We start from the raw sequence: 115343 nt of genomic DNA, 5'->3' as shown, positions 1-115343 counted from the left end.
GAATGCCGATATCGCTCTGCATAACCGCGCTTGCTTCCGATAATCGGAGCAGCCACCCCGCACGCGGGTGACGTCCATATGGAGAGCGAAAATGAATCAGGTGGTATCAAGTCCGGCGGAACGTGTGGGTCCGTCGTTTTCCGTCGATGGCATGCTGCTGGCTCGTCAGAAGACTCGTGAAGCGATTGCCAGAATCTCCGCGCAGGTTCGTCCGGGTATGGTCGAAGAGGACGCTGTCGCGATGGCAAAGCAAACGATGCTCGATATGGGCTTGGCGTTAAGCTGGCACCCTACGCGCGTGCGATTTGGCAGCAATACGATGAAGCCGATGAAAGTGCAGTCTGTTCCGGGCGTCGTGTTGCAGGAGAATGACATTTTCTTTCTCGACATCGCACCGCGTGTCGATGCGTGGGAAGGCGATGGCGGGAAATCGTTTGTCGTGGGGCAGAACGCCGAGTTCACTCGCTGCGCTAATGACGCGGAGCGTCTATTCCACGAGGTGCGCGCGGTTTGGAACAAAGAAAAGGCGAGTGGCCGAAGCCTGTATGAATTCGCCGATAAGACCGCGAAATCGATGGGCTGGGAACTGAATTTCGACTTGCCCGGGCATCGTGTTTCGGACTTTCCGCATGCCGCGATTCATACCGGTTCTCTCGCGGACTTCGATGAAAACCCGTCGGCCATGCGGTGGATTCTGGAAATCCATTTGCGCGACCCGCAAGGACGATTCGGGGCATTTTTCGAAGACATGTTGCTGGATGACAGGCACTACGGCTGATGGCTGTCGTTCATATAGAAAACTCGGACGGTGGCAGCCGGAAAACTTCGGCTGCTGATCTGATGGAACATGAAACACGAAGCAAAGAAGAAGCACCCCTCGGGGTGCTTTTCTATCGGATCGATTTGAACCTATTTGAACTCATGCGGTTCTGTGCTGGCCTGGAGTAAGAAACGGCGTTAAAACGAGCATCGCGAGTGCGACCGCAAACGCAAGCCACGCCGGGACGCTAAAGGAGCCGGTCAGGTCCCGCAGAAAGCCGACAGCGAGCGGGCCCGCTGCTGCAACCAGGTAGCCGACGGTCAGCACGAATGCATTCCACGAGTTGACGTCGCCAGGTCTATGAGCATTATCGAGTGGCAGCGTCATGCCGAGCGTGAATCCGCCGCCCAGGCCCAATGCCGCGACCGCAACCCAGACGTGAGGCATCAGAAGGGGCGCCACGGCCATGCCGAGTGTTCCTGCTCCCGCAAACACGGCGCAAACCGCAAGCCAACGGCGACGATCATGCGCGCGGCTCAGCGAGCCGAACACCGGAATGCCGACGGTGAATGCCACGGTGTAAGTTGCGAGCACAACGCTTGCGGACACGGTCGACAGACCTTGCTCCAGATATATCGGCGAGATCCAGGAGAGCAACGCGAAGAACAGGAAATTGTCGCAGGCGAAGAACAATGCAATGAGCCACGCGGTGCGGTTGGTCAGCGGCAGTGGCGCAGCGCCCGGCGCTTTCGCGATCGGAACTTCGACTGGCCGTCGTTCCCGCACGAACACCGCAAAGCTCGCGAACACAGCGATGAACGCTACGACAGTCCAGATGCCAGTGCCGAGCCGCCATCCGTTCATGCCGCCCAACGTGGCAATTGGGCCGGTCGCGGCAGCGGAAATCGAGCTGCTGAGCGAAAGCGACATCGCGTAGATGCTCATCATCGTCGCGATCCTGGTTGGGAAGTGCGACTTGATCAGCCCCGCGAACAGCGTGCCGGCGATAGCGATCCCGGCTCCGACACCCGCGGTAGTGAGAAGAAGCATGGAAACATTCGAGACGAAAGTACGCGCGGCCATCGACGCAAACAGCAACACGAGCGACACGAGCAACACTTCGCTTCGTCCAAACCGCGTCGCAAGCCACGCGCTCGGCATCGCCAGCAGTCCCATCAGCAGGATCGGCACGGTTGCGAGCAGCGACGCCATCGCATGAGAAAGCGAGAACGCGCGGCTGATCGCCGGCAGCACGGGTCCGATCGATGCAATGCCTGGTCGAAGCGCCGTGGCAACGATGATCATCGCCGCAACGAGCCAGATGGGTTCGCTGGCTTCAGTCGGACTTGCGCGAACGACTTTAGTGGCGAGTACCAGAGTCGTGGATTCGTCCAGGACCGCGGTGTCGTTCGCCGCGCAAGCACATGTGTTCACTTCCCCGTTATCTTTCATATCCATTCCCGGCAACTGCGTGACTCAATCTTCAGCGAAACGGGGAGCCTTTCGCGCGGAAATGGCTCCCCGGGGTGACTCAGAACGGTTTGGTCGGCAGGTACTTGCTGTCGAGCGTAATCAGTGCGCGCTTGCCGCCTTCCGGATCGTCGATGACCTTGAAGTCGAGCTTGAAGTTGATCGCGCTGAGAATGCCGTCACCGAGTTTTTCGTGAACCAGTGCCTTCAGCGTCGACGCATACACCTGCACCATTTCGTAGAAGCGGTACATCGTCGGATCGGTCGGTACGCCGCCGGGAATGCTGCCGCGCACCGGAATGGTTTGCAGCAGGCGAAGCGCGTCGTCGTCGAGTTCGAGCTTATCGGCGACAACCTTCGCGGCAGCGGGCGGCAACGGATGCTGGCCCAGAAGCGCGGCGGTCACGAAGGCGATGCTCAGGCCCGTGCCCTCGTTGATCTGTTCGAAGGTCAGATTCTTTCGGATCTTCGCGTCGATGATGACATCGGTAAGCGACCGACGGGGCGATTGGCTATGCAGGGACTGCGTCATGATGAAACTCCTTTGGGTGTTGAAAAGCAGCTGCTATCAGGCTGCAAGGCTGACTCGGGCAGGGACTGCACAAGCGTGCGGATGTTCAGAGAGGGAGACGAATTGACCGGTGGCGCTGTCGAGCGCTTCGATTGAACCCGTTTCGATGTCATAGACCCAGCCGTGCAGAGCGAGGTGCCCCTGAGCGAGAGCGAGCCGTACAGACGGATGAGTCTTCAGATTCTCGAGTTGGGCGATCACGTTTTCGTGGACCAGCGAGTCGACGCAAGCCTGTTCGTCCTTGTGATCGTGTGCGTCATTGACGATCTTCGCGGAGTCCGCGTAATGCAGCCACTTGCTCACAGCCGGCATATGGTCCATGCATTTGCAGGTTGCAATCGCAGTCATCGCGCCGCAATTGGAGTGTCCGCAGATCACCACGTCGGTAACGCCGAGTGCCGCGACCGCGTATTCGACCGTCGCGCTCACGCCGCCCGGCTCCGGTCCATACGGCGGCACGATATTGCCGGCGTTACGAATGACGAACATGTCGCCCGGTTCGCGCTGCGTGACGAGTTCGGGAACGAGCCGGCTGTCGGAGCACGAAATGAACAATGTGCTCGGATGCTGGCTGGTCGCCAGCTCCTTGAAAAGGTCGGTGCGCTGCGGCAGCACGTCGCGGCGGAACTTGAGGAAACCTTCGATGATGTCCTGCATGATTTGCTCCTTGGTTTATTTGGCGGGGAACCGTTGGATGAAGAATGCTTGAACCGATTCGCGCCGTCCAAGACCCGTTTATTATTTTGTCTATAGGCAACACCAATAGTTGGAGACGTCGATGCTGCTCCGTCACATCCGTTACTTTCTCGCTGTCGCGGAACACCGCAACTTCACGCGCGCGGCCGAAGCGCTCCATGTATCGCAGCCCACGCTGTCGCAGCAGATCATGCAACTCGAGGACACGCTGCGCGTTCAGTTGCTGGACCGCTCCGGCAGGACGATCCAGTTGACCGATGCGGGGACTGCGTATTTGCACTACGCGCAGCGCGCACTTCAGGATCTGGACGCGGGAAAGCGCGCGATTCACGATGTACAGGAATTGACCCGCGGCGCACTGCGTCTCGGGGTGACGCCGACATTTGCCGCGTACCTCATCGGCCCATTGCTGGAGAAGTACAACCGGCGTTATCCGAACATCACGTTGAATCTGATCGAGATGCCACAGGACCGTCTGGAAACATTGTTGAACGACGATGCAGTCGATGTCGGCATTGGCTTCGACAACATACGCATGCCCGATATCGAATCGCAGGGCCTATTCGTGGAGGCGCTGGCGATGATGGTCGGCAAGTCGCATCGGCTGGCAAGGAAACGAGCGGCGGTGACGCTGCGTGAGTTCGAGAGCGAAGCATTGGTGTTGCTCAGCGGAGAGTTTGCGACACGCGAACTCGTCGATGCTTACTGTCGCCAATACGGCGTCGTACCGCGCGTTGCGATCGAGGCCAATTCGATCGGCGCGGTCATCGAATTGATTCGCCGCGGTACGCTCGCGACCGTGCTGCCTGCTGCAATCGCGCGCCAGAATAAAGGGCTTCATCTGCTTGATCTCGAGCCGGCGCTGCCGAGTCGAACCGTGGCCATACTGCTGCGCAAAGGCGCCTATCGAAGCGCCGCAACACGCGCGTTTGTTGCGCTTGCACTGGAAGAAGCAGCAATCGAAGCAGACGCGCTATGAGTGGAATAATGCTTTCGCCCGTAAACGCAACGCCGGTCACTACATGACCGGCGCCACGAAAGCCTGCGCGACGGTCTTTTCCAGTCCGTCGCCATTCGGTTGCTTTTAGTTCAGACCGGCGTAGACCATCCTGGTGAACTGGTCGCCGTTGAATACGAAATTGCCCCATTTGGCGTCGAATGCGGCGGTGGGTTTGGCAGCCACGATCTCGTCGAGCGATTTCCCTTGTTGCTTGAGTGCGGCCACGTTGTTGCGCACCGTGACCAGCATGTCGCGGAATTCGATCAGTTGAGCGCGATTGCCGACTGCGCCATGACCGGGAATCACGATGGTGTGATCCGTGGTACTGGCAACAGCCTGGTTAGCCCACTTGATCGCGCCGTCGATACTGCCGCCGTCTTCGTTGTCGATATACGGGTAGATGCCATTCCAGAAGGTATCGCCGAGCGCCAGTACATCCGCGTCCTTGAAGTAGATCCACAGATCGCCGTCGGTATGGCCGCCACCGAAATTCTTCACTTCGATCGTGGTTCCCGCGAAATGAAACGTCTTTCTACGGTCGATCAGCAGCGTAGGACGGGCGCCGACCGGCACCGGATCGAAGGTCCAGTTCCACGCGTCTACATGTGTGGTTTCAGTCAGATGCCTGAACGTATTCTTCTGGGCGACAATGGTGGCACCCGCTGCATGCATCCACGCGTTGCCGTCGGTATGGTCCCAGTGCCAATGCGTATTGACCACGTATTTCAACGGTGCTGGGCTGATCTGGTTGAGCGCGGTTTGCATCTTTTGCTGCGATTTGCTGATACCGGCATCGACCAGAAATTTTCCTTCTTCTCCCGACAGCACCGTGACGTTGCCGCCGGAACCCATGATGACGGTGATATTTCCGCGCAACGGTTGCACTACCAGATCCGAGTCGGCCCGACGCAAATATCGGGAGCCGGCACCGGTATGAAAGTAGTCGTCTTGAACGACGGCACCGCTTTGCGCTGGCTGGATGGATGAATCCGCAAAAGCAGTGCTTGGGGCAAGCAGTGCACTGGATGAAATAAGAAAGGCCACCGACAGTGCCGGCAATAAAGTCGATCTTCTTAAACTCGTTCCGAGTTCGACGAGTGCATTCATTTTTTGCTCCTTGAGTTACATGAACTGAGCCAACTACGCTTAGCAGAATTATGGGGCGCGGAGTTCAGCTTCAATGAATGAACGTGGGGAGCATTACTGCCAGGTTGCAGTCGTTTGCTGCCAGCGGGCTGGATATTCGATCGCCGGACCGGAGTGCGGCATGCGTCGTGATCTCGGATGCCGACCTCTTGGTACACCCGGAATCTGCGTTTTTGGTGCTTTTTTATGCCCCTGGTTGAGCGCAGAATTGTGCGTACCCATTAAGGAGCCTCATATGAAGAACAAGCGCATTGTTTTGCCGTTGCTGGCAGCCATCGGAATGACATTTGCCGGCGTATCCGTTGCCGCGGACAACGCGGGCGACAGCGTCAAGCCCAATTTCTCGCATGCCATTCCGAATGTTCCCGGCAAGTCACTGATTGCCGTCGAGGTTTCGTATTCGCCCGGTGGCGCTTCGGTGCCGCACCATCACGCTCATTCGGCGTTCATCTATGCGTACGTCGTGTCGGGCAGCATCGTGAGCCAGGTGGAAGGGCAGCCGGAACGTACCTATAACGCGGGCGAATCCTTCTATGAGGCACCGGACTCTCACCATGTAGTGAGCCGCAATGCGAGCCAGACCGAGCCGGCGAAATTGCTCGCGGTGTTCGTCGTCAATACGCATGACAAGGCTCTGACGACCTTCGACAAATAAGAGCCCCGAATGACGCAGCGATTGAACTACGAAAAGGCTTCGCCCGGTGGAATCGAAGCGCTTGGCCGCGTGTACGGCTATATCATGCAGTCCGGCCTCGACGAAGTACTCGTCGATCTGGTCTATCTGCGCGCCAGTCAGATCAATGGATGCGCGTATTGCATCGATATGCACACGCGCGATCTGATCAAGAAGGGTGTGAAGATCGACAAGATCGTGCTGGTCCCTGTATGGCACGAAGCCGGTGCGCTCTTTAGCGATCGGGAAAAGGCCGCACTGGCCTGGACCGAGTCGGTGACGCGAGTCGCGCACACCAGCGTGCCGGACGAGGACTTTCAGGCGGCAAAGGCCGTATTCAGCGAAAAGGAACTGGCTGATTTGACCATTGCGATTGGCCTGATGAACGCCTACAACCGCCTCGCTATCAGCTTCCGCAGTACACCCGAAGCCGCCTGTTGAACAGGCGTGTTTTTCTGACCGGGCCCGGGAGCAGATGAAAGGACCGCACCGTCTGCTCCCTTCAATACGCGCTTAGTTTTCTCCTGGCGCATGCCGCACTCGGCCTTCCGCTATCCCGCTTACTTCAAACTGCCCGACAGAAACTGCTGCAAGCGCTCGCTGCGCGGATGAGTCAGCACCTCGTGCGGATGCCCTTGCTCTTCGATCCTCCCCTGGTGCAGGAACACCACATGATTCGACACGTTGCGCGCAAAGCCCATTTCGTGCGTGACGACGATCATCGTGCGGCCTTCTTCCGCGAGTGCCTGCATCACACGCAGCACTTCGCCGACCAGTTCGGGATCGAGCGCCGAGGTCGGCTCGTCGAACAGCATCACCTCCGGCTCCATCGCCAGTGCGCGCGCAATCGCGACGCGCTGCTGCTGACCGCCCGACAGATGCGCCGGATATTTCTGTTCCGCGCTCTCCGGCAAACCGACCTTCGTCAGATACTTGCGTGCCCGCGCCTGCGCTTCGGCGCGGCTCAAACCCAGCACGCTGATCGGCGCCTCGATGACGTTCTCGAGCACCGTCATATGCGCCCACAGATTGAAATGCTGGAACACCATCGAAAGACGCGTGCGCATCGTCTGCAGTTGCTTCTGATTGCTCACGCGTAGCGAGCCGTTACGATCGGCACTGGTCTGGATTTCCTCGCCGTTCAGCGTAATGCGACCGGAGCACGGCGATTCCAGAAAATTGATGCACCTGAGGAACGTGCTTTTCCCGGAGCCGCTCGACCCGATCAGGCTAATCACGTCGCCCGCTTTTGCCTTCAGCGAGACGCCTTTCAGTACTTCGTTTTCGCCGAACTTCTTGTGCAGGTCGTCGACCGTCAGCTTGTACATGCTCTTATGCTCCCTCATGGCGCGGCTGCGCCAGCGTTCAATGCCCTTGCGGCCTCAGATAAGCCAGCAAACGTACTTCCATCTTGCGAAAGCCCCAGATCAGCGCGAACACGATCAACGCATACAGAATGGCCGCAATGCCGTAGGCCTGGAAAGTCGCGTACGTCGCGGAGTTGACGTCGCGCGCGACCTTCAGAATGTCGGGGACGGTTGCGGTGAACGCGAGCGTGGTGGCGTGCAGCATCAGGATCACTTCGTTGCTGTACGAGGGCAGCGCTCGCCGCAGCGACGACGGCAGGATGATGCGCGTATACAGCTTGTACTTCGACATCCCATACGCGAGCGCCGCTTCGATCTCGCCGTGCGACGTTTCCTTGATCGCGCCCGCGAAGATCTCGGTCGCGTACGCGCATTCGTTCAGCGTGAATGCAAGGATCGTGCAGTACATCGCGTTGCGGAAGAAGCTGTTCAGCATTTCGTGCTCGTGGATGAAATGCAGGCTGTAGAGGCCGGTATAGAACAGCAGCAACTGAACGTAGAGCGGCGTGCCGCGAAATACGTAGGTATAGAACCAGACGGGCCCTGCAATATAGCGGTTGCGCGACGCACGGGCGATCGCCAGCGGCACCGCCAGCGCGAAACCGAGCCCGACGGAAACGACCAGCAGCCACAACGTGATGACGAGACCGTTGTAGTTGAAACCATCGGTATACAGATAGTTCGGCCAGTATTGACGAATCAGTTCGATCACAGCGCGGCCCTCCGCACGCCAATCGAATAACGCTTTTCGAGGCGCTTCAACGCAATACTCGACACGGTGGTAATGGCCAGATAAATCGCGGCGGTGACCAGCGTAAAGAAGAAAAACGATTGCGTGCTCTTGCCCGCGTCCTGCGAAGCCTTCACGACATCCGCGAGACCGATGATCGACACCAGCGCGGTGGCCTTGACCATCACCTGCCAGTTGTTGCCGATACCGGGCAGCGCGAAGCGCATCATCTGCGGAAACAGGATGCGCGTGAATACGCGCCGCGCGCTCATCCCATACGCGAAGCCCGCTTCGATCTGGCCGCGCGGCACGGATAGAAACGCGCCGCGGAACGTCTCGGTGAAATACGCGCCGTAGATGAAGCCCAGCGTGATGATGCCGGCCACGAACGGATCGATATCGATCTGCTCGATGCCGACGGCGTCGGTCAGATCGTTGAGCCAGATCTGGATGCTGTAGAACAGCAGCAGCATTAGCACTAGGTCGGGCACCGCGCGAATCAGCGTCGTGTACAGCGTGCCGACACGCGACACGAAGCGGTTGGTCGACAGCTTTGCCGCGGCGCCGGCGAGACCGAGCACGAAGGCCGCCGCGAGCGACAGTATCGCGAGCTTGATGGTGACCCACGTCCCCGCGAGCAGCAGCGGACCGAAGCCTTGAAAAAGCATGGGAGTGTCCTTGATGAACGCGCGAGGGGTGCGCGTGAGCAGATAGCCGGGATTCGCGGGCGCGGGGCAAACGGTACGTTCACCTCGCGCGCGGACGTGCCGATCGGGCCCGCTACGGCGCTCGTAGCGCCTGGCTGCCGTACTTAGCCGCCGTACACGTCGAAGTCGAAGTACTTCTGCTCGATCTTCTTATACGTGCCGTCCTTGATCATGTCGGCGATCGCCTTGTCGACCTTCGCCTTCAGATCCGCGTCTTCCTTGCGCATGCCGATGCCCGCGCCGTTGCCGAGAATATTCGCGTCGACGATGTCCTTGCCGACGAATGCGAAGCCCGTGCCGCGCGGCGTCTTCAGAAAGCCGATATCGGCCTGCACCGCGTCTTGCAGCGCGGCGTCCAGACGGCCCGAGATCAGGTCCGCGTAGACCTGATCCTGGTCCTGGTACGGCACGATCTTGGTGCCGTTCGGTTCCCAGTAGGTCTTGGCATAGGTTTCCTGGATCGTGCCCTGCTCGACACCGATCGTCTTGCCCTTCAGCGACTCGGCGGTCGGCAGCAGATTAGCGCCTTGCCTGGCGACGAGACGTGTCGGCGTATTGAACAGCTTCGACGAGAACGCGATCTGTGCCGCACGTTGCGGTGTCATCGACATCGACGACAGCGCGCCGTCGAATTTCTTGGCCTTCAGCCCGGGGATCATGCTGTCGAAGTTCTGCTCGACCCACACGCACTTCGCATTCAGACGTCGGCAGATTTCGTTGCCGAGATCGATGTCGAAGCCGACGAGCTTGCCATCGGGCGCCTTCGATTCGAACGGCGCATAGCTCGCATCCACGCCGAAGCGGACCGTGGACCACTCTTTGGCGAAAGCACCACTGGCGGCAAGCGCGATGGCGACGGACAAGGCAAGTTTCTTCATGAAGTCTCCGGGATGGATGTCCTGACAGCGGATCTTGGTGGTCCGATGTTGTATAGACAATTTATCCTCGGCGGCGAGAGACGGACAATCGGGGTTAGTGCCTAGACGGGCTACCGATGGAAGCGGGCGAGCGAACTAAATCCTTTATTTATAGGAGTTTTGGCAGGATTTTGAGGTGCGGAGGAGGCAGGAGAATTTCTTTCGAACGAGCGGTCTATACCGCGTCGAATATCTTGTCCATACAACTTGGTTACGGGAATGCGATGATCGGCTGATGGTCCGGCGAGCGAAAGGCCGCCCGCGCCGCGAGCGGTGCCGCGAAGAACGCCAGGAAGGACGCGAAAAAGCACTACTGCTGCGACGGCGGCAAATAGGTCATCTGCTGCTCGTCATAGAGCGCGTAGATCAGTTCGAGCATGCGCTTGATATCGGCGGACTCGTCGAGCATGCGCATGCTCATGATGATCGGCGACACCAGATTCTCGTCGTCGAGATCTTTGTAAGCGACATCGCCGCGCTGCAATCCATACACGCTCGCCGGCACGATCGCGATGCCTTCGCCCGCGCCGACCAGGCCGAGGGCGATCTGCAACTCGCGTGTTTCGAAGAGCCGGCGCGGCTTGAGCCCGCGATCGTGAAACGCGGCGAGCACCTGGTCCGCGTAACTCGGCCGCGGCGCCTTCGGAAAGATGATCATCGTTTCGCTGATCAGATCGCGCAGCGACAACACGGGCTTTGCGTCGATCAATGGATGGCCGGTCGGCAGCGCGACGATCATGCGCTCCTCGCGCAGCACGACGCGCCGGATGCTCGGGTCTTCATGACGAATCCGGCCGAAGCCGACATCGATGCGTCCTTCCTTCAGCGCCTGGATTTGATCCATCGTCGACATTTCGTGCAGGCTCAATTCGACCGCGCTGTTTTCGGTGCGAAAACGCCGGATGATTTTCGGCAGCATGCCGTACAGCGTCGAGCCGACGAAACCGATCGACAGGCTGCGCTCGATCTTGCCGACGCGCCGCGTCATTGCTTCGACTTCGGAGGTTTGCGCGAGCAGTTGAATCGCGTGCGAATAGAAGAAGCGGCCGGCTTCGGTCAGCTTCAAAGGTCGCGAATTGCGCTCGAATAGCTGTACGCCGAGCGAATCTTCAAGTTGCTGGATCTGCCTGCTGAGAGGCGGCTGCGCAATGTGCAGACGTTTGGCGGCCCGGGTGACATTGGATTCCTCGGCAACCGCAACGAAATAACGCAGATGGCGCAGTTCCATGGAAATACCTTTTAAGTATCGTCGTGATACTAAATCAGTGTTGGACGATGCGAATCACGTGCAACTATCCTTCAGTTACCGCAGACGCATCGCAAAATTATACCTCCCGGGCATTGAAAGCCCTGCACGGTCGAAGGCGTCGGCTGGTCCCCCCGGAGACGGCGCGAGCACATCTCGCGCACGGGATCCAAGACCTAGAAAGCGTTCAGGAGCAGCAATGAGACATGCTGAAATCGAAGCCTTATTGAAAGGATTCTCGATCGATTCCCCACCATGCAGGGCGCGTGCGCGCGTGGGTCCATCCGGGCCACAGGCCGCGCTTGCCGTGACGAAAGTCGAGTGCATGCACACGGTGGCCTGACGCGATACCGGAGGCGCACCGCCTCAACCGCCGACGCAATAACCCCAATCGAAGATAAACCGGCCCGTCCGCAGGCAGGCCGCTCCCTACGCACGTGCGTCGCACGCACACCGACTAAACCATTTTTCATGGGACCGGAGTAAGCGCTAAAGCGCTAACTCCGGTCGACATTGGAGACAACCATGATTCCGATTTACCCGGATCACACTCCGCAACTGAAGAACATCGATGACTTTCTCGTCGAAGACCGCGAGCGCGGCGATTATCGCCTGCACCGCAGTGCTTTTACCGACGAGCGTCTGTTCGAACTGGAAATGCAGCATATTTTCGAGGGCAACTGGATTTATCTCGCGCACGAAAGCCAGGTACCGAACAACAACGATTACTTCACGACCTATATGGGTCGCCAGCCAGTCGTGATTGCGCGCAACCGTCAGGGTCAACTGAATGCGTTCCTCAATTCGTGCACGCACCGCGGCGCGATGCTGTGCCGCCACAAGCGCGGCAACAAGGCCACTTATACGTGCCCGTTTCACGGCTGGACCTTCAACAACAGCGGCAAGCTGCTGAAGGTGAAAGACCCGGAAGGCGCGGGCTATCCCGACTGCTTCAACAACGAAGGCTCGCATGATCTGAAGAAGCTCGCGCGCTTCGGCAACTATCGCGGCTTCCTGTTCGGCAGCCTCAACGATGACGTGCCGCCGCTCGAAACCTTCCTCGGCGAAGCCGCGCGCATCATCGACATGATCGTCGACCAGTCGGAAGAGGGCCTCGAAGTACTGCGCGGTTCGTCGACCTATACGTATGAAGGCAACTGGAAGCTGACCGCCGAAAACGGCGCGGACGGTTATCACGTGTCGGCGGTGCACTGGAATTACGCGGCGACGACCAATCATCGCAAGGAAGAAAACGCGCGCGAAGACAAGATCCGTGCGATGGATGCCGGGAGCTGGGGCCGTCAGGGCGGTGGCTTCTATGCGTTCGATCACGGCCACATGCTGCTGTGGACGCGCTGGGCCAACCCCGAAGATCGCCCCAACTTCAGCCGCCGCGACGAATTCGCCGCGCGCTGCGGCGCCGAACGCGCGGACTGGATGATCCAGAACTCGCGCAACCTGTGTCTCTATCCGAACGTGTATCTGATGGACCAGTTCGGCTCGCAGATTCGCGTGCTGCGGCCGCTGTCGGTCAACAAGACCGAAGTGACGATCTATTGCATCGCGCCGAAGGGTGAATCCGACGAAGCGCGTTCGCGCCGCATCCGCCAGTACGAAGACTTCTTCAACGTGAGCGGCATGGCAACCCCCGACGACCTGGAAGAATTCCGCGCCTGCCAGCAGGGCTACGCGGCCCGCGCGGTCGAATGGAACGACATGTGCCGCGGTTCCTCGCACTGGATCGACGGGCCGGACGAGGCGGCGCAACGCATCGGTCTGAATCCGGTGATGAGCGGCGTGAAGACCGAAGACGAAGGGCTCTATACGGTGCAGCACCGCTATTGGGTCGACACGATGAAAAAGGCGCTGACGACGCAAGGGAGCCGCGCATGAGCAAGATCGCCATCACCGATGTGCAGGCTTTCCTGTACCGCGAGAGCCGCCTGCTCGACGACGAACAGTGGGACGAGTGGCTGACCTGCTATCACCCGGATGCACCGTTCTGGATGCCGTCATGGGATGACGAAGACAAGCTGATCACCGATCCGGAGCGTGAAATCTCGCTGATCTACTACCCGAACCGCCAGGGTCTCGAAGATCGTGTGTTCCGTATCAAGACCGAGCGTTCGAGCGCGACGATGCCCGACACGCGCACGAGCCACAACGTCAGCAACGTCGAAGTGGAGAGCGAGGAAAACGGCGTGTACACGGTGCGCTTCAACTGGCACACGCTGAGCCACCGCTATCGCACGAATTACAGCTATTTCGGCATGTCGCGCTACGTGATCGATTTCAACGGCGCGCAGCCGCAAATCCTGAGCAAGTACGTCGTGTTGAAGAACGACTACATCAATCAGGTCATCGACATCTACCACATCTAACCGGTGCGGTTCGGGAGTCTGCTATGGAACACACTATTGCCCTGCAGTTCGAAGACGGCGTGACGCGCTTTATCAGTTGCCGTGACAACGAAACGCTGTCGGATGCCGCGTATCGGCAGAAGATCAACATTCCGCTCGATTGCCGCGAAGGCGCGTGCGGCACCTGTCGCGGACTGTGCGAGTCGGGCGCGTACGATCTGCCCGAATCGAGCTATGTCGAAGATGCACTGACGCCGGAAGAAGCCGGCCAGGGCTATATCCTCGCGTGCCAGACACGGCCGCGCTCGGATATGGTGGTGCGCGTGCAGGCGTCGTCGGCGGCGTGCAAGACCGGTGTCGCGCGTTTCGAAGGCACGCTCGCGGCGGTCGAAAAGTTGTCGGACTCGACGATCCATTTTTCGGTCGATATCGACGGCACGAGCGCGCCGAGCTTTCTTGCCGGGCAATACGTGAACGTCGAGATTCCTGGCGAGAAGGGCGAGCACCGTTCGTATTCGTTCAGCTCGGCACCGGGTGCGGCGCGCGCGGCCTTCGTCGTGCGCAACGTGCCGGACGGCAAGATGAGCGGCTATCTGAGCGCGCAGGCGCAGCCGGGGCAGCGCATCGGTTTCACTGGGCCATACGGCAGCTTCTATCTGCGCGATCCGCAACGTCCGGTGCTGTTTCTCGCGGGCGGTACCGGCATCGCGCCGTTCCTGTCGATGCTCGACGTGCTGAAGGCGAACGGCAATACGCAGCCGGTGCGGCTCGTGTACGGCGTGACCAACGATCACGATCTGGTCGCGCTCGAACAGCTCGAAGAGGCACAGCGCGCGTTGCCCAATTTCAGCTATCGCACCTGCGTCGTGGATGCCGCGAGCAGCCACGAGCGCAAGGGCTATGTGACTGCGCACGTCGACAGCGACTGGCTCAATAGCGGCGACGTCGACGTTTATCTGTGCGGCCCGGTGGCGATGGTCGAAGCGGTGCAGGGCTGGCTGCGCGACAGCAGCATCGAGCCCGCGAACTTCTACTACGAAAAATTCTCGGCGAGCAACGTAGCATGACTTCGACCTTTATCGATCGCTTCAAGGACAAGGTGCTGGTCGTGACCGGCGCGGGTCAGGGCATCGGCCGCGGTGTCGCGTTGCGCGCTGCGCGCGAAGGCGCGGTGGTGGTGCTGGTCGATCGTTCACCGATCGTGCATGAGGTGGCCGACGAAATCGCGCGCGAAGGCGGCAAGGCCTGCGCGTTTATCGCCGACCTCGAAACCTATGCGGGCGCGAGCGCGATGATTGCTTTCGCAATCGATGCGTTTGGCCGTATCGACGCGCTGATCAACAATGTCGGCGGCACGATCTGGGCGAAGCCATACGAAGAATACGAAGCGCAGCAGATCGAAGCCGAGGTGCGGCGCTCGCTGTTCCCGACGCTGTGGTGCTGCCATGCGGTGTTGCCCGAGATGCTGAAGCGCGGCGGCGGCGCGATCGTCAATGTGTCGTCGATTGCGACGCGCAGCATCTATCGGGTGCCGTATGCGGCGTCGAAAGGCGGCGTCAATGCACTGACCGCGAGCCTCGCGTTCGAACATGCGCAGCACGGCATCCGCATCAACGCGGTCGCGACCGGCGGCACCGAAGCACCGCCGCGCCGGGTGCCGCGCAATACCGCGCAGCAAAGCGAGCAGGAAGCGACGTGGTATCAGGGCATCGTCGATCAGACGATGGCGTCGAGCCTGATGCATCGCTATGGCACGATCGACGAACAGGTCGGCGCGATCCTGTTCCTCGCTTCCGATGAAGCGTCGTATATCACCGGCACGGTGCTGCCGGTGGGTGGCGGCGATCAGGGCTAAGACCTGTTTCGTTGCGACAGCAATCAGGCATCGCCGGGAACGTAACGGTTCGCGGCGATGCCACTGCCGTTTCTGCTCGCATTTCGTGCGTCTTTTCGGCTTTTTTCTTCGTGTAGCGCGGAAAATGAGAGCGGTGCCGATATTCTCCGTGGCGTTTGTCCTTCATACTATTGGCCCCGAACGATGCCGCCGCATCGCAACCAGAGCGCAGATATGCTCTCATCAGTTCAGCCACGGCGGACCACCCTCGACCCACATCGACAATGAATCCCTCCAATAGCCAGGCCTCTTCGACGCGCGCGCTTGCGGCCGACTGGTCCATTTCCGCCATCGTGGCGGGTTTTCTGGCCGTGCTGATCTCCTACTCCGGCCCGCTGGTGATCTACTTTCAGGCCGCGCAGGCGGCCCACGTGCCCAACGACATGGTCGCATCGTGGGTGTGGGCGATCTCGATCGGTGCGGCGGTTTCAGGCATCTTCGCGAGCTGGAAGCTGAAAGTGCCGGTCGTGACCGCGTGGTCCGCGCCCGGCACCGCGCTGCTGGTTGGCCTCTTTCCCGCGTTGTCGCTCAATCAGGCGGTGGGTGCGTATCTCACCGCGGCCGTGATCATTCTGTTGATCGGCGTAAGCGGCTATTTCGACAAAATGGTGCGCAGCATTCCCAAGGGCATCGCGTGCGGGATGATGGCCGGCATTCTGCTGCAGTTCGGCATGCACGCATTTTCCGCCGCCGCGTCGATGCCCGCGCTGGCGTTCGGCATGATCGCCGCGTACATCGTGTTTAAACGGCTGTTGCCGCGCTACTGCATCGTGCTGGTGCTGGTGACAGGTATCGTGCTCGCCATCGTATTGGGCACCGCGCATCTGGGCAGTCTGCCGCTGCAGATCACGCGGCCGATCTTTATCAAACCCGAATGGACGTTGAGTTCGACGCTGAGCCTCGCGTTGCCGCTCGTCGTCGTCAGTCTGACCGGCCAGTTTCTTCCGGGCATGGCGATTCTGCGCGTGTCCGGCTATCACACGCCGGCCCGGCCGATCATCACCGCGACCAGCATCGCGTCGATCGGCGTGGCGTTTTTCGGCGGCATCACGATCGTGATCGCCGCGATTACAGCCGCGCTGTGCACCGGCGAGGATGCGCACAACGATGCGGACAAGCGCTATATCGCCGGCATTGCGAACGGTGTGTTCTATCTGATCGGTGGTACGTTCGCCGGCTCGATCGTTGCGTTGTTTACGATGCTGCCGAAGGAGTTCGTCGCGATTCTCGCCGGCCTTGCGTTGATCGGCGCGATCACCGCGAACGTGATGGGCGCGATCCAGGACGAGGACCATCGCGAGGCGTCGGTCATCACGTTTCTCGCAACCGCGTCGGGCATGACGTTTCTCGGACTCGGTTCGGCGTTCTGGGGCATCGTGATCGGCTCGTTTGCGTATCTCGTGCTGAACAAGGTACGCCGTTAGGCCCTACTCACGGCCGCGCGCCAAGCGCCTGATAAAGCGCCGCCGTATCCGCATAACGCTGCGCGGCGGCTTTCGTGCGATCGAGCCCGGTCTGAAGTTCCTGCCGTTGGGTATCGAGCAACGTCAACTGACTGATGCCGCCCGACGCATAGCGCTCGCCCGCGATGCCGGCACTGCGTTGCGCGCTGCGATGAGCGTCGTCGAGTGCCTGCAATGCAAGCGCATCCTGATCGAGCGCGCGCAGCGCATCGGCGACCTGTTGCAGGCCTTGCAGCACGGTCTGTTTATACATCGCGAGCGCCGCCTGCCACGCGGCTTCCGACGAACGCTTGCGCGCCAGCAATTCACCACCGTGAAAAAGCGGCTGCGTGAGACCCGCGCCGACATTCCATACGTTGAAGCCCGTCAGCAGATCGGACACGCTGATACGTTCCGTCGCCGCGCTGCCCGATAGCGTGATGCGCGGATACATATTGGCGGTCGCGACGCCGACGTTCGCGCTCGCCTGATGCAGCAATGCCTCGGATGCGCGGATATCGGGCCGCTGCTGTGCGAGCGTCGATGGCAAAGTCAGCGGCAGATCGGCGGGCAACACCAGCGTGTCGAGATCGAGCGCGGCGAGGTCGTGCGTGGCCGCGAGGTCCGCTGGCGCACGGCCCAGATAGATCGCGAGTTGATGATCGGTCTGCGCGAGTTGCGTGCGCAACGGCGGCAAGGTTGCGCGGGTCTGTTGCACGAGTGTGCGCTGACTGAGCAGATCGACTTCCGATAGCCCGCCCACCTTATAACGCTGTTCGGCGATATCGAGTTGCCGCATCTGTATCGCCAGCAGCGACTCAGTTAGCGCAATCTGCCGCGCGAGCGACGCGCGCCGGATCGCCGCTGTCACCACGTTGCCCGCAACCGTCAAACGCGCGGCTTCCAACTCGTATTGCTGATAGTCGACCTGCGCGGCCACCGCTTCGAGCGCGCGGCGATTCGCGCCGAACAGATCGAGCGTGTAGGACACCGTGACCTGCGCGCTGTATAGCGTGAACGGCGCAAACGAGCGGCCCTGGGTCAGTTCGCCGAAGCCGAGTGCTTCGGGATCGATCTTCTCGCGGGTCGTCGACAGGTTCGCATCGACTTGCGGCCATAGCGTGCCGCCTGCCTGCGCGCGATAGTCCTGCTGCGCTTCATCGAGTTTCGCGCTGGCCTGCCCGAGTGTCGGACTGTCGTCGAGCGCTTGCTGTACCAGCGCGTTCAGAGCCGGCGAACCGAATGCGCGCCACCAGCCGTCGCCGGGTACATCCGTCGGCACGAAGTGTTGCGCGGCGCCGCCCGGACCCGTGGATGCCACCGTGCTTGCCGCAAGCGGCGTCGCGGTATAGCTCGATGCCGTGGTCACGTCGGGCCGATGGAAGTCCGGGCCGACCGTGCATGCGCACAGCGTCGCGCCGACGGCAAATGCGGCGAGTCGCCAAGCGGCCGAACCCATCACCGTAGGACGGAAAATCACCGCACGACGCACACGACCAGCGTGATCAGAAAGACAAGCACGACAGACAGAAGCGGAACACATTGCAGTCCTTCCTCAATCGAGCGTGCGTCGATAGAACTTCACGGCAATGCCCATCACGACACACAGAAAGATCAGCAGCGGCCACACATGCGGCCACATATCGGCCCACCCGACGCCCTTGAGCAGAATGCCGCGCACGAGCCGGTTGAAATAGGTGAGCGGCAGCAGGTTGCCGAGGAATTGCGCCCATTTCGGCATGCCGGCGAACGGAAACATAAAACCCGACAGCAGGATATTGGGCAGGAAATAGAACATCGTCAGTTGCATCGCCTGCAACTGGTTCTGCGCGAGCGACGACAGCGTGATGCCGATCGTCAGATTAGCCGCGACGAACAGCAGCGCGGACAGATACAGCGCGATCAGACTACCCTCGAAAGGCACATGAAACACGAAGCGCGCCGCGGCCAGAATGATGCTCACCTGAATCAGCCCGATCGCGACGTAAGGCACGATCTTGCCAGTCATCACTTCGAGCGGCAGCACCGGCGTGGCGAGCAGATTTTCCATCGTGCCGCGCTCGCGTTCACGCGTGATCGCGAGGCCCGTCATCATCACCATCGTCATCGTCAGGATCACGCCCATCAGACCGGGCACCACGTTGTACTGCGTGATCGCTTCGGGGTTGTACAGGCGATGCAACTGCACGTCGAACGCGGCGGGTCCGACGGCGAGCGGCGACAGTGCACCCGTCAGATCCTTCTGCAGCACCGATTGCGCAATCGATGGCAGCGCGCCGAGCGCGGTGCCGACCGCGGTCGGATCGGTTGCGTCGGCTTCCATCAGCAGCGATGGACGCGCGCCCTTGACCAGATCGCGCGTGAAGCCGACCGGGATATTCAGCACGAACAGCACCTTGCCTTGCGCGAGCGCGCGGCGGCCGGACTCTTCGTCGGGCAGCGTCGATACGATGTCGAAGTAATCGGAGTTGCGCATCGCCATCACGAAGCTGCGCGTGAATTCGCTGTGATCGGCGGCGATCACGGCGGTCGGCAGATGCTTTGGATCGGTATTGATCGCAAAGCCGAACAGCGCCATCTGCATGATCGGCAGGCCGATGATCATCGCAAACGTGATGCGGTCGCGCTTCAGTTGCAGGAACTCCTTGCGCACGATGCTCCACCAGCGCGTCAGCGAAAAGCGTACAAGGTGCCGTGCGGTGTTCACGATGCGTTACCCGCTGAAGGTGCCGCATAGTTGTCGGTGGAGCGGTTCATCATGAAGATGAACACATCTTCGAGGCCGGTTTCCAGAGGCTCGATCCGCAGTGCCGGATCCGAATGCGCGAGTTGATCGAGCGTCGCATGCAACTCGGGCGTGTCCGGACCGCTCACATGCAGCGATGACCCGAACGCAACCGTCTGCCCGACACCCGGCGAGCGTCGCAGCCGTTCGCCGAGTTCGACGAGGTTGGGCCCATACACGGCCCACGTCACGAGACCTTGCGAATCGATCACTTCCTTCGACGTGCCCTGCGCGAGCAGCTTGCCGTACGCGATATACGCGAGCTTGTGGCAGCGTTCTGCTTCGTCCATATAGTGCGTGCTGACCAACACCGAGATGCCGCTCGCCGCGAGGCGATGCAACTCTTCCCAGAAGTCGCGGCGCGCGCTCGGGTCGACACCCGCGGTCGGTTCGTCGAGCAACAGCAATTCCGGCTCGTGCAGCATGCACGCCGCCAGCGCGAGACGCTGCTTCCAGCCGCCCGATAACGCGCCGGCCAACTGCTTCGCGCGGCTCGTCAGCCCAAGCTGTTCGAGCGCGCGATCCACCGCGTCGTGGCGATTCTTCATCTCGTAGATGCGCGCGACGAAGTCAAGGTTTTCGCGGATCGTCAGGTCTTCCCAATACGAGAAGCGCTGCGTCATATAGCCGGTGTGCCGCTTGATCTGCGCACTGTCGCGCACGATGTCATAGCCGAGGCAGGTGCCGTTGCCGGAGTCGGGCGTGAGCAGGCCGCACATCATGCGGATGCAGGTCGTCTTGCCGCTACCGTTCGGGCCGAGAAAACCGAAGATCTCGCCGCGCCGCACGCGCAGCGAAACATCGTTGACGACATGCTTGGTGCCGAAATGCTTGTTCAGCCCGTGCACGTCGATCGCGTAGTCGGCATCGGTTGCATTGCCGGTCGGAGCAGGCGCGCTCATTGCAGCGTCACCGTGACGGGTTGGCCGGGCCGCAGTTTCGGTGCATCGGCAACTTGTGGTTTGGCTTCGATCATAAAGACCAGCTTCGAGCGGCTTTCGTTGCTGTAGATCACGGGCGGCGTGTACTCGGCCTGATTCGACACGAAGCTGAGCACGGCCGGCACATCGGCCGCGCAACCATCGCAGTGAATCGATACGTGGCGGCCTGGCGTCAGCGAGCCGACTACCGCTTCGGGCACGAAGAAGCGCACCTTGACGTTTTCCGGCGGCAGCATGCGCACGACCGGACTGCCGGCTGGCACCCATTCACCGCTGCGGTACATCGTGTCGAACACGAGACCGCCGTGCGGCGCGTGCACGCTTTTCTGGTCGAGTTTCCACTGCGCCTGACCGAGTTGGGCCTTGGCCGCGTCGACCTGTGCCTGTTGCGCGCGAACCTGTTCGATGCGCCCCGGCAGACGTGCAACGGTCACCTGGCTCTGCAACTCACGCACACGCGCGGCGCTCGACAGCGCGTTCGCGCGCGAGTCGTCCAACTGGCTTTGCGCGATGCCGCCCGCGCGCAACTGCTGTTCGTCGCGGTGATACTGGGTCGCGGCGCGCGCCGCATCGGCCTCGGCCTGCACGAGTTGCGCGCGAGTGACGTCGACTTCCGGCGCACGCTTGCCGGTTCCGAGGTCCGCGAGTTGCGCGCGCGCCGCGCGCAACTGTTCGTTGGCCTGCGCGACGGCGTCGGTTTCGTTCTGCGCTTCGAGTGCGAACAGCGGCGTGTTCTGCGCGACGGTCTGGCCGCGCGACACCGCCAGCTCGGTCAACTGCCCCGGCTGCGAGGACGCGAGATACAGGAACTCGCCTTCCACATAGCCTTGCCACGTGTTGGCCGGTTGCCGCGAACAGCTCGCGCACACGATACACAGCGCGAGCAACGCGGCGAGCCTGGAGGGCACGACGAACGGCATCATGACGGCTTCCTTTTCGCGCGGCGCGGTGTGGGCGTCGCGGCAGATGTCTGCGTCGATATCGGCGCGGACGTTGCGGTTGCACTCATCCCCTGGGCGAGCAGCGCGACGACATGGCGTTCGAGTGTCGCGCGATCGAACGACGCGTTCGGATTCAGGCGCTGCCAGATCTTCGCGGTGGCCTGCGGCAGCATCACGAGCGCCAGCACCGAATTGAACAGCAGCAGCGGTTCGAGTTGCGCGTTCAGTTGACCGGATGCACAGCCGCGCGCGATGTTCTGGCCAAACCCCGCAACCTTCTGCAACGGGATATGCGCGAACGCGCGCTCGCGCAGCAGACCGCCTTCGTTGATCACTTCGCGCAGCCACAACGAAGGCAGCCACGGCATTTTTCCGGTGATGTCGAACATGCGCGCGACGATGCCTTGCGTCATCGCGAGCGGATCGTCGTGCTCGGTATCGACCGGTTGCCAGATCGAATCGAAGGCAACGACGAGCCTTTCTTCGACCAGCGCATCGAGCAGCTTTTCGCGGGTCTGGAACCAGTAGTGGACCATCGCGGAGGTCACGCCGCTGGCCGTCGCGATCTGCGCGACGGTCGTGTTGGCGATGCCGCGCTCGGCGAATAGCGCGACCGCGACATCGAGCAGATGTTCGCGAGCGTCGAAGTCTTGCGCGTGAGGGCGACGACCCATTCGGGAGCAGGCGGGTTGCGGCATGTCTGACTAATTGATGAGTTAGTTAGTTTTAAGTTGATGATAGTAGGACGTTTTTCGCTCAGATAAAGGAGGGGAAACCCTGCGGCAATTTATTTACCCGGATAATATTGACATCTATTTTTATCCGGGCATAATCGGATGATCTTTTCCTTAGGCGATTGTCATGAACGACATGTCTACCCATTCCTATACGAGCTTTGATGGCGATCGGCGCCTCGCCACGGGGTCGCTGCAAGTGAACGCGTTGGCGGTTAAAAGCGCGCTCGAAGGCGGCGCGTCGGGTCCGGTTCTGATCTTCGATGACGAAACCGGCCGCACGATCGATGTCGATACGAGAGGCACGGAACAGCAGGTCATCGCGCGGCTGGCCGGTATCGCGCGCGCTCATGCGAGGAGCGCCGACACTGAAAACGAGGCAGCGGAGGCGAGCGCCGTCAGAGGCCGCGGCCGTCCGCGACTCGGCGTGGTGGCGCGTGAGGTGACCTTGTTGCCGCGTCATTGGGACTGGCTCGCCGCGCAGCCGGGCGGCGCGTCCGTGACGCTGCGCAAACTGGTTGAGCAGGCACGCCGAAACGGAAGTGAGAAAGACAGAATGCGCGTCGCGCAGGAGCGTGCGTATCACTTCATGCTGGCGGTCGGTGGAGATTTGCCGGGCTTCGAAGAAGCGACGCGCGCGCTGTTCGCGAACGATTCAGCGAAGATGAGCGCTTGCATTGCATCGTGGCCCGGTGATGTGCGCGATTACGCGATGCGGCTCGCGTTCGGCGATGGGAACGGGCACTGAGCTTCTTGCATCGATTCGCACCACACCGCATCGCGTCAGGTCAGCAGAATCAAACCTTCGCTTTCAAGGCAGCGGCAAAGTGAACTGAATGCTTCGCTTTGGCGTGCCATGGTTCGCGGCACTCGAATCGGACTGCCTGTCGTCTCATGCGCACAGGCCACCAGCGTGCGGGCGATCCCGCAGCGTCGGTACGCAGGCTCGACGAACAACTCGATCAGCGTGGCTGAAGGGTCGTTCGACGTGTCATCGTACGAAATGGACAGCCGTCCTACTGGCTCGGCGTGGTGGTAAGCGACTGCGGCTTCGCCTTCGTCGTCGGTTTCGACATCGATAACGCGCCCGCTACGGTCCTTGAAAATATACGCGTGCATCGCTATAGGCTCATGTCAGGCAGCGCTCCACGTGCTCACCTCATGTACTTTCACTCGCGGAAGGTCTTCGCGGTTTCAGTTGCGGCATGCCTCAGATCAGGCACGAAGGCGAGCAGGTCATCGAGCGCGACGCGCCCGACCGGCGCCTGCACGGCGATTGCCGCACATGCGCGGTTGCGGTCGATTATTACGGGAACCGCAATCGCGATCAAGCCTTGTAAATGCTCCTGATTATTGATCGCCAGTTGCCGGCGCCGTGTCACGGCCAGCTCCTTGCGCAATGCTTCGCGGTCGGTAATCGTCTGTTCAGAATGGGCGCGCAGAGGCAACGTTTCGATGATGCGGTCGCGACGCTCCTTGGGCAGGAAGCTCAGCAGCAGCTTGCCGCTTGCCGAGCAGTGCAGCGGCACGTGCGAGCCCGGCTGCAGATGCATGCGCAACGGCCATTCGGTCTCGACACGATCCACATAAACCACATCATTGCCGGCGAGCATCGTCAGGTTGCAGGTCTCGCCAATCTTTTCGACGAGTTGTTCGAGCAGCAGATGCCGCGCCGCCGCCGGCCCCGCGTGCATCAGCACGTGCACCGCCATCGTCCTGACGCGCGCCGAGCATTCGTAAAGCTTGTCGTTGGCGCCGCGGGTGACGAGCCACGCGTCGGTAAGTTGCGTGAGGATCCGGTGCACCGTCTGCTTGGGCAAACCGAGGGCCTGGACGAGATCCATCATCGCCAATGGACGACCCGCCTGGGCAAGCGTTTCGAGCACGCGGAACGCGCGGACTGCCGCCGCATTCGATTGGTTCGATGTGGACATGCTTCCCCTCTGCTGCGTTGGTTGCACCGTGTCGTTGTTAACAGGGCTTCAAACAGGCTTCAAGCAGGCTTCAGGCTATTTTGCATCGTGCTGTGCATTTTTCGGGACTGGTGAAAGTCCCGAAAATTGCATATTTGTGGCCTCCCGCGTCGTGAGTCGCGGATTGCACGGGAATCGGGACTCGCATTCACGCGCTGGTGAATAGATTGGCAGTACAGCCAATCGACTTGACCGGAGTTCGACGATGAATGTGAGGGACACCCAGGGCATTGCCGCCGGTGCGGGCCATTCCGACGTGCATGTGCCTCAAATCGCGCCGCAAATCGCGGCGCTGATCGAGCGTTCGCGTGCAGCGCAGCAAGCGTTCGAGTTTGCCGGGCAATCCGCGCTCGATACCGCCGCGGCCGCCGCGGCCTGGGCCATCATGGAGCCCGGCCGGAACCGCGAACTTGCCGAGCAGGCGGTACGCGACACCGGCCTCGGCAACGCTGACGACAAGGTTCGTAAGAACTACCGCAAGACGCTTGGACTGCTGCGCGACCTGCATGGCCTGAAGACTTGCGGCGTGATTGCGCGGGACGAGGCTACGGGCATCGTCGAAATCGCGCGCGCGGTCGGCGTCGTCGCTGCGATCACGCCTTCGACCAATCCGGCCGCGACGCCGGCCAACAAGATCATCAACGCGCTCAAATGCGGCAATGCGGTAATCGTCGCGCCGTCGCCGAAGGGCTATGGCGCGTGCGAGACGCTGATCGGTTTCATCCATGCCCAGTTCGCGAAGGCGGGGCTGGACCCAGCGCTCGTGCAGATGCTTCCCGCGCCGGTAGACAAAGCCGCGACCGCCGCGTTGATGCGCGAAGCCGACCTCGTGGTCGCGACGGGCTCGCAGGCGAACGTGCGGATGGCCTATGCCAGCGGCACGCCGGCGTTTGGCGTGGGCGCCGGCAACGTGGCGTCGATCGTCACGCGCACGGCCAACCTTCGCGATGCAGCGCACAAGATCGCCGCATCGAAAACCTTCGACAACGCGACGAGCTGTTCGTCCGAGAACAGCGTCGTGATCGACGACGCGATCTATGACGCGATGCTGCGCGAACTCGCCGCATGCGGCGGCGTGCTGCTCGACGCGCAACAAAAGGAGAAGCTGCAGGCCGCGATGTGGACCGACGGCAAACTGTCGGCGCGCTGCACCGCAAAATCCGCATCGCAGATCGCACAGAGCGCCGGCCTCGCCGACATCGCAACGCGCGAGTGCGCGTTTCTGATGGTCGAGGAAACCGGCTTCGGGGAAAGTCATCCGTTTTCGGGTGAGAAGCTCGCGCCCGTGCTCACGGTCTACCGCGCGCGCGATTTCGCCGACGCGGCGAATATCGTGCGTCGTCTGTATGCGTACATAGGCGCGGGGCACTCGGTCGGCCTGCATACGGGCGAGCCGCATGAGGCCTTGACGCTGGGTTCGACGTTGCCGGTGGCGCGCGTGATCGTCAATCAGGCGCATTGCTTCGCGACCGGCGGCAACTTCGACAACGGCCTGCCGTTCTCGCTGTCGATGGGCTGCGGAACCTGGGGGCGCAACAACTTTTCGGAGAACCTCGGCTTTCGTCAGTATCTGAACATTACGCGCGTCGCGTACCCGATCGCGGAGCACGTTCCCGAGCTGGACAGTCTGCTCGGCGACTATTTCCGGAGGTTCGGCCAATGAGCGCGCCCGCGACGATTCGCGCGCTGATCGAAGCGCGCGCCGCCCAGTACCCGGACAAACCCTTCCTGCTGGCGGCGCTCGACGACGCTGCGCACGAAGATGTCCGCCCAGTTGCCGACGAGACCGCCAGTTCAGCCACGACGGGCGCGGTCCTCACCTTCGGCGCGCTGCTCGAACGCTGCCAGGCGCTCGAAAACCGCTTTCGCGACGCCGGCCTGAAGCCCGGCGACGTCGTGTCGGTGCTGATGGGCAACGGCATCCAGACCGCCACGCTACTGCTCGGCGCGATGTATAGCGGCTTGATCGCGCATCCGCTGAACCTGCTTTGCCAGCCGTCGCAGCTTGCCTATATCGTCGAGCATTCGGATACGCGGATGATCTTCGCCTGCGCGCAGACGAACGCCGCGCTCGCGACGGCGCTCGCCACGTTGCGCGAGCAGGGCATGTCGCGCGACATCGCGCTCGTGCGCACGGAACCGGATGCCGACGGGCTGCCCGAACTGCCTGCGCTCGCAACGATGGCTGCCGATGCTGCCAGCGCGGTGCCCGCATCGGGACTTGCTGGCACGTCGACCCCGGCTGCCTTCGAGCGCCCGGACGCGGACGTGACCACCGAACCCGCCGTCCCCGATACCGCCGACATCGCGCTGCTGATGTACACGTCGGGCACGACCGGCGCGCCGAAGGGCGTGCTGCTCAGCCACGCGAACCTGTATGCGAACGCGCGCAACATCAGCGTCGAACACCGGCTCGGTGCCGATGACCGCGTGCTCGCTTCGCTGCCGCTTTATCACATCAACGGACTCGTCGTGACCTTGCTTGCGCCGCTGTGGCACGCGGGCTCGGTCGTGCTGACGCCGCGTTTTTCCGGCCGCACGTTCTGGCGCGATGCCGCCAGCTACGGCTGCACGTGGATCAACGTGGTGCCGACCATCGTCGCCTATCTGCTGAACGGCGACGCGCCGCAAGGGCTCGACCTGTCCGCGCTGAAGTTCTGCCGCAGCGCGTCCGCCGCGCTGCCCGCCGACCACCATCGCGCTTTCGAAGCGCGCTTCGGCATTGGCGTCATCGAGACGATGGGGATGACCGAGACCGCCGCGCCCGTCTTTAGCAACCCGTTCGATGCCGCGCGGCGCCGGATCGGCAGCATCGGCCTGCCCTCGGGTGGCGAGGCGCGCGTGATCGATCGCGATGGCCGGGAATGCGGACCGAACGAGTGCGGCGAAATCGTATTGCGCGGCGATCAGGTCATGCGCGGCTACTACAAGCGCCGCGAGGACACGGCCAAAGCGTTCACCACCGACGGCTGGCTGCGCACCGGCGATCTCGGCTATCGCGACGACGAGGGCTACTTTTATATCAACGGCCGCTCGAAGGAACTGATCATCAAGGGCGGCGAAAACATCGCGCCGCGCGAGATCGACGAGGCACTGCTGCGCCATCCCGGCGTGCTCGACGCGGCGGCCGTCGGTGTGCCGGATGCCGCTTATGGCCAGGAGATCGTCGCGTTCGTGGTGCCGCGCGAGACTCACTGGCCCGGCGTGCCGGACTCGAACGAGCTGCGCGAGCATTGTCTGCGCGAACTGGGCCGCTACAAGACGCCGTGCGAATTCCGCTTCGTGACCGAGCTGCCGCGCGGCCCCTCGGGCAAGGTGCAGCGGCTGAAGCTCGTGACGCCGTCGGGCTGATGCGCGACCACGCGTGACTTATGCGTGACTACGCGCGACTACGGGTTCGCGCCCGCGCGCATCCGAACAGGCGATACAAAAGAGAGACTCAGGAGACAAAGACATGAAACAGCACGCACAGCGCGTGAAGACGCGCCATATCATTCTCGCGGTCATGTGTCTGATGTACTTCATCTCGTACATCGACCGCGTGAACATCGCGGTCGCGGGACCGCTGATTCGTCACGAAATGGGTCTGAGCGCGGTGCAGCTCGGGCTCGTGTTTTCCGCGTTTGCCTATCCGTATGCCGTGATGCAGATCGTCGGCGGCTGGCTGTCGGACAAGTTCGGACCGAAGCTCGTGTTGACCGTGTTGTCGTTGATCTGGGGGGTGGCGACGTTCGCGACGGGCTTTGCCGGCAGCGTCGCGATGCTGGTGGGGCTGCGCTTCGCGCTCGGCATCGGCGAGGGCGGCGCGTTTCCGACCGCCACGCGGGCGTTCACCTACTGGATGCCGGTCGGCGAACGCGGCTTCGCGCAGGGCATCACGCACAGCTTCGCGCGCCTCGGCGGCGCGGTCACGCCACCGCTGGTGCTCGCGGTGGTCGTGGCGGGCGGCTGGCGCGACGCGTTCATCCTGCTCGGGATCGTGAGCCTGTTGTGGACGGTGCTGTATCTGTTCGTATTCACGAACTCGCCGGAACAGAACCGCCGCATTACGGCCGAAGAGACCGCCGAGATCGGCTATCGCAAGGGCGACTGCGACCGTGCGAAGCGTGCCGCGACGCCATGGCGCAAGCTGGTTCGGCGCATGTGGCTCGTCACGTTCGTCGACTTCTGCTACGGCTGGCTGTTGTGGGTGTATCTGACGTGGCTGCCGTCGTATCTGAAGGAGTCGCGCGGCTTCGACCTGAAGCAGATCGCGCTGTTCACGGCGCTGCCGCTGCTCGCCGGCGTGGTGGGCGACACGCTCGGCGGCGTGGTCTCGGACAAGCTCTACAAGTGGACGGGCCGGCTGCGCTTTGCGCGCTGCGCGGTGCTCGTGACCGGCATGGGCGGCTCGCTCGCTTTCCTGCTGCCGATGGTGTCGGTCGCGAACCCGATGGTCGCGGTGTTCTTCCTGTCCGCTTCGTTCTTCTTCCTGGAGATCACGAATCCGGTGCTGTGGACGCTGCCGCTCGATATCGCCGGCAAGTACGCGGGTACGGCGGGCGGCATGATGAACACGGGCTTCGGCATTGCGGGGATGGTGTCGCCGGTCGTATTCGGCTACCTGATCCAGCACACCGGCAGCTATAACGTGCCGTTCATGATCTCGGCCGGCTTGCTGGCGCTCGGCATCGTCGCGGCGTTCTTTATCGATACTTCGCGCACGGTCGAGGCCGACGAGGAACGCGAGCGGCGCATGGGCCCGGAGGAGGCCGGGGCCTTCGCCTTCCTCGACAGCATGCCGACGGTGCGGCTCGAACGGCACACGCTGCGGCGGCCGTTGCGCTGGTGGCGTTGAACCGCGTGGTCCACGCGGACCGCGTGAACCGCGCGGCTTTGTACGGCACAGGCGGGCGGCGGCTTCCCGGCTTCGGGACATACCGCCGCCCAGCCGCGCGTTATGCGCCGCCGTCGAGCTTGCGCAGACGCCAGATCAGGCTCGATGTATCGAAGCGGCTGCCGCCCAGCCGCTGCACGTCGCCGTAGAACTGGTCGACGAGCGCGGTAACCGGCAGCGCCGCGCCATTGCGCTTCGCTTCGTCGAGGCAGAAGCCGAGATCCTTGCGCATCCAGTCCACCGCGAAACCGAAGTCGAATTTGTTCGCCATCATCGTCTGGCCGCGGTTGTCCATCTGCCAGCTCGCGGCGGCGCCCTTGCCGATCACTTCCAATACCAGCGCCATGTCGAGCCCGGCGTGCTCGCCGAAGTTGATCGCCTCGGAAAGTCCCTGCACGAGACCCGCGATACAGATCTGGTTGACCATCTTGGCGAGCTGACCCGCGCCCGCGGCGCCGACCAGTGTCACGGCCGCGCCGTAGTGGCTGAGCGTGGGCCTCGCGCGCTCGAAGGCCGTGGCTTCGCCGCCGCACATGATCGTGAGCTTGCCGTTCTGGGCGCCCGCCTGGCCGCCCGACACGGGCGCGTCGATGAAATGCAGACCATGTTCGGCCGCGCTCGCGGCTAGCTCGCGCGCGACGTTGGCGGACGCGGTCGTATGGTCGGCAAAGACGGCGTCGCGCGTCATGCCGGCGAACGCGCCATCCGCGCCGAGCGTGACGCTGCGCAGATCGTCATCGTTGCCGACGCAGGCGAGCACCAGATCGGCGCCCTGGGCCGCTTCACGCGGCGTGGCGGCGGCGCGGCCGCCATATTCGGCGACCCATTGCGCGGCCTTTTCGGCGGTGCGGTTATAGACCGTGACATCGAGCCCGGCTTTGGCAAGATGTCCGGCCATCGGATGGCCCATCACGCCGAGGCCCAGGAACGCGACACGGCGTACCTGATTGGGGGCGGACGAGGGTGCGGATTGGCTCACAGTGGCTCCTTGGGGTGGGGTTTGAGGCTGGGGCGGCGTCATTATCTCAGCTATCGGCGCGGCGCCCGGGCGGCCTGGGCGCGAGGCCGCGCCGGCCGGCACGCAAGCTGGACTCAGCGATAGGGCGCAACTGGCACTAGCGGCGCGCGCTTTTGACAGACGATACTCGGAACAACAAGCTGGCCTGGCGAGCCCCGCGCGCGATCGTCGCGGGACGCCCATGGCTTCGAATAGAGACAAACGGAGACAACGATGCTCAGGTATCTGATCGGAATCGGCCTCCCTTTTCTGGGTGTCATCGGCGCGCTGCCCTGGGTGGCCGCGCAGCAGGACCGCTACGTGTTTGGCGTGCCCTTCATCTACGCGTGGATCTTCGGATGGTTCCTGTTGACCTCCGGGTGTCTGTTCATCTGCTGGCACTTCTTCGACCGGCATCGCTACGCGAACGAGCACTAGCGAGCCTCAGCCGCGCAGACAGGCGCTGGCTTCGACCGGCGCCGCCCATCCCGTCGTTTCCTCCCCGGAGTGCCGCGCATGTCCACATTCGTCTTCTCGCTTCTGATCGCCTTTTCGCTGTATCTCGCCATTCGCTCCCGGCGCGGTCACGGCAAGCAGAGCGTGCACGACTTTTTCGTCGCGTCGCGCCAGTTCGGCGTGGCGCTGGTGTTCTTCCTGACGGCCGGCGAGATCTACAGCATCGGCACGATGGTCGGCTTTCCGGGCGGCATCTATGCGAAAGGGCCGACTTATGGCGTCTGGTTCCTCGGCTATATCCTGCTGGCTTACCCGATCGGCTATTTCATCGGACCGCGCATCTGGGAGGCCGGCAAGCAGTACAACGCGATCACGCAGGCGGATCTTTTCAAAGGCCATTACCGCAGCCGCGTGCTCGAACTGATCGTGGCGGGATCGTCCATCCTGTTCCTGATTCCGTGGGGCCAACTTCAGTTCACCGGCCTCGTCGCCGCGCTGAAGGGACTCGGCTGGCACATCGAGCCGGTCTGGCTGATCGTCGTTTGCGCGGCGCTTGCGTTCACCTATATCGCCATTTCCGGCGTGCGCGCGTCGGCGTGGATCGCCGTGCTCAAGGACATCCTGATGCTGCTCGCGATCGTCGTGACCGGGGTGGCCGCCGCGTGGATGGCGGGCGGCACGCACGAGGTGTTTCATGCGGCGAGCCGTCAGGTGAGCAACGCGATGACGGCGCCGCAGTTGCGCTTCTCGATGAGCACGATGCTGTTCCAGTCGCTCGGCTTCTACATGATGCCGTTCGCCGCGCAGGGCTTCTTCACCGCGCGCGGGCCCAACACGATACGCCGCACGCAGATCGCGATGCCACTCTACATGATGATGTATCCGTTCCTCGTGGTGGCCTCGTACTACGCGATCAGCGCGAACCTGAAGCTCGCGTCGCCGAACGACGCCTTCTTCGCGGCCGCCGTGCATCTGCTGCCCGACTGGCTGCTCGGCCTCGTCGCGGCGGGCGCGGCGCTCTCCGGGCTGCTGGTGCTGGCGGGCATCTGCCTCGCAATCGGGCCGATCGTCACGCGCAACCTGATTCCGAACCTGCCCGAAGCGCGCCAGAAACGCACCGCGAAATTCGTGATCGTGGCCTATCTGCTGGTGTCGATCGCCACCACGCTGCTCACGCCGAACCTGATGCTGTCGCTGATCAACACGACCTACTACGGGATCACGCAGTTCCTGCCCGGCATGCTGCTGCTGCTCGCCGGACGCCACGTGCGGCCGGGCGCGGTGGCGGCCGGCATCGTCTGCGGCCAGGGCCTCGCGATTGTGTGCTACGCGCTGCAGCTCGGCTTCGGCGGTATCAATCTGGGGCTCGTGTGCCTCGGCGTGAACGTGCTCGTCGTGTTCGCCGGACATATCCTGTCGCGTCCTTCCGGGCGGCGCTATACGATGGCCGATCCGCTTCACCGTCATTCATAGGAGTTGAGTTTGTCGATGAATCCGCAAGCCCCGTCTTCTTCTGCTGCTCAGCCGGTCACGATTTTCGCGGCGCGCCGCGTCCTCACGCTGAACCCGGCGCAGCCGCATGCGACGCACGTGGCCGTGCGCGACGGGCGCATTCTCGCGGTCGGCACGAGCGAGGACGCCGCGCACTGGGACGCGCAGTTCGGCGCCGCCGCGCGCGACGACGCGCTGCGCGACAAGGTGCTGATCCCCGGGCTCGTCGAAGGCCACTGCCATCTGATGGAAGGCGCGGTATGGGATGCGGTCTACGTCGGCTACTACGACCGTCGTGGGCCGGACGGCACGCTGTGGCACGGACTGCGCACGCTCGACGCGGTGCTCGAACGTCTCGCGCAAGCCGAGCGCGCGATGACCGACGACGGCCCGTTGCTCGCGTGGGGCTTCGATCCGATCTACTTCGGCGCGGCCCGTCTGACGACCCGCGAACTGGACACGGTGTCGGCGAGCCGGCCGATCGCGATTCTGCATGCGAGCGTGCATCTGATGAACGTGAACAGCGCGATGCTCGCGCTCGCCGGTATCGACGAGGACACCGATGTCGACGGCATCGCGCGCGACGCGCGCGGTCAGCCCACCGGCGAGCTGCGCGAATTCGCGGCGATGTTCCCGATCTACCAGGTGATCGGCGGCAAGCTGGCGATCGCGGCCAGCGAGAAGCCGCACGCGGTGTGGAATTTCGGCCGGGTCGCGCAGCTCGCGGGCGTCACGACCGCGACCGATCTGGTGAACGACCTGTCGCCCGAGGGCAACCGGACCCTGCACAGCGTCACCGCCGACCCCGACTACCCCGTGCGCATCGTGCCGGCGTTCGCGCCGCAGCGGAACCCCGCGCAACGCGCGACCGGCGTGCTGGAAGCGATGGCGGGCAATACCGACAAACTGCGCTTCGGGCCGGTCAAGTTCATCGTCGATGGCTCGATTCAGGGCTTCACGGCGCGCGTGCGTTGGCCCGGCTATGCGGGCGGCCAGCCCAATGGCTTGTGGCTGATTCCGCCCGAGCAACTGGTCGACGTGTTCGAGCCATATCACTGCGCGGGGCTGCAACTGCATATCCACACGAACGGCGACGAAGCGACCGAGGTCGTGCTCGACGCGCTGGCGACGCTGCTCGCGCGGCATCCGCGGCCCGATCATCGGCATACGCTGCAGCACTGCCAGATGGCGGATGCGGCGCAATTGCGGCGTATCCGCGCGCTTGGCCTGTGCGTGAACTTCTTTGCGAACCACGTCTACTACTGGGGCGATGCGCACTACAGCCAGACCATCGGCCCCGATCGCGCGAACCGCATGGACCCGGCCGGTTCGGCGCAGCGCATGGGCATTCCGTACGCGCTGCATTCGGACGCACCGATCACGGCGTTGAGCCCGCTGTTTACCGCGTGGTGCGCGGTGCGGCGCGAGACGGCCAGTGGGCGCGTGCTGGGCGACGCAGAGCGGCTTACCGTCGACCAGGCACTGCATGCGATCACGCTCGGTGCCGCGTACACGCTGCGCCTCGATCATCTGATCGGCAGCATCGAGGTCGGCAAGTTCGCCGACTTCGCGGTGCTCGACGAAGACCCGAGCACCTGTGCGCCCGAGCGCCTGAAGGACGTGCCGGTGTGGGGCACGGTGCTCGGCGGACGCATCATGCGCGCCCCGCGATGAACGCCGCTGCCACGCCGCCGGCCGTACGCGCGCCGATCGACCTCGCGGTGATCGGCGGCTACCTCGGCGCGGGCAAGACCACGGTGGTCAACCATCTGCTGGAGGCGCCGCACGGCAAGCGCATTGCGGTGCTCGTCAACGACTTCGGCGCCGTGAACATCGACGCGCGGCTCGTGCGCGCGCGCAGCGACGACGTGATCGAACTCGACAACGGCTGCATCTGCTGCACGATCGGCGGCGCGCTCGTCGATGCGCTCACGCGGCTCGCCGCGCGCGACGAACGGCCGGACCTGCTGCTGATCGAAGCGAGCGGTGTGTCGGACCCGGCGAAGATCGCCCAGGTGGGCTTGCTCAACGGTGCGTTCCGTCTGACCGCGGTGCTGGTGGTGGTCGATGCGCTGGAACTCGTGCGCACGCTCACCGATCCGCTGGTCGGCGCGATGGCGCAGCAGCAGATCGACAGCGCGAGCGCGGTGATCGTCACGAAGCTCGACCTCATTGCGCCCGGATCGCGCGAGCGCGCGGTGTCGGACGTGCGCGCGCTCGCCGCGACCGATATCGTCGTGGCCGCGGATCACGGCAGTGTGCCGCTTGCGCTGCTGTTCGACGCGAGCGCGCAGCAAACGCGCGCGCTCGCCGATGCCGGCCGCTGGCAGCATCGGCCGCTCGGGCAAGGTGCCGACGCGTTCCCGACCTTCACGAGCTTGGCGCTTGCCGCGCCCGAGGTACTGGAGAAGGCGCGCCTGCGCGCGTGGCTCAAGGCGCTGCCGCGCACGATCCTGCGCGCCAAGGGCTTCGTGCGCGTGATGGATCAGCAGGGCCGCGTCGGCATGCGCGTGTGCCAGGTCGCGGGTCGCCGGCTGCGCATGACGCCGCCCACCCAGGGTGAGCATCAGGCGAACGGCGAGCAGAGCGTCCTCGTTTTCATCGGCTTCATCGATACGGAAATCGAAGCGATGCTGCGCGATGGACTGCTCGCGTGTTGCGTGCGTACCGCCGCTTAGTGTTGCATGCGGTGTCGTATTTGCTGCCGCAACCAATGACGCATTCGCCGCCGCGCGCGAACCGCGGCGAGCCATTCACCGCGCGCCGCTCATCGCCGGGTGCCGTGTGTGATGCCGGCGGCCCACCCACGCGGCCGATAGCGCGCTGATGAGACCCGCGAACATCGTATAGAGGCAGATCAGCCACGGATCGCCGCCATTGCGCTGCAACAGCCACGTCGCGATGATCGGGCTGATGCCGCTCGCGAAAATGCCGGAGAACTGATAGACGAACGAGATGCCGGAGTAGCGCACATTGGCGTCGAACAGTTCGGCGAACAGCGCCGCCTCGGGCCCGTAGACAGACGCGTAAATGACGCCGAGCGGAATGATCACGGCGATCCACACGAACAGCGGCGAGCCGCCGCTGTGCTTCATCAGCCAGAAGCCGAAGAACGACGACAAGCCCGTGAACAGCGAGCCCCAGAAGTAAATCCGCGTTCTGCCGATGCGGTCCGACAGGCGGCCGAAAAACGGAATCGTGAAAATCATCGTGAACGCGGCGGCCATCACGGCGAGCAGCGCGTCGGTGCGCGACAGCTTCAGCGTCTGCATCATATAGGCGATCGTGAAAACGGCGAACACGTTGAAGAACACGCCGTCGATAAAGCGTGCGCCCATGCCGGCCAGCACATTGCCGGGATAGCGGAAGATCACTTCGGCGATCGGCACGCGGACCTCGGCGCCCTGTTGCTTTACGCGTTCGAACTCGGGTGTTTCCAGCACGCGCAGGCGGATATACATGCCGATTACCACGAGCACGAACGAAAGGAAGAACGCCACGCGCCAGCCCCACGCGAGAAACTGCGCATTGCTGAGCACGGAGGAGAGCAGGGCGACCACGCCCGATGCAAGACACAGCCCGATCGCAAGACCAATCTGCGGAATGCTCGCATAGAGGCCGCGTCTGTTCTCGGGCGCGTATTCGAACGCCATCAGCACCGCGCCGCCCCATTCGCCGCCGAGACCCAGGCCCTGCGCCACGCGCAGCACGAGCAGCAGCGCGGGCGCCCACAGGCCGATCTGCGCATAGGTCGGCACCATGCCGATCAACACGGTGGCGACGCCCATGATCGATAGCGTCATGATCAGCATGCTCTTGCGTCCGAGCCTATCGCCGAAGTGACCGAATATGACGCCGCCGAGCGGACGGCTCAGGAAGCCCACGGCGAAGGTGCCGTAGGCGAGCATCGTCGAAATGAGCGGATCGCCGCTCGGGAAATACAGCTTGTTGAAGACGATGCCGGCGACCACGCCGTACAGGAAGAAGTCATACCACTCGATCGTCGCGCCGATCAGGCTCGCGACAACTACGCGCCTCATCTGCCGGGCGTCGGTGCGGGGCAATGCGTTCATGGCGGTCTCCTTTATGGGCGCACCTCGGTTGGTGCGATCCCTTGAAAAGCGGGTGTTTTCGTCAGGGTTCCTTCGCTTGCTGCGTATCGTTTCAGTGCCGCGTGTGCTGGAGCGTATTCACGAGCGTAGGCATGAGCCTGCGCGCCCGTCTATGTCAGGAGTGCGCCTCGGCGTGCTCCGGTTGAAGCAGCGAACCGCTCGCGTGGTCTTCGAGAATCATGTCGGCGGCTTTCTCGGCGATCATGATCACGGGCGCGTTGGTGTTGCCGGAGACCAGCTCGGGCATGATCGACGCATCGACGACGCGTAGCGCAGCGAGTCCATGCACGCGCAGACGCTCGTCGACTACCGCCGTTGCGTCGCGGCCCATCTTGCAGGTACCCGCGGGGTGATAAATGGACTGGCTGAACTGGCGCGCCGCATCCAGCAACTCGGCATCGCTCTGATACCGCTCGCCGGGCACGAACTCGGACACGATGTGCGGCGCAAGCGACGGCGCGGCGGCGATGCGTCGCGCCACGCGGATGCCGCCAATCACGACCGGATGGTCGCGCGGATCGCTCAGATAATTGGCGCGAATCGCCGGGTATTGCAGCGGGTCGGCGGAACGGATTTCGACACTGCCGCGGCTATGCGGCCTCAACTGGCAGACCGATGCCGTGAACGCCGAGAAAGGATGCGCGCCCTGACCGGGCTTGTCGGCACTCAGCGGCTGCATGTGAAACTGGATGTCCGGGCGCTCGGCCGCGGCACTCGAGCGCGTGAAGATCGCGACCTGGCTGGCCGCCAGCGTCAGCGGCCCGGTGCGCCACAGCGCGTATTGCAACCCGATCCACGCCTTGCGCAACGGATGGTTGACCTCGTCGTTGAGCGTGCGCTCGCGCGTGCGGAATACGAGCCGTACCTGCAGATGGTCCTGCAGGTTCCGGCCGACGCCCGGCAAGTCGTGCAGCACGGCAACGCCGGCGTCGCGCAACACCTGCGCGGGGCCCACTCCGGAATGCTGAAGAATCTGCGGCGAGCCGATCGCGCCGGAAGCGAGAATGACTTCGACGCGTGCCCGCGCGCGCTTTTTCACGCCGTTCTGCAGATACTCGACGCCGACCGCGCGACGCCCTTCGAACAGTATCCGGCTCGCCTGCGCCCGCGTTTCGACGCTCAGATTGCCGCGTTTGCGCGCGGGTTTCAGAAAGCCCTTCGCGGTGCTCCAGCGAAAGCCGTTGTGGGCCGTCTGCTGGAAGTAGCCGACCCCCTCCTGGACCGCGCCGTTGTAGTCGTCATTGAGCGGGATGCCGATTTCCTGCGCGGCGGCGATGAAATGATCGGCGATGGGCCGGCGCAAGCGCAGGTCGGAAACCTTCAGCGGTCCGCCTACGCCGTGCCACGCGTTCGCGCCGCGCTCCTGATCTTCCGACTTCCTGAAATACGGCAGAACCTCGGCATAGCTCCAGCCGCGATTGCCGAGCGCCGCCCAGCGATCGTAATCCTCACGCTGCCCGCGCACGTAGAGCAGGCCGTTGAGCGAGCTGGAGCCGCCGAGCACCTTGCCGCGCGGCCAGTCGATTTGTCGTCCGGCCACGCCTTCGTCGGGCTCGGTGCGGTAGCACCAGTCGAGTTCGGGGTCGTGCATGGTCTTGAAGTAGCCGACCGGCACGTGGATCCACGGGTTGCTGTCCTCACCACCCGCTTCGAGCAGCAGCACGGCGTTGCGCGCATCGGCACTGAGCCGGTGAGCAAGCACGCAACCGGCCGATCCGGCGCCGACGATCAGGTAGTCGACCTCATGATCCATGAATCCCGTCTCCTCGAAATCCTGGAGCGGCATGACGTGCCGCGTTTTCGGATCAATGTCGAGGAACGGGATGCCGACGGCAAGCGTCGATCGTATGCACGGGCCGAAAGTGAAACGGAAACTGCTGAAACGGGATCAGAAGTCCAAGGCGAAGCGCGAGTGTTTTGCCGGCGAAACGGTGGCCACCCGGCGGCCACCCGGTGGCGGCCCGGTGCGCGCTCAGTCGAGCGAAAGCCCCTGAAGCAGCGGTGCGAGTCTGCTCGCTGTCTGCTTCATACGGCCCACCGATTCCAGCAGTTCTTCGAGCGTCGCGCGTGCGGTCGGCGCATGCACGGCGAGCGCGGCGAGCACGCGTTTGCTGGTGGGGTCGCGCACCGGCACCGCGATCGCCACCATGCCGCGCACGAACTCTTCGTTGTCGATGCCGATGCCGCGCACCGCGAGCTGTTCAAGCTCCGCCACGAGCGTCTTGGGGGCGGTCAGGGTGCGGTGCGTCATCTTGGTCAGCACCAGACGTTCGAGCAGCGCGTTGCGTTCCAGCACGCTCATCTGCGACAGAAAGAGCTTGCCGCTCGCGGTGCAGTGCAGCGGAACGTGCATGCCCGGACGCATTTCCATGCGCAGCGGCTCCGTTGTCTCGACGCGTTCGATATACAGCACGCGGTCGCCGTCGAGCGCGGTCAGATTGCAGGTTTCGCCAAGCGATTCCACCAAGGTGCGCAGCAGCACGCGGCACGAACGTGTGAACGTGTTGTTGGCGAGCGTGGCGAGCGCGAGCTGCGCCGCGCGCGGGCCCAGCGCAATGCTGCGGTCGTGGCCGCGCGAATCGGGCATATGGATCACGTAGCCGCGCGTTTCCAGCGAATCGATGAGCCGCAGCAGCGTCGCCTTCGGAATATGCAGCCGCGTGGACAATTGCGACAGCGTGTACGGCTGGCCCGCGGACGCCAGGTGCTCCAGCACCACGAGCGCGCGCAGCACGCGAGCGTCATCCGCCGACGATTCTTCGCGCGGTGCGGGGGCGCTGCTTTGCGCTGTTGGTTGTGCCGGGCTTTGCGCGGGGTTTTGCGTGGGATTTGGCGCTGGGTTCGGCATCGTCTGTTGCGCTGGGTCGCGCATCGGTCTCCTCCTGAAGGGCGTGAAACTGAAACGAATTGTTCGAGTTTCACGCGCATTCAGTATGAGCGCAAAGCTCGGGGGCTTACGTAGCGGATTACCCCGATACGCGATCGAAATGATCCTCGCCGCTGTACCAGGCGATAGCGGGCCACTGGCTCTACCTGTGTGATTCTGGTCTGCCTAAAATTTTTCCCAGCAGAGTGCCAAAGAACGACGACGGCTTGGCATGGAATCGGAGAAGGCCGCCAACGCACCAACGCTATTCGACAATAACCATCATGGGACCGGAGTAAGAGCTTTGCATGGGATCGGAGTAAGCGCTAAAGCGCTAACTCCGGATCGACAGCTAAAGCGCCAACTCCGGTCGACAGGAGACAGGCATGACGAACAGGCAGTCGACAGGAACCGCTCTCGCGGCGCAGCATGCAACCGTCTTCACGCAGCCCGTGGAGTATTGATCATGGGATACAGCACGGTCGATTCCGCCGCCGGTTTTGCCGCAAACCGTGCCGGCTCCACCAGGTACGACCCCACGTACGATCCGCTCGTGTCGCCGGGGCCGGGGGTCGGCAAGGATTACGCGCCGACCTACTGGGTCGCGACCGCGGGCAGTCCGCCCCCCGACGACGGCCCCGTCACCAAGGATCTCGACGTGGATGTCGCGATCATCGGCGCGGGCTACACGGGGCTCGCCACCGCGCTGTGCCTCGCGCGCGAGCACGGCATCAAGGCCGTGGTGCTGGAGGCGAACCGCACGAGCTGGGGCTGCAGTAGCCGTAACGGCGGACAGGGACAGAATGCGTCGGGACGGCTGTCGCGCTCGCAATGGATCGAGCGCTGGGGCAAGGACGTCGCGCTCAAGATGCACGACGAGATCCAGCAGGGCTTCGATCATTTCAAGCAACTCGTGGCCGAAATCGATTGCGATCCGCAGCCGGGCGGCCACTTTCTGATCGCACACCGTCCGCGCATCATGGCGAAGCTCGCCGCCGAGGCGAAGGTCTGGAAGGACGTGTTCGGCTACCCGTCGGAGCTGTTGAGCGCGCAGACGTTTCGCCGCGAATTCATCGACGACCACGAGGCGGCCGGCGCGTTACACGAGCCCGAAGGCATCGGCATACACGCGCTGAAGCTCGCCTTCGGCTATCTGCGTCTCGCGCGAGCCGCGGGCGCCAAGGTCCACACGAGCAGCCCGGTGATGGGCTGGGAAACCATCAACGGCGTGCACCATCTGCGTACGCCCGGCGGCGTCGTGCGGGCCCGCGCGGTCGGTATCGCGACCGGCGCGTATACGGCGCAGACGTTGCATCCGACGCTGCGCAGCAAGGTCATGCCGATCCTGTCGAACTCGATGGTTACGCGCCCGTTGACCGAAGCCGAGATCGCCGCCTGCGGCTTTCGCACGACCCAGGTGTTGACGGACACGCGCACGCTGCGCTTTTACTATCGTTTCCTGCCCGATGGCCGGCTCCAGATCGGCAGTCGCAGCGCGATTACCGGCGAGGACGCGCCCAATCCGCGCCATCTCGATCTGCTGAAGGAAGGCATGGCGCGCAAGTTCCCCGCGCTGCGCGGCGTACAGATCGACTATTCGTGGTGGGGCTGGGTGGACGTGAGCCACGACATGATGCCGCGCGTGTGCCAGCCGGATCCGCGGCAAGCGGTGTTTTACGCGCTGGGCTATGGTGGCAATGGTGTGTCTTATTCGCAGCAGGCGGGGCGCCGGCTTGCCGAGCACATCGCGGGCAAGGGCAAGCAACTGACGCTGCCGATTTTCACCACGCCTCTGCCCGGGCATCCGTTTGCGCCGTTCCGGCGAATTGGGCAAAGGATGCTTTATCTGCAGTATTTCAGACGGGATGAGAAGCCTTGAACGCGCGTATTCTTGGCTTTTCAGCCATCAAAGCGGCAAGGAGAAAGCGATGACCTCGGAACGCGCGATGGACGGACCGGACCGCATGGTGCCGGTGCGAGAGCGCTTCGGCTTCGATTCGAATCTGATGGTGCCGGCCTTCAGCGAGCGCGACGCCCACGTGCCCGACGTGGACGACGCTTATCGCTTCAACCCCGAAGTCACGCTCGCGATACTCGCCGGCTTCACGCGCAATCGGCGGGTGATGGTGCAAGGGCTGCACGGCACCGGCAAATCGACGCATATCGAACAGGTCGCCGCGCGCCTGAACTGGCCCTGCGTACGCGTGAATCTCGACGGCCATATCAGCCGGCTCGATCTGGTCGGCAAGGACGCGATCGTGGTGCGCGACGGCCGCCAGGTCACTGAGTTCCAGGAGGGGATCGTACCGTGGGCGCTGCAGCGCCCTGTTGCGCTGATCTTCGACGAATACGATGCGGGTCGCCCCGACGTGATGTTCGTGATCCAGCGCATCCTCGAGCGCGACGGCAGCTTCACGCTGCTCGACCAGAATCGCGTGATCCGGCCGCACGCGCACTTTCGTCTGTTCGCGACCACCAATACGATCGGCCTCGGCAATCTGAACGGCCTGTATCACGGCACGCAAATGCTGAATCACGCGCAGATGGATCGCTGGAACGTGGTGGCCACGCTCAACTATCTGCCGCGCGAAGAGGAGGCCGGCATCGTGCTCGCCCGCGTGCCGGAGATGACCGACGACGCGGGCCGGCAACTGGTCGATTCGATGATCAGCATGGCGGCGATGACGCGCAAAGGGTTCGCGACCGGCGATCTGTCCACGCTGATGTCGCCGCGCACGGTCATCGACTGGGCCGAGAACTGTCAGATTTTCCGCGATCCCGCGCTGGCGTTCCGTCTGACGTTCCTGAACAAGTGCGACGAGGCCGAGCGGCCGATCGTCGCCGAGTATTACCAGCGCTGCTTCGGCGTCGAGCTGGGCACAGCGTCCAACGGAGAAGGCAGCGACGGCGATGAACCACGGGAGCCGCGCGCGTGAGTGTCGCGCCGACGCCCGAGGCGGTGCGCAGAGCGCTGCGGCGCGAGGCGCTGTGCGCGGCTGCCGTGCGCGCGCTCACCGGCGATGCCGCGCTGCATTATCGCGGCGGCCGGCTTTGCCGCGAGTCGAGACCGCTGCCGCTGTATGCGCCGCATCTGCGCAGCAACGTCTACGAGGATGAATTTGCGTCGCTGCGTGGTGCCGCCGACGCCGCCGCGCAACGGTTGCTTCACTCCGACCCGGCGTTGCATCGCCTGCTGGCTCCCGATGCCCCGATCGAGCGTCTGCTGTTCGAGCTGTTCGAGCAGGTGCGCTGCGAGGCGCAATTGCCGCCCGGCATGCCGGGGCTCGCCGACAATCTGCGGCACCGGTTCGAAACGTGGTCGCGCGCGTATTGCCGCGCGGGTCTTGCCGAAGGTCACCTCGGCATCCTGCTGTACACGGTGGCGCAGATTGTGTGGTCGCGCGTGAGCGGCTGGCCCGTGCCCGACGAGGCGGGAGATCTGATCGAAGCGACGCGCGCCGGCATCGCGCCGGAGATCGGCGCGCAGCTTGCGGGGCTGCGCGCGACTCGCGCGGATCAACGCGCGTACGCGGCGCATGCCCGCGAGCTGGCGCGCCGCGTCGCGACGATGCTCGAAGACGCGCGCGCGGCACAGGCCGGCGACGACGCCGACGAAGCGCGCGCATCCGACGACGCATTGACGTCGTTCTCGCTGTGGGTCGACTTCGACGAGTCGACTGTCGAGTTGCCCGCGCTTGCGTCCACCGGCGTGAGCCGCGTGCTGGCCGACGCAGCGCATGGCTATCGCGCGTATACGACGCAGTACGACCGCGAAATCCGGCCCGCTGAGCGCGTGCGCGAAACGCTGCTGCGCGAGTATCGGCAGCGGCTCGACGAACGCATCGCCGCGTGCGGCATCAACGTGGCGCGGCTCGCGCGTGCGCTGCAGATGGCGATTGCGGTGCCGCGCCGAGATGGCTGGCTATTCGGCGAGGAGGATGGCCGCATCGACGGCCGACGCCTCGCGCAGGTCGTCAGCTCGCCCGCCGAGCGGCGCGTGTTCAGGCGCGAGCGATTCGAGCCGCGCAGCGACTGCGTGGTGGGCTTCCTGATCGATTGCTCGGGGTCGATGAAGGCGCATATCGAGCCCGTCGCGATGATGGTCGATCTGCTCGCGCGCGCATGCGAGCAGGCCGGAATCTCGACCGAGGTGCTCGGCTTCACGACGCTCGCGTGGAACGGGGGCCGCGCGCGCGCGGACTGGCTCGCGGGCGGGCGGCCGCCTCATCCCGGACGTCTGAACGAAACCTGCCACATGGTGTTCAAGTCCGCCGACGAGAGCTGGCGGCGTGCTCGCCCGGCCATCGCCGCGTTGCTGAAGGCGGATCTGTTTCGCGAAGGCGTGGACGGGGAAGCAGTGGACTGGGCGTGCGCGCGGCTCGCCGCTCGCGCCGAGGCACGGCGCATTCTCGTGACGATCTCGGACGGCAGCCCGATGGACACAGCCACCGCGCAGATGAACGACGCCTTCTATCTCGACAACCACCTGAAGGAAGTGGTCGCGGCGCACGAGGCGATGCGCGATGTCGATGTGATCGGGCTAGGCGTTGGGCTGGACCTCAGTCCGTACTACCGGCATTGCGTTGCGCTCGATTCGGGCGAGACGCTCGATATGGCGCGTCTGATCGGTCTCGCGCAATGGATCGGTGCGCCGCGTTAGTACAACAGCGGCGACATAGCGGTGGCCTGCGCATCGCGATGAAAGATCATGCCGCGTGCGGTTCCTTCGAATGAGCGATGTCGCGTTCGTGTGCCGTCTGCGCCTGGACCGCCGTCGTCGCGATCACGTAGTAGATATCTTCGGGACTGCAGCCGCGCGACAGATCGTTGGCGGGCCGGTTCAGACCTTGCATCAGCGGGCCGATCGCTTTTGCGCCGCCCAGCCGCTCCGCGAGCTTGTAGCCGATATTGCCCGCATCGAGATTCGGAAACACGAGCACGTTCGCATGGCCGCCGCATTGCGAATGCTCGATCTTGCGCTCGGCGATCTCGGCGACGAGTGCCGCGTCGAGCTGCACGTCGCCGTCCACGCATAGCGCGGGGCGCTGCTCGTGCACGCGCCGCGTTGCCTCGATCACCTTGTCCACGCTCGCGTGGTGAGCGCTGCCGCTCGTCGAGAACGACAGCATCGCGACGCGCGGCTCTTCCATCAGCAGGCTGCGCGCGCTGTCGGCGGCGGCCATCGCGATCTCGGCGAGCTGCGCCGCGTCGGGGTCCACCACGAGCGCGCAGTCGGAGAAGATCAGGCCGCCTTTATAGCGATGAAACGGCTCGCACAGCATCATCAGGAAGAAGCTCGACACGAGCTTGAACGACGGCCCGACGCCGATCAGCTGGATGGCCGCGCGCACGACGTCGGCGCTCGTGTGAACGGCGCCTGCCACCGAACCGTCCGCGTGGCCTAGGCGCACCATCAGGTTGGCAAAGACGAGCGGTTTCGCGGCCTCGTCCCATGCGAGCGCGGGCGTCATCCCCTTGGCCCCGCGCAGCCTGACCAGTTCGTCGGCGAAGGCAGCGCGCCATGTGCTCGTTTGCGGGTCGATCAGCGTGATGTCGTCGAGATCGACCGACTCGCGCGCGGCGGCCGCGCGAATTGCTTCTGTCTCGCCGACGAGCATGATTCGCGCGAGGCCTTCCTGGCTCGCCCGGGCCGCGGCGGCGAGCACGCGTGCGTCATCGGCTTCGCACAGCACGATACGCATCGGCGCGAGGCGTGCGCTTTCGACGATACGATTCAGGGCTTTCATGATGTCATGGGCTCGTAAGCGGATGGGCTCATCAGCGGACGAACACCGGCCACAGACGGATGCGCCGCCTGCGGCCGGCCACAGTGCGAAAGCCGCGCGCGCGACGCAGCGCACGTGGCCCGCTATCGTCCAATCAGACGAAGTCCTTGTATTTATCGAGCAGGCGCACAGGCTTCGACAGTGCGTCACGGCGGAACGGATCGCCCAGCTCGCGCGTGCACATGATCTCGACGATGGTCGTCTTGCCGTGGTTCATCTGCAGATCGATCGCGCGCTTGAGCGCCGGGCCCACGTCCTCCAGCCTGTCCACGACGATGCCCTCGGCGCCCATCGCCTTCGCGATGCCGGCGAAGCTCGGACTATCCAGTTCGCCTGCCACGAAGCGGCGATCGTAGAAGTCCACCTGGTTTTTCTTCTCGGCGCCCCACTGGCGGTTATGGAACACGACGGCCGTCACCGGAATGTTGTGGCGCACGCACGTGAGCGTTTCCATCATGCTCATGCCCCAGGCGCCGTCGCCCGCATACGAGATCGCGGGGCGGTGGGGCGCGGCCACCTTTGCGCCGATGATGGTCGGGAATGCATAGCCGCAGTTGCCCCAGCTCATCGCGGCGAACAGGCTGCGCGGCTTGTTGAAACGCAGATAGCTGTTCGCGACCGAGTTGATGTTGCCGATGTCGGTCGACACCATCACGTCCTCGGGCATCGCCTTCTCGAGTTCGCGCAGCACCTGGCGCGGATGCAGATACTCGCCGCCGCCGGGCGTGCGCTCGTGCTTCTGCTCTTCGATCATGTCGAGGCTGTAGGCATCGCGCTCGTGGGTCCACGAATCGAGTTCTTTTTCCCACGCGGCCTTTTCGGTGGCGATCTGGTCCGCGCGCTCGGCGCGCGTGGCGTCGCTCGCGAGCGTGCGGTTCGCGAGGCGTTCGGTCAGTGCCTGCGCCGTGGCCTTCGCGTCGCCGCAAATGCCCACCGAGATCTTCTTCACGAGGCCGAGCATCTTGTGATCGGCATCGATCTGGATGATCTTCGCGTTGGTCGGCCAGTAATCCATACCATGTTGCGGCAGCGTGCCGAACGGTCCGAGGCGCGAGCCCAGCGCGATCACGACGTCCGCGCGCGAGATCAATTTCATCGCGGCCTTCGACCCTTGATAGCCGAGCGGGCCGCACCACAGCGGATGCTTCGCCGGGAACGAATCGTTGTGCAGGTAGCTGTTCACGACGGGGGCGCCAAGGCGTTCGGCGAGCGCCTTGCATTCGTCGATTGCATCGCCCATCACGACGCCGCCGCCGGAGATGATGACCGGAAACTTCGCCGCGGCGATCAGATCGGCCGCTTCGTTCAGGCTCTCGTCGCCGCCTGGGCCGCGATCGAGCCGGCGCGGTTGCGGAATCTCGGCCTTGATCTTGCCGTAGAAGTAATCGCGCGGAATGTTCAGCTGGGTCGGGCCCATTTCGGACATCGCGCGGTCGAAACAGCGCGCCGTGTACTCGGCCATGCGCGCGGGGTTCGTCACATGGCCCTGGTACTTCGTGAACTCCTGGAACATCGGCAACTGGTTCGCTTCCTGAAAGCCGCCGAGACCGATGCCCATCGTGCCCGCTTCCGGCGTGACGATCACGACCGGACTATGAGCCCAGTACGCCGCCGCGATGGCCGTCACGCAGTTGCTGATGCCGGGCCCGTTCTGGCCGATCACGACGCCGTGGCGGCCCGATACGCGCGAGTAGCCGTCGGCCATGTGTGCCGCGCCCTGCTCGTGAACGACGGGAATCAGGCGGATGCCCGCTGGCGCGAAGATGTCCATCGCGTCCATGAAGGCGGAGCCCATGATGCCGAACATGTCGGTCACGCCATTGGCCGCGAGGGTTTCGACAAAGGCTTCGGACGGGGTCATGTCCCGCGGGCCGCTCGCCGTCTGGGTAGGGGTCTTTTCGCTCATCAACTGTCTCCGGTTATCGTTTGCCGCAATGCCGTGTTCTGATGCTAGGCGGCGCCCAATGAGGGTCAAGGGATTCCGTCCTCGATGGATGAATCTGGAATGGAATGGAACGTTTCGTTTCAAAACACTCGCGACGGATGCGTCGATGAATGCGGCTCAGGCGGTCTGCTTCGGGCGTTCCTTGCGGAACGCGCGCTTCACCGCGATCAGGCCATGGCGGAACTCGAACAGATCGCAGCCTTCTGCTTCGATGCGCCAGCCTTCGGCATGCGTGCCGGTGAACACCCACTCGGAGACGCCGCGATCGCCGGCGACGTAGTGGCGGCCTTCGCCCCAATGCGCGTCCGGGAACGTGCGAAAGACCGCTTCGAAAGCGGCGCGCACCGCCTCGCGCCCGACGAAGCGGGTGCCATACACGTCGGGGCCGCCGGCCGCGTCGAACACGCAGTCTTCGGTCATGAACCCCATCAGCGCGTCGGCGTCATGGCGATTGAAGGCGTCGGAAAAGGCGGCGAGCGTGTCGGCCGTGACGGTTGGTTGGGCGCTGAGCGTATCTGCCATACGTGTCTCCAGTGGAAAAGCTGGTGCCGTGCGCTGCGCTGGAATTCGCGCGCGGCACGGTATATCGACACGTTAGGGTTTGCCCGTCGAGCGCGGTAGCACCAGTGCGAAGCTTTCGCCTGGGCCAGCGCCCGGACAGTGGCGCAAAGACTCAGGCGGGCCGCTGCTTGCGCACGACCTCGGCGAGCGCGCGTATACCCGGTTCGATTTTCTCGAGCTTGATCGCGGAGAAGCCCATCCGGAACCACGGGCTGTGACCGGTCTCGTCGGCGAAGAAAACGCCGCCTGGCTCGATCAGAATGCCGGCCTCGCGCGCATCGTCCGCAAGGCGCGCCGAGTCCAGCCACGGCGGACCTTGAACCCAGCACGATGCGCCGCCACCGATCGGCACGTAGCGCGCTTCGGGAAGATGGGTGTCGAGCGCCGCCATCAACGCGCGGGCGCGCTCCTTGTACGCGTGCGCGAGCCGGCGCAGCAGCGCGTCGTGATGTCCGAGCGCGAGGAAGGTCGCGAACGCGCGCTGGATATAGGCCACCGGATGCCTCACCATCAGACGGCGCAGCGAGCGCAACTCACGCACCAGTTCCTGCGGGCCGACCACGTAACCGAGACGCAGGCCAGGGGCGAACGTCTTCGAAAGGCTGCCCACGTAGATCACGCGATCGGCCGTGTCGAGACTCTTCAACGCCGGATGCGGCGTGCCGGAGAAGGTGTTTTCGCTCTCGTAGTCGTCTTCGATGATGACGAAGTCGTGCTGTTGCGCGAGTTCGAGCAGCGCCTGACGTCGCGCGATGGGCATCGTCGCCGTGGTCGGGCATTGATGGCTCGGCGTGACGAACACGTAATCGCAGCGAGCCAGCGAGTCGCGCAGGCGTACCGGATCGATGCCTTCGGCGTCGACCGGCAGTTCGAGAAGCTGCGCGTTGCGATTCACGAAGATGTTGCGTGCATCCGGATAGCCCGGGTTCTCGAAGCCGACCGTCGTGCGCTTGCCGCACAGCAGGTCGGCGATCAGATAAAGCGCCTGCTGGCAGCCGTTCGTGATGATGATCTCCTCGGGCATCGCGAACACGCCGCGCCGCGGCAGCACGCGCGTGCGGATCTGCTGGATCAGCGATTCGTCGTCGCGCTCGATCAGATCGGGCGCCCAGTTGCGGATCTCCATGATCGACAGCGCCTTCAGGCAGCACTCGCGCCAGTCATTGGTAGGGAACAGCGATTGATCGAACTGCCCGTAGATGAATGGATACGCGTAGTTTTGCCAATTGGCCGGTTTGACGATGTTGCGCTGGGCCGAGGGCGGCCGCACGATGCGCGCATTCCACGCGGGCGGAGTGGGCGAGCGGGCGCCATGGGGCTTCACGACGTCGGGCTGCGGCATTCCTTGTTGCCCCCGTTGTTGCCCGCGCTGCGGCACGCGTTGCTGGACCGTTACGCCGTGCAGGCCCTCCAGCATGTCGGGGTTGACGAAGTGGCCGCTGCGTTCGCGCGACACCAGATAGCCTTCCTCCACCAGCATCTGATAGGCGAGCACCACGGTATTACGCGCGACGCCGAGCTGCTCGGCCAACTCCCGGCTCGACGGCAACGCGGAGTCCGGCGGCAATTGCCTGTCGAGGATGCAGGCCACCAGCATCTCGCGGATCTGGTGCTGCAGACTTGTCTTCGACTCCGGTGACCGTCGGAATTGCTGTGCCCACAGGGCGGACGGGGTACGGGTCGGCATGCTGACTCCTGTGATCGATGCGGCGGTGAGAGGGCATTGGGGCGACCGGATATCGGCTGCATCGGCTGGATCGTCCAGACCGGCCGGTCAATCTACACACGATATTCAACACTGGCCGTCCGCGTCGATTAGGTAAATTTCGGAGCGACTGTTCGCGATGACACGGTCAGCACCGTGATGTTGGGCACATGCTCGACATGCTGACGGTGGCCAGCCTCATGCTGCGATGCAGTGCGACAGCCCGGCGAGCGTTGGAGTTTCGAGCGCGCGTCGTGCGAATAATCGGAAGAACTTGGCCGGCGGGGCCTGCCGCGCCGTTGTGAAACCGGCGGACGACGTTCATTAGCCACTGGCCCCATCGGAACTTCCCGCCTGGTACTACCCGCGGTTTTATTGATTGAGAATCCTTGACTAAACGGGCGAGTTCGCAGGCGTGAAATAGAAGAAGCCATAGAAGAAGCCGGAATCTGCCCAGGTAGCCGCTGACTATACTTGAATTGAGATGGAACCCGAATCGAACGCACAGCTTAACGCTGACGTGCGCACAGTTTTTCAACTTGAGGAGACGGCGGTGAGAGCCTTACCAAGACTGAAGACGATCAAGCATCGCGCGGATTCGTCGATTGAACCGGTGGTCCAGATCCGCCGCCGCGGCAGATTGAATTCCTGGTGGCTGACTACGGCCGTGCTCGTGATATGCGTCTTACTGTGGCAAGCGGTGTCGATGGCGGGCATCTTCCCGCCGTTCGCGCTGCCTTCACCGGTGGCGGTATGGCAGGCCTTCATCGAAATCGTCCGCAATGGATACGGCGGCCAGTCGCTGATCAGCGACATCCTGATTAGTTGCTTTCGCATCGTTATCGGCTTTGTGGGCGCGATTGCGATCGGTGTACCCATCGGGCTGATGATGTCGCGCAACAGGATCATCTTCGACATCATCGATCCGCTCTTGCAGTTCGTGCGGCCGGTACCGCCGCTTGCCTATATTCCGCTGCTGGTGGTGTGGTTCGGCATCGGCGAATTGCCCAAGGCCATTCTGATTCTGGTCGGCACCATTCCAGTCATCATCATCGGCACGATGTCGGGCGTGAAAAGTACGCCGCAACTGCGCATCGAGGTTGCTCGCACGCTTGGTGCGACCAACGCGCAGATCTTCCGCAAGGTCGTGCTGCCTTCAGCGATGCCCGAGATCTTCACCGCGATGCGCGTGGGTATCGGCGTGGCGTGGACGTGTCTGGTCGCGGCCGAACTGATCGCGGCGAGCAGCGGGCTCGGCTGGCTCGTGCAGTTCGCCGGCCAGGCGTTGCAGGTTGCGATCGTGATCGTCGGCATCGTGATCATCGGGTTGATCGGATATGGAATGGAGCTGGTCATTCGCAAGATCGAAAATTGGGTTGTTCCATGGCGCGGGCATAACTGATCGGGTGATCCGAGGAGACGAAAAATGAAAAAGATGCAATGGGTCTATGGCGTAAGCGCGGCTCTGCTGGCTGGTAGTTGTCTGTTTCCCGGCGCGGTTCAGTCGCAGAGCAAGCCCGAGGTGATCATCGGTTACGAGGACAACGGCGCCGATCCGTACATGGTGTCGATGGCCGAGCACATGTTCGAAAAGCAGATGAACGCCGATGTCCAGTACAAGCTCTTCAGTTCCGGCCCGGCCGCGATGAGTGCATTGGCATCGAACAGTCTCACGTTCATGTGCGGCCTCGGCGTGCCGCCGCTCGTCACCGCGATTGCGCAGGGCCTGCCGATGACCATCGTGTACAACCAGGAGCGTTACACCAACGCGGCCGGCATCGTGGTGAAGCCCGATAGCGGCATCAACGACGTCGCTGGGCTGAAGGGCAAGAAGATCGCCATCGTGGCGGGCTCGCAGGCCTCGTTCGAACTGGCGACCTTCCTCGCGGCCGCGCATGTGCCGTATGACTCCGTCACGCAGATCAATATGGCGCCGCCGCAGATGCGCACCTCGTGGGTGACCGGCGCGATCGACGCGGCCATCGTCTGGGATCCGGTATTCAGCGCGCTGCGTACGGCTGGTGGCAAAACCATCAAGACGGACGGCGATTTGCCGCGGGAAGCGTCGAGCTATAACGTCTGTATTGCCAACTCCGAGTGGGCGAAGGCGCATCCGGAACTGGTCCAGGGTTTTGTCGCGGCGCTCGATCAGGGTTACCAGGTGACGATGAAGGACCGCGACAAGGCGCTTGCCGAGATGGCGAAAGCAACGGGGGTGACCGTGCCCGTCGCGACGAGCGAACTCGCCGGTTACGAGCTGTTTTCCGGCGCGGACCAGACCACGCCGAAAGTGATGGGCCTCGACGCGGGCGTCAAAACTTCCGCCACGTACCAGACGCTGGTGAACACGGCCAACGTGCTCAATTCGATAGGCCGCATTCCGAGCGTGCCGGCGAATTTCGACAACAACGTCGCGCCACAGTACTCGAAACATCTGGCGCACTGATCTGGCGCACTGAGCTAGCGATTTTCTGACTGCCGCGCAGGAGACGAACTTGAACATCGTCATCGATTCGCTGTACAAGACATTCGGCACCATTTCGGCATTGGAGAACATCAATCTGCAGTTCCGGGGCGGTGAGTTCATCACGGTCCTCGGTGCCTCGGGCTGCGGAAAGACGACCTTGCTGCATCTGCTCGCCGGTCTGACCTCGCCTTCGCGCGGGAACATCTATATCGATGGCGAGGTCAAGGACCAGCCTGGGGCCGATCGCGTCGTCGTGTTCCAGCAGGCCGGATTGTTTCCGTGGCTCAGCGTGGAAGAGAACATCGAGTTCGGACCGTCGCTGCATTCGGTGCCGAAGGCGCAACGGCACAAGGAGTCGGCGGATATTCTGAAGATCATCGGTCTGGAGTCGTTCGCCCGGCATAAGCCCTATGAGCTATCGGGAGGCATGCAGCAGCGCGTGGCGATCGCGCGCGCGCTCGTGATGAAGCCGAAGGTGCTGCTGATGGACGAGCCCTTCGGCGCACTGGATGCGCAGACGCGCAGTTCCATGCAGACGTTTTTGACCGCGCTGTGGGAGCAACTGCATTGCACGGTGGTCTTCATCACGCACGACATCGACGAAGCGATCTTTCTCGGTACGCGCCTGGTTGTGCTATCGGCGCGGCCGGGGCGGGTCGCACTCGATGTACCGATCGAACTGGAAAGGCCGCGGACTCCGCAGGTCGCATTCGAACCGCGGTTTCTGGAATTGAAGAAGAGTGCGATGGAGATTCTCGCGCATTGATTTTCTGCCGGGCTGCGGAATATTGCGCAAAGCGCCACGCAAAGTCGTGGCGCTTTCGTTGAGGTCTGGCTGTTTCCCTCTGTGTCGGCGCGACAAGACAGTCGGACAAAAAAGAAAGCCGATGAAAAATCCGCGTGACTTCCCCGACGACACACCATGGCACTGTTAAGACCGTGCTTAGATAAACCGTGCCTGCGAAACACGGGGCACGAAGAACATCTAAGAACGCATCCGACAGACTGCTGATCAGTTTCGGCGTCCCGAGCACAAATTCTGGACGCCCGGTCATTCCTCAACACGACGTGTGTGCCGATACTAGCAATCACGCCGCTGCACCAACGAACGATTAAACGCCAATCGAACGTCAGCAAAGCGCCGGCAGATTTCGTCCGGAGACAGCCATCGATCATGCAGGCATCGATGGCGGTCAATGCTCGCGCGGCGCGGTTCAGTTCATGTTGAGCAGACAAACCCGCGGAGATGGGCGATTGTCATTGCGACTCGCGCCGCGAGGGCACGCTCATCAAGAATTGACGGCGCAATCGGATATGCAGCGCGGCCACGCGTCTGTGTCTTGCCAGTCAGGCTTTTGAGGAGTTCTCCATGTCCACTGTAGATTCCGCTTCCATTTCCATTCCAGACTTTGCCGCCGTCAAGGCCCGTCAGCAGGTCGCCTGGTCGACCGGCAACTATGCGGTGGTCGGCACGACACTGCAGATCGTTGGCGAGAATCTCTGCGAAGCGCTCGACCTGCGCGCCGGCAGTCGCGTGCTGGACGTCGCCGCGGGAAACGGCAACGCAACGCTCGCCGCCGCGCGCCGCTGGTGCGACGTGACGTCGACTGACTACGTTGCTTCGCTACTCGATTCGGGCCGGGCGCGCGCGCAAGCTGAGGGACTGCCCGTGCAGTTCCAGGAAGCGGACGCTGAAGCGCTGCCCTTCGCGGACGGCACATTCGACATCGTGATGTCGACCTTCGGCGTGATGTTCACGCCCAACCAGGAAAGAGCCGCGGCTGAGCTCGTGCGCGTGTGCAAGCCTGGCGGACGGATCGGCCTTGCCAACTGGACGCCGGAAAGTTTCATCGGGCAGCTATTCAAGACGATCGGCAAGCACGTTCCGCCGCCGGCAGGCGTGAAGTCGCCGGCGCTCTGGGGCGCGAAGGCGCGCCTCGAAGAACTGTTCGGCGATAGTGCGCGGAGGATCACCGCGACCAGCCGCGATTTCATGTTCCGCTATCGCTCGCCGGCGCATTTCATCGACGTGTTCCGCACGTTTTATGGGCCGATGAACAAGGCGTTTGCTGCGCTCGATGGTGAACCGCAGGCGGCGTTTCATCGCGATCTGATGGCATTGATCGAGAGCCGTAACCGCTCGAACGACGCGACACTCGTCCTACCGAGCGAGTATCTCGAAGTCGTGATTGAACGACGCTGAATGCGTGAGCGCGTGACGGCGAGGTGTCGTCCGTTCAAGTCGAAGGCTTCGGCAACGCCGTCACGCCCCGCCGACCCAGTTCGGCGGGGCGTGACGGCGCCACGTCAAATTTCTTCATCAACATCCTGAAAGCGAGAAATCACAATCCTGGATTGTGATAACCTCTATCCTGTTCCCCGACCAGTCAAAAGAGACGGGAAAGCCACCGGCTCCCACTAGCAATAGCGCCATGCGCGCCAACCCAACCATCGAAACGCGGCAACCGAAGCGGCGGCCCTCATCGTTTCGCCCGATCTATCCCACACACATCGACACCTGAACACTTGAACGGCTGACACCATGGCACCTGAAACCATCGATCAAAAAACCCTGTCCGGTCTCATCGACGCAGGCGTGGTGCTGGCGGTGCACGTCGTCGGTCAGCGTGGCGGCTGGGCCGTGCTGTTTTGCTATGGCACGACCGAGCGGGCACTCGCTACTCAGCGCGGTAACGTCCGCACCTGGGCTCACTTCGAGACGCTGGCAACCTATCTGCGCGAACTCGGCATCGTCCGTTTCGAGGTAGACGCGGCACAGTACGATCCGGCCACACCGCGATCGGCGGCCGAGCAGTCCAAGGCCGAACGCGCGCGCGAGCAGATGCGCGCAGCGCATGCGGACGCCGCCTATAACAAGTGGTTTCGCGAGACGGTGCGCGCGTCGATCGATGCGGCCGACCAGCCCGGCAGCGTGAAGGCGCCGCATGATGCGGTGGCGACCCTGCTGCAAACCGGCGACACCAAGGGCTTGCGCGCGCTTGCCAAGGGCAAGGCGGCGCCTAAAACCAAACGGACGCCGCGCGCATGACGGTCACTGTCGAATGGACAGCGACCGCGCTACTGAACCTCGCCGACATCCTCGATCGCGTACGCGAAGAGAGCGCCCAAGGCGCCGCGACGCTCGCGGCCGGGATTCAGTCCACGACCGCCCGCATTACGTCGAATCCGAACCTGTACCGCGCTGGCCGCGTGCGTGGCACGCGCGAAGCCATCGTGACGGAAAACTATCTGATGGTGTATCGCGTGATCGGCAGCCGTGCGCAGATACTCAACGTGCTGCACGCCCGGCAGCAATGGCCGTCGCCTGACGGTCAGGGGTAAAAGAAGCGAATGGCCGACTGATCGCGCCCGCATCCCGCCGACACGCAATTGTCATCTTTCGTTTTTACAGTCTGGGGCGCAAAACGGCGACATTGCAGCAATAACCCGACATCCGCGCCGTAAATCTATTTTCGGCTTTCTTTTTATGACAGGCACACGGGCCTCGACTAGTGTCCTGGTGGCACCGGCTGTTTGCCTTCTTCTGCAGGGTGCGCTGATGGCGCCACGCGTGCTGGCTCAGGAAGCCGGCCAGCCCGACAGCATCGACAGCGCTTCCGTCGATCGCCCGTCCGCGCAGATGCACTTCCAGTTGCCCAGACAACCGTTGGCCGAAGCGCTCGATGAATACGAGCGCCTCACGGGACTATCGGTGCTGGTCAAAAGCACGTTGCTCGACGGCCGTACCAACGCGCCGGTGGACGGCGACTACTCGCCGCGCGACGCGCTGCTGCGCCTGCTGTTCGGCACGGGGTTGCAGATGAGTTTCACCGATGCCAATGCCGTCGCGATCGTGCCGTCGCCGGTCCCGACGCAGTCGCCGCCACCCGCGCCGCCCGCGGAAATTCCGCAAGAACAGATCGCCGGTGTCGGCGCTAACGGCAGCGACTATCGCGGCTACGCCGCGATGCTGCAAACGCGTTTGACGCAGGCCTTGTGTCAATCCTCGCAGACGCGCCCCGGCAACTATCGGCTGATGATGCAGCTACGTATTGGGAGTCGCGGAGAAGTCGCCGACGCGAAGATAGTCGGCACGACCGGCACACCTGAGCGCGACGCGGCGATTGCGCGCACCGTGCGCACGCTGGTGCTCGATGCCGCGCCGCCGGCCGCGCTTCCCGAGCCGGTCACGATCCTGGTCCGGCCGCAAGGCGGCGGCGTCGTGCCTGATTGCCCCGAACCCGACACCGGAGGTTAGGGCGCATGTCCGATAGCCCTCGCGCCCGTCTGAAGGCGCTGTTTGTTTCACGCTACCAGTATCTGCGGCGACACCTCGAATACTATACGGGGTCCAAGGACAACGCCGCCGACGCCTTGCACGACGCGTGGTTGCGCCTCGAAAATATGGGCGAGGCGAGCACGACCGTCAGCGACGCCTATCTGCTGCGCGTGGCGACCAATGCCGCGACGGATCGTTATCGCCGCGAACAGTGGTATCTGCTTGGCGACGAAGTCGACGAAATCTTCGAGGTCGAGGACGAGCTCGCCGATCCGCAGCGGATCGTTGCGGCGCGCCGCGAAGTCGATGCGCTGAAGGTTGTCGTCGAAGGACTGAGTCCGCGTCGCCGCGAGATCCTGCTGGCAGCGCGCGTCGATGGCGAAATGAATGCGGCGATCGCGAAGCGCCTCGGCATTTCGCTGCGCCTCGTCGAACGGGAATTGAGCGAAGCCATCAAACAGTGCTACGCGCAGATGCTGGAAATAGACGCCACGGCCCTGGAAAACAGCAACAGGCAAGTCAAAGGGCGGCGAAAATTCTGATATGGACACGATGAGCAAAACGGACGACCCGTCCACGGAGATCGCAAGACAGGCGCAAGCCTGGCTGGTGCGATTGCGCTCCGGCCGCGCGACGCGGGATGACGCTCAGGCGTTTCAGCGCTGGTGCGACGAACATCCCGATCACGCTCGCGTGGCCCGCGTGCTGAGCCGGACATGGACGCAGCTTGGCGTCGTGGCCGGCGAGGTCAGGGCCGAGCAGCGCGCCGCCGATCGTGCCGCGGACGCACGGGCGGCCCGTGCGCTGGTGCCGCGGCCGGCACGGCGCGCCTTCGTGGGTTTTGCCGTGGCGGCGGGCGCGTCATGGCTGGCATTTCGTCCGCCGATGCAACTGTGGCCGGCATTGGGCGACTTCGCGTCCGATTACCGGACGGAAACCGGCGAGCAACGCCAGGTCGCGCTTTCCGCGCACGTCGTGGTCGAGATGAACACGCAAACCCGTATCGATCTGCTGCGGACGCACGACATGTCGGACGGCCAGCACGGCATCGATCTGCTGGCTGGAGAAGCGGAGGTCGTCGCGAGCGCGCCGGCGCTCGGCGTTACCGCGTTGCCGGTCGTCGTCAAGGCGGGGAGCGGCCGGCTGCAGGCCAGCGCCGCGCGCTTCGACGTACGCCGTACCGGCGATAACGTGTGCGTCACCTGCGTATCGGGCGAGCTTGCCTTCGAGCATCCGCGCGGGCAGCTGACGCTGTCGGCGTCGCAACAACTGATGTACGACGATCGCAACGTGCGTCCGGTCTCGCGGGTCGATGCGGGCATGGTGACAGCCTGGCGTCGCGGCGTGCTGATGTTCAAGGACGCGCCGCTGACCGACGTCGTCGAGGAAATCAACCGCTACCGGCCTGGCAGGCTCATTCTGAACAATGCCGGGCTGAAGGACGCGCGCGTGCATGCGCAGTTCGCGCTGGCGCGGCTCGACGATGCGATCGATCTGATTTGCCGCATCACCGGCGCGCATGCGGTGCGGCTGCCTGGACGCGTCGTCCTCTTCACTTGATCTTTACGCGGCAAGCCGGGCGAACCGGATGCCGCTTTTCGGACGCGCGTGCCTATGATTGCGGGCACGCTGTTTCCCTCCATGAGCCGCAGCCAGCGGCCTGCGGCTCACGGCCGCTCTAGACCTCCCGCCTCAGTCTTTCTTCTCGGCGTCGTCGCCATCTGTATCTCTATCCCACTCCCCAACGACCCCTCACCCCCCACATTCACGCCTTTTACACGATACGAGACCAATAAATAGGCGGGTTTAGACAGGCTCGTTCGTAAGTGCAATGTACGCCCCCTGCAGAGGGGCAATGAAGCCGAAAACCTATTTCGTTCACATTCTGTAAGTGGCTCGCCACAGGGGAAGTTGCACATGAGTGCCCGTAAGTTCGAACAAGCAAAAGCCGTCCGCCACTCTTTCAGCCGACATGCGTTGACACTGCGTCCGGTCTGCCATGCGATTGCCTTGATGCTGGCGGCGAGCGCCGCGACGAACGCGCATGCCGCCGGGCTCGTGAACCTGGCGAACGCCGGCGCGCGGGTGAGCGTCGCGGGCGGCGGCGCTGCCGGCGTGACGAACCTCGGCGTCGGGATCTCGCCGCAACAGGCGCTGCAGGTAAGCCAGCCGTCGATCCAGAATCTCGCGCGCGCGGCGCAGGGCATCGCCCAGCAGATCGCCGCACAGAAGGCGGCCGCAGCCGCGGCTGCATCGTCGAACGGGTCGAACGTGCCGAACGGGCTCGCCGCCGGCGGGCTGCAGGTGGCGCCGGGCGTGGCGTTCGACACCAACAACCTGCCGACCGCCGCGACCTCCAATGCGAGCAGCAATCCGAACCTGTGGATCAACGCGAACGGGCCGGTGCAGACGGTCAACCCGAACGGCACCGTCAACGTCACCGTCAAGCAGACGGCGCAGGACGCGGTGGTCACGTGGCAGACGATGAACGTCGGCCGGCAGACCACGCTCGACTTCGATCAGTCGGGCGGCACGCAGACCAACGGCGCGAACAACTGGGTGATCCTGAACCGCATCGTCGATCCGACGGGCGCGCCGAGCCAGATTCTCGGCAACGTCAAGGCGGACGGCTCGGTGTACGTGGTCAACCGCAACGGCATCGTGTTCGGCGCGGGCTCGCAGGTCAACGTCCATTCGCTGGTGGCCTCGGCGATGGAGTTCCTGAACCTGAACGACGACATCGTGCAGACCCCGAGCGACGTCGAGGCGAGCAACCAGTTCTTCCTCAGTCAGACCGGTGGCCTCGCCGGGCTGGAGGCGGGCCAGAGCAAGCCGATCATCTCGACATCCGTGCCGTCCAACGAAGTGCTGGGCCTCGGCAACGCGGTCTCGGTCGCCGCGGCTTCGGACTACGTGCCGCCGGGTAACGTGACGATCGAGCAGGGCGCGTCGATCACCACGCATACGAACGGCACGGTCAGCGACGGCGGCCTCGTGCTGATCGCCGGATATCAGGTCAACAACGCCGGCAGCATTGCCGCGACGGACGGCCAGGTGGTGCTTGCGGCCGGTATCGGTGTGAGCCTCGCGCCGAACCAGGCGAATCCGCAGGTGCTGATGCCCGAGCTGAGCGGACGCGTGTCGGCCGGCACCGGCGCGCTCGCGCCGGACATCACGCCGGCCGGCACGCTGACCAATACGGGCCTCGTGCAGGCCGAGCGCGGCACGGTCAATCTGCTCGGCACCAACGTCAACCAGAACGGCGTGGTCGGCGTGACCACCAGCGTCAGCGAGCCGGGCAGCATCATCATCTCGACGGTCGACGAGCACCAGGCGAACACGCCGCTGATCGTCACCAATCCGACCGCGACCTATCCGCAGCAAAGCATCTCGGACGGTAACGATACGTTGGGCACGCCGCGCGCGGGGCAACTGGTGTTCGGGCCGGGTTCGGTGACCACCGTGCTGCCGGACGACGACGGCAAGACCGCGACGTCGAGCCCCGGCACCACCTTCACGGCGGGTACGGTCTCCGCGACGGCCGGCTCGATCTGGATGCAGGGCGGCTCGCTGGTCGAGGCGCCGGGCTCGACCGTGTCGCTCGTCGCGCTGACGCCGGGCGGCCTGGGCGCGGGCGACCGGACGCCGGCGGGCGATACCGCGGTGCAGGGGCGTCTCTATATCGACAACGGCGCCACGATCGACGTATCGGGTATCGCGAACGTCGAACTGCCGATCTCGGACATCCTCGTCACCGTGCCGACGATCAGCGAGAACGAGCTCGCGAACTCGCCGCTGTTGCGCGACGGCTTCCTGAACGGCTTCAAGAACCTGATATTCGACAGCACGCTGTCGGGCACCAACCCGGACGGCAGCCAATGGGTCGGCAGCCCGATCCTGAACCTGTCCGGCTATGTCGATCTGATTCCGCGTTCGATCGACCAGTTGCTGACCAACGGCGGCACGATCAAGCTCGCCGCCAACGAGGTGATGACGGCCAGCGGCTCGACGCTGAACCTGAACGGCGGCTACGTGCACTACGACGGCGGCATCGTCGATACGACGCGGCTCGTCGATGCGAACGGCGCGATCGTGCCGATCGGCCAGGCGAATCCGTACGACACCTACGTCGGCGTGGCCGGCGTGTTCGTCGACCGGCACAGTCGCTGGGGCGTCACCAACGAGTGGTACAACCCGCTGCTGACCGGCGGCGTCTACGAGAGCGACTTCATCGTCGGCGGCAACGCGGGCACGCTGGATATCTTCGCGACGCAGGACATGGTGCTCGACGGGCAGATCCAGGCGCAGGCAGTCGGCGGCTCGAAGCAGGTGCAGAACAACAACCAGCCGATCGGCGGCACCTTCGCTCTCGGCGTGAACGCGGCGCTGACGCTCGGCGGGAGCACGACGGTCGGCGGCGAAGAGACCGCGATCATCATCCAGAACAGCGCGCCGTCGCTCGACTCGCTCGGCACGAATTTCGGCGCGAGCACGCCGCTCGATACCGACGCGCTCAGCGCATTGCCGGCCACCGACCCCGACAACGTGCTGGAGAACATGGTGGTGCCCGCGAACACGCTGAGCGCGGGCGGCTTCTCGAACGTCTCGCTGACCGAGAACAAGACCGGCGGCAAGGGCTTCACGGTCGCCGCCGGCACGCAGCTCAGCGTGCAGCCGGGCGGCTCGATCACGCTGACCGATCACAGCGGCGGCGACATCACGATCCTCGGTAGCCTGATCGCGCCGGGCGGCAACATCACGATCACCGGCGGCTTCGGCAGCAACGTCGTGCTCGGCGCGAACGGCGTGCTGAGCGTCGCGGGCCAGTGGGTCAACAACGATACGCAGCAGGCGCCGGGCACCGTGACCGGCGACAGCGAATACATCAACGGCGGCACGATCATCGTGTCCACGCCGGACAGCAGCAACACCGTGCTGTTTGCTCCCCCCGGTACCCCAATCACCGACACGAGCGGCTCGATCGTGCTGCAGACGGGCAGCCTGATCGATGTGTCGGGCGGCGGCGAGATCCAGTCGAACGGGCAACTGCTGATGAGCAACGGCGTCGCCCAGGGCAAGGGCGGCAGCCTCGCGCTGCTGACCTATTTCACGCAACTGCAGTTCGGCGACACCGGCGACGGCGGCTCGAACCTGCCGACCCTCGAGCCGACCGCGGGCACGCTCGAACTGAACGGCACGATCCGCAGCGCGGGCTTCGCGGGCGGCGGCACGCTCGCGCTGCAGGCGCTCGGTTTCCAGATCGGCGGCGATGCGTCGCAGACGCCGAACTGGACCGTCTATCTGCCGGACAGCTTTTTCGCTCAGCAGGGTTTCGGCAAGTACGAGCTGAATGCGATGTACGACGCGACGATCGCGCCGGGCACCCAATTGCGGCTGACGCAACAGAATCTGCTGCCGAACGGCGCCGCGCTGCAAGGCGCGGTGAGCGGCTCGGACCTGTTCTCGAACGGGCTGACGACGCTCGGTACCACCGACGCCTACTATCGCCAGCCGACCAGTCTGCAACTGACCGCCGGCAACTATCTGGCCTGGCAGCCGCAGGGCGTGGGCCTCAACGTGACGCGTCCCGGCTATACGGACGTGACCGGCGCAGTGACGCTCGGCGAGGGCGCGTCGATCGTCGCCGACCCGGGCGCGCACGTCGATCTCGGTTCGCCCGCGCAGACCACGGTCCTCGGTTCGATCTACGCACCGGGCGGCGAGATCACGCTGACCGGCGATCCGCTGGGTTCGAACCTGACGGTGCTCGGCGAGAGCGCGCTGGGCGGCGCGAACTTCACGTCGGACAGCAAATCGGTATGGCTCGGCGCGAACGCGGTACTCGACGTGGCCGGCATCGCGCTGACCAATCCGTCCGCGGCGCCGGTGCGCACCGCGCAGGGCATGATCGTGCCGGATAGCGGCAAGGTGTTGCCGGGCGGCTCAGTGTCGCTGGTCGACGACTCGGGCTTCGTGGTCGCGCAGGCCGGCTCGGTGATCGACGTATCCGGAGCCTCGGCCACCTTCGACATGCCGCAATCGTCCGGGCTGTATGCGCCGCAGCAGGTATGGAGCGACGCCGGCTCGATCACGCTCGGCGCCGCGGGTGGCCTCGCGTTCGACGGCACGCTGCGCGCGCAGCCGGGCGCCGCGCAGGCGCAGGGCGGCACGCTGACGCTGCTCGCCGAGCTGAACCCCATCACGCTGGCGCTGCTGCCGGGTGGCGGCAACGCGATTGCGCCGGGCACCACCGCACTGGTCTTGCAGCAGAGCGGCGAACTGGTACCGGCCGGGTTGGCGCCGGGCCAGGATTTTCCGGGCGCGACCACGACCTCGAACGGGGCGGACCAGACATCGTATGGCGTGATGCGCTTCGCGCTCGACCGGCTGGACGGCTCCGGCATCAGCACGCTGGTGGTCAACGGCGGGCACAGCGGCGAGGCGCCGACGGCGCCGGTGATCTTCGACGGCAGTATCGATCTGTCGCTGTCGCGTGCGCTGATCATCGACAGCACGCAGATCGTTGCACTGAACGACAGCGGCGTGCAGAGCCTGACGAACGGCGAGACGCTCGCCGCGCTGCTGAAAGGCGAGACCGGGGTGAGCGCGCTCGGCGCGCCGCAGGTGAATCTTGCCGCGCCGTACGTGGCGATCGACGCACCGATGGGCATCGGCAACCAGGGGGTCTTCACGCCGGTCGTGGCGGCCGGCGACGGCACGCTGAACGTGAACGCGTCGTTCGTCGACCTCGTCAACCAGTTCCAGCTCAATAACTTCGCGCAGACCAACCTGACGAGCAGCGGCGATATCCGCATGAGCTCGGCGATCCCGAGCGGCGAGGCGCTCGGCGACGGCGTGCTGGTCACGTCGGGCAACCTGACGCTGCGCGCGGCGGATGTCTATCCGTCGACAGGCAGCAGCTTCATTCTCGCGGCGGTCGGGCCGACGGTCGACGGCGCGCCGCTGCCGACGACGATCACGTTCCTGTCGAACGGCACATCGGGCGTGCCGTTGTCGGCGGGCGGCGCGCTGCTGGTCGACGCGACCAATATCGTGCAGTCGGGCACCGTGCGTGCGCCGTCGGGCAGCCTGATCTTCGGTATCGGCGATCCGACGGATCCGGCCACGCAGGCGCAGTTCAGCCCGCTCGTGCCGACCAGTGGACAAGCGCCGCTGCTGGTCGCGACCGATTCGGTGGTGCTCGGCAGCAACAGCGTCACGTCGGTATCGAACGATGGCGCGCTGATTCCGTACGGCGCGACGATCGACGGCGTCGAGTGGCAATTCAATCCGATCGGCGGCACCGCGAGCTCGGTGCCGGACCTGGCCGCGCCGCCGGCGAAGTTCATCAGCGTGAACGGCAGCCATGTCGCACTGAACGCGGGCGCGACCATCGACCTGTCCGGCGGCGGCGATCTGCAGGCCGAGGAATGGGTGCCGGGCACCGGCGGCACGCGCGACCTGCTGTCGCAATACAACATCGACTACTCGAAGAACGCGGGCGGGCTCGCGGTGCCGGTCAACGCGAACGGCGGCAACGTCTACGCGATCCTGCCGGGCGCGCAGGCGCCGGTGGCGGCCTACGATCCGGTGTTCGCGCAGACGGTCCAGCCGTCGACCAACTCGGCCGGCGCCACCACGACGACCGACTCGATGGGCATCGGCAGCGCGGCGCTCAATAGCGCAGTCGGCGAATCGGTTTATCTGTCGGGTGTGCCGGGCTTGCCGGCCGGCAACTACACGCTGCTGCCGGCGAAGTACGCGACGCTGCCCGGCGCATACCGGGTCACCGTGTCGAGCGCCGGCGGCACGGCCGTGCCGGGCGCCGCGCAGACGCTCGCGGACGGCACCGTGGTCGCGACCGGCTACATGAGCAATGCGCTCGACGGCTCGCGCAGCGCGACGCCGCTGGTGTTCGACGTGCAGTCGGCGCAGGTGTGGCAGCAGTACTCGCAGTACACGCTGACCGGCGCCAACAGCTTCTTCGCGGCGCAGGCGGCGGACAAGGGCAACGTCACGCCGCCGCTGCCGAGGGATGGCGGCCAGCTCGTGCTGGCCGCGACCAGCGCGCTGTCGCTCGGCGCGGCGCTGAACGCATCGGCGGCGCCCGGCGGCGCGCCGGCCGAAGTCGATATCGCGTCGCAGGATATCCAGATCGTCGGTAGCGGTTCCGGCGCCGAAGCGGTGCTGCCGGGTTATCTGCAGATCAGCGCCGATCAGCTCGATACGCTCGGCGCGGGCAGCCTGCTAATCGGCGGCACGCGCACGCCGACCAGCGGCGGCATCACGATCGATGCGATCGCGAACAGCATCGTCGTGTCGAACGACGCGGCCGATCCGCTGACCGGACCGGAAGTGATGCTGGTCACGAAGACGGACCCGACCGGCACCGATCCGAACGCGGCGAACGGGCTGCGTATCGACCCGGGCAGCGTGATCCAGGCGCAAGGCAGCTATCCGGCCGCGCGCGACGTGCCGATCACGATCGGCCAGAACGGGGTGGCCGCGGCGAACGGCGCCGCCGCCATAGCGGCGGTTTCCGGCGACGGCGCGTTCCTGTCGGTCAGCAATGGCGGCGACGTGGTCGTCACGCGCCAGAACACGTCGCCGGTCGCGAGCAATGCCGGTCTGCTGACGGTCGGGGCCGGCGCGGTGCTCGACGGCGGCGCGGCGCTGACGCTCGATTCGTCGGGCAACCTGAGCTTCAGTCCGGCCGCGAGCCTGTCGGGCAATGTGATCGCCGTCGACGGTTCGGCAATCACGTTCACCAACCAGACCGGCGCGGCGGCTGCCGCGCTGCCCGGCTTCGTGGTCGGGCAGACCCAGCTCGCGCAATTGGCGGGCGCGCATGAAGTGATTTTGCGCAGTTCCGGCGCGATCGATTTCGACGGCGACGTCGACGTGAATTTCGTCAATCAGGTCGAACTGAGCGCCGGCGTGTTCCAGGGCAACGGCGGATCGGTGACGATCAGTGCGCCGCAACTGACATTGAGCAACGACGTTGGCGCGCCGGATACCGGGGGCGTCGCGGGCGGCGGCACGCTGACGCTCGATGCGAACGTGCTCGCATTCGGCAACGGCAACGCGACGATCGCCGGCTTCTCCTCCGCGGCGCTGAACAGCACCGGCGCGATCGTCGCGTCGGGCAACGGCACGCTCGACTTCGGCAATACGCCGGTCGCGATGAGCGCGCCCGCGTTCATTGCGGGCACCGGTTCCGGCTCGACGATCAAGACCACCGACGAACTCGACCTGAACGCGGCACAAGGCACCGTACCGACGTTGACCTCACTCGGCGGCGCCTTCACGTTCCTCAGCGCGACGATCCACGACAACGGCGCGACGATCGAAGCGCCGGGCGGCGATGTGACGATGGAGGCGAGCGCGGGCGACGTCGATATCGCGGCCGGCTCGACCATCGATGTGGGCGGCGTTGCGCTGCCGGTGTTCGATACGGCGGTCTTCGCGCCGGGCGGCGCGATCTCGCTGACGTCCGATATCGGCACCGTGAATGTCGCGGCGGGCTCGACGCTGAACTTCGCGGGCGCGAAGGGCGGCGGTGCGGCCGGCAGTCTGACGCTGTCGGCGCCGGACCAGACCGTCGAACTGAACGGCACGATCAGCGGTGGCGCGGCCTCCGGCTACACCGGCGGATCGTTCTCGCTCGCCACCGGCGGCGCGGTCGATCTCGACAATCTCGCGACCGAACTCGCGACCAGCGGCGTGAACAACGCGATCACGATCGAGACCAGGACCGGCAACCTGGTGCTGTCGAGCGGCCATTCGATCAACGCGCACACGGTGTCGCTGAGCGCCGACGGCGGCGCGGGCAGCGCGGCGGATACCGCGAACGGCAATGTGATCATCAACGGCACGATCGACGCGAACGGCATTGCCGATGCATCGGGAGGGCACGCGGGCGGCACGATCGATCTGTATGGACGCAGCAGCGTCGACGTCGAAGGCACGCTGAGCGCCGAGGGCTCGGACGCGTACCTGCCGAATTCCGATCCGTCCGCGGCGCCGGTCGCGAACGCGCTGTCGACGCAGCTCGGCGGCACGATCAATATCGGCACCAGCGGCACGCCGACATCCGGTTCATATAACGCGCAATACGGTTACGAGAACGTCGCGTACGGCAACTCCGGCAAGATCACGCTGGGCTCGGGCGCGACGATCGACGTGTCCGGCGGCGGCATGGCGACGGTGCTGCAGGATGGCCTGTTCGGCGGCGTCGTGAACCTGCGCGCGCCGCTGCTCAGCGACGCGGCGACCAATGGCGGCCAGTACGTGAACGTCGGATTGTCGGGCGCCAACATCAAGGGCGCGCGCGCGGTGAATCTCGAAGCGTACGCAGTGTGGAGCACCACCGATACGACGACCGGCGCGCAGCACTTCGACGGCATCGTCGATCCGGCCGGGTGGTATCAGCCGGTCGGTCCGGACGGCACGGCGCAGCTCGTGAAGGGCACCTTCACCGACCCGAAGGGCAACACGATCGACTACACGCCCGGCACCTACGACGCGTCGACCGGCACATGGACCACGGCCACGCTGTCGAACGATCCGGGCGCGTCGTGGGCGCAGATCAAAAGCGATCTGGCCAGCGACCTGACGAACGACACGTTCGTGCCGGCCGATGGCGCAACGAATACCAATCACCAGATGTTCTACGGCGCGCAGACGGTGATCAACGGCGACGGCACGCAGACCGTGATACCGGGCACGCTGATGCAGTTCGTCGCCAACGGCGTGAGCGGCGTCGCCCAGCAGTTCGCCGCCATGCCGGCAGTCAACGTGGTGCCGGGTATCGAACTCGACAATCCGGACAACGCGATCAACAACGGCAACATCTCGATCGTGACGAACTGGAACCTCGGCTCGGGCGCGACGCCGGGCATGCTGTCGTACCGCTTCAACGGTCAGGCGCCGATCATCACGTTCCGCGCGGCGAACAACGTCGAGGTCGATGCGAGCGTCACCGACGGGTTCTTCCAGATCGCCAATCCGGTGCATCCGGGCAGCACGACGTCGATCTATGTACCGGATCCGACGGATTACGCGTTCGACTTCAACCTGTACGCGAATACGCCGCAGGGGACCTACCCCGGCGGCACGCTGCTGTCGTATTACGGCCAGAACAGCGGCAACTCGTACCAGGGCGAGATCTGGGGTCCTGGCATTCCGACGAACACGACGGATGCGAACCAGATCGCCGAATACTATGCGTTGTACGCCGCCTATGCCGAATTCCTGATCGACCCGTATCCGCCCGCGAACGGCGGCGGGATCACCAACATGCAGGAGCTGGCGACGTCGCACCGCTTACCGGCCGCGACCGGCAACCTGGTTGCGCCGACCGCGCCGGCGCCGGGCCTGCAGGCGAGCACGCCGCTGCTCTATCTGGAATACCTGAACGAATTCGGCGCGCAGATTCAAGCCGCTGAAAATCAGGCCCAGTTCATCGGTTTTCCGACGCCGCCGGCAGTGCAGGGGATCACCGGGTCGATCAACACCAGCGGCGGAACGCGGGGTCCGGGCAGCAACGGCACGACGATCCAGATCATCGTCGCGCCGCTGACCGACAACACGCCGTCGCCGATCGTGACGGCCGCCAATCCGTTGCCGTTGCAATCGCAGTCGCTGAACGGCGGCAACAGTTCGACGTTCCGGTTCGTGGCCGGCGCCGACATGAACAGCGCGAATCCGCTCGCGCTGCAGGCGGCATCGCTGTTCAGCGCATCGGGCGGCGGTGACGTGTCGCTCGACGGTCACACCGACTTCCTGAATAGCGACGGCCTCATCATCACGTCGCCGACGATGATCCGAACCGGCACGGGCTCGATCCAGATTGCCGCGGCCAACGACGTGCAACTGCTCGACACCACCGCGCCGGGCGCCATCTACACGGCCGGCATACCGGCGGCGGGCGCACCGGTCGGCCAGAGCGCGACGCTGATCAACGCCAATCCGAGTCAAGGGATTGCCGGACTGGTGGTCAGCCCGACTGTCAGTCCGGAGGCCGGCGGCGACATTTCGATTCACGCGCAACACGACATCGTCGGCGTCGAGCAGGCCATCGATGCGGACGGCAGCATCACCGGCAACGTCGGCACCGATATCCGTCAGTTCTGGTGGCAGTGGATGGAAACCGGCAACCCGGTGGACTCGAACGGCAACGTCACGCAGGCGTCGATCAACTTCGGCGGCTTCGATCAGGGGGTGATGAGCGTCGGCGGCAATGTATCGGTGTCGGCCGGCGGCAATATCGTCGATCTCGCGGTGTCGTTGCCGACCAGTTGGTATCTGGACGCGTCGAATAGCGCGGTGACGGTCGGCGGCGGCAACCTCAGCGTCGTGGCCGGCGGCAATATTCTGAGCGGCGACTATTTCGTCGGCCGCGGCAATGCGACGATCAGCGCGGGCGGACAGATCGCCCCGGACGGCAGCGATTACACGACCTACAACCCGAACGTGTTCACCGTCGGCGGAAACCACAACCTGTCGCTGGGCCAGATCGCGACGGTGCTCGGCGCACAGGACGCGGTGTTCGACGTCAGCGCGCGCCAGGGCGTCGACATCGGCGCGATGGTCGATCCGTCCTATGTCACGAGTTTCGGCCAGCCGGGCAAGCCGGACGAGCAGGCGTATTCGACCCGCTCCGCGCTCGATATCGCGGCGACGACCGGCAACGTCGAACTCGGCACGCTCGCGACCAGTCCAGGATCGCTGAATCTGATCGGCGGCGCGGGCGACGACATGTCGTACGTGCTGCCCGCGAGCGTCCAGATTGCCGCGCTGGCCGGCGGCATCACGGTTGCGTCGGGCGGCGAGCTATTCCCGTCGCCGACCGGCGAACTGAGCCTGATCGCCGCGCAGTCGATCAGTCTGTCGTCGCAGGAAAATGCCTTCCCCACGTTCGGCATGCTCGACCTCGATCCGTCGCTGATGCCCGATGCCGGTAATCACATCACGACCGTGCCGTCGCTCAGCAGCACCAGCACCGGCAACCATACGCTGACGCCGCTGCATGCCGACGACACGCTGCCGGTGCAGATCTACAGCCTCGACGGCAGCATCGTCGACGGCGTGTTCGAAGCGCCAGGCCAGAACAACGCGGGCTTCTACAATCACATCGTCAACGTCGGCGTCGATAAGCCCGCGCAGATCGAAGCCGCGCAGGACATCGTCAACCTGATGTTCAACGGCCAGAACCTGCGCGACGACGACGTCACGCAGATCCTCGCCGGGCGCGATATCTACGACACGCCACTGGCGTCTTCGCCGAGCCCGGTCGTGCCGGTGCTCGCGCTGGGCGGACCGGGTACGTTCGACATCGAGGCCGGCCGCAATATCGGGCCGCTGACGAATGGCCAGGAAGGCTATAACGCGACCGGACAGAACGAGTTCTACCAGGCGGGCACGACCGGCATCGATGCGGTCGGCAACGCGAACAATCCGAACCTGCCGCACCAGAGCGCGAACGTGAACGTGCTGTTCGGCGTCGGTCCGGGTATCGACCTGGCCGATTTCGTCGCGACGTATATCGATCCGTCCAGTTCGGTGGCGGGCGTGCCGAGTTCCTCTGCCGCGCTGGTCGCATTCATGGAGCAATACGATGCGGGCCACGGTATCGACGACGGCCTGCAGAGTACCCGCGATGCCGCGGCAGCCAAGGTGGGCACGCTGAGCGTCGCCACCGCATGGCAGCAGTTCCAGGCGCTGCCCGCATACGAGCAGCGGCTGTTCGCCGAGCAGGTGCTGTTCAGCGTGCTGACCGACGTCGGCAATGACTACAACGACCCGTCGAGTCCGTTCCACGGGCAGTACTCGCGCGGCTATCAGGCGATCAACACGCTGTTCCCGGCTGCCTACGGCTACACCGCGAACGACCTGACCGGCGGCGTCAACGGCGGCCAGACGGTAACGACCGGCAACCTCGACATTCGCAGTACGACGATCCAGACGCAGCAGGGCGGCAACGTGACGATTCTCGGCCCGGGCGGACAGGCGCTGGTCGGCAGCACGGTCGCGCCGCCGGAACTGGTCAACGGCGTCGGCGGCGTGGTCGTCGGCCCGGGCTCGATGGGCATTCTGACGCTCGAGAAAGGCGACGTCGACATCTTCACGGACCAGAGCCTGCTGCTCGCGCAAAGCCGCGTGTTCACCGAGCAGGGCGGCGACATGACGATCTGGAGTTCGAACGGCGACATCAATGCCGGCAAGGGCTCGAAGTCGGTCGCCGACGTGCCGCCGTTGCAGTACGACTGCGATGTCAACCACTACTGCACGGTCGATGCGCGCGGCGAGGTGACGGGTGCCGGTATCGCAACGCTGCAGACGATTCCCGACGCGCCGCCGGGCAACGTGAACCTGCTGGCGCCACGCGGGACGGTGGACGCGGGTGCCGCGGGTATCCGCGTGTCGGGCAACCTGAACATTGCCGCGTTGCAGGTGCTCAATGCGGTCAACATCACGGTGCAGGGCAAGACGACCGGCGTGCCGGTGGTGGCGAGCGTCGATACCGGCGCGCTGACGGCGGCGAGCGCGGCCACCTCGGCGGTTACGCAGATGGCGCAGAACCTGGTGCGCAACAACGCATCGGGGATCCCGCAACGTCACTGGACCATCTCGGTGCAGGTCGAGGGCTTCGGTGAATCGGTCGATGACGGCGAGCGCAAAAAGCGCAAGCCGGGGCCGGTGGCTTATAACCCGTCGGCTTCGGTCGCCGTGCTTGGCTTCGGTGCATTGGGGGATTCGCAGCGTGCCTATCTGAGCAAGGATGAGAAGAACGGGTTGAACGATATGTAGGCGCTTGGGTGGGCACTCTCGTTTCAGGCCTTATTTCCGGGCTGATGCGCGACACCGGTCAGTGCTGTCTTCTCGTCAGGAGTCTCAACGCGTATCGCCAGGCACGGTCAACCTGATCGTCCACATTCGTTCATCGCGAAACACATAGCACTCGAGCGCTTTGCTCGAGTGCTATGTACACCTGCTTCACGAATCGAAGCGATACCTCATCTGTATTCACATTCATGACTTGAACGTGTGCTTAAGCCGTGTGGCGAAACAGCTCGGCTATGGCCTGAACAGTGCACATCAGGTTCATCACGAACCATTACGAAATATTCGGTTGTCGCGACCAGGCTCACATGGCAGGCGCGCCATGTTGTGCGCGCACACGTCCGTTCAACGCTGTTATTTCCCATGCGCAAGTCGCGTGTTTCGCTCGTAGCGAGACCGTCTGCGTGCTTGTGCCGCGTGGGATTGCAAAGAATGTGTGCGGTTTCTTGCAATTCGATCCGTCTATGGAGGGTGAGCGATATGCGAAACGGTGGTAGCGGGATGCGGCGGCAACGTGTCACTGCGATCGCGCTGCGTATCCGGTTGTACGGGGAAGTGCGTCGCGGGGGACCAGGACGCTCATGCGGGTGCAGGCAGTCGTGCGATGGATCTGGCGGTACGGAGAAGTAACGGGGCTCCGATACGTTTGAATTTTAATCAGGATCACAGATTTGATTGTCAAAAAAATGACTCAGAAAGCATGTATGGCGACCAGACTGAGCCACCGGTTGACAGAGGACTCAGGTAATTCCAGGCGAGCACGGGGTAACGCATGACGCCATGGGTAAGTGATGAGGTGGCGGGCCGCCGGGGACCGCGGCTTGCGGGGATACTGTTGATCGGCGGCATGACGCTGGTTCCGTTCGTCAAGGCACAGGCGCAGCAGACAGCACCGGATGCGGGGGCCGCACAGGCACCCGCGGCACCCGCGGCGCCCACCGCGGCGGGCGCACTGCCGGCGACGTTCGACGTGAACGAGTTCATCGTGCGAGGTAATACGACGCTGTCGAGCCTCGACGTCGAGAAGGCGGTCTATCCGTTCGAAGGCCCGGGCCGCACGCTAAAGGACGTGAACGCCGCGCGCGATGCGTTGCAGAAGGTCTATCAGGACAACGGCTACCAGTCGGTCGCTGTCGAGCTGCCGCAGCAGCAGGTCAAGAACGGTGTGATCGTGCTGCAGGTGGTGGAGGCGAAGGTCGGCCGTCTGCGCGTCGAGGGAGCGAAGTACGACTCGCCGCTGAAAATCCGCGAAGCCGTGCCGGCTCTGACGGAAGGCACGGTACCGGACTTCAACGCCGCGCAGCAGCAGCTCACCGAGTTGAACCGCTCGCCGGACAGTCAGGTGATTCCGGTGCTCAAGCCGGGCGTGATGCCGCAGACGGTCGACGTGGACCTGAACGTGACCGACCATAGCGCCGCGCACGGCAGCCTCGAACTGAACAACGACCAGAGCCCGAACACCGCGGAGCTGCGCACCGTCGCATCGCTCAGCTATTCGAACCTGTGGCAGCTCGGCCATGTGATGTCGGGCAGCTTCCTGCTCGCGCCGCAGCACCCGCGCGATGCCCAGGTCTATTCGTTCTCGTATCTCGCGCCGCTGAAGGACTCGCACTGGAGCCTGATGGCGACGGTGTTCCACTCGAACAGCGACGTCGCGTCGCTCGGCGGCACGAACGTGTTGGGCAAGGGCACGTCGTTCGGGCTGACGGCGATCTATGCGCTGCCTTCGACCGACATCTACTCGCAGTCGGTGAGCGTCGAGATCGATCACAAGCACTTCGACGAGGACGACACGATCGCGGGGCAGACGTCGGAGGCGCCGCTCACCTACGTTCCGGTCACGTTCGCCTACACCGGCCAGTTGAACCTGAAGAACTCGCAGACGTCGTTCTCCGCGTCGCTGACGACCAACATCCGCGGTCTCGGCAGCGATGCGGACGCGTGGGACCAGAAGCGCTTCAACGCAACGCCGGACTTCGTCTACGGCAAGTTCGACGTCAATCACACGCAGGATCTGCCGCGCGATGTCCAGCTCAATGGCCACGTCAGCGCGCAGTTCGCCAATTCGCCGCTCGTGTCCAGCGAGCAGTTCGCGGCGGGCGGCATCAATACCGTGCGCGGCTACCTGGAGGCTGAAGACACGGCCGACAGCGGGGTCATCGGTTCGCTCGAACTGAGAAGCCCGTCGATCGCGAAGTACGTGGGCAGCGCGGTCGACGAGTGGCGCTTCCACGCGTTCGTCGATGCGGCGCACCTGTGGCTGCTGAGTCCGCTGCCGGAGCAGACCTCGGAATTCACGCTGGTGAGCGCGGGTGTCGGTACGCGCATCCAGTTGATGAAGTACGCGAGCGCGGCGCTCGAAATGGCGTTCCCGCTCAGGTCGGCGACCTACACGAAGGCATATAGCCCGCGGTTCCAGTTCTATGTACGCGGGACTTTTTAATTAACTGGTTTTCTTGATTGTTCTGCGCTGGCCGCGACAAAACCGGCCGGCTTATCGGGGGATGTAACTGTGAAGCGAGCCTTGTTTCTCTTGACGATGGTGCTACTGGGCTGCCTGCCTGGCGTGGCGAACGCCTGGTGGCAGAACGACTGGTCGTACCGCAAATCGATCACGATCGATGCGACGCCGAAGGGCGCGAACATTTCGGCGCAGGCTGGCCGCGTGCCGCTGTTGATCCGCCTGCACTCGGGCAACTTCCAGTTCGACGGCCTGGAGGACAACGGCGCGGATATCCGTTTCGTTGCAGCGGACGACAAGACGCCGCTGAATTACCACATCGAGCAGTACGACGCGGTGCTCGGCGTGGCGCTCGTGTGGGTCGACGTGCCTCAGTTCCCGGCGGGCGCGACGCAATCCATCTGGATGTACTACGGCAACAAGAAGGCGCCGGATGGCGGCAAGCCGTCGGAGACATTCGATCCCGACTACACGCTGGTGTACCACTTCGATAACGCCGCGGGCACGCCGCCGAAGGACGTCACCGCGTACGGCAACAACGCGCAGAACGCGCCGGCCAAGACGGTCGAGGACGGCATCGTCGGCCGCGCCGCGCAGTTCGACGGCACGCCGCTCAGCATCGCCGCGAGCCCGTCGCTGGCCGTGGCGGCAGGCGGCAATTTCAGCTTCAGCGCATGGGTCAAGCCGGCCTCGCTCGCGCCGGCCACGCTGCTCTATAGCCGCCGCGACGGCGCCAACGCGCTGCTGATCGGACTCGACAACGGCGTGCCGTATGTCGAGGTCGACGGCGGTGCGGCACCGCTCCGTGCGCAGGCTGGCCAGGCCGTCGCAGCGAATCAGTGGAGCCATATCGCGGTCACGGCGGACGGCAAGAACGTGACGCTGTACGTAGGCGGTCAGCAGGCAGGTCAGGTTGCCGCGACGCTGCCGGCACTGAACACGCCGACCGCAATCGGCGGCGATGTCGCGGGCGCGGCCGCTGCCGCGGCTCCGGCAAGCGGTGCAGCCGCGCCGGCCGCGGGTGGCTACGTTGGCGAGATCGACGAACTGCGCCTGTCGAAGGTGGCACGTTCGCCGACGCTGATCGCGATCGACGCGCTGAATCAAGGCACCGAATCGAAGCTGGTGACCTACGGTGCCGATGAGAAACAGTCGGGCTTCGGCTTCGGTTACTTCGGCGTGATCGTGCATTCGGTGACGATCGACGCATGGGTGGTCATCGGCATCCTGCTGGTGATGGCGTTCATTTCGTGGGTCGTGATGTACACGAAGGCGTCGTACGTGAACCGGCTGGACAAGGCCAACGGCTTCTTCGTAAAGCGCTTCCGCGAGACCGCGGGCAAGCATCTGGTGGGTCTGTCGCATGTCGACGAACGCTCCGACGAGGGCCGCCGTCTGCGTCAATCGTCGCTGTACCGTCTGTATGCGGCAGGGGTGTCGGAAATCGATAGCCGGATGGACCGCAACGGTCGCGCGCAGATCACGGCCGAGTCGATCGAAGCGATCCGCGCCACGATGGATGCCACGCTCGTGCGCGAGAACCAGCAACTGTCGAAGTCGATGGTGCTGCTGACGATCGCGATTTCGGGCGGTCCGTTCCTCGGCCTGCTCGGTACGGTGGTCGGCGTGATGATCACCTTCGCCGCGATCGCGGCCGCCGGCGACGTCAACGTCAACGCAATCGCACCGGGTATCGCGGCGGCACTGCTTGCCACCGTCACGGGTCTGTTCGTCGCGATTCCGGCGCTGTTTGGCTACAACTACCTGCTGATCCGCAACAAGAACGTGACCGCGAACATGCAGGTGTTCGTCGATGAGTTCGTCACGCGTCTCGCTGAAGTCCACGCGAGTCCCGAGCACTCGCTGAGCGCGGCGTAAGGAGAGTCCGACCATGCAGGTTCAGGACGATGACAAGCCCTATGACGATATCAACATCACGCCGATGCTAGACCTGGCGTACGTGCTGCTGATCATCTTCATCATCATGACAACCGCTTCGGTGCAGGGGATCAAGGTCGATCTGCCGAAGGCGAGCTCCTCGGCGAGTCTTGCCAAGCCGCAGACGAAGGCGATCACCGTGTCCGATTCGGGGCAGATCTATCTGGATGCCTATCCGGTGTCGATGGACGAACTCGAGAACCGGCTGCGCACCATCAAGGCGACCACGCCTGACGTACCGATCGTACTCAAGGGCGACTCGACCGTGGCCTATCAGAGGGTGATGGACGTGCTCGACCTGCTGCGGCGCCTCGATCTGTCACAGGTGGGACTCGTGACGGGCAAGGGGCCGCAGGGCAAAGCGGGCGGCTAGCCATGGAAATGAACTACATCAACGGTCCCGGAGACACGGGGTCCGGCTGGCGCCGCTTCGTGAAGCCGGTGGTCCTCACGCTGATCGGCATTGGCGTCGTGACGCTGGTGTGGCGCTTCGCGACCGATACGGCCGCCGTGAAGCGGGCCGAGGCGCCGCAGGTGACGACCGTGATTCCGTTGCCGCCTCCACCGCCTCCGCCGAAGGTGAAGCCGCCGCCCGAGAAGCAGCCGGACGTGCAGACGCCGACGCCGAAACCGACCGTCGCGCCGAAGCCCGCGGAAGCGCCGAAGCCGTCGGACAACCAGCCGAAGCAGATGACGATGAACGCGCCGGCTCAGGCCGGCACGGACAGCTTCAACATCGGCGCGGGCGACGGCGGCGGCATGGTGGGCAGCGGCGGTGGCGGTTCGTTCGGCAACGCGAGCTACGGGCAGTACATCAGCTACGCGCTGCAACAGGCGATCGAGCGCGACAAGAACGTGCAGGATGCCGGCGGCTCGCGCTTTAGCGGCACGCTGAACCTGTGGATGGAGCCGAACGGCCACATCACCAAGGTAACGGTCGCGCAATCGACCGGCGACACGAAGCTCGACGCGGCAGTGATACAGGCGGTCCTCGCGATGGGCAAGGTGGACGAACCACCGCCGCCGGCGACCGCGTATCCGGTGACGGTGCGAATGCAGGGACGCCAGCCTGGCTAAAGCCGGCGGCCTCATCTACGACAGGTAACGAAAAAATGGGTAGTCAAGCGGAGAATGGAATGACCCAGATGAACACAGTACGGGGTAGCCGGGGTAGCGAACTCGGCCGGCGACGGGGATCGCTGGCGGTGCGCAGCAGTGTCGCGGCGATCGCGCTCGGCATCGGATTCATGGCCTGCGCGCACGCGCAGTCGCTGGAAACGCAGGCCGCCGATGCGTCGGCCAACGCCGCATCGACGCCGACCGGCAGCACGGTGATCAACCTGATCAATCTGCTGGTCAAGCGCGGCGTGCTGACGAAGGAGAACGCCACCGAGCTGATCGCGCAGGCGCAGAACGAAGCGAGCCAGGCCAAGGCCGGCCGAGTGGCGACAGCGGGCGTGGCAGGCGCAGCAGTCGTGAACGCGCCGACGCAGCCGGGCGACGTCGCGGTGCCGTACGTGCCGCAGGTGGTGCGTGATCAGATTCGCGACCAGGTCAAGCAGGAAGTGGTCGCGCAGGCGAAGGCCGAGAACTGGGCGCAGCCGAATACGTTTCCCGATTGGGTCTCGCGCATTCACCTGAACGGCGATCTGCGGGTGCGTGACCAGTACAACTTCTTCTCGCCGCGCAACGAGACCGGGCTGACGAACTTCGCGGCGGCCAATTCCGGCGGCGGCATCGACATCAACCCGAACACCAATACGCGTCCGTTCCCGGTGCAGAACACTACGCAGGATCGCGACAACCAGTTGAGCGTGCGCGCGCGCCTCGGTGTCACGGCCGACATCTCCAGCCAGTTGATCGCGGGCCTGCAGCTCGCGAGCGGCAACGACAACGGGCCGGTGTCGACGACCAGCCTGCTCGGTGGTGGCTTCGCGAAGAACAACATCTGGCTGAACCAGGCGTTCCTGAAGTACGCGCCGCTGCCGTGGGTCAATATCACGGCGGGCCGCTTCGACAATCCGTTCTTCTCGTCGGATCTTGTGTTCTCGAACGATCTGCAGTTCGACGGTATCGCGGCGAATTTCCGCCATCTGCTGCCGGGCCACAACGACGTGACGCTGTTCGGCACGATCGGCGCGTTCCCGATCCAGTACGCGTCGGACGGCTTCCTGGGCCAGAATCCGGATAACCCGGGCGGCACCACCAAGTGGATGGTCGGCGGCCAGGTGGGCGCCGAGTGGCAGGTCAACGACCAGAACAGGCTGAAGGGCGCATTCGCGTACTACGACTTCATGAACCTGCGCGGCCAGTTGTCGTCGCCGTGCGCGATGTATCTGGGCGCGACGAGCTGTAGCACGGATAGCGATGCGCCGGCATTCATGCAGAAGGGCAACACGCTGATCGCGCTGCGCAACATCGCGCAGAACCCGAATCTGGCGCCGGGGCTCACGCCGGAGCAGCAACTGTTCGGTCTCGCGTACAACTATCGTCTGTTCGACTCGAAGCTGCAGTGGGATACGAACGTCGCGGGCCGCATGAAGCTGCGTCTCGACGGCGAGTACGTGCGCAACCTCGCGTTCAACCAGAACAAGGCGTTCGCGGCGGCGTCGACACCGATCAACAACTACAACAACCCGAGCACCACGGGCACGGTGACGGAAGCGAACTACAAGAGCGGCGGCGACGGCTTCATGTTCAAGGCGACGCTCGGCAATCCGGAGACGGTCGAGCCGGGTCAGTGGAATTTCTCGGTGACCTACAAGTACCTGGAACCGGATGCGGTACTCGACGCGTTCACCGATCCGGACTTCAATCTGGGCGGCACCAACGCGAAGGGCTACATCGTCGGAGCACAGTACGCGGTGGCGAAGAATGCGTGGCTGCAGGCGCGCTATCTGAGCGCGCGCGAAGTCTACGGGCCGCCGCTGTCGATCGACGTGCTGCAGCTTGAAATGAACGCACGCTTCTAATGGGGTCGTCCATGAACCTGTCTACCGGGATGCGTTCTTCCGTTCTCATGGGCGCGCTGCTGTGTGGTCTGTTCGCGACGGGCAGCGCGTCGGCTCAAAGTCAAAGCATCGAGGACCGGCTGCGTAGCCAGTTGCGCGAGACGACGCAGCAGTTGCGTCAGCTGCAGGACGGCCAGGCGCAGATGCAGAGCGACGTGAGCGCCGCGCAGCAGCAGCGCGATCAGGCGCTGGCCCAGCTGAAGCAGGCGCAGGCGGATCTGGCCGCGGCCAAAGGCAAGTCCGACGGCGAGGTGGCGGCCGAGCGCGCGCTGTCTACTGAAAAGGCGAGCCATGCACGCGACAGCCAGCAGCTGACGAAATACAAGTCGGCGTATGACGATCTGCTGACGGTGTCGCGCTCGCACGATACGCAGGCGCAGACGCAACTGAAGACGACGCAGTCGCAGTTGCAGATGTGCGAGGCGAAGAATGTGCAGCTATATCAGGTGGGTCACGAGATCCTCGATGCGTACGAGCACGTGGGCCTCGGCACCGTGCTGAGTTCACGCGAGCCGTTTGCGCAGAGCGCGCGCGTGAAATACGACACAATTTCGCAGAATTACGGCGATACCCTATACGCCAACAAGTACGACCCGAATGCAATGCAGCCCGCCGCGGCCCGTGCCGCGGCCGCCGCATCGGCGCCCGCGGCCCCGGCGAACTAATCCGCAGCACCACGTAAAAGGAAGCCCAGCATGACCACGGCAGCAAAGAAGAACGAAGCGAAGAATGAAACGAATGCGGCGACGGCGCCGGTCAACGAGTCCGCTCCGGCGAGTGTCATCGTCGAGGCCGTAAGCCCGACGCAACTTGGCGACGTGTTCAGGGCCGCCGGTTATCGCGTGACGCCGACCGAGCAGAACGGCCGCGTACAGCTGATGAGCGCGAGCCAGGGCGTCGGCTTCGCGGTGCGTTTCGGCAATCCTGGCGTGGAAGCCGGCACGCATATCGACTACACGCTGAGCTGCACGATCCAGGTGCAGGGCGACTTGCCGGCGGATCTGGTGCCCAGCTGGAATCGCAGCAAGCGCTTTGCGCGCCTGGCCGTGCACCAGCAGTTCCTCGTGCTGGAGATGGACGTGATGGTCGCGGGCGGCGTCAGCACGCGCCATCTGCGTTCGACCATCGAGTTGTGGGATCGCCTGATGCAGGAATTCCTGCTGCATCTGCGCAGCCGGCCGACGATGGCGCAGGCCGAAGCGGCCTCGGCCGCGACGCCGTCCGCGCAGCAGGATGCCGGCGCGGCTGGCGATAGCGACGCGGAGGCGAGCCAGCAATGAAGTTGCCGGCGCGAATCGGTACACTCGGTGCGACGCTGCTTGCGCTGATCGGCACGGGCACGCAGGCGCAGGCGGGCACGGTGGCCGCGGACGAGGCGCCGCAGGCGTGGATCGTCTATGCGCAGCGGGTGTCGCAGCAGTTTCAGATCGCGCTCGCGGGCGATAGCGTGCCGGCGCAGCGGTTCAGCGCCTGGGTCGACGAGCGCGCGTCGGCGCGGCTGGACGCGGCGCGGACGGCAACGGATCCGCAAGCCGGGACGGCGACAGATACGCATGCCGATAGCGAACTGGCCGATCCGCCGACGTTCCGGGTGCGGGTCTGGCTGGATCGCGCGGGCAAGGTCACGCGTGTCGAGCCGGAAGATATCGATGACGATCAGGCCGACGCGGACCTGCGAAGCTTGCTGCTGGCGCAGGCCGTCGGCGCGAGTCCGCCGCGTGGCATGAAGCAGCCGGTGGTCGTGCGGCTCGCCCCCGGTGCTGAACTGTAGACGTAGATTTCGCAGTAGCTGTAGCAGTCGCGCCGGTCCGGCGAACCTGCCGGACTGAACGGAAGGTGGTGAACACGTAGTGGTTCTTCGGATGTTCAATCAAGCTGCAAAGGGAGTTGGAAGGTGAAGAAACTGGCAATGGCAGTCAGCAGTCTGGTATTCGTTCTCGGTGCGTCGTCTGCTGCGCAGGCGCAGACCAGCGCGGTGGCGCACGTCACGGTCGGATCGTCGCAGGTGGCGCTCTCGCAGGCGGATTTGACGACCCTGCTGAAATCGCTCGATCCGCAGGTGCGGCAGCAACTGGCCGCCGACCCGAAGAAGCTCGATGAAGTCGTGCGCTCGCGCCTCGCGGTCGAGGCCGTGCTCGCCGAGGCCCATGCGAAGGGCTGGGACAAGCAGGCGAATGTCCAGGCGTTGATCGACGCGTCGCGCCGTGAAGTTATCTTGCGCAGCTACCTGACTTCCGTGAGCACGCCGCCGGCCGACTACCCGTCCGACGACGTGATTCAGGCGGCCTACCAGAAGAACCAGGCGGCCTTCATGATGCCGCGCGCGATGCGGATCGCGCAGATCTACGTCGCGGTGCCGCCGGGCGCCGACGCGGCAACCGTCGAGAAAGCACGGCAACGCGCGGCCGATCTCGCGCGCCAGGTGCACGGCAAGGGCGCCGATTTCGGCGCGCTGGCGCAAGCCAATTCCGATGACAAGGCGAGCGCGGCGCACGGCGGCGACATGGGCTTCGTCGCGGACCCGCTGCTGCTGCCCGAGATTCGCAAGGTCGCCGACGGCATGAAGCAGGGCGACATCGCCGGTCCGATCCAGACCCAGGCCGGATTTCACGTGATCAAGCTGGAGGATCAGCGCGCCGCGGGCGTGGCGCCGCTGGAGGCGGTGAAGCCGCGTCTGAAGGCCGAACTGCGCCAGCAGCGCGCGCAGCAGGACGCCCAGGCCTACATGGCGAAACTCGTCACGTCGGGCGGCGGCGCGACGATCGACGAAGCCGCGCTCGGCAAGGCGCTGGCGGCGGCGCAGTAAAACAGAGGGAAGGGCCATGACCCAGGCATCCGCGCATCGCGTAAGCCGCGCACCGCAAACCGGCGGCAGCACAACGTACCGCAACTCCCCCTCCACCGGCGCGGGGGCCGCGTATGACGGCGCGGACGGCGGGGCGACGCGGCATTCGCACTGCCCGGTGTGTCTAGGCGAGCTGACCCGGGTCCCGGCGGAAGAAGCCGGCGCGCATCAGTTCCGGCACGCAAGCGCCGCCGACGAAGCGCGCTGTCCGCTCACGACGATGTCGTATCAGCCTGAAGACATGACCGTGCAGCACATGCGCGATCTGCTGCTCGAAGGGCGGCAGCGCGGTGCGTTCATTCACAGCGCGATGCGTCACTATCGCGTGATGAAAAAGCTCGCGCCGTCGCTGACGGTGCGGCGTCTGATGTTCCTGGTCGGCTACGCCGATGTGCAGAACCTGTGGTCGTATCCGGGCTTGCGGCAGCACGACCTGCCTTATGTGCTGCTGGTGCTGGCCGGGTTCATCCGTCATCGGGGGACGCAGGGCGAGACCGTCTGGCTGCGTTTCTGCTTCGACGCCAGCGTGCGCGACGTCGGCGATCTGTGGCGCGACACCGGATCGCAGCCAAAGCTGTTCCAGATGGTGTACCGCCCGCCGGTCGACACGCCGTTTCCGACTTCGCGCGAGCTGATCCACTTCACGACGGTGGCGCGCGATGTCCGTTTTCTGGGCGGGGAGGAGCCGTGGGTCAGAGGCGCGGATGTGAAGGAGTTCCAGCAGTTTCTGTCGCGAGGCCCCGCGCATGAGGAGGCACCGTCCGATGCCGGGACGCCGTGATATGAGGTGGCCTCGCGTTGGTCGGCCGACGAGTTCGCCGCGCGCGCTGTTCGTTGCGATGATGCTGATCGCGGCGAGTGGGCATGCGTGGGCGCAAGAGATACCCGCATCGACGTCGGCAGCGGCATCTGCGCCCGAGGCGGCGTCGACAGGCGCACCGTCGAAGCGGGTGTGCGTGAACGTCGAGGTCAACGGCCAGACCGCGCTGTCCTACGATTGCCTGAGCCAGCAATTGGCTCCCACTACGATCCCGGCCAGCGGCGACGCGGATGCGGGCAACATCGCGAAGAGCCTTGCCACCGCGCCGTCGAACCGGGTCGGCACTTTCAATTATTCAGCCGAGAGCATCCGCTTCGGGTCGAACTGGGGCAAGTCGGTGATCCCACAGCGTCCGTCGCCGGTGCCGGTCGTCCCGCCGCGATGAGCACAACATGAATGCGATTAGCGCGGGGTCCGGCATGGCATGCACGCGTCCGCTGCGTGCGCGTCCATGTCCGTGTCGCCATGCGTTAGCCCTGCAGCACGGCCTGGCGATACGCGCAGCAGCACGGCAATGGCAACTCGCGCCCGGGATGTCAGCAGATGTCGAAATTCGTTTTTACGCATGGCGCGTACTACCTCAGCTGCGAGCCGGTGCAGATGCCCGATGGACAATTCGGCGCGATGGTCGTGATCACACGGGCGAGCAACGGCGTGCTGGTGACGAGCCGGCGCTTTCCGGATCCCGAGCGGTTCGAGCGATCCGATCATGCGGTGGGGCATGCGCGGCAGTGGGCGATCGAATGGATCGACCGGTTTGGAGCATGACAGAAGCAGAGCCGCCGCAACCGGGCGGAATTCACGCAAAGATGGAACCGTTGAGGCATGAATATCAAGCGTCGTAACAGAGTAAACAAGAGAGTGAATGAGAGAGTGAACGGAAAGGGGCGCGCGCTCGCGCTGTGCGTCGCGCTCATGATCGGAGCAGGGGTAGCAACCGAGGCGGTGGCGATGGGACAGGACGCCGCCGCGCCGCAACTGGTGATGCCGGACTTCGCGGCGCTCGTGAAGCGCTGCGGCCCGGCGGTGGTGAACATCAGCGTGACGCACGAGGTTGCGCAGATGGGTATCCAGTTGCCGCCGGGCATCGAGCCCGGCAATCCGCTCGCTCCGTTTCTCGCGCGCCGCGTGATCGGCAACCGCGAGGAAATGAGCCTAGGCTCCGGTTTTATCGTCAGCGCCGACGGCTACATCCTGACCAACCGACACGTCGTCGGCGATGCGACGGTGGTCAACGTGAAACTCACCGACAAACGCGAGTTCAAGGGCCGCGTGATCGGCAGCGACGCGCTCTCCGACGTCGCGCTGGTGAAGATCGACGCGGACAACCTGCCGGTGGTCGTGACCGGTAATCCGGAGCGCACCGAGGTCGGCGACTGGGTCATGGCAATCGGTTCGCCCTACGGCTTCGCCAATACCGTGACATCGGGCATCGTCAGCGCGAAGTCGCGCTCGCTGCCGGGCGAAGCGTATATCCCGTTCATCCAGACCGATGTGCCGATCAATCCGGGCAATTCGGGCGGACCGCTGTTCGATCTGAGCGGCCATGTGATCGCGATCAACTCGATGATCTATTCGAAGACGGGCGGCTACCAGGGCCTGTCGTTCGCGATCCCGATCGATGTCGCGCTGGACGTGATGGAGCAGTTGCGCAAGACCGGCCACGTCAGCCGTGGCCGGCTCGGCGTCGCGGTGCAGGAGGTGAGCCAGTCGCTCGCGCGCTCGTTCGGCCTGCCCAAACCCGACGGCGCGCTGATCAGTGTCGTCGAACCCTCGGGTCCGGCGGCGTTGGCGGGATTGCAGCCGGGTGACGTCGTGCTTGCGGTGAACGACATGCCGGTGCATGACTCGGCCGATCTGTTGACGTCGGTCGCGAAGATCCGCCCCGGCAAGACCGTGAACCTGCGGGTGTGGCGCTCGGGTGCCGAGACGCACATCGTCGCCACGGTCAGCGAACTGGACAGCGGTGGCGGCGGCACGGCGAACGCGAACCAGTCTCCGCCGCGGCTCGGCGTGACGGTACGGCCGCTGAGCGCGCAGGAGCAGCAGAAGGTGGGCGTCGACCATGGTCTGCTGGTCCAGCAGGTGACGGGCCGCGCGGCGAACATCGGCCTGAAGGCGGGCGATGTGGTGCTGTCGGTCAACGAGACGCCGGTGACGACGATCAACCAGCTCGCCGACGCGATCCGTCAGGCGCACGGCAACGTTGCGCTGCTGATCCAGCGCGGCGCGTCGCGGCTGTATCTGCCGATCGACCTGGGAGCGAACGGGTGAAAGCGATGAAGAAAACGACCGCGGCGCTCGCGATGGCGCTGCTCGTTGCAGCGAGTCCGTATGCGCGGGCGCAGACGCAGAACGTCCCGCCGCAGTGGCTTACGTATGCGCGCGAAGTGGGCGGGCAGTTCCAGGCGGAACTGGCAAGTGACGACGACACCGCCAACCAGTTCTACTCGTTTCTGGAGAACCGGGTCCTGCATGCGAAGGGTGATGCGCCGCCGCCGGAGATCGTCGTGCGCGCATGGATCGGTGCCGACGGCGCCGTCACGCGAGTGGATTTCGACTCGCTCGGCGATGCGCAGGCCGACGCGACGTTGCGGCAGTTGTTGACCGCGCATCCGATGACCGAACCGCCGCCGGCTGACATGCTGCAGCCGTTGCGTGTGCGCTTGCATCTCGAAGCGAATCCCGACGCCGATGCGCCGGGCGCGACGTCCTGAACGTACTGAATCGTCGCGTTGCCGTCACGGCTTCAAAGCGACGGCTTCAACGCTTCAATACGCGTACGGATTCTCGAAGGCCAACTGCGCGTGTATCACGCTCGCGGGCAGAAAAGCCGGAATGACGAAGCATGCGTTCAGCGCGCAGTTCCACAGCAGCTCGCTGCCCGGATCGCTCGCACCGACCGTCGCGATGAAGTCATGCAGGATGCCCATGCTCCAGGCCAGCAGCAGGAACAGGCCGCTGCCCACCAGCAGGCAGACTTTCAGGTAGTGCAGGATCACCTGGCGATAGCGGATGAACGGCCGGCGATGATGACGCTGGTTGACGGCGACGATCGTTATCGCGTTGGTGAGCGCGATCAGCACGAGCACCGATGGCCAGAACCAGCGCCGGTCGCTGTGCGCGTTGATCAACAACAAGATGCCGATCACGCAGAAAGGTGGCGACACCAGCGTGCCGGCTGTCAACGACAGCAACTGCCACGCTTGCCACGGCGCGCGCCATGTCAGCGGAAAACGCAGGGTCCGCGCGGACCTGCCGCCACGAGGCGTCTGCCACGTGAACAGTATTGCGCGCAGGCCGGCAAGCCATTGTTCTATCAATTCGGTCAACGACATGATGCCCTCGCTCGACGTTGATACCGGACGGGAACAGACAGTAGGAGGACAACGGACATGCACTTTCCATCGAAAAGAGTGTTCTATTCGTATAGACGAATCGGCGCGGCGGAAACCGCACATTTTTTTATGTCGTAATCCGTGTGAAATATGCGTGTGGAATGTGTGTGTGGGTGCGGGGCAGTGTCTGTTGCGATGCGCGCGAGTCCCACCGTTGCTGTCACGAAAAAGTCATCGCGCATTTTTAGTATCGGCGCTTTCGACGGTGTCGCCGTCGGTGTCGCAATCACAACGCCTTAGAAGCGACGCCGCAGTCCTATTTTTCGTGTTCCCTTTCATGACAGGCAGACGGCCCTCCGCCGGTATTCTGGTGCTGGCTGCGTATCTCGCGCTGTGTGCGTTCATGATGCGCAGTGCTCAGGCACAGGATGCCGGCCAGGCAAACCGCACGGTTGCAGGTCCCCAGCATTTTTCCCTGCCGGCCCAGCCGCTTGCCGCGGCACTTCAGACGCTCGGCCACATGACCGATCTGTCGGTGCTGGTGGGCAGCGATCTGCTCGACGGCCGGGTCAGTGCGCCGCTCGATGGCGACTATCTGCCGCGCGAAGCCCTGCAGCGTCTGCTGAGCGGGACCGGACTGCAGGCGAGCTTCATCAGCGAGAACTCCGTGGTCCTGTTGCCCGCTGCCCGCTCGGCTGAGCCAGCGCCGCCAACGGTGGATCCGCACTCGGCACCGCCGGTGGCCGGCACCCAGGTGAAGGGCAACGACTATCTGTCCTATGCCGCGATGATTCAGCTCCGGCTGGCCGACGTGTTGTGCCGATCAGCGCAGACTCGCCCGGGCAGCTACCGGTTGCTGGTGCAATTCCATATCGATGAGTCCGGGATGATCGTGTCGCCGCAGTTGCTGGAATCGACGGGTGTAGCCGCGCGCGATGCCGCGATCGGCGAGGCCATGCGCGGACTGAAACTCGATGCCGCGCCGCCGGCCGGCCTGCAGCAACCGGTGACGATTCTGTTGCGCGAGCAGGACGGCGACGCCGACTGTCGCTCGACCGAAGGGCAAGGGGAATAGCGTGTCAGAGAGCATTCGCAGTTCCCTGAAGACGTTGCTGCTGACGCGCTACAACACGCTATGCAGACGGCTCGAACGGCAGGTCGGTTCGAGGGAGAACGCCGCCGACGCGCTGCAGGAAACGTGGCTGCGGCTGGAGGCGATGTCCGAAGGCACCGCGCCGGTCGCATCCGAGGCCTACCTGATGCGTATGGCCACCAACGCGGCGATCGATCAGTACCGTCGCGATCAGCGTCAGTTGAGCGACGGCGAGGTCGACGCGATGTTCGAGATTCCCGACGAACTGGCGGATCCGGAGCGGATCGTCGCGGCGCGCCGCAAGGTCGATACGCTGAAGTCGGTCGTGCGAGGGTTGTCGCCGCGTCAGCAGGAGATCCTGCAGGCCGCGAGGCTCGAAGGCCAATTGAACCGCGAGATCGCCGAACGGATGGGTATTTCGCTGCGCCTCGTCGAAAAGGAACTAAGCTACGCGCTGCAGCACTGCACTGCGCAGATGCGCGAAATCGCCGCCGAAGAAAAAGGCAATACCAAAGGGCGGCGCAAATTTTGAATACCTTCACGATGACCCAGGCTGACGATTCCCGTGCGGCGATCGAGGCGCACGCCCGCGCGTGGCTGGTCCGCATGCGTTCGGGCAACGCGACGGCCGAAGATGCGCAGGCCTTCCGTCGCTGGTGCGACGAGAGCCCGGAACATGCCAGCGAAGTGCGGTTGCTGAGCGAAACATGGACCGCGCTCGACCAGGTAATGGCCGAGATCGCGGTGGAGGATGTCAACGCGGAGCGTGTGGCCTCCGCACGCCGCTTGTCGGCGCGTCAGCGTACCGGGCGGCGCGCGTTCATCGGCTTCGCGGTGGCGGCGGGGGCATCGTGGCTGGCGGTGCGCCCGCCGCTGGGTCTGTGGCCGGGGATCGGCGAGCTGGCCGCCGACTATCGCACGGGGACCGGCGAGCAGCGCGAGGTCGCGCTGTCGGATCGGGTCGTCGTCGATATGAACACGCAGACCCGGATCAATCTGCTGCCCGCGCGCGCGGGACAGCCACCGCAACATGGCATTGAACTGCTGGCGGGCGAAGCGGAAATCGCGGCGGCCGCGCCGGCGGCAGCGCATGTCGCCGGCGTGAATCCGGTCGTCGTGGTGGCCGGCCCCGGCCGTTTGCTGACGGACGTCGGGCGCTTCAATGTGCGGCTGACTGGAGACGCCGTCTGTGTGACCTGCATGAGCGGTTCGGTCGCAATCGAGCATCCGCGCCAGCAGTTGACGCTGACGGCGCGGCAGCAACTGGTCTATGACGCGCGCAACGTCGGACAGCCGGTCCAGGTCGACACCGACGGCGTGACCGCCTGGCGCCGCGGGATGCTGGTGTTCAATGGCCAGCCGCTGCAGACCGTCATCGACGAAATCAACCGTTACCGGCCGGGCCGGATCATTCTGCGCAATGCGGGGCTGCGCAACCTCAACGTGCAGGCGCAGTTCGCGCTGACTCATCTGGATGACGCGATCGCGATGATCTGCCGGTATGCCGGGGTTCACGCGACACGGTTGCCTGGCAGCATCGTTTTGCTTAGCTGAGCGAGCGCGATTTTTTCGCGGTGTCGGCGGCGGTCTGTTGTGCCGCCGTTTTGCCGCGCGTTTTTTCTTTCAGCGTTGCTGTGTCTTGCCGTGCCGATGACTTCTGTCGGGCGTACGGTCGCGGCTGCGAATCCACCTTTTCCATTCACCGTGCCGCTGCCGCAAGCTCAGGCGTGAGCCGCTGAGCGCGGCATCAGGTTTCGTAGCGAACACAAAAGCCCCGCACGTATCGCGTCAATTCAGCCGTGATCACTGCCGGCCTCGAAATCGTGTGCGGTATCTGGCGATCGGCGTCGTATAGCAAGTAGTGGCGATGATGCGCAGTCAGTGTGCAGTCAGCCGCAACGGGCAGACGTGCCGTGCCGGGTTTTCCGTCGCGCACGTCGCAGGACACGTGCGCGACGAAAAACCCGCACGTTGTCGATGCCCGTATCCGACCAGTTATAGGCCGTTCAACGAGATGGCCGAATCGATTGCTACAGGGGATGTGGTTCATGAGTGCGCGTACACCCAAACGATCAACGCAGACGGACAGGTTTTTCCCATCGGCGTCGCTGACGCTGCGGCCCGTGTGTCACGCGATTGCGCTGATGCTTGCCGCCGGAGCGGCAACCAGTGCCCACGCGGGCCTCGTGAATCTGGCGAATAGCGGTGGCGGCGCGCGCGTGAGCGCCGCGCAGGGCAGCGCGTCCGGTATCGCGAACCTGGGTGTGGGGACGACGCCGGCGCAAGCGCTGCAGGCGAGCCAGCCGTCGATCCGTAATCTGGCGACAGCCGCGCAAGGGATTGCGCAGCAGATCGCGCAGCAGCAGGCGTTGGCCGCGGCGGGACGCGCCACGGCGTCGAACGTGCCGAATGGTCTCGCACCAGGCGGCCTGCAGGTCGCGCCCGGCGTCAGCACGGATACCACCAGCCCAAACCTGTGGATCAACGCGAGCGCGCCGAAGCAGTCGGTCGATGCGAGCGGGCATGTGACGGTCGAGGTCGACCAGACCGCGCAGAACGCGGTGGCCACCTGGCAGACGATGAACGTCGGCCAGCAGACCACGCTGTATTTCAATCAGACGGGCGGCACGCAGACCAACGGCGCGAACAACTGGGTGATCCTGAACCGGATCATGGATCCGTCGATGGCGCCGAGCCAGATTCTCGGCAACATCAAGGCCGAAGGCTCGGTGTTCGTGGTGAACCGCAACGGCATCCTGTTCGGCGCGGGCTCGCAGATCAACGTGCACTCGTTGCTGGCGACCTCGCTCGACCTGCTCAACACGACCGATACGCCGACGCAAAACGCCGCCGACATCGCCAATAGCAACCAGCTATTCCTGAACATCGTGCCGGGTTCCGCGGGCGGGCTCGCGCCGCTTGAATCCATCGCTCAGAGCTCGACGGGCCAGACCGGTGCGCCCAACGAAGTACTCGGCCTCGGCAATCAGGTCAAGGTCTCGTCCGCGAGCGACTATGTGCTGCCCGGCGACATCACGGTGCAGCCGGGCGCGTCGATCACGACGCAGACTAACGGCACGGTCAGCGACGGCGGCTTCGTGATGATCGCGGCGCCGAACGTGACCAACGGCGGCAGCATTACGTCGACCGATGGTCAGGTGATACTCGCGGCCGGTGTAGGCGTGGCACTGCGCTCCAATCCGGCGTCACCGCAGCAGTTTCTGCCCGAGATCAGCGGCAAGCTCGAAATTCCGATCGACCGGTCCGAAAACACGGATATCACGCCGGCGGGCTCGCTGATCAATACCGGCGTGATTCAGGCGGCGCGCGGCACGGTCGATCTGCTCGGCAGCAACGTCACGCAGAATGGCGCGGTGGGTGTAACGACGAGCGTCAACACGCCGGGCACCATCACGATTTCGACGGTCGACGAGAACCCGTCGAATACGCCCAGCGGTGCCGCATATCCGCTGCAAAGCCCGGTCACCACGGTCGAGGGCGGCGGCGCGGACTCGACGAATCGCGCCGGGCTGCTGACCTTCGGCCCGACCTCCGTCACGACGATCCTGCCCGATACCGACGGCACGACGGCAACATCCGCCCCCGGCACGACCTTCACGCCGGGCAGCATCACGATGACGGCGGGCTCGGTCTGGTTCCAGTCGGGTTCGCTGATCGAGGCGCCCGGTTCGAACGTCTCGGTTACAGCGCTCACGCAGGCGCTGGCGCTCGATGTGACGCCGCCCGGCGACACCGCCATTCAAGGCCGCATCTATCTCGACAGCGGCGCGACTATCGATGTATCGGGACTGGACAACGTCGAGCTGCCGATCTCGGACATCCTGCTGACGATCGACCGCATCGGGCAGAACGAGCTTGCGGATTCGCCATTGCTGCGCAATTCGTTTCTGAACGGCTTCAAGAACCTCGTCGTCGATAGCACCTTGACCGGCACGCGCAGCGACGGCGTGCAATGGGTCGGCAGTCCGATTCTGAATCTGGCTTCGTACGCGGCCGATATGCCGCGCACGGTCGGCCAACTGCTCGTCAACGGTGGCTCGATCACGCTGTCGGGCAACGAGGTGATGACGGCCGCAAATTCGTCGCTGAATCTCAATGGCGGTTACGTCCACTACGACGGCGGCATCATCGACACGACCCGTCTCGTCGATGCTAACGGCGTGGTCGTGCCGATCGGCGACGCCAGTCCCTACGACGACTATGTCGGCATCGCCGGTCAGTTCGTCGACAACCATTCGCGCTGGGGCGTGACGAATACCTGGATCAACCCGCTGTTCACGCAGGGGACCTACGAAGGCGACTTCATCGTCGGCGGCAATGCGGGCACGCTCAATCTGTACGCTTCCACGACGCTGGTACTGGACGGCGGTATCGACGCACAGGCGCTGAGCGGTTCGAAGCAGGTGCAGGGCAACGATCAGGCGGTGGGCGGCACCTTCAACCTCGGCGCCGATCCCACGGCGCAATCGGCGGCCACGCTGGCCGCGCTGACGCAGGGCCGCGGCACTTCCGTCGTCATCGCGAGCGGCGAGAGCGGGACTGTGATCCTGCAGAACGAGGCCCCGCAACTGAGCAGCCTCGACCCGGACTTCTCGTTCTCGACGCCGGTCGATACGACAGCGCAGGGCACCCTGTCCGCAACGGACCCGAACAACGTTCTCGCGACCATGGTCGTGCCGACCTCGACGCTGTCGGCCGGCGGTTTTGCGAACGTCAGCGTGACCGAAGACAAGAACGGCGGCAAGGGCTTCGACGTACCGGCCGGCACGGTGCTGCAACTGCAGCCCGGCGGTTCGCTGACCCTGCTCGGGCCGCTGACGTCGAACGCGAACGTGGATGGTCATCTGCTCGTGAGCGGCGGCAAGATCGATATCGCGATGTCGCTGAATAACAGCAGCAGTACCGGGATCGGCAGCGCCGGGCACGGCAACATCACGGTAGGCCCCGATGCGTTGCTCGACGTGTCTGGCCAATGGGTGAACAACGACACGGTCCAGGCGCCCGGCTCGGTCGTCGGCGACAGCGAGTACATCAACGGCGGCAGCGTGACGCTGGCGGCGGGCTATGACGTGGATCTGCTGCCCGGCAGTGTCATCGACGTGTCGAGCGGCGGCGAGATGCAGGCCAGCGGGCAGATGCTGATGAACAACGGCATCGCCGAGGGCAAGGGCGGCAACGTGACGTTGCAGACGATGGTGAATGCGGTCACCTTTCCATCGACGCTGCCCACGGATCCGCTGCTGCATATGGACGGCACGATCCGCAGCTTCGGTTTCTCCGGCGGCGGCACGCTGACGCTGGGCGCGCTCGATATCCAGATCGGTGGCGATGCTGCTTCGGCGCCTGCTTATGCGACCGTGCTGCCGGCGGACTTCTTCTCGCAGCAGGGCTTCGGCAGCTATGTGCTCAATGCGGCGCTGGACGCGACGGTCGCGCCCGGTACGACCGTCGACGTCACGCAGCAGAACCTGATTCCGAACGTGCCGGCGTTGCTGTCGACCGGCAGCGCCGCGAGCCTGACCACGGCGGCCAACGCCGCAACGGATAGCCTGACGACGATCGGCACCATCGACGCCTACGACCGCCAGCCCACCAGTCTGGTGCTGACCGCGGGCGGCTACGCGGCATGGCAGCGCGGCGGCGGCAACATCGGCTTTCCGATTCCCGATTACCTTGGCGTAACGGGCGGTGTGACGATCGGCGAGGGGGCGTCGGTGATCGCCGATGCGGGCGCGCATATCGGGCTGGGTTCGCCGTTGCAGGTGACCGTGCTCGGTTCGCTGATCGCGCCCGGCGGCTCGATCGCGCTGAGCGCGGACGACAGCGGCCCGCTCGTCCAGACCGGTCAGTTCAACGGCTTGACCGGCGCGTCGCTGACGAGCGACAGCAAATCGGTGTGGCTCGGTGCCGATTCGGTGCTCGACGTGTCGGGCGTGGCGCTGACCGATCCCAACGCGGCGCCGGTAGGCAGCGGTCTGGGCCGTGTGATACCGACGACCGGCAAGGTGCTGCCGGGCGGCACGGTGACGATCTCGGACGATACCGGTTATGTGATCGCGCAGGCGGGTTCGCGCATCGACGTGTCGGGTGCATCGGCGAACTTCGACGCGCCGCAGGCGAATGGCCAGTACGTGTCGCAGCCGGTATGGAGCGATGCGGGTTCCATCACGCTGGCGGCCTCGAGTGGTCTGCTGTTCGACGGCACGCTCGACGCACACGGTGGCGCGCCGCAGGCGCAGGGCGGCACGCTGACGATCGCGGCGGACGGGCAGGCCGGTCTGTACACGGAGATCAACGGCGCCACGACGAATCTGCCGGGGGCGACAGCGATCGTGATCCAGCAAAGCGGCGATCTGGTACCGGCCGGCCTCGAGGCCGGACAAAACCTGACCCCGATCCTCGGCGCGCCGGCCGGCCTGCTGCGCTTGGCGGCCGACCGCCTGGACGGCTCGGGCATCTCGACGCTCGTGCTCGGCGGTGGCTTCAGTAGCGCCACTACGCTGGCACAGGGTGTCACGCCGATCGCGTTCAGCGGCAACGTCAATCTGAACCTCGCGCAGGCGGTCGTCATCGACGCGGGGACGGTCGCGGCGCTGAACAGTAACGCGGTCAGCCAGTTGACGTCGACCCTGACGCTTGCCGCGTTGCTGAAGAACGAGGCGAACGGCTTCGCGACGGACGGCGTGACCTCGACCGGTACCGACGTGTCGATTACCGCGCCGTACGTTGCGTTCGTGGGGCCGACGATCGGCAACTCCGCGGTCACGAGCGTCTCTCCGGTCTTCGCTGTCGGCGACGGCGCGCTGAACGTCAACGCGTCGTTCATCGATCTGGAGAATCAGGTCCAGCTGAACAACTTCGGGCAGGCGAATTTCACCAGCAGCGGCGATATCCGGCTCAGTTCGGTCCTTGGCGGCAACGGCAATTCCCTCGCGCCGGGCGTGTTGTTCACGCCGGGCAATCTGACGTTCAAGGCTGCGGACCTGTACCCGTCGACCGGCTCGACCTTCATCATCGACGCAGTGGGTCCTAACGATGCCACCACTGGCACGCCCACACCGACGACCGTGACGTTCGAAGCGAACGGTACGTCGGGTGTACCGCTGTCGGCCGGCGGCACGCTGCTCGTCGATGCGACCGATATCGTTCAAGGGGGTACCGTGCGTGCCCCGGCGGGCAGCCTTATTTTCGGCGTAGGCGACCCGACCGATAGCGGCACGCTGGCGCAGTTCAACTGGGGCCAGGCGGTCTCGCCGCTGGTCGCGACCAACTCGGTCACGTTCGCGGGCGGCAGCCTGACTTCGGTATCTGAAGACGGCACGATCATTCCGTACGGCACCACGGTCGATGGTGTCGAGTGGCAGTTCAATCCGGTGCCGAATCTGGCCGCCGGCCCCGATGTGACGACGCCGCCCGCGAAGTTCATTGGCGCGAACGGCAGCAGCGTGTCACTCAATGCGGGCGCGACGATCGATCTGTCGGGCGGCGGTGATCTGCAGGCGGCCGAGTTTGTGGCCGGCACCGGCGGCACGCGCAACGTGCTGCAGCAGTACAGCGTGAGCTTCGCATCGAATGCGAGCGGCACCGCGATTCCGGTGAATGTCGGCGCATCCAACGTGTATGCGATCGTGCCCGGCCAGCAGTCGCCGGTCTCGGCCTACGATCCGATGTTCGCGCAGAACCTGCAGCCGACGATCAATGCGAACGGTACCCCCGGCACGATCACGAAGAACGATGGTATCGGCCAGGCGGCGCTGAATAGCGCAGTGGGCCAGTCCGTCTATCTGTCGGGCGTGCCGGGTCTGCCGGCGGGCTTCTATACGCTGCTGCCGGGCATGTATGCGACGCTGCCGGGGGCGTTCCGCGTCACGGTGTCGTCGACAGGCGGCACGGTGGCAGCGGGAGCGAGTCAGACCTTGCCTGATGGCACGGTGCAGGTGGCCGGCTACTTCGGCAATTCGCTGTCGGGCACCCGCGCCGCGACACCGACGATCTTCGACGTACAGTCGGGCCCGGTCTGGCAGCAGTACTCGCAATTCACGCTGACGGGCGCCAACACGTTCTTCCCGAGCCTCGCGGCGAGCGCGGGCAACGTCACGCCACAACTGCCGCTCGATGCCGGGCAGCTGGTGCTGTCGGCACAGACTGCGCTGTCGCTGGGCGCGAAGCTCGATACCCAGGCCGGCCCCGGCGGTGCGCCGGCGGAAGTCGATATCGCGTCGCAGGACATCCAGATCGTCGGCAACGGGCAGAGTGCGGGCGAAGCAGTATTGCCCGGCTATCTGCAGATCAGCGCGGACCAGCTCGATGCACTCGATGCGGGCAGTCTGCTGATCGGCGGCAAGCGCACGCAAACGACTAGCGGCATCACGATCGATGCGATTGCGAACAGCGTGGTGGTGTCGAACGATGCGTCGGATCCGCTGAGCGGCCCCGAAATACTGCTCGTCACGAAGACCGATCCGACCGGTGCCGATGCGAACGCGAAGAACGGCCTGCGCATCGATGCAGGCAGTGTGATCGAAGCACAGGGTACTTATCCTGCTGCGAAAGATCTGCCGATCACGATCGGCGCGGTAGCCGGCAGCACCGGCACGAGTGCCGTGTCGGGCGACGGCGCGCTGCTGATCGTGTCGAATGGCGCAGCCGCACCGGTGACGCGACTCGACACCAGTGATCCCACAACGAACCCCGGTCTGCTGACGGTCGGTGCCGGCGCGACGCTCGCGGGTGGTCAGGCGCTGACGCTCGATTCGTCGGGCAGCTTCAGCTTCGATCCGGCTGCCACCTTCACGGGTAACACGATCGCGGTGGACGGCTCCGCGATCACGTTCACGGATCAGACGGGCGCGGCAGCGGCAGCATTGCCGGGCTTCGTGATTGGCGCGGCTCAGCTTGCACAACTGTCGAACACGCAGCAATTGATTTTGCGCAGCTCGGGCGCGATGAACTTCGATGGCAACGTCGACGTGACGTTCGGCCCGAATGTCGATCTGAGCGCGAGCACGTTTGTCAGCAACGGCGGCACGGTCACGCTGAACGGCAACGAAATCGGCTTCACGAATGAAATCGGCGGTGCCCCGACCGCGGGTGCAACCGGCACCGGCACGCTGACGGTCAACGCGAACGAAATCGACTTCGGCACCGGCGACAAGGCAACCTCGGGTTTCATCTCGGCCACGTTCAATGCAACGGGCGGCATCGTCGGCCAGAACACGGGCACGTTCGATTTCGGCGCAATGCCGGTGACGATGAGTGCGCCGGTGTATCTCGCCGATACCAGTTCGAGCCAGAGCATCACGACGACCGGCGCGCTGACACTGAACGCGGCATCCGGCAAGGCACTCGCGTTACAGCCGATCGGCGGCGAAATATCGTTCACGGGCGGCACGCTCAACGATAACGGTGCAACGATCGAAGCGCCGGCAGGCAACGTGAGCCTCGAAGCGACGAGCGGCGATCTGACCATCGGTTCCGGCTCGGTCGTCAGTTCGGCCGGTGTAGCGAAACAGTTCTTCGATCTCGCGGTCTTTGCACCGGCGGGCTCGATCAAACTGACGGCCGATCAGGGCAGCGTGAATGTGCAGTCCGGCGCGACGCTCGACTTCTCGGGTACGAGCCAGGGTGGGGCAGCGGGCAGCGTATCGCTGTCGGCACCGGAACAGGTCGTGAACCTGGACGGCACGCTGAAGGGCAACGCGGCAGCGGGCTACATGGGCGGTTCGTTCTCGCTGAATACCGGCGGTGCAGTCGACCTCGACAGCCTGGCCGCCACGCTGGCGACCAGCGGCGTGAACGACGCGATCGCGGTGGAGACGCATACCGGCAATCTGACGTTGTCTGCAGGTAACACGATCAATGCGCATTCTGTATCGCTGAGCGCTGAAGGTGGCGCGGGCGGTGCCAATGCAACCGGTGGCAATGTCACGGTCAATGGCACGATCAACGCATCGGGCAACGCCGGCGGCGAGATCGACCTGTATGGCAAGAGCGGCGTCGACCTCGAAGGTTCGCTGATCGCGATCGCGTGTCTGCCTGGCGGCGGCGCATGCGACGATCAGCATCTGAACCCCACCCAACGCGGCGGCACGGTCAACATCGGCACGGCCGGCAATGGCAGCACGACGAGCCTGAATTCGACCTACGGGTACGAGAACGTGACGCCGGACCAGTCGGGCCGCATCGTGCTCGGCAGCGATTCGGTGATCGACGTATCGGGCGGCACGGCCGGTGGGCTAACGGGCGGCACGGTGAATATCCGCGCGCCGATCATGACGAACGGTCTGGTCAATGTGAGCGTGGCACCGGATGCGACGATTACCGGCTCGCGCGCGACGACGCTCGAAGCGTATGCGGTATGGAGCACCGACGACCAGAGCACGGTGGCCGCGCAGCACTTCGACGGCATCGTCGATCCGGCGGGCTGGTACGACACCAGTGGCAAGCTGGTGTCGGGCACCTTCACGAGCGCGGATGGTGCGACGACGATTACCTACGACGCGACCACCGGCACGCTGTCGAGCGATCCGGGCGCAACTTCACAGCAGATCGCACAGGACCTGCAGAACCTGCTGCAGAACGATTTCTTCGTGCCGGATTCGACTCAGGTCAATGCCGCGCATCAGGCGTTCTACGGCTTCGTCGGCAACGACGGCTCGACCCCCGGCACGTTGATGAGCTTCGTGCAGGGCGGCGCGCAGAGCGTGGCCAACCAGTTCGCCGGCACGGCGCTCACGGTGGTGCCGGGCATCGAACTCGACAACCCGGATGCGAACATCAACGGCGGGAACATCTCGATCCTGACGCCGTGGAATCTCGGCGCGGCCGGTTCGAACGGCAATCTCGCGTACCGCTTCAATGGTCAGGCGCCGATCATCACGTTCAAGGCGGAGAACAATGTCGACGTGAAGGCGAGCCTGACCGACGGGTTCTTCCAGATCGCCAACCCGCTCGGCGGTGGCGGGGACTTTACGATACCGGCATTGAGCCAATACGGGACTTATACCGCCGCGAATACCTTGTTCAACGCGCCGTCATCCTATTTGACGTACCTGAACAATCTGGGCTACGGACTCGCCAATACGAGCTTTAGCTACGAAGTCGCCCTGTTCCTGCTCCCGGTCCAGACGCCCGAGGTTCTTCCAGGCAGCACCGACAGCGTGCCGCAAGAGTACTACGCGCTTTATTCCGCGTACGTACAGATGTTGATGTCGCCGATACCGGCGTCGCTGGCTAAAGCGGCGGCGGTCAGGCCGAATGACGATTGGCTGGCATTGTTCGGCGCCATGCAGAACTTTTCGGGTCCCGCGACCCCGCCGACTGCACCGTCCATGCACGACGAGGCCACGGACCCGGCATCGTATTTCCTGTATCTCGCGAATTACCAGTCGTATATCGAAACCGCTGTCCTTACCGGGCAGCCGCATATCCTGCTTCCGGACGCGCCTTATCTGCAGAACGTCAACTCGCTTCCCGCGGGGCAGACCTCCGTGCCGGTGCCGACCATCACCGACAACACGCCATCGCCAACCCACGCGGCGGATAATCCGTTGCCTTTGTTGTCGGCAGCGCTGGCAAACGGGTCGAGTTCGAGCTTCCGCATCGTCGCGGGCGCCGATTTCGCCAGCGCCAATCCGCTCGCGGTGCAGGCAGCAGCGGTCGTTGCGAAGACGGCCGGTGGCAACGTGACGCTTGGCGGACAGTTCCAGTATGCCGATCCGGTCGGCGGCCAGATACTCGAGCCGACGATGATCCGCACCGGCGACGGGTCGATCGAAATCGCGGCGGCCAACGACCTGTCATTGTCCGACCCGACGGCACAACAGAACGACGCACAGGCCATTGTCGTGCCGGGCGTCATTTATACAGCGGGTGTACCGGCCGCGGACTCGCCGGCGGTGACTGCATCCGCGGGGTTCCTGAAGCGCGATCCGATTGACGGCCGGCCGGACCTGCTCCTGACTGCGCCCGTGAACCCGGATTCCGCGGGCGATATCACGATCGATGTACAAGGCAATATCAATGGTGTCGAGAACGTGGTCGACACGACGGGTGTGGTGACCGGCGCCGCGGGTACGAACATCAGCCAGTTCTGGACGCAGTGGATGCAGACCGGCAACGCGCTGGGCGCGTCCGGCCAGACCGTCCAGGCGTCGATCAACTTCGGTGCATTCGACCAGGGGATCATGAGCGTCGGCGGCAACGTGACGGTCAACGCGGGCGGCAATATTTCGGACCTCGCCGTTTCGTTGCCCACGAGCTGGTATTTGACCAACGCAAGCAGCAGCGCGCCGACGGTCAACACGGTCGGCGGCGGCAATCTGACGGTGACGGCCGGCGGTGATCTGTTCAGCGGCGACTACTTCGTCGCGAAGGGGACGGGGACGATTACGGCAGGCGGGCAGATTGGTGCCGACTTCACCGTACCCTCGGCGTTTGTTGTGGGCCCACCCGTTGCGGTCACGCCAATTTTCGCGGCGCAAGACGGGGTCTTCAATATCAGCGCCCGGCAGGGGGTGAATATCGGCGCGGCCCTCGATCCGTCGTATCTGTCGGGCGGCGACGGTCAGGGCTATTCGGCGTCTTCGGCATTGAATGTCGAGTCCACCACGGGCGACGTGCAATTCGGCACGCTCGATGTGGAAGCGCTCAAGTCGCTCCGCAATGTGGTGAACACCGTGGCCAGTAACGTGTTGCCCGCCACAGTGAATCTGACGGCGTTCACGGGTGGCATCACGATTGAGTCAGGCGGGTCTCTGTTTCCGTCCGCGACGGGTAATCTGAGCCTGATTGCGGATCAGACCGTCAACCTAAACGCCACAATCAGCGACAACAGCCAACGTCAGAACGCCAATCCGATATTCGGCATGCTGGATCTCGATCCCGCGGCCATGCCGTCGCCGTTGAATCCGGATGCAACGGTGCCGCTGCCGATCGATATCGACTCCGTCGATCACACACAGACGCCGCTGCATGCCGGCGATACGAATCCGGTCAGGATCTATAGTCTCGACGGTAGTATCGTCGACGGGTTTTTCGAGCCGCCGGGACAGGACGGTGCTGGCTTTTACGAACACCTCCTCGGCCTTGCCGTCGACAAACCCGCGCTGATCGAAGCGGGGCAGGACATCGTCAACCTCGTGTTCCAGGGCCAGAATTTCCGCGACGACGACGTCACGCGAATCATCGCCGGGCGCGACATCGTCGATACGCCGCTGACTGCCGACAACAATCGTGTCGCACCGGGTCTGGTGCTGGGCGGCCCGGGAACGTTCGACGTCGAAGCGGGCCGCAACATCGGCCCGTTGACGAACGAGTCGCAAGTCGTCGCGGCCCAACTGAGGAGCGGTTTCGGCGTGCCGTTGACACTCGGCATCGAGACCGTCGGCAATGCGGACAATCCCAATCTGCCGCACGAAAGCGCGAACGTTCAGGTGCTGTTCGGCATCTCGCCGGGCGTCGATTACGCTTCGTTCATTTCGAGCTATATCGATCCGGCCAGTTCGGTGGCGGGCGTGCCGAGCGCGACGCCGGCGCTGATCACGTTCATGGAGCAGTACGACGCGGGGCAGGGCGTCGATACGGGCCTGCAGAAAGACAAGGACGCGGCCGCGCAAAAGGTCGGCACCCTGACGGCGCAGCAGGCATGGACGCAATTCCAGGCGCTGCCGTCTTACGTGCAGCATCTGTTCGCGCAGCGGGTGCTGTTCGATGTGTTGACGGACGTCGGCGAAGACTTCAATAACCCGTCGAGCCCATATTTCCAGAAGTACTCGCGCGGCTATCAGGCGATCAACACGTTGTATCCGGCTTCGTACGGCTACACGGCAAACAATCTGGACGGCGGCACGAACGGCGCGAATGCGCTGGTCGATACCGGCGACCTCGATATCCGCAGCACGACGATCCAGACGCAGCAGGGCGGCAATATCACGATCGCCGGACCGGGTGGACAGGCACTGGTGGGCAGTACGTCCGCGCCGCCGGAGATCGTCGATAGCAGTGGCAACGTGCTGGCCGGTCCCGGCACGATGGGCATCCTGACGCTCGAGCAGGGCGACGTCGATATCTTCACGGACCGGAGCCTGCTGCTCGCGCAAAGCCGCGTGTTCACCGAGCAGGGCGGTGACATGACGATCTGGAGTTCGAACGGCGACATCAACGCGGGTAAGGGGGCGAAATCGTCGGCCGATGAACCGACGCCGATCTATGCATGCGATGCGAACCACTACTGCACGGTCGACGCGCGCGGCGAAGTGACGGGTGCAGGTATCGCGACGCTGCAAAGCGTCCCGGGTGTACCGCCAGGCACGGTCAACCTGATCGCGCCACGCGGCACGGTCGACGCGGGCGACGCAGGCATTCGTGCCGGCAACCTGAACGTGGCTGCGTTGAAGGTGCTGAACGCGGACAACATCCAGGTGACCGGCAAAGCCACCGGTATTCCGGTGGTGGCGGCGGTCGACACCGGCGCGCTAACAGCAGCGGGTGCGGCCACAGCGGCTGTCACACAGATGGCGCAGAATCTGGTGCGCAACAATGCCTCGGGCGTCCCGCAACGTCACTGGACCATCTCGGTTCAGGTCGAAGGCTTCGGCGAATCTCTGGATAACAACAACGACCAGAAGAAGCGCAAGCCGACAACAGTTGGCTACAATCCGTCCAGTTCGATTCTGGTGCTTGGATTTGGCGGAATTGGCGATGCACAGCGGGCTTATCTGACGAACGAGGAAAAGGGCAAAGTGGGCGGCTGACTGATTTCTGGGTCGTTCGCCTCGATACGATATATGGCTTGATCAGCGGCTTCCGGCGTTGATTGTTCCAACCAGGCGGTTGGGACAATCAACGTACGGGGCCGCTTTCTGCTGTATGGAATTTCCACCGGACGCCGTGCGGCTTTTATCGTGACCAATCCACATCGCACACGCGCGGGGAATCAGCGTTGTTGAACTTCGGGGGTATTGGGACGTGGAGCAGAAGCAGAACGGCCAGGCAGCGGATGGCCCACAGGAAGCGCGTAGTGATGTTTCAGCGTCGGCAACCGAGGCATGGTCGCCGCTAATCGATTTGCGCGATACCGGACGTTTTCTCGCCGTGCTGGCTTCGCTGAAGTGTTCGCTGGCGATCAGCCGGCGTCCTTCGGGCGTGGCGCTGCTGGGTGTGGAGAACGGCATCCCGACATTGTCGGCGTGTCTGCTGCCGCGCTCGATGGGGCTCGCGGTCGGCAACCAGATGGGCAATAGCCGCCTCGCGATCGCGACGCTGCACGAGCTGATGGTCTTCGCGAACGTGTCCTCGCTCGCGCCGCTGTATCCGGAGCGGCCCGGTCACTACGACGCGATGTTCGTGCCGCGCATGTCGTACTACACGGGCGACCTCGATCTGCACGACATGGTGTTCGACAAGCAGGTTGTGCTCGCGGTGAACACGCGCTATTCGTGCATTAGCGTGATCGACGGGTACTTCAACTTCACGCCGATCTGGCAGCCGCCGTTCATCAAGGAGTTCGGCCCCGCCGATCGCTGCCACCTGAACGGCATGGCGTTCCACGACGGCCGCGTGCGCTACGTGACGGCACTGGGCGAAACGGACACGCCGTTCGGCTGGCGCGACGGCATGGCCGATGGCGGCATCGTGATGGAGGTGCCGTCGGGACGCGTCATCGCGCGTGGGTTGTCGATGCCGCACTCGCCGCGCGTCATCAACGGTCAGCTGTATGTGCTCGAAGGCGGCCGCGGCCAGGTGCTGACGATCGATCCCGTGACGGGCGCGACGCGAGTCGTGGCGACGCTGCCGGGCTTCACGCACGGGCTCGCGGAATACGGTGGTGTGCTGTTCGTCGGACTGTCGAAGCTGCGTGACAAGCGTGGTCCGCAGGGCTTGCCGATCGAAGCGCAGTCAGCGGATCTGGTAGCCGGCGTGGCGGCGCTCGACGCGGCCAGCGGCGAGGTGCTGGGGATCCTGCATTTCTACAACGGCGTCGAAGAGGTGTTCGACGTGCAGGTTCTGCCGAACATCCTGCGTGCGGAAATCCTGAATCCGCGGCAGTGGACGGAAACGCCGTCGATCACGACGATGAACGGCGGGTTCTGGCAGACACAGCCGGCGGAAAAGGATGAGGAAGATGTGAGGCGGGCTGAGAAGTCGGCGAACTAGGACAGCGATAGTGAACCAGGCCGCGCGGTCCGGGCGCGGCCTGACGCCGCGGTAGCCGCATAGTCGCGCCGGCTATTGCCGCTTACTACTGCCTGATGTCGAGCAGCGATGTCGGCCGCAAAGGCCGCTTGTCTTGACATGCGATTGTCATTTTTCATTTCTACAGTCTGGGCTTCAAAACGGCGACCTTGCCGCGATAGCCCCGGCATCGCCGCCGTCATCCTACTTTCGGCTTTCCCTTATGACAGGCACACGGGTAGTGTCGACCGGTGTATTGTCGCTGACCGCCTGCCTGATGCTGTGGACCGCGCTGCTGATCCGGAGTGCCGAGGCTCAGGACATCGGTGCGGCGTCCGTACTGATCCACTTTGATCTTGCCGCCCAACCGCTTGCCGATGCGATCGATGCCTATGGCCGTGCCACGGGACTGTCGGTGTTCGTCAAAAGCGAGTTGCTCGATGGCCGTGCGGGTGCGCCGTTGCACGGCGACTTTACGGCGGCCGACGCGTTGCGCCGCCTGCTCGAAGGGACCGGCCTGCAGATGGCGGCGAGCGCGGACGGCATCGCGATCATTCCCGCCGATGCGCTGAGCGCGGCGCCGCGACCCGAGCCGGCGACGTCCGCGATTCCGGCCTCGGAGATCGCGGGCGCGCAAATCGACGGCGAGGATTACCGCTGGTATGCGGCCGATCTGCAAATGCAATTGACGCGCGCGCTGTGCGAGGATCCGCGGACCTACCCCGGTACGTATCGCCTGTTGATCCAGCTGACGATCGGCTCTTCGGGCGAGGTCGTCTCTTCCAGACTGCTCGGCTCGACCGGAAGCGTCGAGCGTGACGCGGCAATCGTGCGGGCGGCCCGCTCGATCACGCTCGATGCGGCGCCGCCGGCGACGCTGCCGCAACCGGTGACGATCCTGCTGCATCCGTTCGCGAGCGGCGTGGTCGATGCATGCGCGCCGGCCGGCACGCAGGACGGGCGGCCATGACCGATTCGCGCAACCGGCTCAAGAAGCTGTTCGTATCCCGCTACACGCAATTGCGCAGGCAGCTCGAGTACTACATCGGCTCGCGCGATCACGCAGCCGACGCGCTGCACGAGACGTGGCTGCGGCTCGACAGCATGCCCGACGTCAGCGTCACCGCCGACGATGCTTACCTGCTGAGGATGGCAACCAATATCGCGATCGATCAGAATCGTCGCGAGCAGCGTTACCTGAGCGGCGAGGAGATCGGCGAGATACTGCTGCAGGTGAAGGACGAACTCGCCGATCCCGAGCGGATCGTCGCGGCACGTCTGCGGGTCGACGCGCTGAAGATCGTGCTCGACGAACTGACGCCGCGCCGCCGGGCCATCCTGCTGGCCGCGCGGGTCGACGGCGAGCTGAACCGGGAAATCGCCGAACGCATGGGGATCTCGCTGCGGCTCGTCGAAGCGGAGCTCAGCACGGCGCTCAAACACTGCTACAACAAGATGCTCGACCTCGATCCGGCGACTACGAAGCAGCTCGGCAAGAAAGGGCGGCGAAAATTTTGAATACGATCATGTCAAGCCAACCGGATCATGACGGCGTGCCTTCCGCGGCGATCGCGAAGCAGGCGCAGGCATGGCTCGTGCGCTTGCGCTCGGGGCGGGCGACCGCCGACGATGCCGCCGCGTTCCGGCGCTGGTGCGCCGAGCGGCCCGAACATGCCCGTGCCGCGAGCCTGATGCTTGAAGCGTGGGATGGACTCGAAGCAGCGAGTGCCGAACTGGACGCGGAGGATTCCGCGGCGGACTCCACGCCTCACGGTCAACGTGGCGCCCGGCCGGCGTCGTGGCGCGCGGGGCGCCGCGCTTTCATGGGGGCGGGTGTGGCTGCCGCGGCATCGTGGCTGGCGCTGCGTCCGCCGCTGCAGCTATGGCCGGCGCTCGGCGATCTGGCGGCCGACTACCGGACCGCGACCGGGGAACAGCGTCGCGTGGTGCTGTCCGATCGGCTGGTGGTCGAAATGAATACGCAGACTCGCATCGACATCGTACGCACGGACGGCGGTACGCAAGGCGGCGCGCACGGTATCGATCTGCTCGCGGGCGAGGCGGAGGTCGTGGCGGGAGCGGGTGCGGGTAGCGACAGCGCAGCGCCGCAGCCGGTCGTCGTGCGGGCCGCGCGCGGCAGTTTGCAGGCGGTCAGCGCGCGCTTCAACCTGAAACGCAGCGGCGACGAAGTTTGCGTGACCTGTGTTGCCGGCGAAGTCACGCTGCAGCATCCGCAGGGCCGCTTCACGTTGACGGCCGCGCAACAGATCACCTACGGCAATCGCGTCGTGCAGCCGCCGGTGAACGTCGATTCGAGTCTGGTGACCGCGTGGCGCCGCGGCGTGCTCGTGTTCGAGAATGCACCGCTGTCGGACGTCGTCAGCGAAATCAATCGTTATCGGCCGGGCAGGATCATCCTGCGCAATGCCGAACTCGCGGACGCTCGCGTCCATGCGCAAGTCGCGCTCGCGAAGATCGGCGGCGCGGTCGATCTGATCAGCAAGATCACTGGCGCGCACGTGACCCGGCTGCCGGGCGATATCGTGTTGCTCAGCTAGCGGGCGTCGTCGTGGTGTCGTTGCGGTGCCGTTGCAATGTCGCTTCGGTGTCGCAGTGATGTTGCCGTCGTGTCGCTGTCATGTCGTCAGTATGTAGACACTCTTTCATCCCTCATCGAATGATCTGCGGTTTTCTCCAGCGGCGTTCGTCCAATGCAACATGGCTCGTTCAGCAGCGGTCTGATTGCCCGGTCAACAGGGCTTCGGCGCGCGGAACGGCGAACCTCCAATTGAATGGCAAGCACTTGACTGTGCAGGGGATAAACCATGAGTGTCCGCATTGCGCGATCCATTTCCGAGCTGCTGAATTCCGACGCAGTCCGGCTTTCGCGACCGTTCAGGCTTCGGCCCGTTTGTCACGCGATTGCGCTGATGTTGGCGGCAGGGCCGTTGGCGAATGCGCATGCGGGACTTGTGAATCTCGCGAACGGTGGTGCTGGCTTGGCCGCGGTGCGTGGTGGGGCGGCAGGCGCGTCAGGCATCGCGAACCTCGGTGTGGGGGTGTCGCCGCAGCAGGCGTTGCAGGCGAGTCAGCCGTCGATCCGCAATCTCGCTACGGCAGCTCAAGGGATTGCCCAACAGATCGCGCAGCAGCGGGCGCTGGCCGCGGCAGGATCTGCGACTGCGTCGAATGTGCCGAACGGTCTCGCTGTAGGTGGTCTTCAGGTTGCGCCGGGTGTCAGTAGCGATACGAGTAATCCGAATCTGTGGATCAACGCGAATGCGCCGAAGCAGTCGGTTGATGCGAGCGGGCATGTGACGGTTGAAGTTGATCAGACCGCGCAGAACGCAGTGGCGACGTGGCAGACGATGAACGTTGGTCAGCAGACCACGTTGTATTTCAACCAGACCGGCGGCACGCAGACCAATGGCGCGAACAACTGGGTGATCCTGAACCGGATCGTGGATCCGTCGATGGCGCCGAGCCAGATTCTCGGCAATATCAAGGCGGAAGGCTCGGTGTATGTGGTGAACCGTAACGGCATTCTTTTTGGACCGGGGTCGCAGGTTAATGTGCATTCGCTGGTGGCGACGTCGCTGGATTTTCTGAATCAGAACGACGTGCCCACGCAGGGCAACGCGGATATCGCGGCCAGTAATCAGCTGTTCCTGAACCTGCAGCCGGGCTCGCAAGGCGGTCTCGCGCCGCTGGAGGCAGTCGCGACCTCTCCCGGCCAGAGGACCGGTATCCCTAACGAAGTGCTGGGTCTCGGCAATCAGGTCACGGTGAACTCCCCGACCGATTATGTGCTGCCGGGCAGCGTGACGATCGCGCCGGGCGCATCGATCACCACGCATGCGAACGGCACGGTCAGCGACGGCGGCTTCGTGATGGTGGCAGCGCCGAACGTCACGAATGGCGGCAGCATTACGGCGATCGATGGCCAGGTGGTATTGGCCGCGGGCGTCGGCGTGAGTCTCGCGCCCAACCCGAACAGTCCGTCGATGCTGGTGCCGGCGTTGAGCGGCAGGCTCCTGCTGCCGACCGGCAATGGCAACACGACCGACGTGACGCCGGCGGGCACGCTGATCAATACCGGTCTGGTCGAAGCCGCGCGCGGCAATATCGATCTGCTCGGCAGCAGTGTCGCGCAGAACGGTGTGGTGGGGGTGACCACGAGCGTCAACACGCCGGGCACCATCACGATTTCGACGGTCGACGAAAATGTCGCGAACACGCCGACCGGCGGCGCTTACCCGGGTCTGGGCGTGGTGTCCACCGGCGATGCGCTGGCGACGCGCCGCGCCGGCCTGCTCACATTCGGGCCCGATTCGGTGACCACCGTCATGCCGGACGATAACGGCCAGACCGCCACCTCCGCGCCGGGCACGATCTTCACGGCGGGCAGCGTCAGCATGACGGCGGGCTCGATCTGGTTCCAGTCCGGCTCGCTGGTCGAGGCACCGGGCTCGACCGTATCGGTGACGGCGCTCACAAAGTCGGCCGCGCTGGACGCGACACCGCCGGGCGATACCGCGGTGCCGGGTCGCATCTATCTGGACACGGGGGCGACGATCGACGTGTCGGGGCTCGCGAACGTCGAGTTGCCGATCGCCGACATTCTGGTCACCGTGCCGCTGATCGGCGGCAACGAACTGGCCGACTCGCCGCTACTGCGCGACGGCTTTCTCAACGGCTTCAAGGATCTTGTATTCGACAGCACGCTGTCGGGTACACGCAGCGATGGCGTGCAGTGGGTCGGCAGCCCGCTTCTGAACCTGTCGGGCTACGCGAGCCAGATTTCACGCACGGTCGACCAGCTGCTGGTCAACGGCGGCACGATCACGCTGTCGGGCAACGAGGTGATGACCGTGGCCGGTTCGTCACTGAACCTGAATGGCGGCTATCTCCACTACGACGGCGGCATGGTCGACACGACGCGCCTCGTCGACGCTAACGGTGTGATCGTGCCGATCGGGCAGGCCGATCCGAACGACACCTTTGTCGGTATTGCCGGTCAGTTCGTCGATCGACATTCGAGATGGAATATCAGCAACACGTACATGGATCCGCTGCTCGCGGGCGGCGCGTATGAAGGCGACTTCATCGTCGGCGGCAATGCCGGCACGCTGAACCTGTTCGCGACGAGTGCGATGGTGCTTGACGGCGATATCAACGCGCAGGCACTCAGCGGTTCGAAACAGGTGCAGGACAACGATCAGGCGGTCGGCGGCACCTTTGCGCTGGGCAGCAGCAAGGCCTTCGCCACGCTCGGTGAAAATCCCGGCAGCACCGGCGAGAACGGTCTCGTCATCGTGCAGAACACCGCGCCGCAACTGAGCAATCTCGCGCCGGACTTTTCGTTCAGCACGGTGCTGGATACAGCGGCGCTGAACGCGCTTGCCGGCACCGATCCGAACAACGTGCTGGCCAATCAGGTTGTGCCAGCCGGCACGCTATCCGCCGGCGGGTTCGCGAACGTGAGCGTGACGGAAGACAATATCAAAGGCACGGGTTTTCTCGTGCCGGCCGGAACCGTGCTGCAGGTGCAGGACGGCGGTTCGATTGCGCTGAGCGGTCCGCGCGCGGCGAACGCGCTGATCGATGGCCATCTGATCGCGCCGTCGGGCTCGATCTCGATCTCCGTGAGTTCAGGCTCCTTTGGCGTCGTGGGGCCGGAGAACGGCAACATTACGGTGGGTCCCGACGCATTGCTGGACGCCGCAGGCGAATGGGTCAATAACGACACGTTGCTGGCTCCGGGAACGACGGTCGGCGACAGCGAATACATCAACGGCGGCAGCGTCGCGCTGAGTACCGGCTATGGCATCGATCTTCAAGCGGGCAGCGTGATCGACGTGTCGAGCGGTGGGGAAGTACAGGCCGACGGTCAACTGCTGATGAGCAACGGCATTCCGCTTGGCAAGGGCGGCAGCGTATCGCTCGACACGCTGGTGAAGAACGCGAACTATCCCGATCTGCCGACGGATACGCTGTTGCACATGGACGGCACGATCCGCAGTTCCGGGTTCTCGGGCGGCGGTACGTTGACGCTGCAGGCGCTCGGCTTTCAGATCGGGGGTGATCCGGCATCGGCGCCGGCGTGGTCGACAGCGTTGCCGGAAGATTTCTTCGCGCAACAAGGGTTCGGCAGCTACGTGCTGAATGCGTATCTCGATGCGACGGTGGCGCCCGGTTCGACAGTCGATCTCACGCAGCAGAACCTGATCCCCAACGCGCAGGCATTGCAGCGGACCGCGAGCGGTGCGGACCTGACGGCAGGCGGACTGACCACCGTAGGTACCATCGACGCATTCGACCGACAGGCGACCAGTCTCGTGTTGACCGCCGGCGGGTACGTGGCCTGGCACACGACCGATACGCAGGGCAACACCGCGCCCGTCGCGGACTACCCCGGCGTGACCGGTGGTGTCACTGTTGGCGAGGGCGCGTCGATCGTCGCCGACGCCGGCGCGCATATCGGTCTCGGTTCGCCGGCGCAGGTCACGGTGCTCGGCTCGCTGATCGCGCCGGGCGGATCGATCGCGCTGAATGCCGACAGCACCGCTGGATCGTCTGTCGAGACCGGGCAATACAACGGCGCGCAAGGTACTTTTACTAGCGACAGCAAATCCGTCTGGCTCGGGCCGGATGCCGTACTGGACGTGTCCGGCGTGGCGCTGACCGATCCGGTGACGGCGCCGGTCAGGAACGGCTTGAGCGCCGTTATCCCGAACACCGGCAAGGTGCTGCCTGGCGGTTCGGTGACGATTTCGGACGACTCGGGTTATGTCGTCGCGCAGGCCGGTTCCCGCATCGACGTGTCGGGCGCCGCGGCGAACTTCGATCAGTTGCAGACGAACGGCCAGTATGCTTCGCAACCAGTGTGGAGCGACGCGGGCTCGATCACGCTATCGGCTTCCAGTGGTCTGTATTTCGACGGCACGCTCGAAGGGCACGCCGGCGCGCCGCAAGCGCAGGGCGCCTCGCTGTCGATCTTTGGGAATGCCAATGCAGTGTCGACTCCCGTGGGCGTTGGCGGCAATCTGCCCGCGTTGCCGGGAGCGACCGCGCTCATCATTCAGCAAAGCGGAGAGCTGGTGCCCGCGGATCTTGCGCCAGGGCAAAGCTTTGCAGACGCGGTTGGTGCGCCGACAGGCGTACTGCAATTCGCAGCGGACCGCCTGAATGACTCCGGCATTTCGACGCTTGTGCTTGGAGATCCGGTTACCTTGGGTAGCACAACGGGCGTTCGCGTAGTACCTGTCGCCTTTGCCGGCGATGTCGATCTGAACCTGGCACAAGCTGTTGTCGTCAACGCGCAAACTGTCGCGGCATTGAGTAACGATCAACTGCGTTCGCTGCTTCCTGCTCGTAATGGAAGCACCTGGCAGGCGCCGGTCGATACGCTCCTCGGTCTTCTTTCGTCGCAAACGTCCAGCGGTCCGACCGGTACCCATGTCACGATCGATGCCCCGTACGTCGCGTTTGCCGGTCCGCTAGTCGGCCCGGGCTCCACGGCCCAGGCTCTGGCACCGAACGACGCGCTCGCGGACGGAACGCTCAACGTGAGCGCCGCGTTCATCGATCTCGAGAATGCGTTCCAGCTCAACAATTTCGGGCAGGCGAATTTCACGAGCAGCGGGGATATCCGCCTCAGCTCGACGACCCCCGCCGCGAGCGGGGCCAATGCGCTTGCCTCCGGCGTGCTCTTCACGCCAGGCAACCTGACGTTCAAGGCGGCCGACCTGTATCCGTCCACGGGCTCGACGTTCATCATCGACGCGGTCGGTCCGAGCGGCGCGAACGGCGCTGCGGCTCCGACCACGGTGACGTTCGAATCGAACGGCCCGGCGGGTGTGCCGCTGTCCGCGGGCGGAACGCTGCTGGTCGACGCCACCGATATCGTGCAGGGCGGCACCGTGCGCGCACCGTCGGGCAGCCTGATTTTCGGCGTCGGCGATGCGAGCGACGCAGCCACGAAAACGCAGTTCGATTCCCTGCCGCTCGTCGCGACGAACTCGGTGACGTTCGCGAGCGGCAGTGTGACGTCGGTGTCGAACGATGGCGCGATCATCCCGTTCGGCGCCACCGTCGATGGCGTCGAATGGCAGTTCAATCCGATCGCCAACGCCAATGCGGCGCCGGACCTAAGCGCGCCGCCGTCGAAGTTCATCGGCGCCAACGGCAGCAGTGTCGCGCTCAATGCCGGTGCGACGATCGACCTGTCCGGCGGCGGCGATCTGCAGGCCGCGGAATGGGTACCGGGCACGGGCGGCACGCGCGATGTGCTGTCGCAATACAGCGTCAGCTTTGCGTCGAATCCGAGCGGCACGGCGGTGCCGGTGAACGTCGGCGCGTCGAACGTCTATGCAATTCTGCCGGGCGTGCAGGCGCCGGTGGCCGCCTACGATCCGATCTTCGCGCAGTCGCTGCAGCCGACGACCAATGCGAACGGCACCGCGGCCACGACCACCCAAAGCGCCGGCGTCGGCCAGGCGGCGCTCAACGGGGCAGTGGGTCAGTCCGTCTATCTGTCGGGCGTGCCGGGATTGCCCGCGGGCTTCTATACGTTGTTGCCGGGCAGGTATGCGACGCTGCCGGGCGCTTATCGGCTGACCGTGTCCGCCGCGAGCGGCTCTGTCGTGCCGGGCGCGAGCCAGACGCTGCCGGACGGCACCGTCGCGGTGGCGGGCTATTGGGGCAATGCGCTCACTGGTAGCCGCAGCGCGACACCGACGTTGTTCAACGTCCAGTCGGGCGAAGTGTGGCAACAGTACTCGCAATACACGCTGACGGGCGCCAATGCGTTCTTCACGAATGCGGCAGCGAAGGCGGGCAACGTCGTACCGCAACTGCCGGTCGACGGTGGTCAACTGGTGCTGGCCGCGACCAGTGCGCTCGCGCTCGGCGCGAAGCTCGATACCACGGCAGGCGACGGCGGCGCGCCCGCGGAAATCGATATCGCGTCGCAGGACATCCAGATCGTCGGTAGCGGCGAGACCGCATTGCAGGGCTATCTGCAGATCAGCGCCGCGGACCTCAATGCGCTCGACGCCGGCAGTCTGCTGATCGGCGGCACGCGCACGCTGACCACGAGCGGTATCACCATCGATGCGCTTGCCAACAGCGTGGTCGTATCGAACGACGCGGCCGATCCGCTGACGGGGCCCGAAATCCTGCTCGTCACGAAGACCGACCCGAGCGGTAACGATACGAATGCACAGAACGGCTTGCGTATCGATGCGGGCAGCGTGATCGAGGCACAGGGCACGTATCCGGCGGCAAAGGATGTACCGATCACGATCGGCGCGGCGGCGGACAGCAATGGCACCGGTGGCGTGTCGGGCGACGGCTCGCTCGTGCGGGTGTCGAACGGCGCCGATGCGGTGGTCACACGAGTCAATACGAGCGACGCAGCGACTAATCCCGGCCAACTGACGATCGGCGCCGGCGCGACGCTGAGCGGCGGCCAGTCGCTGACACTCGATTCGTCGGGCAACCTGCAATTCGATCCGACCGCCGCGTTCTCGGCCAATACGATCGCGGTCGACGGTTCGGTCATCACGTTCACCGATCAGACTGGTGAAGCGGCCGCGGCACTGCCGGGCTTTGTCATCGGCGCCGGTCAGCTCGCGCAACTCTCGAACACGAATCAACTGATTCTGCGTACTTCGAACGTGACGAATTTCGACGGCAACGTCACTGTCACGTTCGGCACCGACGTGGACCTCAGTGCGCCGACCTTTGCGAGCAATGGCGGCGCGGTAACGCTGAACGGACAGCACATCGAATTCACGAACGAAGTCGGTGCATCGACGACGACTGCCGCGGGCGGTAACGGAACGTTGACGGTCAACGCAAACGAAATCGACTTCGGCACCGGCGACAGGACGGCGTCGGGCTTTGCGTCGGCCACGTTCAATGCCACCGGCGGCATCGTAGGCGAGGGCACTGGATCGTTCGATTTCGGCGCGATGCCGGTCACGATGAGTGCCCCCGTCTATATCGCCGACACTGGCTCCAATCAGACCATTAAAACGACTGGCGCATTGAACCTGAATGCGGCAACGGGCACGGCGTTGTCGCTTACGCCTGTGGGCGGCGAGCTGTCGTTCATCGGCGGCGCGCTCAACGACAATGGCGCAACGATTTCCGCGCCCTCGGGCGACGTCAGCCTCGAGGCGACGATGGGCGATCTGACGATCGGCGACGGATCGCTCGTCAGTTCGGCAGGCGTGGCGAAGCAGTTCTTCGATGTCACCGTGCTTGCATCGGCGGGCTCGATCTCGCTGACGGCCGATCAAGGCACGGTGAACGTGGCGAAGGGCGCGACGCTCGACTTCTCGGGCGCGAACGGTCAGGGTGCGGCGGGCAGCGTCGCGCTATCCGCGCCTGAACAGATCGTGAACCTGAACGGCACGCTCAAGGGCAACTCGGCGCTAGGTGGTCAAGGCGGCTCGTTCTCGCTCGACACCGGCGGCGCGGTCGATCTCGATAGTCTTGCCACGACGCTCGCGTCGAGCGGCGTGAACAATACGATCACGGTCGAGACGCACGCGGGCAACCTGACGCTGTCCGCGGACAACACGATCACCGCGCGCGGGGTGTCGCTCACGGCGGACGGCGGCGCGGGCGGTCAGGATCCGAACAACGGCAACGTCAGCATTCTCGGCAAGATCGACGCGTCGGGCGTGGCGGGCGGCGAGATCGATCTGTACGGCAGGAGCGGCGTCGATATCGAAGGCTCGCTGATTGCGACGGGGTCGAGCGCGACGCAGCGTGGCGGTGCAGTCAACGTCGGCACACGCGCGAACCCGGATACCGTGAACGGTGTCGTGCAGCTCGATCCGACTTATGGCTACGAAAGCGTGTCGGCCGCGAACTCCGGTGTCATCACACTCGGTGCGAATGCGTTGATCGATGTCTCGGGTGGCACGGCGGGCGGCCTATCGGGCGGCACGGTGAATTTCCGCGCGCCGCTGCTGAACAACGGCGACGTCAACGTGAACGTTGCACCGACCGCGCAGATCAAGGGCTCGCGTGCGACCACGCTCGAAGCGTATGCCGTGTGGAGCACCGACGATCCGCTGACGAATGGTGCCAACCAGCATTTCGACGGTGTGGTCGATCCGGCCGGCTGGTACAACGGCACGGTATCGGGCGCGGGCGAACCGGACATGGTCAACGGTTCGTGGACGGATGCGAAGGGCAACGCGCTGCCGGCGCCGACCACGCCGGAGCAGCTTGCGAATTACCAGCAGAACGACTTTTTCACGCCGGACCCGAATGCCGTCAATACGTCGCATCAGGCGTTCTACGGCTATCAGACCGTGAATGGCACGCAGGAACCCGGCACGCTGATGGGGTTCGTCGAGAATTTCCCGATCGCGACATCGGCCATCCAGCGTTTTGCCAATGTGGACAACTTCCAGGTCGCGCCGGGCATCGAACTCGACAACCCGGATCCGCAGATCAACAACGGCAATATCTCGATCCTGAGCAACTGGAATCTCGGCGCGACGAATGCCTCGGGCGCAGCGGTGTTCCGCTTTGGCGACGAAGCACCCGTCATCACGTTCCGCGCGGAGAACAACGTCAACGTCAAGGCGAGCCTGACCGATGGGTTCTTCCAGATTGCGAATCCGGTCACGCCGGGTTCACAGCTCGACATCTACGTGCCGCTGCCGGGGAGCGCCGCGGACGCGCACACGGCGTTCTACGACACGCCCGCGGGGCCTTATGCGACGAGCTACGGCATCACGCTGAGTTACTACGGGGACAACGGGACGGCATACGTTCCACGGTACCTGGGGCTGGTGCACGCGCCGGCGACGAGCTTCGGTACTGCCACTCCGGACGAAATCGCCGCGTATTTTGCACTCTACAAGGCCTACACCGACTTGCTGGTCACACCGGCGCCGGCCGGCGTGCCGACCGCGCCGGCCGGTGCCGACACCGTCTGGGTGCTGAAGATGTCGACCACCTCCCCTGGCACCAGCCAGCCACCGACGCCACCCGATCGGATCACACAGGCGAACGATCCGTTTTCGTATCTGCTGTATCTGCGCAACTATGCGAGTTACTTTGATGCGTTGAGTGTGAATTGGCTCAACTTCAATATCGTGCCGCCTGCGGCCCCCATTGGCGAAGGCGTGGCGCCACTCGCCAACGGTGGGCAAACCGTTGTGATTACGTCGCAATCTCCGATCGACAACAGCCCGTCGCCGGTGGCAACCGCGATCAACCCGCTGCCGCTTCAACTTGCCCAACTGAGTGGAGGCACGAGTTCGTCGTACCGCATCGTCGCGGGGGCCGACCTCAACAGCACGAATCCTCTTGCGGTGCAGGCCGCATCGATGTTCAACACCGTGACCCAGCAAGGCAACGTGACATTGAGCGGCCAGTTCGGCTTTGTCGATGCAAATAGCAACATGCTGCTTGCGCCGACCACGATTCGCACCGGCACGGGCTCGATCGCGATTGCGGCGGGCGGTAACGTGTCGCTGTTCGATCCTTCGCAGGCGACGGATTCCAGCGATTTCATCGTGCCGGGCGTGATCTACACCGCTGGTGCACCGGCGTCCGGTTCCCCTGCAACGAGTGACGCGGTGACGATCGTGAAAGGCGATCGAACCGTGGTAACCGCGCCGGTGCCTGACTTTATCGCTACGCCCGCGGTCAATCCGGATTCGGCCGGTGACATTTCGATCTACGCGCAAGGCGATATCAACGGTTTCGAAAATGTCGTGGATACGTCGGGCGCGGTCACCGGATTGCGCGGTGCAAGCATCACGCAGTTCTGGCGCCCGTGGATGCAGACCGGCAACGTGATGGGCACCGTCGGCACGTCGAGTCAAATTGTTCAGACGTCGATCGATTTCGGTGCATTCGACCAGGGGGTG

General features: G+C 64.3%; 78 protein-coding genes (1 of these 78 only partly in view). 53 read left to right on the top strand and 25 right to left on the bottom strand.

Annotation, left to right across the window (positions count from 1 at the left end):
• Window positions 1–91 precede the first annotated feature (91 nt).
• Window positions 92–778, top strand: coding sequence for a M24 family metallopeptidase (locus L0U82_RS39025; protein ID WP_233839166.1), 687 nt, complete (start codon window positions 92–94; stop codon window positions 776–778).
• 141 nt (window positions 779–919) lie between these two features.
• Here the strand turns inward: L0U82_RS39025 and L0U82_RS39020 are convergent, their stop codons facing one another.
• The 3 genes from L0U82_RS39020 to L0U82_RS39010 form a co-directional block, all read right to left on the bottom strand.
• The gene (locus L0U82_RS39020; RefSeq protein ID WP_233839425.1) at window positions 920–2065 is read right to left on the bottom strand and encodes an MFS transporter; all 1146 of its coding nucleotides are present in this window, start codon (window positions 2063–2065) and stop codon (window positions 920–922) included.
• Between the two features lie 226 nt (window positions 2066–2291).
• Window positions 2292–2762 carry a cyanase gene (gene cynS, locus L0U82_RS39015; protein WP_233839165.1) on the bottom strand — a complete coding sequence of 157 codons (471 nt, stop codon included), beginning with the start codon at window positions 2760–2762 and terminating at the stop codon, window positions 2292–2294.
• 36 nt (window positions 2763–2798) lie between these two features.
• Window positions 2799–3458, bottom strand: coding sequence for a carbonic anhydrase (locus L0U82_RS39010; RefSeq protein WP_233839164.1), 660 nt, complete (start codon window positions 3456–3458; stop codon window positions 2799–2801).
• 121 nt (window positions 3459–3579) lie between these two features.
• Here L0U82_RS39010 and cynR point away from each other — a divergent pair, with 121 nt between their 5' ends.
• Complete coding sequence (gene cynR / locus L0U82_RS39005) at window positions 3580–4476, top strand: transcriptional regulator CynR (protein ID WP_233839163.1); 897 nt, start codon at window positions 3580–3582, stop codon at window positions 4474–4476.
• A 105-nt stretch (window positions 4477–4581) separates the two neighbouring features.
• Here the strand turns inward: cynR and L0U82_RS39000 are convergent, their stop codons facing one another.
• Window positions 4582–5604 (bottom strand): MBL fold metallo-hydrolase, encoded by a 1023-nt coding sequence (locus tag L0U82_RS39000; protein ID WP_233839162.1) that lies wholly within the window; start codon window positions 5602–5604, stop codon window positions 4582–4584.
• Window positions 5605–5878: 274 nt separating this feature from the next.
• Between L0U82_RS39000 and L0U82_RS38995 the strand changes: the two genes are divergently transcribed.
• Together L0U82_RS38995 and L0U82_RS38990 are read left to right on the top strand one after the other, a co-directional pair.
• Entirely contained in the window at window positions 5879–6298 is a 420-nt protein-coding gene (locus L0U82_RS38995; protein WP_233839161.1) for a cupin domain-containing protein, read from the top strand.
• Between the two features lie 9 nt (window positions 6299–6307).
• On the top strand, window positions 6308–6757 hold the full coding sequence (locus tag L0U82_RS38990) for a carboxymuconolactone decarboxylase family protein (protein WP_233839160.1): 450 nt from the start codon (window positions 6308–6310) through the stop codon (window positions 6755–6757).
• A 119-nt stretch (window positions 6758–6876) separates the two neighbouring features.
• On the opposite strand, the gene L0U82_RS38985 is transcribed toward L0U82_RS38990, so the two are convergent.
• From L0U82_RS38985 to L0U82_RS38965, 5 genes are all read right to left on the bottom strand, one after another.
• Window positions 6877–7644 carry an ABC transporter ATP-binding protein gene (locus tag L0U82_RS38985; RefSeq protein ID WP_233839159.1) on the bottom strand — a complete coding sequence of 256 codons (768 nt, stop codon included), beginning with the start codon at window positions 7642–7644 and terminating at the stop codon, window positions 6877–6879.
• Between the two features lie 37 nt (window positions 7645–7681).
• On the bottom strand, window positions 7682–8395 hold the full coding sequence (locus L0U82_RS38980; RefSeq protein WP_233839158.1) for an ABC transporter permease: 714 nt from the start codon (window positions 8393–8395) through the stop codon (window positions 7682–7684).
• Window positions 8392–9081, bottom strand: a complete 690-nt coding sequence (locus tag L0U82_RS38975) for an ABC transporter permease (RefSeq protein WP_233839157.1) — start codon at window positions 9079–9081, stop codon at window positions 8392–8394. The genes L0U82_RS38980 and L0U82_RS38975 overlap by 4 nt, the downstream gene beginning before the upstream one ends.
• A gap of 143 nt (window positions 9082–9224) precedes the next feature.
• Window positions 9225–9998 carry an ABC transporter substrate-binding protein gene (locus L0U82_RS38970; protein WP_233839156.1) on the bottom strand — a complete coding sequence of 258 codons (774 nt, stop codon included), beginning with the start codon at window positions 9996–9998 and terminating at the stop codon, window positions 9225–9227.
• Window positions 9999–10347: 349 nt separating this feature from the next.
• Entirely contained in the window at window positions 10348–11265 is a 918-nt protein-coding gene (locus L0U82_RS38965) for a LysR family transcriptional regulator (RefSeq protein ID WP_233839155.1), read from the bottom strand.
• 543 nt (window positions 11266–11808) lie between these two features.
• Between L0U82_RS38965 and benA the strand changes: the two genes are divergently transcribed.
• The 5 genes from benA to L0U82_RS38940 all read left to right on the top strand — a co-directional run bounded on the left by benA (window position 11809) and on the right by L0U82_RS38940 (window position 16961).
• A complete protein-coding gene (gene benA, locus L0U82_RS38960; protein WP_233839154.1) occupies window positions 11809–13176 on the top strand; it encodes a benzoate 1,2-dioxygenase large subunit in 1368 nt (455 codons plus the stop codon).
• Window positions 13173–13664 carry a benzoate 1,2-dioxygenase small subunit gene (gene benB, locus L0U82_RS38955; protein ID WP_233839153.1) on the top strand — a complete coding sequence of 164 codons (492 nt, stop codon included), beginning with the start codon at window positions 13173–13175 and terminating at the stop codon, window positions 13662–13664. Before benA ends, benB begins: the two co-directional genes overlap by 4 nt.
• A 23-nt stretch (window positions 13665–13687) precedes the next feature.
• Window positions 13688–14710 (top strand): benzoate 1,2-dioxygenase electron transfer component BenC, encoded by a 1023-nt coding sequence (gene benC / locus L0U82_RS38950; protein WP_233839152.1) that lies wholly within the window; start codon window positions 13688–13690, stop codon window positions 14708–14710.
• Window positions 14707–15498 (top strand): 1,6-dihydroxycyclohexa-2,4-diene-1-carboxylate dehydrogenase, encoded by a 792-nt coding sequence (locus L0U82_RS38945; protein ID WP_233839151.1) that lies wholly within the window; start codon window positions 14707–14709, stop codon window positions 15496–15498. The genes benC and L0U82_RS38945 overlap by 4 nt, the downstream gene beginning before the upstream one ends.
• A 263-nt stretch (window positions 15499–15761) precedes the next feature.
• Window positions 15762–16961 carry a benzoate/H(+) symporter BenE family transporter gene (locus tag L0U82_RS38940; protein WP_233839150.1) on the top strand — a complete coding sequence of 400 codons (1200 nt, stop codon included), beginning with the start codon at window positions 15762–15764 and terminating at the stop codon, window positions 16959–16961.
• Between the two features lie 7 nt (window positions 16962–16968).
• On the opposite strand, the gene L0U82_RS38935 is transcribed toward L0U82_RS38940, so the two are convergent.
• The 5 genes from L0U82_RS38935 to L0U82_RS38915 form a co-directional block, all read right to left on the bottom strand.
• Window positions 16969–18438 carry an efflux transporter outer membrane subunit gene (locus L0U82_RS38935; protein WP_233839149.1) on the bottom strand — a complete coding sequence of 490 codons (1470 nt, stop codon included), beginning with the start codon at window positions 18436–18438 and terminating at the stop codon, window positions 16969–16971.
• Window positions 18439–18534: 96 nt separating this feature from the next.
• Window positions 18535–19686 (bottom strand): ABC transporter permease, encoded by a 1152-nt coding sequence (locus tag L0U82_RS38930; RefSeq protein WP_233839148.1) that lies wholly within the window; start codon window positions 19684–19686, stop codon window positions 18535–18537.
• Window positions 19683–20666 carry an ABC transporter ATP-binding protein gene (locus tag L0U82_RS38925; RefSeq protein WP_233839147.1) on the bottom strand — a complete coding sequence of 328 codons (984 nt, stop codon included), beginning with the start codon at window positions 20664–20666 and terminating at the stop codon, window positions 19683–19685. Before L0U82_RS38925 ends, L0U82_RS38930 begins: the two co-directional genes overlap by 4 nt.
• The gene (locus L0U82_RS38920; RefSeq protein ID WP_442793723.1) at window positions 20663–21628 is read right to left on the bottom strand and encodes an HlyD family secretion protein; all 966 of its coding nucleotides are present in this window, start codon (window positions 21626–21628) and stop codon (window positions 20663–20665) included. Before L0U82_RS38920 ends, L0U82_RS38925 begins: the two co-directional genes overlap by 4 nt.
• Window positions 21625–22320, bottom strand: coding sequence for a TetR/AcrR family transcriptional regulator (locus L0U82_RS38915; RefSeq protein ID WP_233839146.1), 696 nt, complete (start codon window positions 22318–22320; stop codon window positions 21625–21627). Before L0U82_RS38915 ends, L0U82_RS38920 begins: the two co-directional genes overlap by 4 nt.
• Window positions 22321–22507: 187 nt before the next feature.
• Here L0U82_RS38915 and L0U82_RS38910 point away from each other — a divergent pair, with 187 nt between their 5' ends.
• Window positions 22508–23128, top strand: a complete 621-nt coding sequence (locus L0U82_RS38910; RefSeq protein WP_233839145.1) for a DUF2239 family protein — start codon at window positions 22508–22510, stop codon at window positions 23126–23128.
• Between the two features lie 35 nt (window positions 23129–23163).
• On the opposite strand, the gene L0U82_RS38905 is transcribed toward L0U82_RS38910, so the two are convergent.
• Together L0U82_RS38905 and L0U82_RS38900 are read right to left on the bottom strand one after the other, a co-directional pair.
• Window positions 23164–23499 carry a GNAT family N-acetyltransferase gene (locus L0U82_RS38905; RefSeq protein ID WP_233839144.1) on the bottom strand — a complete coding sequence of 112 codons (336 nt, stop codon included), beginning with the start codon at window positions 23497–23499 and terminating at the stop codon, window positions 23164–23166.
• A 50-nt stretch (window positions 23500–23549) separates the two neighbouring features.
• Window positions 23550–24314, bottom strand: coding sequence for an IclR family transcriptional regulator (locus tag L0U82_RS38900; RefSeq protein WP_233839143.1), 765 nt, complete (start codon window positions 24312–24314; stop codon window positions 23550–23552).
• A 244-nt stretch (window positions 24315–24558) separates the two neighbouring features.
• Between L0U82_RS38900 and sauS the strand changes: the two genes are divergently transcribed.
• From sauS to L0U82_RS38885, 3 genes are all read left to right on the top strand, one after another.
• Window positions 24559–26016 carry an acylating sulfoacetaldehyde dehydrogenase gene (sauS, locus tag L0U82_RS38895; protein ID WP_233839142.1) on the top strand — a complete coding sequence of 486 codons (1458 nt, stop codon included), beginning with the start codon at window positions 24559–24561 and terminating at the stop codon, window positions 26014–26016.
• Window positions 26013–27704 (top strand): AMP-binding protein, encoded by a 1692-nt coding sequence (locus L0U82_RS38890; RefSeq protein ID WP_233839141.1) that lies wholly within the window; start codon window positions 26013–26015, stop codon window positions 27702–27704. Before sauS ends, L0U82_RS38890 begins: the two co-directional genes overlap by 4 nt.
• A 103-nt stretch (window positions 27705–27807) precedes the next feature.
• The gene (locus tag L0U82_RS38885; protein ID WP_233839140.1) at window positions 27808–29190 is read left to right on the top strand and encodes an MFS transporter; all 1383 of its coding nucleotides are present in this window, start codon (window positions 27808–27810) and stop codon (window positions 29188–29190) included.
• 100 nt (window positions 29191–29290) lie between these two features.
• On the opposite strand, the gene L0U82_RS38880 is transcribed toward L0U82_RS38885, so the two are convergent.
• Window positions 29291–30208 (bottom strand): NAD(P)-dependent oxidoreductase, encoded by a 918-nt coding sequence (locus tag L0U82_RS38880; RefSeq protein ID WP_233839139.1) that lies wholly within the window; start codon window positions 30206–30208, stop codon window positions 29291–29293.
• Window positions 30209–30460: 252 nt separating this feature from the next.
• Between L0U82_RS38880 and L0U82_RS38875 the strand changes: the two genes are divergently transcribed.
• The 4 genes from L0U82_RS38875 to L0U82_RS38860 all read left to right on the top strand — a co-directional run bounded on the left by L0U82_RS38875 (window position 30461) and on the right by L0U82_RS38860 (window position 34851).
• A complete protein-coding gene (locus L0U82_RS38875; RefSeq protein WP_233839138.1) occupies window positions 30461–30664 on the top strand; it encodes a DUF3311 domain-containing protein in 204 nt (67 codons plus the stop codon).
• 78 nt (window positions 30665–30742) lie between these two features.
• Window positions 30743–32155 (top strand): sodium:solute symporter family protein, encoded by a 1413-nt coding sequence (locus tag L0U82_RS38870; RefSeq protein WP_233839137.1) that lies wholly within the window; start codon window positions 30743–30745, stop codon window positions 32153–32155.
• A gap of 15 nt (window positions 32156–32170) precedes the next feature.
• On the top strand, window positions 32171–33847 hold the full coding sequence (locus L0U82_RS38865) for an amidohydrolase (RefSeq protein WP_233839136.1): 1677 nt from the start codon (window positions 32171–32173) through the stop codon (window positions 33845–33847).
• On the top strand, window positions 33844–34851 hold the full coding sequence (locus L0U82_RS38860; RefSeq protein WP_233839135.1) for a CobW family GTP-binding protein: 1008 nt from the start codon (window positions 33844–33846) through the stop codon (window positions 34849–34851). Before L0U82_RS38865 ends, L0U82_RS38860 begins: the two co-directional genes overlap by 4 nt.
• A gap of 75 nt (window positions 34852–34926) precedes the next feature.
• On the opposite strand, the gene L0U82_RS38855 is transcribed toward L0U82_RS38860, so the two are convergent.
• The 3 genes from L0U82_RS38855 to L0U82_RS38845 all read right to left on the bottom strand — a co-directional run bounded on the left by L0U82_RS38855 (window position 34927) and on the right by L0U82_RS38845 (window position 39157).
• A complete protein-coding gene (locus L0U82_RS38855; RefSeq protein ID WP_233839134.1) occupies window positions 34927–36246 on the bottom strand; it encodes an MFS transporter in 1320 nt (439 codons plus the stop codon).
• A gap of 154 nt (window positions 36247–36400) precedes the next feature.
• Complete coding sequence (locus L0U82_RS38850; protein WP_233839133.1) at window positions 36401–38038, bottom strand: GMC family oxidoreductase; 1638 nt, start codon at window positions 38036–38038, stop codon at window positions 36401–36403.
• Between the two features lie 219 nt (window positions 38039–38257).
• Window positions 38258–39157, bottom strand: a complete 900-nt coding sequence (locus L0U82_RS38845) for an IclR family transcriptional regulator (protein ID WP_233839132.1) — start codon at window positions 39155–39157, stop codon at window positions 38258–38260.
• A gap of 460 nt (window positions 39158–39617) precedes the next feature.
• Here L0U82_RS38845 and L0U82_RS38840 point away from each other — a divergent pair, with 460 nt between their 5' ends.
• From L0U82_RS38840 to L0U82_RS38830, 3 genes are read left to right on the top strand one after another with little or no spacing between them, the layout of a single operon-like run.
• Window positions 39618–41030: an NAD(P)/FAD-dependent oxidoreductase gene (locus L0U82_RS38840; RefSeq protein ID WP_233839131.1), complete on the top strand. Its 1413-nt coding sequence runs from the start codon at window positions 39618–39620 to the stop codon at window positions 41028–41030.
• A gap of 49 nt (window positions 41031–41079) precedes the next feature.
• Window positions 41080–42087, top strand: coding sequence for an AAA family ATPase (locus L0U82_RS38835; RefSeq protein WP_442793722.1), 1008 nt, complete (start codon window positions 41080–41082; stop codon window positions 42085–42087).
• On the top strand, window positions 42084–43811 hold the full coding sequence (locus tag L0U82_RS38830; RefSeq protein WP_233839130.1) for a cobaltochelatase CobT-related protein: 1728 nt from the start codon (window positions 42084–42086) through the stop codon (window positions 43809–43811). Before L0U82_RS38835 ends, L0U82_RS38830 begins: the two co-directional genes overlap by 4 nt.
• Before the next feature lie 46 nt (window positions 43812–43857).
• Here L0U82_RS38830 and pta read toward each other — a convergent pair whose 3' ends face one another.
• From pta to pdxR, 4 genes are all read right to left on the bottom strand, one after another.
• Window positions 43858–44898, bottom strand: coding sequence for a phosphate acetyltransferase (pta, locus tag L0U82_RS38825; RefSeq protein WP_233839129.1), 1041 nt, complete (start codon window positions 44896–44898; stop codon window positions 43858–43860).
• Between the two features lie 133 nt (window positions 44899–45031).
• Window positions 45032–46843: a sulfoacetaldehyde acetyltransferase gene (gene xsc, locus L0U82_RS38820; RefSeq protein WP_233839128.1), complete on the bottom strand. Its 1812-nt coding sequence runs from the start codon at window positions 46841–46843 to the stop codon at window positions 45032–45034.
• A 156-nt stretch (window positions 46844–46999) separates the two neighbouring features.
• Complete coding sequence (locus tag L0U82_RS38815) at window positions 47000–47404, bottom strand: nuclear transport factor 2 family protein (protein ID WP_233839127.1); 405 nt, start codon at window positions 47402–47404, stop codon at window positions 47000–47002.
• 151 nt (window positions 47405–47555) lie between these two features.
• A complete protein-coding gene (gene pdxR / locus L0U82_RS38810; protein WP_233839126.1) occupies window positions 47556–49130 on the bottom strand; it encodes a MocR-like pyridoxine biosynthesis transcription factor PdxR in 1575 nt (524 codons plus the stop codon).
• Between the two features lie 571 nt (window positions 49131–49701).
• On the opposite strand from pdxR, the gene L0U82_RS38805 reads away from it, so the two are divergent.
• From L0U82_RS38805 to L0U82_RS38690, 24 genes are all read left to right on the top strand, one after another.
• Window positions 49702–50550: an ABC transporter permease gene (locus L0U82_RS38805; protein ID WP_233839125.1), complete on the top strand. Its 849-nt coding sequence runs from the start codon at window positions 49702–49704 to the stop codon at window positions 50548–50550.
• Window positions 50551–50574: 24 nt separating this feature from the next.
• Window positions 50575–51594, top strand: a complete 1020-nt coding sequence (locus L0U82_RS38800) for a taurine ABC transporter substrate-binding protein (protein ID WP_233839124.1) — start codon at window positions 50575–50577, stop codon at window positions 51592–51594.
• Between the two features lie 49 nt (window positions 51595–51643).
• Window positions 51644–52381 (top strand): ABC transporter ATP-binding protein, encoded by a 738-nt coding sequence (locus L0U82_RS38795; RefSeq protein WP_233839123.1) that lies wholly within the window; start codon window positions 51644–51646, stop codon window positions 52379–52381.
• A gap of 603 nt (window positions 52382–52984) precedes the next feature.
• On the top strand, window positions 52985–53818 hold the full coding sequence (locus tag L0U82_RS38790) for a class I SAM-dependent methyltransferase (protein ID WP_233839122.1): 834 nt from the start codon (window positions 52985–52987) through the stop codon (window positions 53816–53818).
• 339 nt (window positions 53819–54157) lie between these two features.
• Complete coding sequence (locus tag L0U82_RS38785; RefSeq protein WP_233839121.1) at window positions 54158–54664, top strand: hypothetical protein; 507 nt, start codon at window positions 54158–54160, stop codon at window positions 54662–54664.
• On the top strand, window positions 54661–54957 hold the full coding sequence (locus L0U82_RS38780) for a type II toxin-antitoxin system RelE/ParE family toxin (protein WP_233839120.1): 297 nt from the start codon (window positions 54661–54663) through the stop codon (window positions 54955–54957). The genes L0U82_RS38785 and L0U82_RS38780 overlap by 4 nt, the downstream gene beginning before the upstream one ends.
• A 217-nt stretch (window positions 54958–55174) precedes the next feature.
• A complete protein-coding gene (locus L0U82_RS38775; RefSeq protein WP_233839119.1) occupies window positions 55175–55873 on the top strand; it encodes an STN domain-containing protein in 699 nt (232 codons plus the stop codon).
• Window positions 55874–55878: 5 nt separating this feature from the next.
• Window positions 55879–56436 (top strand): RNA polymerase sigma factor, encoded by a 558-nt coding sequence (locus tag L0U82_RS38770; RefSeq protein WP_233839118.1) that lies wholly within the window; start codon window positions 55879–55881, stop codon window positions 56434–56436.
• A 10-nt stretch (window positions 56437–56446) separates the two neighbouring features.
• Window positions 56447–57454: a FecR family protein gene (locus tag L0U82_RS38765; RefSeq protein WP_233839117.1), complete on the top strand. Its 1008-nt coding sequence runs from the start codon at window positions 56447–56449 to the stop codon at window positions 57452–57454.
• A gap of 417 nt (window positions 57455–57871) precedes the next feature.
• Window positions 57872–70705: a filamentous haemagglutinin family protein gene (locus L0U82_RS38760; protein WP_326489800.1), complete on the top strand. Its 12834-nt coding sequence runs from the start codon at window positions 57872–57874 to the stop codon at window positions 70703–70705.
• A gap of 805 nt (window positions 70706–71510) precedes the next feature.
• On the top strand, window positions 71511–73181 hold the full coding sequence (locus L0U82_RS38755; protein WP_233839116.1) for a ShlB/FhaC/HecB family hemolysin secretion/activation protein: 1671 nt from the start codon (window positions 71511–71513) through the stop codon (window positions 73179–73181).
• Between the two features lie 96 nt (window positions 73182–73277).
• Window positions 73278–75077, top strand: coding sequence for a DUF2341 domain-containing protein (locus tag L0U82_RS38750; RefSeq protein WP_233839409.1), 1800 nt, complete (start codon window positions 73278–73280; stop codon window positions 75075–75077).
• A gap of 13 nt (window positions 75078–75090) precedes the next feature.
• Entirely contained in the window at window positions 75091–75510 is a 420-nt protein-coding gene (locus tag L0U82_RS38745) for an ExbD/TolR family protein (RefSeq protein WP_233839115.1), read from the top strand.
• 2 nt (window positions 75511–75512) lie between these two features.
• Entirely contained in the window at window positions 75513–76214 is a 702-nt protein-coding gene (locus L0U82_RS38740; protein ID WP_233839114.1) for an energy transducer TonB family protein, read from the top strand.
• A 59-nt stretch (window positions 76215–76273) separates the two neighbouring features.
• A complete protein-coding gene (locus L0U82_RS38735; protein ID WP_442793721.1) occupies window positions 76274–78109 on the top strand; it encodes a putative porin in 1836 nt (611 codons plus the stop codon).
• 11 nt (window positions 78110–78120) lie between these two features.
• Window positions 78121–78813, top strand: coding sequence for a hypothetical protein (locus L0U82_RS38730; RefSeq protein ID WP_233839112.1), 693 nt, complete (start codon window positions 78121–78123; stop codon window positions 78811–78813).
• A 30-nt stretch (window positions 78814–78843) separates the two neighbouring features.
• Window positions 78844–79428 carry a YbjN domain-containing protein gene (locus L0U82_RS38725; RefSeq protein WP_233839111.1) on the top strand — a complete coding sequence of 195 codons (585 nt, stop codon included), beginning with the start codon at window positions 78844–78846 and terminating at the stop codon, window positions 79426–79428.
• Window positions 79425–79919, top strand: coding sequence for a hypothetical protein (locus tag L0U82_RS38720; RefSeq protein WP_233839110.1), 495 nt, complete (start codon window positions 79425–79427; stop codon window positions 79917–79919). Before L0U82_RS38725 ends, L0U82_RS38720 begins: the two co-directional genes overlap by 4 nt.
• Before the next feature lie 123 nt (window positions 79920–80042).
• Entirely contained in the window at window positions 80043–80954 is a 912-nt protein-coding gene (locus L0U82_RS38715) for a peptidylprolyl isomerase (protein ID WP_233839109.1), read from the top strand.
• Between the two features lie 16 nt (window positions 80955–80970).
• A complete protein-coding gene (locus L0U82_RS38710; RefSeq protein WP_233839108.1) occupies window positions 80971–81774 on the top strand; it encodes a hypothetical protein in 804 nt (267 codons plus the stop codon).
• Between the two features lies 1 nt (window position 81775).
• Complete coding sequence (locus tag L0U82_RS38705; RefSeq protein ID WP_233839107.1) at window positions 81776–82198, top strand: hypothetical protein; 423 nt, start codon at window positions 81776–81778, stop codon at window positions 82196–82198.
• A gap of 158 nt (window positions 82199–82356) precedes the next feature.
• The gene (locus tag L0U82_RS38700) at window positions 82357–82581 is read left to right on the top strand and encodes a hypothetical protein (protein ID WP_233839106.1); all 225 of its coding nucleotides are present in this window, start codon (window positions 82357–82359) and stop codon (window positions 82579–82581) included.
• Between the two features lie 147 nt (window positions 82582–82728).
• Window positions 82729–84087 carry a Do family serine endopeptidase gene (locus L0U82_RS38695; RefSeq protein WP_442793729.1) on the top strand — a complete coding sequence of 453 codons (1359 nt, stop codon included), beginning with the start codon at window positions 82729–82731 and terminating at the stop codon, window positions 84085–84087.
• Window positions 84088–84092: 5 nt separating this feature from the next.
• Window positions 84093–84530 carry a YbaB/EbfC family DNA-binding protein gene (locus L0U82_RS38690; protein ID WP_233839105.1) on the top strand — a complete coding sequence of 146 codons (438 nt, stop codon included), beginning with the start codon at window positions 84093–84095 and terminating at the stop codon, window positions 84528–84530.
• 54 nt (window positions 84531–84584) lie between these two features.
• Here the strand turns inward: L0U82_RS38690 and L0U82_RS38685 are convergent, their stop codons facing one another.
• A complete protein-coding gene (locus L0U82_RS38685; protein WP_233839104.1) occupies window positions 84585–85151 on the bottom strand; it encodes a hypothetical protein in 567 nt (188 codons plus the stop codon).
• Window positions 85152–85488: 337 nt separating this feature from the next.
• Here L0U82_RS38685 and L0U82_RS38680 point away from each other — a divergent pair, with 337 nt between their 5' ends.
• The 9 genes from L0U82_RS38680 to L0U82_RS38640 all read left to right on the top strand — a co-directional run.
• Window positions 85489–86226 carry a secretin and TonB N-terminal domain-containing protein gene (locus tag L0U82_RS38680; protein ID WP_233839103.1) on the top strand — a complete coding sequence of 246 codons (738 nt, stop codon included), beginning with the start codon at window positions 85489–85491 and terminating at the stop codon, window positions 86224–86226.
• 1 nt (window position 86227) lies between these two features.
• Window positions 86228–86776 carry an RNA polymerase sigma factor gene (locus tag L0U82_RS38675; protein ID WP_233839102.1) on the top strand — a complete coding sequence of 183 codons (549 nt, stop codon included), beginning with the start codon at window positions 86228–86230 and terminating at the stop codon, window positions 86774–86776.
• Window positions 86773–87798: a FecR family protein gene (locus L0U82_RS38670; protein ID WP_233839101.1), complete on the top strand. Its 1026-nt coding sequence runs from the start codon at window positions 86773–86775 to the stop codon at window positions 87796–87798. The genes L0U82_RS38675 and L0U82_RS38670 overlap by 4 nt, the downstream gene beginning before the upstream one ends.
• A 494-nt stretch (window positions 87799–88292) precedes the next feature.
• A complete protein-coding gene (locus L0U82_RS38665; protein ID WP_326489799.1) occupies window positions 88293–101018 on the top strand; it encodes a filamentous haemagglutinin family protein in 12726 nt (4241 codons plus the stop codon).
• 214 nt (window positions 101019–101232) lie between these two features.
• Window positions 101233–102420, top strand: coding sequence for a TIGR03032 family protein (locus L0U82_RS38660; protein WP_233839100.1), 1188 nt, complete (start codon window positions 101233–101235; stop codon window positions 102418–102420).
• 241 nt (window positions 102421–102661) lie between these two features.
• Window positions 102662–103408 (top strand): secretin and TonB N-terminal domain-containing protein, encoded by a 747-nt coding sequence (locus L0U82_RS38655; RefSeq protein ID WP_233839099.1) that lies wholly within the window; start codon window positions 102662–102664, stop codon window positions 103406–103408.
• Complete coding sequence (locus tag L0U82_RS38650) at window positions 103405–103956, top strand: RNA polymerase sigma factor (protein ID WP_233839098.1); 552 nt, start codon at window positions 103405–103407, stop codon at window positions 103954–103956. The genes L0U82_RS38655 and L0U82_RS38650 overlap by 4 nt, the downstream gene beginning before the upstream one ends.
• 8 nt (window positions 103957–103964) lie before the next feature.
• On the top strand, window positions 103965–104996 hold the full coding sequence (locus L0U82_RS38645) for a FecR family protein (protein WP_233839097.1): 1032 nt from the start codon (window positions 103965–103967) through the stop codon (window positions 104994–104996).
• Window positions 104997–105368: 372 nt separating this feature from the next.
• Window positions 105369–115343, top strand: partial view of a filamentous haemagglutinin family protein gene (locus L0U82_RS38640; protein WP_233839096.1) — the 5' portion only. It continues 2565 nt past the right edge of the window; only the first 9975 of its 12540 coding nucleotides appear in the window; its start codon is at window positions 105369–105371; the stop codon falls past the right edge of the window.

This window comes from Paraburkholderia sp. ZP32-5 (genome assembly GCF_021390495.1).
In the GTDB taxonomy this organism is placed as follows: domain Bacteria; phylum Pseudomonadota; class Gammaproteobacteria; order Burkholderiales; family Burkholderiaceae; genus Paraburkholderia.
This window is presented reverse-complemented; position numbering and strand designations above follow the sequence as displayed.

Excerpts from the sequence above, each read along its gene's own strand:
- L0U82_RS39025 (WP_233839166.1), top strand. The coding sequence starts at position 92 with ATGAATCAGGTGGTATCAAGTCCGGCGGAACGTGTGGGTCCGTCGTTT.
- L0U82_RS39020 (WP_233839425.1), bottom strand. The coding sequence starts at position 2,065 with ATGATCATCGTTGCCACGGCGCTTCGACCAGGCATTGCATCGATCGGA.
- cynS (WP_233839165.1), bottom strand. The coding sequence starts at position 2,762 with ATGACGCAGTCCCTGCATAGCCAATCGCCCCGTCGGTCGCTTACCGAT.
- L0U82_RS39010 (WP_233839164.1), bottom strand. The coding sequence starts at position 3,458 with ATGCAGGACATCATCGAAGGTTTCCTCAAGTTCCGCCGCGACGTGCTG.
- cynR (WP_233839163.1), top strand. The coding sequence starts at position 3,580 with ATGCTGCTCCGTCACATCCGTTACTTTCTCGCTGTCGCGGAACACCGC.
- L0U82_RS39000 (WP_233839162.1), bottom strand. The coding sequence starts at position 5,604 with ATGAATGCACTCGTCGAACTCGGAACGAGTTTAAGAAGATCGACTTTA.
- L0U82_RS38995 (WP_233839161.1), top strand. The coding sequence starts at position 5,879 with ATGAAGAACAAGCGCATTGTTTTGCCGTTGCTGGCAGCCATCGGAATG.
- L0U82_RS38990 (WP_233839160.1), top strand. The coding sequence starts at position 6,308 with ATGACGCAGCGATTGAACTACGAAAAGGCTTCGCCCGGTGGAATCGAA.
- L0U82_RS38985 (WP_233839159.1), bottom strand. The coding sequence starts at position 7,644 with ATGTACAAGCTGACGGTCGACGACCTGCACAAGAAGTTCGGCGAAAAC.
- L0U82_RS38975 (WP_233839157.1), bottom strand. The coding sequence starts at position 9,081 with ATGCTTTTTCAAGGCTTCGGTCCGCTGCTGCTCGCGGGGACGTGGGTC.
- L0U82_RS38970 (WP_233839156.1), bottom strand. The coding sequence starts at position 9,998 with ATGAAGAAACTTGCCTTGTCCGTCGCCATCGCGCTTGCCGCCAGTGGT.
- L0U82_RS38965 (WP_233839155.1), bottom strand. The coding sequence starts at position 11,265 with ATGGAACTGCGCCATCTGCGTTATTTCGTTGCGGTTGCCGAGGAATCC.
- benA (WP_233839154.1), top strand. The coding sequence starts at position 11,809 with ATGATTCCGATTTACCCGGATCACACTCCGCAACTGAAGAACATCGAT.
- benB (WP_233839153.1), top strand. The coding sequence starts at position 13,173 with ATGAGCAAGATCGCCATCACCGATGTGCAGGCTTTCCTGTACCGCGAG.
- benC (WP_233839152.1), top strand. The coding sequence starts at position 13,688 with ATGGAACACACTATTGCCCTGCAGTTCGAAGACGGCGTGACGCGCTTT.
- L0U82_RS38945 (WP_233839151.1), top strand. The coding sequence starts at position 14,707 with ATGACTTCGACCTTTATCGATCGCTTCAAGGACAAGGTGCTGGTCGTG.
- L0U82_RS38940 (WP_233839150.1), top strand. The coding sequence starts at position 15,762 with ATGAATCCCTCCAATAGCCAGGCCTCTTCGACGCGCGCGCTTGCGGCC.
- L0U82_RS38935 (WP_233839149.1), bottom strand. The coding sequence starts at position 18,438 with ATGGGTTCGGCCGCTTGGCGACTCGCCGCATTTGCCGTCGGCGCGACG.
- L0U82_RS38925 (WP_233839147.1), bottom strand. The coding sequence starts at position 20,666 with ATGAGCGCGCCTGCTCCGACCGGCAATGCAACCGATGCCGACTACGCG.
- L0U82_RS38920 (WP_442793723.1), bottom strand. The coding sequence starts at position 21,628 with ATGATGCCGTTCGTCGTGCCCTCCAGGCTCGCCGCGTTGCTCGCGCTG.
- L0U82_RS38915 (WP_233839146.1), bottom strand. The coding sequence starts at position 22,320 with ATGGGTCGTCGCCCTCACGCGCAAGACTTCGACGCTCGCGAACATCTG.
- L0U82_RS38910 (WP_233839145.1), top strand. The coding sequence starts at position 22,508 with ATGAACGACATGTCTACCCATTCCTATACGAGCTTTGATGGCGATCGG.
- L0U82_RS38905 (WP_233839144.1), bottom strand. The coding sequence starts at position 23,499 with ATGCACGCGTATATTTTCAAGGACCGTAGCGGGCGCGTTATCGATGTC.
- L0U82_RS38900 (WP_233839143.1), bottom strand. The coding sequence starts at position 24,314 with ATGTCCACATCGAACCAATCGAATGCGGCGGCAGTCCGCGCGTTCCGC.
- sauS (WP_233839142.1), top strand. The coding sequence starts at position 24,559 with ATGAATGTGAGGGACACCCAGGGCATTGCCGCCGGTGCGGGCCATTCC.
- L0U82_RS38890 (WP_233839141.1), top strand. The coding sequence starts at position 26,013 with ATGAGCGCGCCCGCGACGATTCGCGCGCTGATCGAAGCGCGCGCCGCC.
- L0U82_RS38885 (WP_233839140.1), top strand. The coding sequence starts at position 27,808 with ATGAAACAGCACGCACAGCGCGTGAAGACGCGCCATATCATTCTCGCG.
- L0U82_RS38875 (WP_233839138.1), top strand. The coding sequence starts at position 30,461 with ATGCTCAGGTATCTGATCGGAATCGGCCTCCCTTTTCTGGGTGTCATC.
- L0U82_RS38870 (WP_233839137.1), top strand. The coding sequence starts at position 30,743 with ATGTCCACATTCGTCTTCTCGCTTCTGATCGCCTTTTCGCTGTATCTC.
- L0U82_RS38865 (WP_233839136.1), top strand. The coding sequence starts at position 32,171 with ATGAATCCGCAAGCCCCGTCTTCTTCTGCTGCTCAGCCGGTCACGATT.
- L0U82_RS38860 (WP_233839135.1), top strand. The coding sequence starts at position 33,844 with ATGAACGCCGCTGCCACGCCGCCGGCCGTACGCGCGCCGATCGACCTC.
- L0U82_RS38855 (WP_233839134.1), bottom strand. The coding sequence starts at position 36,246 with ATGAACGCATTGCCCCGCACCGACGCCCGGCAGATGAGGCGCGTAGTT.
- L0U82_RS38850 (WP_233839133.1), bottom strand. The coding sequence starts at position 38,038 with ATGGATCATGAGGTCGACTACCTGATCGTCGGCGCCGGATCGGCCGGT.
- L0U82_RS38845 (WP_233839132.1), bottom strand. The coding sequence starts at position 39,157 with ATGCGCGACCCAGCGCAACAGACGATGCCGAACCCAGCGCCAAATCCC.
- L0U82_RS38840 (WP_233839131.1), top strand. The coding sequence starts at position 39,618 with ATGGGATACAGCACGGTCGATTCCGCCGCCGGTTTTGCCGCAAACCGT.
- L0U82_RS38835 (WP_442793722.1), top strand. The coding sequence starts at position 41,080 with ATGACCTCGGAACGCGCGATGGACGGACCGGACCGCATGGTGCCGGTG.
- pta (WP_233839129.1), bottom strand. The coding sequence starts at position 44,898 with ATGAAAGCCCTGAATCGTATCGTCGAAAGCGCACGCCTCGCGCCGATG.
- xsc (WP_233839128.1), bottom strand. The coding sequence starts at position 46,843 with ATGAGCGAAAAGACCCCTACCCAGACGGCGAGCGGCCCGCGGGACATG.
- L0U82_RS38815 (WP_233839127.1), bottom strand. The coding sequence starts at position 47,404 with ATGGCAGATACGCTCAGCGCCCAACCAACCGTCACGGCCGACACGCTC.
- pdxR (WP_233839126.1), bottom strand. The coding sequence starts at position 49,130 with ATGCCGACCCGTACCCCGTCCGCCCTGTGGGCACAGCAATTCCGACGG.
- L0U82_RS38800 (WP_233839124.1), top strand. The coding sequence starts at position 50,575 with ATGAAAAAGATGCAATGGGTCTATGGCGTAAGCGCGGCTCTGCTGGCT.
- L0U82_RS38790 (WP_233839122.1), top strand. The coding sequence starts at position 52,985 with ATGTCCACTGTAGATTCCGCTTCCATTTCCATTCCAGACTTTGCCGCC.
- L0U82_RS38785 (WP_233839121.1), top strand. The coding sequence starts at position 54,158 with ATGGCACCTGAAACCATCGATCAAAAAACCCTGTCCGGTCTCATCGAC.
- L0U82_RS38780 (WP_233839120.1), top strand. The coding sequence starts at position 54,661 with ATGACGGTCACTGTCGAATGGACAGCGACCGCGCTACTGAACCTCGCC.
- L0U82_RS38775 (WP_233839119.1), top strand. The coding sequence starts at position 55,175 with ATGGCGCCACGCGTGCTGGCTCAGGAAGCCGGCCAGCCCGACAGCATC.
- L0U82_RS38770 (WP_233839118.1), top strand. The coding sequence starts at position 55,879 with ATGTCCGATAGCCCTCGCGCCCGTCTGAAGGCGCTGTTTGTTTCACGC.
- L0U82_RS38765 (WP_233839117.1), top strand. The coding sequence starts at position 56,447 with ATGAGCAAAACGGACGACCCGTCCACGGAGATCGCAAGACAGGCGCAA.
- L0U82_RS38755 (WP_233839116.1), top strand. The coding sequence starts at position 71,511 with ATGACGCCATGGGTAAGTGATGAGGTGGCGGGCCGCCGGGGACCGCGG.
- L0U82_RS38750 (WP_233839409.1), top strand. The coding sequence starts at position 73,278 with ATGGTGCTACTGGGCTGCCTGCCTGGCGTGGCGAACGCCTGGTGGCAG.
- L0U82_RS38745 (WP_233839115.1), top strand. The coding sequence starts at position 75,091 with ATGCAGGTTCAGGACGATGACAAGCCCTATGACGATATCAACATCACG.
- L0U82_RS38740 (WP_233839114.1), top strand. The coding sequence starts at position 75,513 with ATGGAAATGAACTACATCAACGGTCCCGGAGACACGGGGTCCGGCTGG.
- L0U82_RS38735 (WP_442793721.1), top strand. The coding sequence starts at position 76,274 with ATGACCCAGATGAACACAGTACGGGGTAGCCGGGGTAGCGAACTCGGC.
- L0U82_RS38730 (WP_233839112.1), top strand. The coding sequence starts at position 78,121 with ATGAACCTGTCTACCGGGATGCGTTCTTCCGTTCTCATGGGCGCGCTG.
- L0U82_RS38725 (WP_233839111.1), top strand. The coding sequence starts at position 78,844 with ATGACCACGGCAGCAAAGAAGAACGAAGCGAAGAATGAAACGAATGCG.
- L0U82_RS38720 (WP_233839110.1), top strand. The coding sequence starts at position 79,425 with ATGAAGTTGCCGGCGCGAATCGGTACACTCGGTGCGACGCTGCTTGCG.
- L0U82_RS38710 (WP_233839108.1), top strand. The coding sequence starts at position 80,971 with ATGACCCAGGCATCCGCGCATCGCGTAAGCCGCGCACCGCAAACCGGC.
- L0U82_RS38705 (WP_233839107.1), top strand. The coding sequence starts at position 81,776 with ATGAGGTGGCCTCGCGTTGGTCGGCCGACGAGTTCGCCGCGCGCGCTG.
- L0U82_RS38700 (WP_233839106.1), top strand. The coding sequence starts at position 82,357 with ATGTCGAAATTCGTTTTTACGCATGGCGCGTACTACCTCAGCTGCGAG.
- L0U82_RS38695 (WP_442793729.1), top strand. The coding sequence starts at position 82,729 with ATGATCGGAGCAGGGGTAGCAACCGAGGCGGTGGCGATGGGACAGGAC.
- L0U82_RS38690 (WP_233839105.1), top strand. The coding sequence starts at position 84,093 with ATGAAGAAAACGACCGCGGCGCTCGCGATGGCGCTGCTCGTTGCAGCG.
- L0U82_RS38685 (WP_233839104.1), bottom strand. The coding sequence starts at position 85,151 with ATGTCGTTGACCGAATTGATAGAACAATGGCTTGCCGGCCTGCGCGCA.
- L0U82_RS38680 (WP_233839103.1), top strand. The coding sequence starts at position 85,489 with ATGACAGGCAGACGGCCCTCCGCCGGTATTCTGGTGCTGGCTGCGTAT.
- L0U82_RS38665 (WP_326489799.1), top strand. The coding sequence starts at position 88,293 with ATGAGTGCGCGTACACCCAAACGATCAACGCAGACGGACAGGTTTTTC.
- L0U82_RS38655 (WP_233839099.1), top strand. The coding sequence starts at position 102,662 with ATGACAGGCACACGGGTAGTGTCGACCGGTGTATTGTCGCTGACCGCC.
- L0U82_RS38650 (WP_233839098.1), top strand. The coding sequence starts at position 103,405 with ATGACCGATTCGCGCAACCGGCTCAAGAAGCTGTTCGTATCCCGCTAC.
- L0U82_RS38645 (WP_233839097.1), top strand. The coding sequence starts at position 103,965 with ATGTCAAGCCAACCGGATCATGACGGCGTGCCTTCCGCGGCGATCGCG.